Raw genomic sequence first — 114,261 nt, 5'->3', positions numbered from 1 at the left:
TTCACGCAAGAAGTCCCGCGACCGGCAGTCGGGGGACGCGGCGGCATGAAACGACCCGCCAAAAAAGCCGCCAAAAAGGGCGGTGTCCCTGTGATCGACCCCTACCTGCCCGACAACGGCAACTTCGGCTACCGGGTGTCGCGCTACGAACTCGACCTGGAGTACAAGGTCGCGATCAACCGGCTGACCGGAACCGCGACCGTCACCGCCGTCACGCTGGCATCGCTGAAGACGTTCACCCTCGACCTGGCCGACGCGCTGTCGGTCACCAAGGTCGCGGTCAACGGGCGCAGGCCGGCGAACTTCCGGACCTCCGACGGAAAGCTGCACATCGCGTTGAGCACCGCGTTGCCCGCCGGGGCCGCGATGTCCATCGAGGTGCGCTACGGCGGATCACCGCGTCCCATCCGAACCTATTGGGGCGAAGTCGGTTTCGAAGAGTTGTCCAACGGCGTGCTGGTGGCCGGCCAACCAAACGGCGCCGCATCGTGGTTCCCGTGCGACGACCACCCCAGCGCCAAGGCCAGCTACCGCATCCAGATCAGCACCGACACCCCGTACCGGGCGCTGGCCAACGGTGAGTTGGTGTCCCGGCGGGTCCGGGCGGCACAGACGGTGTGGACCTACGAGCAGCCCGAACCGACGTCGACCTACCTGGTGACCCTGCAGATCGGCATGTACGGGGTACAGAAGTTCCCCAAGGCGCCAGTACAGATGCAGGCGTTGCTGCCGGATCGGTTGCGGTCCAACTTCGATCACGACTTCGGCCGCCAGCCGCAGATGATGAAGCTGTTCGGCAAACTGTTCGGCCCGTATCCGCTGGCCAACGGCTACACCGTCGTCGTCACCGATGATGATCTCGAGATTCCCCTTGAAGCTCAAGGTATTTCGATCTTCGGAGCCAACCACTGCGACGGGTCACGCAGCTCGGAACGGTTGATCGCGCACGAGCTGGCACACCAGTGGTTCGGCAACAGCGTGACCGCGCGACGCTGGCGCGACATCTGGTTGCACGAGGGGTTCGCCTGCTACGCCGAATGGTTGTGGTCAGAACACTCCGGCGGCCAGACTGCCGACCAGTGGGCGCGGCATTACCACCAGAAACTGGCCTCCTCGCCGCAGAACCTGCTGCTGGCCGACCCCGGCCCGCAGGACATGTTCGACGACCGCGTCTACAAGCGCGGGGCACTGACGCTGCACGTGCTGCGCACCACCATCGGCGACGAGAAGTTCTTTGCGCTGCTGCGGGATTGGACCACCCGGCACCGGCACGGGACCGTCGTCACCGACGACTTCACCGGGCTGGCCGCCAACTACACCGACGTCTCGCTGCGCCCACTGTGGAACGCGTGGCTGTTCTCGACTGAAGTACCGCGGCTGTGACCGACGCCGGCGCCTCGTTCGACGCGCTGAGCGCGGCAGGACCCGACCAGGTGCGTGCCGCGGCGATCAGCCGGGGCAGCGTCGCCCGCGTCGGGGTGGCCACGGCGATCTCCGCGCTGTGCGGCTACGCCGTGCTGTATCTGGCCGCCCGCGACCTGGACCCGGCCGGCTTCTCGGTGTTCGGCGTGTTCTGGGGTGCCTTCGGCCTGGTGGGCGGCGCGGCCTACGGGTTGCTCCAGGAGGCGACCCGGGAAGTCCGGACCGCCGGGTACGTCGACGTCGCGCAGGGCCCGCGCACCCATCCGATGCGGGTCAGCGCCGGGCTCGGGGTGGCCGGGGCGCTGTTGATGGCGGCGACGTCGCCGCTGTGGGCCCCACATGTGTTCAGCGAGGCCGGCACGCTGTCGGTTGCGCTGCTGAGCGCCGGGCTGGCCGGGTTCTGCCTGCACGCCACGTTGCTCGGACTGCTCGCCGGGATCGGGCAGTGGGGCCAGTACGGCGCGCTGATGGTCGCCGACGCCGTCATCCGGGTGGCCGTGGCCGGTGCGACGTTCCTGCTCGGCTGGGGTCTGGTCGGATTCCTGTGGGCGACCGTCGGCGGCGCGGTGGGCTGGCTGCTGCTGTTGGCAGTGTCACCGACCGCACGCGAGGCAGCCAAACTGCGCACCCCCGGCGGAACGTCGACGTTCCTGCGCGGAGCAGCGCATTCGATTGCCGCCGCGGGCGCCAGCGCGATCCTGGTGATGGGCTTCCCGGTCCTGCTGAAGGCGACCTCCGGTGAGTTGGGTGCCGCAGGCGGGGTGGTGATCCTGGCAGTGACGCTGACCCGCGCACCGCTGCTGGTGCCGCTGACCGCCATGCAGGGCAATCTGATCGCCCACTTCGTCGACCACCGCGGCCACCGTTTGAAGTCGCTGATCGCCCCGGCCGCGGCGGTGCTGGCGCTCGGCACGGTCGGCGTCCTGGGGGCCTGGCTGGCCGGGCCATGGCTGATCCGGGTCGCCTTCGGCGACGAGTACACCCCGGGCGGGGCACTGCTCGGCTGGCTGACGGCGGGCGCGGTGGCGATCGCGCTGCTGACGCTGACCGGTGCCGCGACGGTGGCCGCAGCCCTGCATCGGGCCTACTCGATCGGCTGGGTGGGGGCCACGGTGGCCTCGGGTCTGCTGCTGACGCTGCCGCTGGGTTTGGCGGATCGCACCGTGGTCGCGCTGCTGTGCGGCCCGCTGGTCGGCATCGCCGTCCACCTGGCGGCGCTGGCCCGCGCCGGACACTGAACCGATAGGGATCAGCGTGTACGTTGTGGGCATCGAAACGCCCTACCCCGACGCCTGGATCATCGTGCCGGCGTTCAACGAAGCGAAGGTCATCGGCGACGTCATCACCGATCTGCGCCAGACCTTCGCTCATGTCGTGTGCGTCGACGACGGCAGCCGCGACGACACCGCCGAGATCGCGCTGCGCGCCGGCGCCCACGTGGTGCGCCACCCGGTCAACCTCGGCCAGGGCGCGGCCATCCAGACCGGCGTGGAATACGCCCGCCGCCAGCCCGGGGCGGCGGTATTCGTCACGTTCGACGCCGACGGCCAGCACCGGGTCAAAGACGTCCTGGCGATGATCGAGCGGCTGTCCCGCGGAGACGTCGACGTCGTGGTCGGCACCCGGTTCTCCGGGTCCACGGTCAGCCACACCCCGCCGCTGAAGAAACTGATCCTGCGGACCGCGGCCTGGCTCAGTCCCAGCAGTCACCGGCTCGGACTCACCGACGCGCACAATGGGCTGCGGGTGTTCAACAAGACGGTGGCCGACAACCTCAACCTGACGATGAGCGGGATGAGCCACGCCAGCGAGTTCGTCCAGCTCATCGTCGAGAACAACTGGCGGGTGGCCGAAGAACCGGTCGAGATCCTCTACACCGAGTACTCGATGTCCAAGGGCCAGCCGCTGCTCAACGGGGTGAACATCGTCTTCGACGGGTTCCTGCGCGGAAGGATGCACCGATGAACTGGATTCAGGTGCTGCTGATCGCGGCCGTCATGGTGCTGCTGGTGTACCTGCTGCGCTCCCGCACCAACGCCAAGGCGAAGGCCTGGGTGAAGGTCGGCTACGTGGTGTTCGTGATCGCCGCGATCTACGCCATCCTGCGGCCCGACGACACCACCGTGCTGGCCAACTGGCTCGGGGTGCGGCGCGGGGCCGACCTGATCACCTATGCCCTGATCATCGCGTTCGTGTTCACGACGTTGAGTACCTACCTGCGGTTCAAGGAACTCGAGCTGCGGTATGCCCGGCTGGCCCGGGCGGTGGCCCTCGATGGCGCCCGCGTCCCGGACGCCTAACCCAGCTCGCGGAAGTACTCGACGGTGCGGCTGATGCCCTCCTCGAGGTGTACCTGGGGATGCCAGCCCAGCACCATCTGGGCCTTGCGGACATCCAGGCACGACCGGGTCAGATCACCCAGCCGCGCGGGTGCCGTCTCGGGCGCATCAGGGGCGCCGACGGCCTTGGCGACCGCGGTGTGCAGTGCGCGGTCGGAGGTCTCCACGCCGGTGCCGATGTTGAACCGCTGCCCGCCGCCAGCCGCCCCGGAGGCGCGGACGAACGCGTCGACCACGTCGTCGACGAAGACGTAGTCGCGGGTGTTGGAGCCGTCGCCGTAGACCTTGGTGGGCCGGCCCGTCAGCAACGCGGTGGCGAAGATCGCCACCACCCCGGCCTCGCCGTGCGGATTCTGCCGGGGGCCGTAGACGTTGGCCGGTGCGATGTGCGAGCACTCCAGGCCGTAGAGATGGCGGAAGGTGTTCAAGTAGGTTTCGCCAGCGATTTTGCTTGCCGCATAGGGTGATTCGGGGTTTGCGGGCGCGGTCTCATTGGTCGGGTAGTTCTTCGGCACACCATAGATTGAGCCGCCCGAGGAGGTGAAGACCACCTTGCGCACCCCGGCGCGGCGGGCCGCCTCCGCCAGACGCACGGTGCCAATGACGTTGACTTGTGCGTCGAACTCGGGGTCGGTGACCGAGCGCCGGACGTCGATCTGGGCAGCCAGGTGGTAAACCACCTCGGGCTGGTGCTCAGCGAGCAGGGCAGTGAGATCGGCGGTGACGATGTCGGCCTGGACGAAGGTCAGACCGCCGTGGGCGTGGGCGTCGTCGAGGTTGGCGGCGCGGCCCGAACTCAGATCGTCGATGCCGACGACGGTGTGGCCGTCGGCGAGCAGCCGATCCACCAGCGCCGATCCGATGAACCCGGCAGCTCCGGTGACCAGTACCTGCATTCCTGCCACCCTACCGAGAGGACGTACAGTCGAGGCGATGGCAGTTCCGGCTCAGGTGGCGCGCGTGTCACCGGTCGCGGTGGCGGCCGTCGTCCTGATCGCGCTGCAGCTGGTCGTGCGCGCGGTGCTGGCGTTCGGGGGCTACTTCTACTGGGACGACCTGATCCTGGTCGGACGGGCCGGGACGCAGGGACTGCTGTCGCCGTCGTACCTGTTCGACGACCACGACGGTCACGTGATGCCCGGCGCGTTTCTGGTGGCAGGGGTCATCACCCGGCTGGCTCCGCTGGTGTGGGCGTGGCCCGCGGTGAGCCTGATCGTGCTGCAGCTGCTGGTATCGCTGTCGCTGTTGCGGGCGCTGCACGTGATCTTGGGCTGGCGGCCGGTGCTGTTGGTGCCGCTGACGTTCGCACTGTTCACCCCGCTGGGCGTACCGGGCTTCGCCTGGTGGGCGGCCGCGCTGAACTCGCTGCCGATGCTGGCCGCGCTGGCCTGGGTGTGTGCTGACGCAATCCTGTTGGTGCGCACCGGTAATCTGCGGTACGCGATCAGCGGCGTGCTGGTGTTCTTCGGCGGTCTGCTGTTCTTCGAGAAGGCCGCGGTGATCCCCTTCGTGGCGTTCACCATGGTCGCGTTGCTGCTGTACGTGCAGGGTGATCCGGCCGCCGTGCGCTCGGCGTGGCGCGCTGGTGTGCGGTTGTGGACCGCCGCGCTGGCGCTGACGGCGGCGTGGGTCGGTGTCTACCTGGTCGTGGTGGATCAGCAGCGCTGGAGTTCGGACCTGGCGATGACGTGGGATCTGTTGCGCCGCTCCTTCACTCACGGGATCGTGCCCGGCCTGGCCGGCGGTCCGTGGCAGTGGCAGCGGTGGGCGCCCGCCTCGCCGTGGGGGGTGCCGCCGGTGTCGGTGATGGTCCTGGGCTGGCTGGCGCTGGCCGTGGTGATCGCGGTGACGCTGGCCCGCAAACAGCGCCTCGGCCCGGTGTGGCTGGTGGCGCTGGCCTATGCGGTGGCCTGCCAGATTCCGATCTATCTGATGCGATCCTCGCGGTTCACCGCCCTGGAGCTGGCCCAAACCCTGCGCTATTTCCCCGATCTCGTCGTCGTGCTGGCGCTGCTGACCGCCGTCGGGCTGTGCGCACCGAACCGGCCGTCGTCGGCCTGGCTGGATGCCTCGCGGGCGCGCACCGCGGTGGTGGCCGGTGTCACCGTGGCGTTCCTGGCCAGCAGCCTGTATTCGACATCGACGTTTCTGACCAGCTGGAAGGACAACCCGGCGCAGCCCTACCTGCAGAACGCGATCCGGGGGCTGGCCGAGGCCCGGGCGTCCTCGCCAGCACCGCTGCTGGATCAGGAGGTCGACCCGCTGGTGTTGCAGCGCGTCGCCTATCCCGAGAACCTGGCCAGTCACATGTTCGCGCTCATTCGGGATCGGCCCGACTTCGCCTCGTCCACAACACAATTGCGGATGCTGGACAGCAGCGGGCGGGTGGTCGACGCGAACGTGACGTGGGTGCGCACGATCGCGCCCGGGCCCACGCCGGGCTGCGGCTATCTCGTCCAGCCGGAGGCGTCGGTGCGGATGCCGATGGACGGGCCGATGCTGCCCGCGGACTGGACGGCCGAGATCAACTATCTGGCCAACAGCGACGGTTCGATGACGATGGCGCTCTCGGAGGGGCCGGAGACCAAGGTGACCGTGCATCCGGGCCTCAACCGCGTGTTCGTGCGGTTGCCCGGTGCGGGTGACGCGATCACGGTGCGGGCGACGACGGCCGCGCTGTCGCTGTGCCTGGCCTCAGGCCCGGTGGGCTACCTCGCACCCAGCCGGTGAGCCCCTCGGAGTGTGGGAAAGTAGTTCGTATGTCTAAGTTGCGTGAGGATGGCCTGCGGGTGATGCGGGAGATGCTGCCGGGCGTGATACCCGACGGTGACGTCGACTTCAGCGGCGGGTTCGCCGGTGAGTTCATGGATATCGGCCTGGAGAACGTGTTCGGCCAGCTGTGGACCCGCGAGGGGCTCAGCCGCCGGGACCGAAGCCTGGTCACCCTGGGCATCCTGATCGCGCTGCGGGCGAGCGACGAGCTCAAGGCGCACTTCAAGATCGCCCGGCAGAACGGCTTGTCCGACGACGAACTGGCCGAGGTGATCTACCACGCCAGCGGCTACGCCGGCTTCCCCGCGGCCGCCACCGCCAAGAACATCGCGACCGAGGCGCTGTTCCCGTAGGCCCCGCTCCCCTTCTCGCCGAGTGGCCACTTATGACCCTCGCGGGAGGAAAATGGAGCCGCCTGGGGGAATCGAACCCCCGACCTATTCATTACGAGTGAATCGCTCTACCGACTGAGCTAAGGCGGCGTGGCCGTGGCGATGAGCGCTTGCGCGAAGAGCATCCCGCCTTGGACCGAGCAGTGAGTCTACAGGTCGGAGCGCAATGCCTGACCCACGGTGGCGACCAGGGCATCGACGGCGAACTTGGGCTTGACGTTCATCGCCAGCGCCTCCCGGCATTCGAGCACCGCCTCGATGCAGCGCAGTAGCCGTTCCGGGGAGGCGTGCGCGGCCATGGCCGCGACCTTCTCGGCCATATCGGGGTGGTTAGGCGCGACCGCGGCACCCTCTGCCACCAGTAATGCATCGCGGAAGTAGGTCGCGAGGTCGATCAGGGCGCGGTCCAGGGCGTCCCGCGACGCCCGGGTGTGCCGGGACTTCTGCCGGCGCTCGAGGTCCTTGATCGCCCCTGCGGACCCCCGCAATGCGCCTGCGGTGCCCTTGCCGGTACCGCCGGCCCCCAGGGCCGTCCGCAACTCCTCGGACTCCGCTTCGTCGCGTCCACCGGTGAGGGCACGGGCCTCAGCCTCGGCGGTGGCCACCAACTCCTCGGCGGCCGCATACGCCCGCGACGGTGTGGCCGCGTCTCGCGCCAGGCTCAGCGCACGCGCCCGGCGCTCACGGGCGTCCGGATCGGTCGCCAATCGCCGGGCCCGCCCGACATGCCCGCCGCTGACCGAGGCCGCCCACTGCGCCTCGTCGGGGTCCAGGCCGTCACTGTCGATGAGCACCTGCGCGATCGCCGCCGTCGGAGGCGTCACCAACGGCAAGTGCCGGCACCGCGACCGCAGGGTGATCGCGATGTCCTCGGGGTCCACCGACGGCGCGCACAGCAGGAAGACCGTCGACGGCGGCGGCTCCTCGACCACTTTCAGCAGCGCGTTGGCCGCGCCTTCGGTCAGCCGGTCGGCGTCTTCGACCACGACGATCTGCCAACGGCCGGTACTGGGCCGCCGCGAGGCGATCTGAACGATGGCGCGCATCTCATCGACACCGATCGACAGACCCTCGGGGATGATGCGCCGCACGTCACCGTGTGTTCCGGCCATCGTCGTCGTGCACGCCCGGCATTCGCCGCAGCCCGGGGCGCCCTCCGAGGTGCACTGCAGCGCAGCGGCGAAGCACAGCGCCGCCACCGACCGGCCCGAGCCGGGCGGTCCGGTGATCAGCCAGGCGTGTGTCATGGTGCCGGTCGCGGCGATATCGTGAGCGGAATCACCCCGGGCAGCACGAGCCGCGGCGACCAGCTCGGCTTCCACCGCAGATTGGCCCACCAGCCGCGTAAATACCCCGGACATCACCTCCAGACCCTAGTGCGCAGCGACGACACTTCGGCTCCGCGGTGGCTCGTTAAGGTGCAGATCCGTCGCTCTGGACCGATACGGTGGGTGCGTGAGCACTGCGCCGACCAGCAGCGGACGAATCAGCGGATTCATCCGCTGGGTCGCCCGCACGCCCTGGCCGGTGTTCTCGCTGGGCATGCTGCAGGCCGACATCATCGGCGCGCTGCTCGTGCTGGGGTTCCTGCGGTTCGGGCTGCCGCCCGCGGACCGCATCATGCTCCAGGACCTCCCGACGGTGAACCTGGCGATCTTCCTGAGCTATCTGTTCATCTCGTTCGGGGTTGGCGCCTTCGTCAGTCTCAAGCTGCTGGTGCCGGTGTTCCGTTGGCAACGACGTGACGCCCTGCTGGCCGACGACGACCCGGAGACCACCGAGGCGGCCCGGCTGCGGGCGCTGCGGATGCCGGTGTACCGATCGATGATCAGCATGACGAACTGGGTGCTGGGCGCGATCGTGTTCATCGCGGCCAGTTGGCCGGTGGCCAGCCACGCGGCCCCCGTGATGGCGGTCGCCACCCTGCTCGGCGCAGCCGCCACCTCGATCATCGGCTACCTGCAGGCCGAGCGGGTGCTGCGCCCGGTCGCGGTGGCCGCCCTGCGCGGCGGACCGCCGGAGAAATTCCGCAGGCCCGGGGTGGTGCTGCGCCTGCTGCTGACCTGGCTGCTGTCCACCGGTGTGCCCCTGCTGGCCATCGTGCTGTCGGTGGTGGCCGCCAAGTTCTCGCTGCTGCAGGCATCCGCCGACCAGCTGTTCACCCCGATCCTGCTGATGGCGATCGCCGCGCTGGTGATCGGGCTGGCCGGCAACCTGCTGGCCGCGATGTCGATCGCCGACCCGCTGCGCCAGCTGCGCTGGGCGCTCGGCGAGGTGCAGCGCGGTAACTACAACGCCCACATGCAGATCTACGACGCCAGCGAGCTCGGCCTGCTGCAGGCCGGCTTCAACGACATGGTCCGCGACCTCTCCGAGCGGCAGCGGCTGCGTGACCTGTTCGGCCGCTACGTCGGCGAGGACGTCGCCCGCCGGGCCCTCGAGCGGGGCACCGAGCTCGGCGGCCAGGAACGCGATGTTGCGGTGCTGTTCGTCGACCTGGTCGGATCGACCCAGCTGGCGTCCACCCGGCCGCCCAGCGAGGTCGTCGGCCTGCTCAACGAGTTCTTCCGCGTTGTCGTCGACACCGTCAAGAAGCACGGCGGGTTCGTCAACAAGTTCCAGGGTGACGCGGCACTGTGCATCTTCGGCGCCCCCATCGAGCACCCGGACGCCTCCGGAGCGGCGCTGGCCGCGTCCCGCGAGCTACACGACGAACTCGTCGAGGTACTGGGCCAGACCGAATTCGGCATCGGAGTGTCGGCCGGGCGGGCGATCGCCGGGCACATCGGTGCGCAGGCCCGCTTCGAATACACCGTGATCGGCGATCCGGTCAACGAGGCCGCGCGGCTCACCGAGCTGGCCAAGCTGGAGAACGGCCACGTGCTCGCCTCGGCGATCGCGGTCAGCGGTGCACTCGACGCCGAGGCGCTGTGCTGGAACGTCGGCGAGATCGTCGAATTGCGTGGCCGCACGGCACCGACCCAGCTGGCCCGCCCGGCCAAGCTGGCCGTGCCGACTCCGCGGCCCGAACTCACCAGCGACGTCGCAGGGTAGGTCCTTCGCCGAGATCGACGAAATGTCGCTCTGCACTTGACTTTCCGCGCCCGTTAGTAGGTGTGGGCGCGACGAGATCAGGCCTTCTTGGCGGCTTTCTTGGCGGGCGTTTTCTTGGCGGGTGCCTTCTTCGCCGGTGCCTTACGCGACACCTTCTTCACCGGCCCGCGGGCACGGCGGTCGGCAAGCAGTTCGGAGGCGCGCTCGTCGGTGATGCTCAGAACGTCATCGCCCTTGCGCAGGCTGGCGTTGGTCTCACCGTCGGTGACGTAGGGGCCGAACCGGCCGTCCTTGATAACCATCGGCTTGCCCGACGCGGTGTCGGTGCCCAGCTCGCGCAGCGGCGGGGCCGCCGCACCCTGACCGCCGCGACGTTTGGGCTCGGCGTAGATCTTCAACGCCTCGTCCAACGTGATGTCGAAGATCTGATCCTCAGTGGCTAACGAACGAGAGTCGGTGCCCCGCTTCAGATATGGGCCGTAGCGGCCATTCTGTGAGGTGATCTCCTCGCCCGACTGGGGGTCGACGCCGACCAGTCGCGGCAGCGACAGCAGCTTCAGCGCGTCCTCGAGGGTAACGGTCTGCAGGTCCATCGACCGGAATAGCGAACCGGTGCGTGGTTTGGGGCCGGTCGGCTTCTTGCCCTTCTTGGCGGTGACCCCACCGTCCTCCTCGGGCGGCGGCGGCAACACCTCGGTGACATACGGGCCGTAACGGCCGTCGCGGGCGACGATCTCGTGCCCGCTCTCCGGGTCGACGCCGAGTACCCGGCCTTCCTGCGGTGTCGCAAAAAGGGTTTCGGCCAGCTCCAGAGTCAGCTCGTCCGGGGTGATCTCGTCACTGAGGTTGGCCCGCTGCGGGGTCGGCTCACCGTCGTCGCCGGTGATCATCCGCTCCAGGTACGGGCCGTTCTTACCGACGCGCACCACGATCGGGCGGCCGTGCTCGTCGTCAAAAAGCTTGATGGAGTTGACTTCTCGGGCGTCGATTCCCTCGAGGTTGACCCCGACCAGCTTCTTGAGGCCGCCGGCGCGGGCGATCGAGTCGGCCACGCCGTGCTCGCCGCCGAAATAGAAGTTGGACAGCCAGTTGGTGCGGCGTTCGTGGCCCGAGGCGATCTCGTCGAGTTCGTCTTCCATGGCCGCGGTGAAGTCGTAGTCCACCAGCCGCCCGAAATGCTGTTCGAGTAGGCCGGTCACCGCGAACGCCACCCAGGACGGCACCAGGGCGCTGCCCTTTTTGTGCACGTAACCGCGGTCCTGGATCGTCTTGATGATCGAGGAATACGTTGAGGGACGGCCGATTCCGAGCTCCTCGAGCGCCTTGATCAACGAGGCCTCGGTGTAGCGGGCCGGCGGGTTGGTGTTGTGCCCGTCGGGGGTGAGCTGGGTGGCGTCCACCCGCTGGCCCTGACGCAGCTGCGGCAGCCGGCTCTCGGCGTCGTCGGCCTCGCCGCCGGCGAGCTCGTCGACGGTCTCGACGTAGGCCTTCATGAAGCCCGGGAAGGTGATCGTGCGGCCGCTGGCGCTGAACACCACCTCACGCCCGTCGGGTTCGGTGCCGGCGATGCGCAGGCTCAGCGTGGTCCCCCGCGCATCGGCCATCTGCGAGGCCACCGTCCGCTGCCAGATCAGCTCATAGAGCCGGAACTCGTCACCGTCGAGCTCGCGGTGCAGGGCACCCGGGGTGGCGAAGGTGTCACCGGCGGGGCGGATGGCCTCGTGCGCCTCCTGGGCGTTCTTGACCTTGCGGGTGTACTGGCGCGGCGACGGATGCACGTACTCGTCGCCGTAGAGCTGGCGTGCCTGGTTACGGGCGGCGTTGATGGCGGACTCCGACAGTGTCGTCGAGTCGGTACGCATGTAGGTGATGTAGCCGTTTTCGTACAGCCGCTGGGCGACGCTCATGGTGCGCTCGGAGGTGAACCGCAGCTTGCGACCGGCCTCCTGCTGCAACGTGGAGGTCATGAACGGCGGATATGGCCGCCGGGTATAGGGCTTCTCTTCTACGGACGCCACCGACAGGCTGGCCCCCCGCAGGCCGGTAGCCAGCGAGCCGGCCGAGGCCTCGTCGAGCACGACAACCTCGTCGGACTTACGAACCACACCGAGGGAGTCGAAGTCGCGGCCGCTGGCCACCCGCTTGCCGTCCACGCTGACCAGCCGGGCGGTGAAGCGCGGCGGCGCGGCGTTCGGGTCGGACACGCTGGCGTCGAGCTCGGCCAGCACGTCCCAGTAGGACGCGCTGCGGAACGCCATGCGGTCGCGTTCCCGCTGCACGATGATCCGGGTGGCGACCGACTGGACGCGGCCCGCCGACAGTCGCGGGGCGACCTTCTTCCACAGCACCGGGCTGACTTCGTAGCCGTAGAGCCGGTCGAGGATGCGGCGGGTCTCCTGCGCGTCGACCAGGTCGTTGTCCAGGTCACGGGGATGTTCGGCGGCCGCACGGATAGCCGGCTCGGTGATCTCGTGGAAGACCATCCGCTTGACCGGCACGCGGGGTTTAAGGGTTTCCAGCAGATGCCAGGCGATGGCCTCGCCTTCGCGGTCACCGTCCGTGGCCAGGTAGAGCTCGTCGACGTTCTTCAACAGGTCTTTGAGCTCGCTGACGGTGCTCTTCTTCTCCGGGCTGATGATGTAGAGCGGCTCGAAGTTCTGCTCGACATTGACCCCGAGCCGGGCCCACGGTTCGGATTTGTACTTCGCGGGCACGTCAGCGGCGTTGCGCGGGAGGTCGCGGATGTGTCCGCGGGACGACTCGACGATGTAGTTGGAGCCCAGGTAACCGGCGATTTTGCGCGCCTTTGTCGGCGACTCGACGATGACGAGCCGTCGGACGCGACCATTGCCGCCGCCGCTGTCGCGGGTTTCGTCGTCAGCCAACTGCGCTTACGCTCCACTTCTGTCTTGCCCACAGGTACCCCCGGCCTCGCGGGCAACTGACAATTTCGCACCCCGGGCGAGCCGACGCAAACCGGCCCTCCACACGGAATGTGTCAGATCCTTGGCCACGCTGACAACGCTTCGGTGTCATCCGGCGGTTCCCCCACGTTCTCTACCAGGCGCGATAACCGCCTGCGACCACTGATTCGCAACGCCGGCCGGGACCCTCTGGTCCCGATCAATGTCGGTGCGATTCCCACCCGCATCAACGCCGATGCGAGCGGCGAATGGGTATCCGGTGCGTGCGGGTCCAGACCAAGAAGATAGCGGTCGGCCTCGGGTGTGCCCGCAGCGAGCGTCCAGGCCCGCAGCTCCCGCGGCCCGGGCAGCCACTGCGGCGGGACCGTCTTGACCGCCCCACGCGTCCAGTCGGCGGCGATGTTCACCAGCCGGACGTCGACCGCGGTCCGCACCAGAGGGGTGTCCTCCTCGGTGCGGGTGATCTCGGGCTCCAGCCTCGCCTCGGTCATCATCTCGGCGAGGGCCGTCGCCCGCCACAGGTCCTCGACCACCACCGAGAGCCGCGCGCCGCTGCCGACCACCACGACCTGACCGGCCGCTGCGAGCACCCCGGTGAGGTCGGCGACCGCAGGCGGCACCGACTCAGCCGAGAAGAACGACAGCTGGCTCACGACTCGACAGTAAGGCAGTTGGCGGCAAGCGCCGTGCAGCCGAGCCGAATGGGCTCAGAAAACGAAGCACCCCCGGCGGTGCCCGTTACCGGGACGCACGGGGGTGATTCCTGTATGTCGCTGTTGATCAGATAGAGCGCACGCCTGTGGCCTGCGGTCCCTTGGGGCTCTGACCGACCTCGAACTCGACCCTCTGGTTCTCCTCAAGGGTGCGGAAGCCCGACCCCTGAATTTCCGTGTAGTGGACGAACACATCTGCAGAACCGTCCTCGGGTGCAATGAACCCGAAGCCCTTCTCCGCGTTGAACCACTTCACAGTTCCCTGTGGCATCTTTCGTACTTTCCTTCTCTTGCTACCGGGTGCGGTCGACCGAGTTTTCGGCAAACCGGGCCCGTTCCGACCGCCATCCTTCGTGGAGTTGTCGGAACTCACCCGACCTACAGACCCTCGCAGGAACCGCGATCGCAACGTCGATCCTGCGATGTGAAGACACGAACACAGAAGCTGCGACCGCCTTTATCCAATCACGTTCAGCGCACTTGCGACAGTCTCGGTGCTACCAACTGATGAACAATTCGATACGGGCGTTACGTTGCGGAGTCGCGGAACGGAAAGGGGGTCGGCGATGGCGAGCTTCGGTAACGAGCTGCTGGCCGCGGCCGTCGCGGGCGCCGAGTCCTCTCCGGAGGCGTTGCGTCACGTCGCGGACATCGCCGCCCGCGGCGCCGTCACCGCCGCGTGGCCGGCCTGGGTCGAGCCAGATGTGCTCCGCGCGTTCCACGATCACGGCGTCACCGCCCCGTGGTCGCATCAGGTTCGCGCCGCTGACCTCGCCCATGCCGGCCGTCACGTGGTGGTCAGTACCGGCACGGCCTCCGGCAAGTCGATGGCGTTCCAGCTGCCGATCATGGATGCGCTGTCCCGCGACCCGCGGGCCCGGGCGCTGTATTTGTCGCCGACGAAAGCGCTTGGCCACGACCAGTTGCGGGCCGCTCACGCGCTGACCACCGCGGTACCCGCACTGGCCGACGTGGCACCCACCTCCTATGACGGCGACACCCCGACGGAGGTGCGCCGGTTCGCCCGCGAACGCTCGAGGTGGCTGTTCTCCAACCCGGACATGATTCATCTCTCGCTGCTGCGCAACCATGCCCGCTGGGCGGTGTTCCTGCGTGGTCTGCGCTACATCGTGGTTGACGAATGCCATTACTACCGCGGCATTTTCGGGTCCAACGTGGCGATGGTCCTGCGCCGGCTGCTTCGCTTGTGTGAACGGTACGCGCCCGAGTCGAGCCCTACGGTGATCTTCGCCAGTGCCACCACCGCGGCGCCGGGGCAGACGGCGTCGGAGTTGATCGGGCAGACGGTGGAGGCGGTCACCGAGGACGGCTCGCCGCATGGCGCGCGCACGGTGGCGCTGTGGGAGCCGGAGTTACGCACGGATCTGTTCGGTGAGAACGGTGCGCCGGTGCGGCGCTCGGCGGGAGCCGAGGCGGCGCGGATGATGGCCGACCTGGTCGCCGAGGGGGCCCGGACGCTGACGTTCGTGCGATCGCGGCGCGGCGCGGAGCTGACCGCGCTGGCGGCGCGGGCTCGCCTGGAGGACATCGCGCCGCAGTTGCTCGACACCGTGGCGTCCTACCGGGCGGGTTATCTGGCCGAGGACCGGCGGGCACTGGAGCGGGCACTGTACGACGGCGAGTTACGCGGTCTGGCAACGACCAACGCCCTCGAGTTGGGTATCGACATCGCCGGGCTGGACGCGGTATTGCTGGCCGGCTTCCCCGGCACGGTCGCGTCGTTCTGGCAGCAGGCCGGCCGATCGGGACGGCGCGGCCAGGGTGCGCTGGTGGTGCTGATCGCGCGCGACGACCCACTGGACACCTACCTGGTGCACCATCCCGCTGCGCTGCTGGACAAGCCCGTCGAACGGGTGGTCATCGACCCCGCCAACCCGTATGTCCTCGGCCCTCAGTTGCTCTGCGCAGCAACCGAAATGCCGCTGGATGACGCAGAGGTACGGCGGTGGGAGGCCGAGCCGGTGGCTGCCGCATTGGTCGACGACGGGCTGTTGCGCCGTCGCGGCAGCCGGTACTTCCCGGCAGCCGGGCTGGACCCGCATCCCGCCGTCGACATCCGCGGGTCGGCGGGCGGTCAGGTGGCCATCGTTGAAGAGGGCACCGGCCGCATGCTCGGCAACACCGCGGCCGGGCAGGCACCGGCCACCGTTCACCCCGGCGCGGTGTATTTGCATCAGGGTGAGAGTTATGTCGTGGACTCGTTGCGCCTCGAGGACGGCGTGGCTTTCGTCCATGCCGAGGACCCGGGCTATTCGACCTATGCCCGCGAGCTCACCGACATCACCGTGACCGGAGCCGGCGAGCGGGTGAGCTTCGACGCGGTGGAACTGGGACTGGTGCCAGTGTCGGTGACCCACCGGGTGATCGGTTACCTGCGTCGCCGCTTCTCCGGTGAGGTCATCGACTTCGTCGAACTCGATATGCCCGAGCAGTCGCTGCCCACCACCGCGGTGATGTACACGATCACGCCAGAAGCGTTGCTGGACAGTGGAATCGAGCTACCCCGGATACCGGGATCGCTGCACGCCGCCGAGCACGCTGCAATCGGGCTGCTACCGCTGGTGGCCAGCTGCGACCGCGGCGACATCGGCGGCCTGTCGACCGCAATCGGAGAGGGTGGCCTGCCCACGGTGTTCGTCTACGACGGTCACCCCGGCGGCGCGGGATTCGCCGAACAGGGCTACCGGATGGCGGCGACCTGGCTGGGCGCCACGGCAGACGCCATCGAATCGTGCGAGTGCCCGCAGGGGTGCCCGTCGTGCGTGCAGTCCCCGAAGTGTGGGAACGGCAATGAACCGCTGGACAAGGCGGGTGCGGTGAGGGTGCTCAGGCTCGTGTTGGCCGAGCTTGCCGGCGGCCAGATGTGATCGTCGGTCGCCGACCGACCCCTCAAACGGTCGACCACCGAGAATCGGCCACACCAATCCACAAGGGGGTTCGCGCCCCACTCTGCTGGAGGCCTTGGGCGATGCGAATCGCCTGCGAGGAACGGTCGGACAACTCGATCCGCTCTCAGGTCCGACGGATCGGACGTAGCCGAAAAGTACCCAAATCGCCCGGTCCGCGCAAGGAACTCCGCAGGTAGATGACGTCTAGCTGTACTGCCCTGTCCCGCTCACCTGCGAGTTTCCTGTGAGCCGCGTGGTGGCTGCACCGTTAAACTCCCAGCCATGAACCACGACTGGCTGCTGGTGGAGACACTGGGCTCCGAGCCTGTCGTCGTCGCACAGGGCCGCCAGATGAAGAACCTCGTGCCGATCACCGCGTTTCTGCGACGGAATCCGCATCTGGCCGCGATTCAGACCGCCATCTCCGAGACCGTCTCCACGGGCACCAGCCTCGCCAGCATCACCCCGAAGAGCGACCGGGTCATCCGCACCGAAGCTGTCCAGATGACCGACGGCAAGGTGCACGGCGTGCACGTGTGGATCGGTCCGGCCGACGCTGAGCCACCGGAGCGGCCGATTCCCGGGCCGCTGAAGTGGGACATGACCACCGGGGAGGCCACCGACACCGTCGAGTCGCTGACCAACGCCGGGATGGACCCATCCGAGGAACGCACCCACGGGCGGGCGTTCGTCGAGGATCTGCCCAGCCGTGACCTCAACCGGGACGAAGCCCGCGTGCTGGCGCTGGCGGTCGATCCCGGCCCCGGCCGTACGTATTGCACCAGCTGGGATTTCACCGACAAACTGGGCGGGCGCCGACGGGTGGGTTTCGTCGCGCGCACGGCGATGGAACCTGCTGAGGACGGCACCGAGCATCTCATCGCCCGGGCCATGAACCTCGTCGGGGAACTCGACCCGTCGGATGCGCCGACCGATCTGCTGGCCCAGCGCATCCTCAAGGGTCTCTCGCAGCCGGGGGTGTACCGGGCGATCGTCGACCTGGGCAGCTGGAATCTGCTCAAGTGGCTCGACGACCCGTGCCCACACTACGACTGGCGCCAGGGTGTCCAGTTCCATCCAGCCGACAAAGGCCTTCTGGAGCCGATGGCCAAGGAATTCGAAAGCGGTTCGACCAGTAGGGTTTTGCGGCTCCCCGGAGTGGAAGAGGGGTGGGTGCCGATGCACGTCAGCGTCAACCGTGTCGAACTGGACAACGGAATCTTCGCCGGCCTCATCACGCTTCGGTTGCCCACCGACATCGAGCTGAGTGAGGCGAAGCTGCTGTCCGCCGACGACATCGCTAAATAGCCGGCCCGCCCCGCGCTACGGCGCGCGCCCGCCCGAAACTCACGGTGAGGACCACGTCGAGTCGGTCGACGTCACAGCCCTGCAACACCGCACCCATCGCGGCGGTCACGCCGAGCGCCTGCCTGCACGCGGCGGCGGTCCCGCCCGGGAGTGCGGCCGCCGCGGCGAGCGCGGCAAGGTCGGCCGCCGCCTGGGCTCGGTGCCTGGCCACTACGGCACCGCCGAGTTGCACACCCGCGAGCGTGATCGTCACGAGCACCACGATCAGCAACGCGCCCAAAACCGTTGCCGCCCCGGCATCGTCAGCGATCGGGTTCGGCCGCCGCCAACGCACCGGCCGAGATCGTGATGCCCGGCAGCAGCCGCGACCGGGTGCTGACCCGGGCCTCGACGAAGTCGCCGCGCCTGCGGAACTCCACCGCCGCACCCGGCGGTGCGACACCGCGGACCACCGCATCAGCGCCCGCCGTGTCGCCGCGGGCAGCCAGCCTGGCCGCTTCCCTGGCCGCGTCGACACAGCGGACTTGGGCGGTGACCGCCGTGAGGCCGCTGACGCAGACGACGAGCACCGCCACCAGTGCGGCAATGGCGAGTGCGGCTTCGACGGTGCTGAAACCGGCATCGGCTACACGTTGGTGTTCAGTGCCCGGTTGATGATGTTGGTCAGCGCACCGACGATCGAGTCGCCGGTGACCACGCTGTAGAGGATGGCGCCGAACGCCGCCGCGGCAATCGTCCCGATGGCGTACTCGGTAGTGAGAGATTACACCCTGGTTGCCAAAATTCGAGCCTGCTAAATTGTCGACACTTGCCTGTCGACGAGATGAGGGGCGAATGTCCAGCTTCGATGATGCTGTCCGAAAGCAGACGCACAAGCTGCAGCAGGAAACCCGAGAGGAAGAGAATCGTCGGACCGAACAGGAAAACGCCGCGCGACATCTTTCTGCTGAATTGCGGCAGGCGCTCGTCGACATGGCGCGGTATCTCAGTGAGCAGGGAGCGCCGATGCACAGCGAGGTCGTTAAACTCGGCAGGTTCAAGAACCTCACTTGTGCGCCTGGGTTCGTGCTCAGCGCTCGACGCGCAGGAGAAGCCGTCGGCATCAGGGGCAGGATCGTCCAAATGCAGGTGCTTACTCCAGATGGCCGCCTCTACTACTATCATTACCCCGAGACGGAGTGGCGCAATCGTAATCCTCGCGTCGACTTCGAGGACTTTAGTGTAAGTCGCTTAGTGTCAGGGCAAATTCGTTTCGCCGGCCAGACCGTCACCGTGCGAGACGGGAAACTGGCCCTTAAGGAGTGCGATGGATACACACCGCTCTTCTACGACTTCTTGGCGTCTCTGTCCAAGCGGGTAATCGCGAACCCTGTTTGAGGCGTTTGGCTTTACCGTCCCCGGACGTGCCGACTTTGGCTATCCGCGTCCGTGACTTCGAGTGGACGCACGACGATAAGAGCGCATGGCGGTGACATAAAGAAGTGCTACGCATGGGCCGCTTAGCCAAGCTCGACAACACGACGATTCATACTGGCCAGTTTCTGGGTCTTGTAGAACACGAAGAAGGTCAACGCCAAGGCGAGGGGAACAAGCGCAGCCCCGGACAAGCTGCACGCCAAGGCCCAGGTCGGACTGGCGACGATGTCATGAAAGATCCACCAACTTGTTTTTCGGGCCCGGCTATTATCTAAGAATAACTGGGGAATAATGCTGAGAAGTGCGATTACTAGACTTAGAGGAATCAGCGCCAGCATCATGCGCCGCACTGCTTTTTGCGCCTTTGCTCGCTCAGACTTCCCTCTAACTATATCGGTGTCAATCAAAGGGTTTTCGCCATACGTGACGTTCGGTCGTCCATCCAAGAGCACGCGTATCTTCAGCGTGCTCCCAACAGCGATCTTGCTCGGCTTCAAAACTATGGTCTGGTAATTTTCCTCGCTGATTTGAAATGCTGCGGCAGTGTTCTGTAAACCCGGGATTTGAAGGCGGGCGACAATTTTCGCCCCCAAGTCGACACTGTACGGCACACCTCCGTCAAAATCTTTGCTGGCGATATCTTTATGCCCAGTATTTGTGACCGAAAATTCGAATATGTGAGGATCGTCGATTGCATCTTCGTTGAAGGTGATCCTGAGGTCGCCGGCAGCTTTTTCTGCGGTAGGCAGCCTAAGACTGCCCGACCGTCCGTTGACTTCTAGCTTCTTCCGGCGTCGGTTGTACAGAAAGTAATACACGCCAGCCGCACCAAAGCCGATGGCGATAATCCAGCCGACGCCGTACTTGAGGAATTCCACGGTCGGATCGTAGAGTAATCGGCCATTGTGAGCTACAAAAGGCCGATCATGTCGACCACGACCTCTTCGAGCCGCTTCCGGGGGTCACCCTTCAACTCGCCGCAGAAGTCGCCCCCGAAGAGCACAGACTTATCGAGGGGTTGAATCGCTGGCACTCTGATCCAGCAGTCCTCGGGAAGATTGCCGCTACCGCGCGGCGCTTCAACGCAATACTCCGTAACGTGGTTCGGGTCCGTAGACGTAGGACAGCCAACGACGTAATGCCACTCAGCACTCTGACAGACCTCGCGATTGCTCAACACCACGAAATAGCGCGCCTTGGTGCCGATAGGTCTGCCATCCGGATCGGGGTGCAGTCGCAGATCGCCATCACGAAGCTTGTACACACCTCGGTACTGGATCGAACTCAGCGGCACGGATCTGAATTATCCCAGGAGACCGGACGTTCCGGCTGCGCGCAGGTCGCTCCACGCCTCAATTTCGGACGACAATCCAGCGTCGCCGACAACCTCTCCGCGAGAATCACCGCGTTCATCGCGGCGCTTCCTCAAACGGTTCATCGACCGACGAAGCCTCGGCGTCTGGAGGTCCGAGAAGTACGCCTTGATCGCGTCGTCCGTGATCTCGGTGTGGTCCTCCCCAGGTACGTAAACGGCTTCCCAAGGGCTTTCTGGACGGTGTACGTCGTCCCACAATTCAGAGACAGACCAGTCGCCGTAGTCTGCCCACGCTTGTTCGAGAGCACAGAGGGCCGTCGGAGCGATGTTGCGAGCCAAGCGCACGCGATCTACCTGGATATTGGCAATCGGCTCAGAGCCGAAATCACTGAATGCGCGATAGACGGGCGGGCAAACTGGACCATGCTCCCAAGCTTCAAACCCCTCCCTGAACAAGGGTTTTCCGTGACGATCCAGGTAATCGCCGTGGGCGTAGTAGAGCAACTTGTTGATCTGGAAATTCGTCAGCGTCCGGCCTGCGTCGGCAGCGACGGCGATGAGCCATCTCGCGGCATCAACTGATCGGGGGCTCAACGGCGACTCACCCCCAGGTAGCCGAGGTCGTGCATGACATCAGTGTAACTCGTCGTCGCAGAAAACCCACCTTCGTGGCGGCAGATATCGCTTCGCCGTCCGCTCGCGCATCATGTTGGAGCCACGATCCCCTGCAGACCGCTTCCGTGCGCCCCACGAGGTAAGCCAGGTCGGCACCACCCTGGTAAGCGTCGTTACACACGCTCGGCCACTGCCCGGTCGGCTAGGAAGTCGATCCAGTGTCGTCGCCACTTGGCCACATTCACCTTCGGGTTGCATGGCACCAGATTGGCCACCACGTGGCCGGGGGTGTTCGGGTGGCTCAGCGGCACCGCATGATCGATGTGCCAGCCGTCCTGGAGTTGCTCCCCGGTGTAGACGCACCGAGTTGGATCGATGACGCGGCGTTCCCAGTCCGAAAGCAGTTCGGCCACGGTGATGTCGTCGGCAGGTATGCCGGCCTTGATGGCGCGGTTCTTCCCGCGCCGTAGCTTCTCCCGGATCACGTTGTTGCGGTAGTCGTCGGCCTTCCGCTGCCTCACCGCGTCGCTGTTCACCCGCCGATACTCACGGTTGTAGTCAGCTTCCTGTGCGGGATCGGCGTGGTAGACGCGGCGTCTCGCTGCGCGCATGCACTCTTTGCAGTGTGACTGTCGCCCGCTTCGGTTGCGACTGGACTTGTGGAAGTCGTCAGCCGACTTGTGTTGGCGGCACTTGCCGCACCAAATCGTTGTCAACGGTGATCTCCTTCGGTTGTAATGCGTTTGGACTTCAAAACCCGTACGTGATGGCTCGGCCGCATTAACGACCGGTCAGGAGGCGGGGGCGTAGGAGTACCCCCCTGGGTACCCGTGCCGAGCACGCGGCGGCAGGCCCGCCCACCCGGCAGGGCAGGGGGCAGCAGGGGGCGCAGCATAGGGCACGCCTGCCCCACAGGGGGCAGGCCACCCACCCACGCCCGCCCGGCAGAGCAGGGACACACCCGGCAGGGGCAGGGCAGCAAGCCAGGCCAGCGGGCAGGCACGCGCTACAGGCCGGGGCACGCCCCACCCGACGGGGACACCTCGCCGACTGGACCGCCCCTGCACCCAGTCATCTGCCGACGGAGATCTATCGCCACGAAGCAACCCGCTCTGTCGCACACGAGCGGTAGCGTCTCGCCGCGAGTGTGAGCTTTTAGATGGGAGACCAGGTGACGACACCTACCGAACTCGGCACCCAGGCGATAGGGGCAGCCGGTGAGCTGTTAGTTCAGTATCAATTGCTTAAGCGCGGGATCGACAGCGCCCGCCTGACTACTGACTCCGGTATCGACCTCGTGATGTACGTCCCCGGTAGCCAAGAAGCCGCAACCGTCCAAGTGAAAGCAAGGTTCGGGCCAGCGCCCGCAGGTGGAAAGGGCAAGCTCAGCGTCGCGTTTCCTTTCCCACACAAGTGCCCTGCTCAATGGCTGGCATGCGTTGACCTGTCTCGTGACCTGGTTTGGCTGCTACGTACCGATGAAGCGCGCCTCAAGGCGCAACAGCACCGAACCGATGGCAGCCGACTGCTGTACTGGTATGTCGATGAAACCGTGACCAGCGGCGCGTTGGTCGAGAGTCAGATGGCCGAGTACAGACTCGAATCGGTCGCCAACCAACTGCTCGCGAAGGGCGACGCAGAGTAGTCAGTTGACTGCCTCAACTGGCTATGCCCCAAGAACTGTCGGAACGGCCGCATATCGTGTCGAGTTCAAGTATCCGATAAACGGGGGTCCGATGAACGCCGACGTTGCCAACCACGAGCAGCTGCCCAAGCTTCCCCAAGCACCAACTGGCCGCTATCGCACAGTGCTATTGACGATCCTCGCTGTGGCAGCCGTCGCAGCCGTTGGATTGCTGGGCGTACTGACCTATTACACAGTGACTGATCACATCAAGGCCGATGAGGCGGCAGCCGAGGCGAAACGGACCGAGGTAGACAAGACTCAATTGGTCGCCCAAGTAACGAACGGCCTACAGGGCATCGTGGATAAGGGCGACGCAACCAAGGACTTCCACATCACAATTCAGGGTGACCTTGAGCTCTTCCAATTGGTCAAGGACGGTAGCGAGTACAAGGGTCTCGTTACAGCGAAGACGCAGAAGGGGACAGACGTACCCGTCGAGGTAACCGCCTACGCGGACGGCAGCGGAGCGATCTTCTACCAGATTGAACCGGGGTCACTCATTCGTCTGACTCAAACAGCAAGTGAAGAGAAGCGGGGTTGGAACTAAGGACTGGTCGTCCCTACTTTGGGCCGGGCGTATGAGTCCTGACTTCACCTGTCACAACATCGTTTGACTACTCCCGCGACACCCCACCGTCCCCGTTGATCGTTCCACTATCGCCGAGGCTGCTGAGTGCGGCGCGGAGCACTGCCGCACCGTTGAGCGGGATCGGGGTGCTGGGATCTCGTTGCCCTGCAATGGCGGCGCTTGCGACGCCGGCGGCGGTCTGCGGTGCGTTCCTGGCCTCTTCCTCCGCCTGGCGGTGAGCCTCACGCTCGGCCTCGATCGCTTGATTCCGACGGAGGTGCTCGATGGCTTGGTCGTACCACTGGGGTTGAGCTTCTGCGGGGAGTCCCGGAACTGGTGTGATGCGCCGGCTTTCGAGGCGGCGTCCCACGGCCTGGCCGAAGCTATCGGCGATTGCTTTGGGCTTCTCGCCCACCGTCGCTGCGAGTTGTCGGCTCAGCAGCTCGGCTGCGCTCGACTTGCGGTTGATGTTGTTCGTCATTCGTGTTCCTTAGGTAGTGCACGAGAACGGCCCCCAGCGCGATGCTGAGGGCCGCTCTAGGGGGTTGGTGGGTTAGCGGAAGACTGCGGAGTCCTGGCCCGCGAGTTGAAGCTCCAAGCGCGCCTTGATTTCGGCGCACTCGGCCAGGGTGTTGATGCCGAACTCGATACCGCGCCGGGCAGCGGTGAACGGGACGGGATCAATCGCTGCCAGCGTCGAGTTCGCCGGTTTCTGTTGGGCCTCTTCCAGTTTGATGAGATCCAGAAGAGTCTGGGGCCGAAGAATCCGGATCGCCGGATACCTCTCCCCGGCCAGGGAACCTGACAGCGATCCGGTGCCGGCAACCCATACGCTGATGCCATTGAGGTACTGAGCCTCGCGCTGGGCCACCTGGTAGCTGCTCACAGCCTCTGGGCCAGCCGACACTAGGGAGTCTGGACTGATGTCCTCAGGCAGCGCGGCGACGGCTTCGGCGTACGCCTCGGCGTGACAGACGAACTCGGGAGTCATCTGGTCGATGACATCGGGTACCGCTTGGCGACCCAGGCCGATAACGCTGCGGGCGGCGGTATCGACGGCGTAGGTCTTCGCTCTCTCGAGCACTGACAAGCCGCCGGCAGGAACCTCGGCGAGAGCCAGCTCCTCGGCGAGCTGGCGGATCTTGTCCTCGGCGTTGGCGGGTGTGATTGCGGTGATGTCGAACACGGGCTGGTAGCCAACCTCGGTGTAGCGCAACGCCTCGTACACCTCGATAGCCTTCGCCAGATCCTTGGGCAGCGTGACGCCCAAGCTGGTCCAGCGGGTTACGGTGTCGGCGATAGAACTCAGATCGAACATGGGGTGATGATTTCCTTCGTGGTTGATTGCGCCCTGCCGATCAGGGCGTGGTGACGCGGCCTGTGCGGGCCGCTGACGGGATTTCGTTGCACTCGTGGGTAGTTGGCTACCCCGGTGAGTAACTGCGGGCGAGATCGGTAGCGAGCTGCTCTAGATCCACAGGTGGTTCCGAGCGGGTCACGGCGACGCCGTGCGCTTCCAGCGCCAACGCCAGCTCCAGCGCGGCGCGCTGGCGACTGCGGTAACCAAGGTTCTTGGCCTTGCGGCATCGCTTGCACCAACCATCGGCGTCGCGATCATGCGCCGTGCGGATTTCGTGGCCGGCGGGGCATGTTGCGGGGTTCGTGGGTTCACCTCCTCTCAGGTGTCTGTTCGAACAGGGAACTGGGCAAAATGAAACCGCCCCAGCGCATGAGGCTGGGGCGGGCGGGGCAACTGGCCGACGTGCACAAGACAGACCCCGACCCTGCCCAGGGAAGAAGGCCGGGGTCTGACTCGGAGTGCAGCAATCAACCGGATGAAGGCGGTCGTGCGCCTACACCCCATCAGTAATATTTCGGAACAGAGGTCCTGATTGCGGTTGCGGGGGCACCGCTCGGCTGCGATTGGCGACGATGTTGGTTGGCTGGAGGCATCGCGCACAGACGATCGGTTGGATCAGGCGCAGTATCGATGGCTGGTACTTGCCCGCCACCTCTTCCGAGCGCACGTCCTTCGCCGCGACCCCTTGCCGTGGCGGCTCGTACCCGTCCGCCTGGTATTAGATATCGCGAGCTTCTCGCTTGTGCCTTCTCATCTCGGCCATCCGCTTGCGCGCACCGTCGTTGTGCTTCTCATTGCGGATGCCTCGGCAACCGTCGCAATACTTCGGCCAGCGACCCACTCTGGTCTGTCCGCTGCGGTGGTAGATGCCGCCGATGAATCGGCAAGCGGTCACGAGATCGCCGCAGTCGACGCACTCGCCTCGGTAGATCCTCGCGTTCCACATCTGCGTGACCCACCCATGCGTTGCAGCCGAAGGCCACCAGCTGACTACGCCAGGGTTCTCCATACGCCACCGATCGACCCTGTTAGGAACTGCGACGTGCTCAGCGGCCGCACCGCTGAGCGGGCGGACGAACTCAACGCCCGATGCGGTCGTCTCGACCTTGCCGATCTTGGCAGCATCGCGCTCACGCTGCAGCCGCTTGGCTGCCAGATAGCGCTGCCATTGGGAGGTCATTGATTGATTTTTCCTTCCCCTCGGATAATCATCGATGTGCGAGCACTTTTCGGCTCGCACATAATGGGTTGGCTAGGGAGCCTGCGAGAGTAAGGGAGCAGGCAACCTGTATCGCAGCCGGAATCGGCTGCTGATCGCCAGCCCTTCTCGGGGCCGGCTCTTTCTTCCGGCAATTGCACGCCGGCCCCGAAGGCCGGCGATAAGAAACTGGGACACGGGGGGTGATTAATGGAGGGGGGTCCCACTGTCCCAGGGACCTCGGCTCAGTCTTCGGGCCGCTGCCACCTACCCCCTGCGAAAATTCCTCCAGCGCTCCGCCTGGCACGGCTGAACGCTTTGTAGGCCGCTTCCCCGGTAGCCCATTCGCCGGGGTACCTGTCGACCAACGCGCGGCCAACACCGCGTGCTGATTCGATAGCGCGGAGGCCCGCATCGTCGGCAACCCTGTCGAACAATTCGTTCCGGCGTTGGTGGGCTTCCTCGCTGCGCTGGCGGGTGTCGTCCTTCTCGTTGAGCAGTGACCACTGCGCTGACGAGCGTCCCCAGTCTGCTTTCAAGAGCAGGTCTCTGTTGCCGTGATCGTTCGACCTGATCGCGACCGCACGAGTATTCGGTTCTGTCACATCATGGATGTGCAGGTTCAGCCGTTCCCACGCTTGGTACACCGTCGAGCCCATTGCTCCGGTCGGGGTGTACCGACCGGATTGCGCCTCGAAGTTCTTCGCCGAGTGAGCGATCATCAACACAGTCGTGCCGTTCTCCGCGATCTCGGCCAACGGGGTGCAGATCTCCCTGGCCGCGTCATCGTCGCCGATCTTTCGGCTGCCCAAACAACCCGTCAGGTTGTCGAGCACCAACAGCCGCGCCCCGCGTGCCTGACCCTCGTAGATACGCCAGTCGAGCGGATTGAACTTCGCGATCCCCACACGCCCATCGGGCACACCGTGTTCTCGCATCCGCAGCCCCCAGCGTCGCGTCTCCCCGGCATCGGTGGAGATGATCATCACCGGGCCGGCTCCCACGATTTCGGAGCCGCAGAACTCCTCCTCTTCCATCGCGATTGCCGCCGCCATCGCCGCGACCAGCCGTGTCTTGCCCACGGTCGGCTTACCTGAAACCGTGTTGGTAGCCGAGTGCAACATGCCGTCAATGAGAAAGTCTGGCTCGTTCTCCGCGAGGTCAGCCCAGTACTCAAAGGCCTTGAACGGCCCCGTCCAAACTGTCGTCATTCGGCAGCCGCCACCCCGGCACCCAGCCACGGCACCGACAACTCGGTGCCGGCCAGCACACCGTTTCGCACAGCCGGCGGGACGTACACCGACATCTCGACTCGTCCGAACATCCACCCGTCGTCTTCGAATGTCTCGCGTGCGGCCAGGACGAGGCCGTACTCCCTGATAAATCGGCGGACGGGCTCGAACATCGAGTCTGATTCCCTTGCAAGCGGACTCCGCAGCACTTCTACCCGTTCGCTGTCGCCGATGGCGATCAGAAAGCACGGATGGACAACACCAAGGCCGTATTTGCTCATTTTCTCTCCTAGTACTCATGGCAGCGTCTCCCGCCATAGTGGAATTAGGTTGTGGGGGTGCCTTCTGCCTCCCGGCGATGGCCCCCACCGTCCGAGCTGGCTAGTTGGTGAACTCACCTTCGGAGCCCCGATGCTCCGCACTCTTGATCGCAGTCCCGATGAACCAATCCAGAACCGTCTGAACCTGGTTCGTGGCGTCGGTCGCCGTGTCGTTGATTGATCTACGAGCAGCGAAGTCCTCGGTGTCCGGTCGGATGCTGACCACGTATCGCTCTCCGTCGTGGGTCGTAAGGGTGGCGAGTGCGGCGTTGTTAACGAGCGGGAGTACCTCCCAGCCGGCTGCTTTCGCGGCCGACACCAGAACATCGGCTACCGCGATGCCGTCGAATCCGGTCTGAATTGCAGTCATATTTCTCTCCTCTAATCGATGGGTCGTCATCTCTGACTGACGCCACCATGCCTGAATCAACATGTTCTGTCAATATTCAACATGTTTATTCAGGTAAGGTGATGTCCGTGGCTGAGAGATTCGTGTTCCAAGAGCTAGACGACGGGTGGACCGCCGAGCTGGCCTGGCGAGAAGGCCAGTACCAGGGTGGCCCCGCCTCGATATGGATCCGCCCGACCGACGATGACGCGCCGCCCCTGGCCGGACTGTCGAGCACTGTCCTTCGGAAACTGGACTTTCAGCAGGCAAAAGTTGACCTACTCGCTGGCGTTGCTGCCCGTCCGCACAGCTGGGCGAAGCGGAAGCCCGTTGACGAAGATGACCTCGATTTCCTGCGGCTGCTCCTCGCCAAGGGCGTCACAGAGGACTACCTGGCTCTGCTGTCAGAGCACTACGTGCGACGGGTACAGGACGGTAAGCCCAAGCCCGTCGAACGGCTGGCTAATGAACTCGGCCGTCCGCTGCAGACCGTCCGTGGTCACTTGTGGAAGGCGCGGAAAGCGGGCCTACTCGAAGGCTCCGCGGGTCGCAAAGGCGGGATCCTTACAGCCGATGCCATGTCGGTCCTACAGCGGTTGACGCGCGACAAACGGCTTCCACCGGAGACACGAGTGATGACTCGTGCCGACCCGCCGGCCGGAATGGAAGAAGGCGGCTCTAGCGACAGATGAAGAACTTGATACCTACCCGGTTCACACCGTCAAACGCAAGGGCGGGCACGAGGCGCATTAGCCCGTTCTCCTGGAGCGAAGCATGAGCGGCACACCCCGCAAGAAAGGCCATCGAGTCAGCTTGTCGCTCAGCGACATCGAAGACCTGAGGAAGAAAGGCTACAACCAAAGCGAGATCGCCGACATGAGCGGTGTGACGAAGCAAGCAGTTTCGTGGCACAAAGTTACTTACGGAGGATTTTTGACACCGCGTCAGGTCGTTAACAAGGCGTGGCCCTGGAAGACGACAGACCTCCACGGCAGATCGAAGCCGTACCAGTATCTGCGTAACCACGGTGAGTTCATGGCCACTGGGGGCAAGGGCATGAGCCAAGAAAAGTTGAAGCGTCTCGAGTCGTGGTGGAAGAAGCTCCGCGACGAGAACGTCGTACTCGAGTTCGATCCGAACATCCCGCCAGTGCCGGGGGTCGCGCCGTACGGAGGCTTCGCCTACCGAACGCGTCGGGCATCCGATGGCGATCTTCTGATCCGAGTCAACGAGCACACGAATCTGACGGACGAAGGTCGCCGGATGTGGCGGTTCCCGCACCATAACGAACGTTGGTGATAACGCTGTTCACTCCTCGGCCCTAACGGCTCACAATCCTCCGGCGTTCTGTCGGATTCTGTGGTTATGCTGACCGTCACCTGTGAGTGGCACAGGTCGTTCGAACGGGGGTCTCATGACGCAGCCGCCACCAGGCTGGTATCCAGATCCATCCGGCACGCCAGGGCAACGCTATTGGGACGGCAGGAATTGGGGAGCGGCCGCTCCCACCGCGCCTGTCGCCTCCCCTAGCAAGCGCAAGGTGTGGCCCTGGGTAGTTATCGGACTGGTCATCCTCTTATTCGGCGGATGCGTCTCGATGTGCGATTCGATCAGCAGCAGCGACAGAGCCTCATCCTCGTCATCTAAGAGTGCCAGCCCAACAAGGGCCGTAGGCACAGCCCCCACGACGCCAGAACCGCCTCCGCCTCCGGCGGATAACTTCACTCCCGGGCAGAGAAACGCTATCGCCAAGGCTAAGAGTTACCTGGATTACTCCGCGTTCTCCAAGAAGGGGCTTATCGAGCAGCTGGAGTACAGCCAATTCAGCACGGCGGATGCCACTTTCGCGGTCCAACATCTGGAGTCCACTGGCGCTGTGGACTGGAATGAGCAGGCAGTCAAGAAGGCGAAGAGCTACCTGGACTACTCGTCGTTCTCTCTTCAGGGCCTAGTCGAGCAACTGGAGTACAGCGGGTTCACCCCCAGCCAGGCTCAATACGGTGCGACTACGGCCTACGGGGGCTGAACCCATGCAAGTGCCACTCCTACGGGATTCACCAACGACAAAACCCCCGCGCTGGGCGGGGGCTTGCCGGAGAGGTGTTCAGGCTAGAACGTCCCAGTAGCGTCTGTCAGTTCACCCGGGTCTCGCCATCGGCAAGGTCGGCCATGCTGACCGCGACCCGTCGTCCATCGGTCGTGACGAAGACAGCTCCTCCGTTCCCCAGCTCCATGCCGACGACGCCGTTCTGCGCCATCGACTCGAAGGTCTTTTGCATCATGGCTGCAGCGCCTTGGGGTTTCATCTGACGGGTGAGTGCATCTAGATCCGCGAAGTCGACGTTGAGGTATGGGCCGTGCCCCTCAGGCGAGTAGGAGAATCCGAGTCTGAAGCCCATCGAGCGCAGCCAGATGTTCCTGGCGGTTACGTCCTGGCGCTCCCACCAATCGTCGAACTTCTCGCCGGTGGGCTGCCACGTCCAGCCCGACGGCTTTGCCTTCTCAGTTGAGAGTTCAGCCTGCCGGGCGGCGAGTGCGTCGATTCGCTCGTCCAGCTTGGCGCGTTGAGGCGTGCCGGCCTTATAGGGTCCAGCGCCGAGAAGGCCAGTCAGATCGGCCAACGTGACGTTGATCTCGCCAAGCTCTGCCGAGTGATCGGACCCTGAGTCCCAGACCCGCTCCAACCGTTCAGACTCGCTCAGGATCCCCAACAACAGGGTCTCCACCTGTTCGTCGGCGTATTCAAGGGGTATCGACTTGTTGCCGCACGGGTTCTTGTATTGGGCCGAGGCACAGCGATACCGAGGCTTGCGGCCAGGGCCTCCCTTGAGCTTGTAGGCCGCTCGGCCGCACACACCGCAGTAGATCACCTGAAGCAGGAGGCCACTGCTGCGTTTGGTCGGCTCCTTGCGGTTCTCCCTAGCCGCCAGCTCCACGCTGAGCCGTTCGAACACCTCACGGGTCAGGATCGGCTCAGCCCGCACGACGGCGGAGCCGTCTTCGTTACGGAGGATTGTCTCCGGTCCGAATATCTTGCGTCCCTTTGAATCCCGCTGGATGCGCCCCTGGGCGTCGGTCAGCGGTTCCCTTGCCACGACCTGCCCAAGAAGCGTCGGCGACGTGAGTGACCGTTTGAGACCAGCAGAATGCCACTCGTACCCCTTCACCGGCCGGCCCTGCGACTGTGCGAAGCGATCCTTCGGGGTCAGAATCTTCCGAGCCGTGAGGTCATGAGCGACGGATCGAAGCGGCTCATTGTCTAGGACACGTTCAACGACTTCTTGGATCACGTTGACCTGTTCGGAGTCTTGGACGTAGCGCCAGCCTTCATCCGTCTGTTCGGGAAGGTAGCCCCACGGCGGGATTCCGCCGCGATACCGCCCAGCCCTCATGTTGTAACGGGCAGCAGAAGCGTTCCGCTCGCTGATGGCGGCAAGCTCCATCTCAGCGACCTTCGCGACCAACAGTGCGACGATGTCGCCGAATGGCGCTGTGAGATCAAGAAACTGCTCAGTCGCGCTTACGACTGAGACGGAATGCTCTTGGCACCAACGGATTATGTCCGCCAGGTCCAACAGCCGGCGGACTATCCGGTCCATCCGATAGAACACCAGAACGTCGAACTCTCCAAGTCGATTGTTCAGCCAGTCGCCCAGTTGGGGACGGTCGAATGGGGCGGTAGCAGCCGTCACATCGAGGTCTTCGGCGATGCCGACTACCTCATAACCGCGCTGGTCACACAGCTCGCGGCAGGAGTGTAACTGCCGCTCAGGGGAGGTTGTAGCGTCGGTGACGCGCGACAAACGGACAACGATCAGGGCTCGCACTGCGGGATCCTCTCACACGGTGTAAACCGAGTCTATTGAGTATTCGACGGTCGACATTCCTGCCTCGTCGACCGCCATCTCCGTCAGCCGCAGCCGGATCTCCCGAAAAAGTCTGGTAGCCAATTGTTTTCCTTTCACTCATAGTATTCCCGTCGAGAACACGTCACCGGCCAAGCCGGCCACCACGGGCACGATGCCCAGGCAGATGAATGCCGGCAGGAAGCACAATCCCAGCGGGCCGGCGATCAGCACTGAGGCCCGTTCGGCAGTCGCAGCAGCGGCGTGGGTGGCGTCCTGCCGCGACTGTTCGGCCAGTTCCGCAACCCCTTGGGCCAGCGCACTTCCCGACGCCGCCGACCGGCGGGCGAGTCGGGCCAGCGAGTCACACACACCATCAGAGCTGCCCTGCGGCAGCGACCACGCCACATCGGCCCCTGCGCCGAGGGCGAGCAGGTCGGCGGCACGTCGCAGGACCGCGCCGAGTTCGGCAGGCGCCGACGGTGCGGTCGCCACGGCAGCGGCAGGGACCGACATACCCGCCGCGAGGCACACCGCCAGTACATCCAGCGCGGAGGCGGCCGCGAGCGGATCGCGGCCCCGATCGGCGGGCCGCACGCGTCGCCGGCGTTCGACGAGGATTCCGGACCGGTACCGGACCAGTGCCGGGCCTGCTCCGGTCAAGAGCGATGCCGCGAGAAGCAGTGCCGCGGTGATCATGTCAGCGTCCGTTCGGTGATGCGATCCGCCCACAACAGGCCGAGGCAGATCAACACGACACCGGCCACCAGGAGAAGGCCGCCGATCCCGCGACCGGCCAGGAAGGCGATGGGCTTCGCCCCGATCAGCTGACCCAGCAGCACACCGAGAACCGGTAGCCCGGCGAGGATGACGGCGGTGGCGCGGGCCCCGGCCAGTCCCGCCTCGACCCGTGCGGTGAACCGCTGCCGCTCGACGATGTCGCGTTGGGCCGCCCGCATCAGCGCTGACATCGCCAACCCGTGCTCAGCGGCGAGCTGCCAGCACACCGCGAGCCGACTCCACTGCTCGGCGACCGCAGACTTCGCCGCCACCGCACGCATCCCGCCCGCGACGTCAGCGCCGAGGCCGGCCCGGGCCGCGACGGCACGCAGCGAACCACCGACCGGACCGTCGCTCTCCGACGCTGCGACAGCGAAGGCCCGCACCGGATGTGCCCCGACCCGCAGTTCGCCGACGAGAATCTCCAGGGCTGCGGCCAGCGCCTGCCCGTCGGTGTTGCGTTGCCGTGCCCGAAGCGACCGCCGGCGACGTGCGATCACGGTTGCCGCCAGGATGGCGGTTGCGAGCACCACCGCAGGCGGCAGTAGCAGCACCGCAGCGCCGATGAGGACGGCCAACACCGGAAGCTTGACGGAGAGTCGCGTCTTCGGCAGACCGATCCGCCTGCGCGGAGGTGCGGGCGCCGCCACCAGGGCCGCCGCCAACAACATGGCCGCGGCGGCGCTCACCGCACCCCGCGATCAGCGATGACCTTGTTCAATTCGTCTGCACCACAACCGAATCCATGATCGATGTGCCACGCCGAGCATGCGCTGACCCGGCCGTCCTCGCCGCGCTGCAGTACCGCGATCTCGCTGAGCCGGCGGGTTCCGTCACGGCCACGGCTGACATGCATGACCACCTGAACCGCCGCGGCGAGCTGGCTGTGCAGCGCGGCACGGTCGAGGCCGCCGAGGGCAGCCAGCGCCTCGAGCCGGGCGGGCACCTCGGCGGGGCTGTTGGCATGGACTGTTCCCGCCCCGCCGTCATGGCCGGTGTTGAGGGCGGCGAGCAGGTCGACGACCTCGGCCCCGCGCACCTCGCCGACGACGATGCGGTCCGGCCGCATTCGCAGGGCCTGGCGTACGAGTTGGCGCAGGGTGATCTCACCGACTCCCTCGACGTTGGCGCCGCGGGCCACCAGTCGCACCAGGTGGGGGTGGCGTGGCGCAAGTTCGGGTGCGTCCTCCACACAGACGATCCGTTCGTCACCGCTGACCGCACCCAGCGCGGCCGCTAAGAGTGTTGTCTTTCCAGCGCCGGTACCGCCGGACACCAGGAATGCCAGCCGCGCGCTGATGATGCCGGCGAGCAGCCGGCCGGCGTGCTCGTCGATCGCGCCCGATGCCGCGAGCGCCGCAAGGTCCTGCGTGGCCGGGCGAAGCACGCGCAGCGACAGGCATGTGCCGGCCACCGCCACCGGCGGCAGGACGGCGTGCAGGCGCACCGTGTACTGGCCGGTGCCCAGCCCGGTCAGCTGACCGTCCACCCAGGGCTGGGCGTCGTCGAGACGACGGCCGGCGGCGACGGCGAGACGCTGAGCCAGCCGGCGGACAGCGGCTTCGTCGGCGAAATGCACTGCGCTGCGGCGTAATCCGGCTCCGTCGTCCACCCACACCGCATCAGGGGCGGTGACCAGGACGTCGGTGGTCCCAGGCGCCCGCAGCAACGGTTCCAGGACACCGGCACCGCTCAGTTCGGTCTGCAGCACCCGCAGATTGGTCAGGACCTCGGTGTCGCCGAGCACACCACCGGATTCGGCCCGGATCGCGGCAGCGACCGTCGCCGGACGCAAAGTGGCCGACTCGGCAGCCAGTCGCTCGCGAACCCGTTCGATCAGCGAGGCGCTCATGCCGCCTGCACCCCGGGGCCGCGGCGCAGCGCCTCGAGCACGTGCCGGGCGGCGGCGGCCAGCGGTGAACGCCGACCCAGGCGCAGGCCGCCGCTCTCGAGGCGCTCGGCCAGCATCGGCTCGGGACGCATCGCAGCCAGCAGCGGTAGCCGGGTGACCTCGGCGACCTCGGCGGCCCGCAAACCACCGGGGGACGGGCCCCGGACGACCAGGCCGACATTCGGATTTGCGGCGCGCAGTAACGCTGCCCGCGCCGACGTCGCGGCGACACCGCGCACATCGCAGGTGGTGACCGCGAGCACGAGGTCGGCGCACTCCAGAGCCGACGTGGCCGCCGGGGTCGTGCGGCGCGGAACGTCGCAGACCACCGTCACGCCGCCGCGCCGGCCGGCGTCGAGAACGGCGTCTACCGGTCCGGCGTCCATCTCATGGCCCGAGCGGGTCCCGGACAACACGGTGACGCCCCGCTGGGTAGGCAGTGCGTCACGCACCGCCGCCCAACTCAACCGGCCGCCCTGCAGGCTCAGATCGGGCCAGCGCAGCCCAGCCGCTGATTCAGCCCCCAGCAGGAGGTCTATACCGCCACTCCACGGATCGAGGTCGACGAGCAGCGCTTCGGCGGCGACGAGGGCGACGGTGGCGGCGAAGACTGAAGCACCAGCCCCGCCGCGACCGCCGGTCACCGCGATCAACCGGCCGCGTGCGGGGTTCTCCTGCTCGGCCTCGGCGGCTTCGGAGAGGTGGCGCACCAGCTGGTCCTCCTGCGCGGGCAGCGCACACAGGTGCTGAGCCCCCACACCCATCGCCGCCGTCCAGGTGGCGGGCAGCGGGTCGCCGGCGACAACCAGGATGATCGAGCGGCGCCGCGGCAGCCCGGCGCGCTCGCAGCGGCGCGCGGCGTCTTCGTCCAGAACAACGGCCGCGGGGGCCAGCCAGGTCTTACGAGTGACCGGCGCCGACAGGTGCACGGCCCGCAGGCCCGCCGCGGCTGCGGCCCTGGCGCAGAGCTCGCGCATCTCGATGTCGTCGAGCAGGGTCAGCACCACATCGGAGTTGGAGGTCACCGGACCACCATGTCGGCTCGGCGATCACCGCGACAGCCTCAGAAAGCCGATCTGTGGATCAATCCGGGAGTGGGGATGACGGGGCAGGGCCGTCCAAGGTGAAGCCGATCACTAGAGCGCCGGGGATGTACGGGTGGCGCCAGATCTGGATGTGGATGCGGCGCACCACGTCGTGGTCGAGATCCCGTACCACCCAGATGCGGGCCGACGGATCGAACGGAATGACTTGCTGCTCCCAGCGCCTGCGGAAGTCCGGATTCTCGAGATTGCGCCGCAGTGTGTAGGCCAGCATCGGATCGCGGCTGTCCTGCGCCATCCGCAGCCGGCCCGCCGAGACCCACCAGTCGGCGACTTCGTCCCAGTTGTCGATGATCTGCCGGGCCAGCGGGTTGTTGAAGTGCCAGTTCGCGATGTCCTGGTGGCGTTCGGACTCCTTGAAGATGCGGCGCCACTCCGCATTCCAGTAGCAGCTGCCTTCGGGCGAGATCCAGGCCGCGGGCTCTGCTAGCCGCTCGACGTACTCGCCCAACGGCTGGCTGCCGAAACCGGCCGGCGGTGGCGGCTGCAGCCCCGCGAGCAGGAACAGGTATCGAATCTCCCAGGGCGACAATGTGCACGCCGTCGAAATGGCTTCCAGCGCGGCGGCTGTCGGAGTGGCGCGCTGACCGTTCTCGAGCCGGTACAGCCACGTCAGGCTATGGCTGATCGCGTCGGCGAGCTCCGCGCCGGACAACCCTGCCCGCAGTCGCGCCGCTCTGACGAACTCCCCGAGAGTGTTTGCGTCCATCCCCAGTCCCCCAAAACATACGATTCGTCCAAATTGGATCGACGCCAACCCTAGACAGGGCCGCTGACACCCAGAAAGCTGGCAGCCCAGAGATCACCGAGCCTGGGAGTTCCGCCTAGAAGACGCGCACCTGAATGTGGTGGGAAGCGGCCGGCGCAATGCCGTGGCAACGTTTCGAGAGTTAGCCAGAACGCTTCGGAAACTACCCCCACAAAAGGGACGACCCCCGCCAGGGGGGGAGGAGGCGGAGGTCGTCGTGTATCAGCCCCGGGGGGTCGGGCTGATGCACACCCGGCATAAGCCGAGTAATGCTCACTATACACACGACGATGCGGAGTCGCGCAAGTAGTCAGGGCCCGAAAAAACCAATGTTTTTGCTGTGAAAATGCAGTTCGCGACACGTGTCCTGATCTGCCATTTTCCGGCCCCACTCCGATATCGCGATATCGGAGCACGGCGCACCTATCCTGGGTGTGTGACCTATGCTCCGGGGGCCGCGAACCAACTAACACCCGCGCAACGCGGCCCCGGCCCGGCCATCACACCACGCACCGCGGCTTTCTTCGATCTCGACAAGACCGTGATTGCCAAGTCAAGCACGCTCGCTTTCAGCAAACCCTTCTTCAACCAAGGACTGCTCAATCGCCGCGCCGTCCTCACGTCCAGCTACGCCCAGTTCCTGTTCCTGATGTCGGGCGCCGACCACGACCAGATGGACCGGATGCGCTCCTACGTGACCAGCATGTGTGCCGGCTGGGACGTCGAGCAGGTGACGGCGATAGTCAACGAGACGCTGCACGACATTGTCGACCCACTGGTATTCGCCGAGGCGGCCGAACTCATCGCCGACCACCGGCACTGCGGGCGCGACGTCGTGATCGTGTCGGCCTCAGGTGAGGAAATCGTCGCCCCGATCGCCCGCGCCCTCGGAGCCACCCACGCGATGGCCACCCGGATGGTGGTCGAGGACGGCAAGTACACCGGCGAGGTGGCGTTCTACTGCTACGGCGACGCCAAGGCCGCCGCGATCCGCGAGCTGGCCGCCCTGGAGGGCTATCCCCTGGAGCACTGCTACGCCTACTCCGACTCGTTCACCGACCTGCCCATGCTCGGCGCGGTGGGCCACCCGCATGTAGTCAACCCCGATCGTGCGTTACGCAAGGAGGCCGTGGCCCGGGACTGGCCGGTGCTGACGTTCTCGCGGCCGGTGCCGCTGCGGGACCGGATTTCGGCGCCGTCGGGTGCGGCCGTCGCCACGTCGGCGGCTCTGGGGATCAGCGCACTGGCCGCCGGCGCACTGACGTATTCGGTGTTACGGCGCTTGACGTTCTAGCGTCCAAACCGTTGCCGTCGAAGACCTTGATGTGACGGTCGTCACGGAGTACAAAGGAAGCACGGACGCATGGAGAGGCCAAGGTAGCGCCGGAAGAGAAGGCACTATCTCCCGAACCAAGCGGCCCAGCACGGTACCCGGCACCCACGCGGAGCATGCCGCGATATGGCAGAAGTGTTGCGGGCCTGCGCAATTGCGAAAAGCGGACGGACACGACGATCCTTTGGGTGGGATCGCTTCCCGTGACGCAGCGCAAAAGCGCCGAGGTCAACCCACGCAGCCGACACCGCACGCCTGGTAACCGGGTAACCGTGCTAGCGGGCGGCGAACCGAACTCTTCTCGGATCGTCGCCCGCTTTCGTGCGTCCGGGCCTACTTCGAGGCGGCCTCGGCGATCGACAACGCTTCTCGCGCACCGTCTTCCAGCGCTGCGCAGCTCATCAGCAGCCAACCGGCCACCCCCTCGTGGGTGCCGGAACTGAACGCGTCCGCGGCCGAACGGTATTCCTCGGCGCGGCGCATCCAGTACACCTCGGGCACCCCGAGACCGTGCGGGTCGAGCCCGGTGGCGATGGTGACCAGTCGCGACACCGCGCGGGCGATGACACCGTCGGCACTGCCGAACGGCGCCAGCGCCAACAGCTCACCGTGCACCACGGCTGCGAGCACCGGCGCCGGTGCGCCACTCGCCCCGGTGACCAGTCGCGTGACGAGGTCGAGGCGAGCGTTGACCTCGGGGTCCTGTCGCGGCCTGCCGAGGCTGTCGGGGTCGGTCAGGTCGGCCGCGGCCAGCGCATGCAGGCGGGCCAGCGCCTGCAACGGTGCGCGCTGCCAGACGCCGACCAGTGCAGTGGTGCCGCCCTCCAATGCCTGACCCACCCGCAACGCACCGGCCAGCACTGGGTCGTTGGGCTCGACACCCGAGGCGTCCAACTGCACTGCGCCACCGTCGAGGGCCGACGAGGAACGTGCGCCACGGATCGCCGACTCGGCTGCGGTTACCGGCCAGTTCCGCAGGTTCGTGCGATGCCGATGAGCCTTGGCCAGCGCCTCGCGGGCGGCCTCGGCGGCGTCGGCCACCCCTGGCAGGTCGAGCAGTGGGGCGAGCAGGTCGGTCACGTTTCGTCACGCTATCGGCGTCGCGGGCGGGGTCGTGCGCTGGGTCGTGGTTCGACCGTTCGCCGCGCGACACGGACCGCCCGCCGACGAATGTGACTCCCCAACGCCGATGCAACTGTGAGTGACTACGCTCACAACCATGACCGAGGCGCACACCGAAGTTCCGTCGTACTACCCGCCCGCTGAGGAGTTCTCCGACAAGGCCAATGCAACAGCCGATCTCTACGACGAGGCCGAAGCCGACCGGCTCGCGTTCTGGGCCAAGCAGGCCGACCGGTTGTCGTGGGATACGCCGTTCACTGAGGTACTCGACTGGTCCGACGCGCCCTTCGCGAAGTGGTTCGTCGGCGGCAAGCTCAACGTGGCCTACAACTGCGTCGACCGGCACGTCGAGGCGGGCAACGGCGACCGGGTCGCCATCCACTGGGAGGGCGAGCCGGTGGGTGACGCCCGGACCATCACCTACACCGAGCTCAAGGACGAGGTGTGCAGGGCGGCCAACACGCTGTCGGAGCTGGGCCTGGTGACCGGCGACCGGGTCGCCATCTACATGCCGATGGTGCCCGAGGCGATCGTGGCCATGCTGGCGTGTGCCCGCCTCGGCCTGATGCACAGCGTCGTCTTCGCCGGGTTCTCCGCGTCCGCGTTGCGGGCCAGGATCGAGGATGCCGAAGCCAAGCTGGTGATCACCACCGACGGCCAGTACCGCCGCGGCGCTGCGGTGTCGCTCAAGGACGCCGTCGACGAGGCGGTCAAGGACCAGCCCTCGGTCGAGCACGTTCTTGTGGTGCAGCGCACCGGAATTGACGTGAAGTGGACGCCAGGTCGCGATCTGTGGTGGCACGACACGGTGGCCAAGGCCTCCCCGGAGCACACCCCGGAGGCCTTCGACGCCGAACAGCCGCTGTTTCTGCTCTACACCTCCGGCACCACCGGCAAGCCCAAGGGCATCATGCACACCTCCGGCGGTTACCTGACACAGGCGTCCTACACCCACTACAACGTCTTCGACATCAAGCCGGACAGCGATGTCTATTGGTGCACAGCCGATATCGGCTGGGTCACCGGCCACACCTACATCGTGTACGGCCCGCTGTCCAACGGTGCCACCCAGGTGGTCTACGAGGGCACACCGGCCTCCCCCGACGAGCACCGGCATTTCCAGGTGATCGAAAAGTACGGTGTGACAATCTATTACACCGCCCCGACTCTGATCCGGACCTTCATGAAGTGGGGCCGCGAGCTGGCGTTCCAGCACGATCTGTCCAGCCTGCGTCTGCTCGGCTCGGTCGGTGAGCCCATCAACCCCGAAGCCTGGCGGTGGTACCGGCTGGTCTTCGGCGCCGACGCCACACCGATCGTCGACACCTGGTGGCAGACCGAGACCGGTGCGGCGATGATCTCGCCGCTGCCCGGCGTGACCAACTGCAAGCCCGGTTCGGCGATGCGTCCGCTGCCGGGCATCTCGGCCAAGATCGTCGACGATGACGGCAACGACCTGGCGCCGTCGGCCGATCACGGTGAGCACGTCACCGGATATCTGGTGCTGGACAAGCCGTGGCCGTCGATGCTGCGCGGCATCTGGAAGGACCCGGAGCGGTTCAAGGAGACGTATTGGTCGCGGTTCGCCGAGCGGGGCTGGTACTTCGCCGGTGACGGTGCGCGTTTCGGCAGCGACGGCGAGGTGTGGGTGCTGGGCCGCATCGACGACGTGATGAACGTGTCAGGACACCGTATTTCGACCGCCGAAGTCGAGTCGGCTCTGGTCGGTCACTCCGGTGTCGCGGAGGCCGCCGTCGTCGGCGCCAGCGACGACACCACCGGTCAGGCCATCTGCGCGTTCGTCATCCTCAAGGCGCACCACGCCGACACCCCGACCGAGCAGATGGTCGACGAGTTGCGTGCCGAGGTGGCCCGGGAGATCTCGCCGATCGCCAAGCCGCGCGAAATCCATGTCGTGCCAGAGCTTCCCAAGACCCGCAGCGGCAAGATCATGCGGCGGCTGCTGCGTGACGTCGCCGAGGGCCGCGAGCTCGGCGATACCTCGACGCTGGTCGACCCGACGGTGTTCGAGGCGATCCGGGCCAGCAAGGCCAACTAGTCAGGCGGCCGCTGCCGGTGCCACGTTCGGCGTGGGGACGAAGCCGGCACCGGGGCGGTCCTTGGCGGCGACGTCGCCGAGGATCGAATTGATCGACATGGTGACCGCGGGGGTGTGCAACGGGATGAACTTGATGACGCATGTCGGCAGCGCATCGCTGAACGCACCGTGGATCATGCCGACCAGCTTGTTGTTGACCGTCACCGGGGCGCCGGAGTCACCGGGCTGACCGCACACCTGGTTGAGAATGGTGCCGGGGTCCTGGCCCGGTCCCCAGGTGACGCCGCAGGAGTAGCCGGTGGTGCGGCCGAGCTTGCAGGCCACCTGCCCGAATTCGGGGTCGGGTCCGATGCCGTCGATCAGGAAGCCGTTGTAATTGGCCACCGGGGTGACCTTGGCGGGGTCGAACCGGATCACCGCGTAGTCGAGGCCGTCATTGCCGGCCACCATGGTGCCGATCACCCCGCTGCCCTGGTTGGCCTCGGAGGTCACTTGCGCGCCGGGTCCGCCGCAGTGCGCGGAGGTGAAGCCGATGAGCGCGCCGCTCTTGTCGTTTCCAATCGAGGTCAAGGTGCAGTACGTCTCGCCGTTGATGACGATGCCCGCGCCGCCACCCATCGGGACTTTGTCGTCGGCGCCGGCCGTGGACACGGGGCTGGCGAACAGTGCGCCGACGGCCAGGACCGCGGCCCCCGCCATCGCCCGCTTGCGTGCGGTCGTCACTGTAGGCAAACCTCCATCCACACCCACCCTGACTAGCGAGTCTACCTGCATCACTCCAGTAACTTGCGTAACAGCTCAGTGGGTACCCCGCGGCGGACCAGGCATGGCAACATGAACCGCGACGACAGCAACAGTTGGAGGACAACCGTGAGCAATGGCGATCGCAAGAACGGGGTTCCGGCCACCGTGACCTCGATCCCACTGGTGGACCCGAACGCGATACCGGCCAACCCCTCCATCGGCGACCTGGTCAAGGACGCCACCGCGCAGGTCTCCACCCTGGTGCGCGCCGAGGTCGAGCTCGCCAAATCGGAGATCACCCGCGACGTCAAGAAGGGCCTGACCGGCAGCGTCTTCTTCATCCTGGCGCTGGTCGTGCTGTTCTACTCGACCTTCTTTTTCTTCTTCTTCCTCGCCGAACTTCTCGACACCTGGCTGTGGCGGTGGGTGGCCTTCCTGATCGTGTTCCTCCTCATGGTGGTCACCACCGCGGTCTTCGCCCTGCTGGGTTACCTCAAGGTGCGTCGCATCCGCGGGCCGCAGCAGACCATCGAATCGGTCAAGGAGACCAGGGACGCGCTGACCCCCGGCGCCGATCGCACCGCCGCCAAGACGGTGGCCCAGACTAACGGCAACGCCGCCGCCCCGCCCACCGACCCCTCGGGCTGGTAATGGCACGGCCGGATCCGTCGGTCACCCGCATCGCGGGGCCGTGGCGTCATCTCGACGTGCACGCCAACGGAATCCGGTTCCACTGCGTCGAGGCGCTCTCCGACGACAGCACGCCCGCCACAGCTCGGCCGCTGGTGATCCTGCTGCACGGATTCGGGTCGTTCTGGTGGTCCTGGCGCCATCAGCTGCAGGGTCTGCCCGGGGTCCGGGTGGTCGCGGTCGACCTGCGCGGCTACGGCGGCAGCGACAAACCTCCGCGCGGCTACGACGGCTGGACGCTCGCCGGTGACACCGCGGGCCTGGTTAGGGCGTTGGGCCACAGCTCGGCCACGCTCGTCGGCCACGCCGACGGCGGGCTGGTGTGCTGGGCCACCTCGGTGCTGCACTCGCGGGTGGTGCGCGGTATCGCGCTGGTGAGCTCACCGCATCCGGTCGCGCTGCGGGCATCGGCGCTGACCCGCCGCGACCAGGGCCGCGCCCTGCTGCCCAACCTGCTGCGCTACCAGCTCCCGGTGCTGCCCGAGCGTGCCCTCACCGCTCACAACGCTGATCAACTCGAGCACCTGGTCCGCAGCCGATCGTGCGGCAAATGGCTTGCCTCCGAAGACTTTTCCGAAACCATCGCGCATATGCGCCGGGCCATCCAGATTCCGTCCGCGGCACACTGCGCCATGGAGTATCAACGGTGGGCGGTCCGCAGCCAGCTGCGCTCGGAAGGGTGGCGGTTCATGAAGTTGATGAATCGCCAGCTCGACGTGCCCGTGCTGCATCTGCGCGGCGAGGCCGACCCGTACGTGCTCGCCGACCCGGTGGACCGGACCCAGCGCTACGCCCCGCGCGGCCGGTTCGTGGCGCTGGCCGGCGTCGGCCACTACGCGCACGAGGAGGCACCTGCCGACGTGAACGACCACCTGCGCCGGTTCCTCGACCAGGTGTACGGCCCGGCTAGGTGACGCAGGCTCCGGTGGGCACCTTCTCGGTGTTGCCGATCTTGGCCAGCTGACGCGACACCTCGTTGGCGGTCAGGACGAATCCGGTGTCGTTGTCGTCGACGGCGGCACCGAACACCACACCGAGCACCTGGCCCGCCCGGTTGATCATCGGACCACCCGAATTACCTTGCCGCACAGTACCTCTGATGGTGTACACCTCGCGGTTGACCGTCGTGGTGCGGTAGATGTCCGGCCCGGAGAGCTCGATGGTTTCGCGGATCCGCGCCGGGGTGGCGGCGAACTCGCCACCGCCGGGGTAGCCGAGCACCACCGCGTCGGTACCTGATTTGGCAGGCTGTTCGGCGAACACCAGCGGCCGCTGCGGCAGGTTGGGCACGTCGAGAATCGAGATGTCGGCGTTGGGGTCGTAGGAGACGACGGTGGCGTCGTAGGTCTGTCCCTCGGCGTCCACCGTGACGCTGTCGGACCCGGCGACCACGTGGGCGTTGGACATCACCCGGTTGGGGGCGATCACGAAACCGGTTCCCTCGAGCACCTTCTGGCAGCCCGGCGCGACGCCGCGGATCTTGACCACGCTGGGCCGCGAGCTGGCGACCACCAGGCTGCCGGCCAGCGAGGCATCCGGGGCGTCGACCGCCTGGATCGGGGTACGGCCGAAGGGCTGCAGGACGTCGGGCAGCCCGGAAGTACTCAACAGGGTCGACATCCTCTTGGGCACCGACTTGAGCCACTCCGGTGCGTACTTGTCCACCTGGGCAAGGACTTTGGAACCGCGCACCGCGGCAGCAAGGTTGGGCTGATCCGACGAGGTGAGCGGGGTGGCCAGCAGCCAGGCGGCCACCATTACCACGACCAGCTGCAGCGCCACACCGATGATCGAGTCGATGGTGCGCACCCCGCGGTTGCGGATGGCACCGCGCACGGCGCGTCCGAGCACCACACCGGCGACCTCGCCGACGACGACGAGCGCCAGGATGAGGAACAGCGCGGCGAACAACTTGGCCCGCGGCGAGTGAATGTGACTGACGATGTGCGGAGCCAGCATCACTCCGGCGATGGCGCCTAGCACCACACCGACGAAGGACATCAACGAGCCCAACGCACCGGAGCGCCAGCCGGATATCGCGGCGACGAACGCCACCACCAGCACGGCGATGTCCAGCCATTGCGAACTCGTCACAGCGGCCCCTTACTGTTGTCGCCGACGAGCGCCATGGCCTCGTCCAAGTCCCGGATGTCTTCGGTCTTCCACGGTTGTGACCAACCGGCCACATCGAGCATCGCCGAGATTACGTGACCGGTGAACCCCCACACCAACATCTCGTTGAGCAGAAATGCCGGTCCGGCGAAACGCGGCCCCGCGTCGGTGCGGTAGACCATCAGCCGGTTCTCAGGATTGACGAAGGCGCGCAGCGGAACCCGTGCGACGACGGCCGTCTCCGCCGCGTTGACGACAGCCACCGGCCCGGGGTCGGGCGAATACGCCAGCACGGGCACGACGTGAAAGCCCGAGGGCGGGATGAACATTCGCTCCAGTGTGGCCAGGGGGTGCAGCCGATTCGGGTCGATCCCCGTCTCCTCCTGGGCTTCCCGCAGCGCGGTGGCCACCGGTCCGGCATCACCGGGGTCGGCGGCTCCGCCCGGGAAGGCGGCCTGGCCGGCGTGGTGGCGCAGCGTGCTGGCGCGCACGGTGAGTAGAAGATCGGCGTCGTCGGGGACCTGTCCGGGCGGGTGATCAGACGGCGGGCCGGAGAACAGCACCAGCACCGCGGCGTCGCGTCCCGCACGCCCGCCGCTGGTCACCGCGGCCAGCAGTTCAGCCGGAACCTTGCGGCGATAGGCGTGCGGCACGAGGTCGACGTTCTCCACCAATGGGGCCAGCCAGGGCGGCCTCACGTCGGGAGTGAGCGGTATCCCACCCGTCACCCGCGCCCCCTCGCTCGTCGTCATTGCAGAGCATTCTTCACCGCGTCGGCGATTTCATCGGCACTGGTGAACGCCCGCGGCAGGATCTGGGCAACGGTACCGTCCGCACGCAGCACGACCGTCGCGGGCATGACGTTGGGCACGCCCAGGGCGGCGGCGACGCGGCGCTGGCCGTCCTGCAGCGTAGGCAGCCGAACCTTCAGGTCGGCGAGGCGCAGCAGGGCGGCCGTCTCGTTCTCGTCCTGATGGACGGTGACCACACGTACGTCGTCGCCCACCCGGCGCTGATAGTCGGCCAGTGCGGGCAGCTCCTCGGCGCACGGCCCGCACCAGTAGGCCCACAGGTTCAGTACCGCTGGGCGGCCGGCGAGTGCGCGCGCCACATCGACCGGTGTTCCGTCGGCGGCGCACTCGAGGACGATGCCGCGCAGCCTTTCCGGGCCGGGGTCCTGGCCGCCGGCGGGACAGGACGGCAGGTCTGCCTGCTTGCGCGGGCCGGCCAGCGCCTCCGGTGTGTCGGCGTCGCGGTGGGCACGGGCCACCTGCGTGCCGGGGGCGCCGTCGCCCTTGCCGGGGTCATCACCGAGTTCGACGACGAGCGCGGCGATCAGCGCGGCGACCGCGGCCAGCACCACGACGGTCCAGCGAGCCGATCTGGTCATCAGCGGGCCGGGAGGCGGGCGCTCACAGCCCGGCCAGGGCGAGCAGATGCTCGGTTTCGGGGCCTTTCACGAGCGCCGCGGCCACCAGCGGCTCGGTCGGGCCGACCCCGAACGACGGGCAGTCCTTGGCCAGCACGCACACCCCGCAGGCGGGCTTGCGGGCGTGGCAGACCCGACGGCCGTGAAAGATGACGCGATGGCTCAGCAGCGTCCACTCGCTGCGCTCGATCAACTCGCCGACCGCGTGCTCGACCTTGACCGGGTCCTCCAGCGCCGTCCAGCGCCAGCGCCGCACGAGCCTGCCGAAGTGGGTGTCGACGGTGATGCCGGGGATGTCGAAGGCGTTTCCGAGGATCACGTTGGCGGTCTTGCGCCCGACACCGGGCAGGGTCACCAACTCGTCGAGGGTCTGCGGAACCTCCCCGTCGAAACGCTCCACGAGTTCCTGGCCCAGCCGGATCAGCGACGTGGTCTTGTTGCGGTAGAAACCGGTGGGCCTGATCAGTTCTTCGAGCTCGACGCGGTCGGCCTGGGCGTAGTCCAACGCGGTGCGGTACCTCTTGAACAGCGCCGGGGTGGTCAGGTTGACCCGTTTGTCGGTGGACTGAGCCGACAGGATCGTGGCGACCGCGAGTTCGAGCGGGTTGGTGAAGTCGAGCTCGCAGTACACGTGCGGGAACGCGACGGCCAGGGTGCGGTTCATTCGGCGGGCACGGCGCACCAGGCCCAGGTGGGTTTCGGCGTCCCACTTCTTGGAGTCCGGTTTCTTGGCGGCCGCAGGCACGCTGCCAAGGGTACTGACCACCCGCGACAAGCTGCGACGACCTGCGGACATACCGGTGACAATTCGTGATCTCGCCGAGACCTTGCCCGTGTTTACTTTGCCGGGTGACCTGGTTGCTCGCGGTGTGTGTCCCCGGGCTGATGATGCTCGCGACGTTCGGATTGCAGCGTCTGGAAAGCGGGCTGCACACCGAGCGGCCGGGCGCCGAAGAGGTCGAGGAATTGCTCAAGCAGGCCGAGGAAGCCCGTAAACAGGCGCCGCCGCGGCCGGCCCCCGAGGAGCCGCGCCCGGTCGACGTCCGGTACCTGCTGGATGCCGACGAGCCCGGGTTGCCGACCCGTTCCTATGCCCACGCACGGCCGAATCCGCAGTTTCACCGGACTCCGTACGCCAATCGTGTGTAGCGTTGGCACGTCGCAAGACCGGCTGGCACTAGACTGACCTTCGCGTAATGCTGGCCTGAGCGTGACAAATAATCGATGACCTAAGAGGGGCAACGTGGACGAGATCCTGGCGAGGGCCGGAATCTTCCAGGGGGTTGAACCCAGCGCCGTTTCCGCGCTGACCAAACAACTGCAGCCGGTTGATTTCCCGCGGGGGCACACCGTGTTCGCCGAAGGCGAGCCCGGTGACCGGCTCTACATCATCATTTCCGGCAAGGTGAAGATCGGCCGGCGGTCCCCGGATGGCCGGGAGAACCTGCTGACGATCATGGGCCCGTCGGACATGTTCGGCGAGCTGTCGATCTTCGACCCGGGTCCGCGGACCTCGAGCGCCACCACCATCACCGAAGTGCGTGCGGTCTCGATGGACCGTGACGCGCTGCGGGCCTGGATCGCCGACCGCCCCGAGATCGCCGAGCAACTGCTGCGCGTGCTGGCCCGCCGGCTGCGCCGCACCAACAACAACCTGGCCGATCTGATCTTCACGGACGTGCCGGGCCGGGTGGCCAAGCAGCTGCTGCAGCTGGCCCAGCGCTTCGGCACCCAGGAGGGCGGCGCGCTACGCGTCACCCACGACCTGACGCAGGAAGAGATCGCTCAGCTGGTGGGCGCCTCGCGCGAGACGGTGAACAAGGCGCTGGCCGACTTCGCCCACCGCGGGTGGATCCGCCTGGAAGGCAAGAGCGTGCTGATCAGCGACTCCGAGCGGCTGGCCCGCCGAGCGAGGTAAGCACGGGCGGAGCTTGCGGAGCCCGGGCGCACCGAGCGAGTATCGGCACCGAGCGAGGTAAGCACGGGCGGAGCTTGCGGAGCCCGGGCGCACCGAGCGAGTATCGGCACCGAGCGAGATAAGCGCCGGCTAGCGGGCCCGCAGGTAGTCGAGCTGGGCGCGCACGGACTTCTCCGCGGCATCCCATAACTTCTCGTCGACATCGGTGTAGACGTGCTCGACGACTTGGCGTGCCGTGGCGTCCTCACCGAGCGTGCGTAACGCCGCCCGGACCTGCTCGAGCCGCTCCTCGCGATGCGCCAGGTACATGGCGCTGACGGCGGCGAGGTCGTCGAGTTCGGGACCGTGGCCGGGCAGCACCCTCCGCCGTCCCAACCCCTGCAGCCGTCGCAGCGAGTCGAGGTACTGGCTCAGGCTGCCGTCCTCGTCGTCGATCACGGTGGTGCCGCGGCCGAGCACGGTGTCGGCGGTGAGCACCGCGTCGTCGACCAAGAAGGACAGTGAGTCGGCGGTGTGGCCGGGGGTGGCCATCACCGTGATGCGCAGCCCGGCGGCGTCGATGACCTCACCGTCGGTCAGCGGCCCGCCGAGACCGCGCAGGAAACCGCTGCCCACCGACCGCACCACCGCGCCGGTGAGGTCCACGATCTTGTCGATGCCGCCGGTGTGGTCCTCGTGCTTGTGGCTGATCAGCACCAGCGGAATCGTGCCGAGCTCGGCCAGGCGGGCGAGGTGCTCGTCATCGTCGGGCCCGGGGTCGACGACCACCATCTCGTCGCTGCCGGGGCCGCGTAGCACCCAGGTGTTGGTGCCCTCCAGCGTCATGACGTTGGGGTTGTTGCACAGCAGGACCGAAGCGGTACCGGTGACGGGCCGCAGGACGCCGTAGGCGGGGTGGGTCACCCCACCTCCACGATGAGCTCCACCTCGACCGGTGCGTCCAGCGGCAGTTCGGAGACGCCGACGGCGGAGCGGGCGTGCGCACCCGCCTCGCCGAACACCTCACCCAGGAGTTCGGAGGCCCCGTTGATGACACCGGGCTGTCCGTTGAACCCTGGTGCAGAGGCGACGAATCCGACGACCTTGACGACCTTGGTGATCGTGTCGACGCCGACGAGTGCGTCGATGGCGGCCAGGGCGTTCAGCGCGCACAGCCGTGCTGCGGCCTTGGCCCGTTCGGGGCTGACGTCTGCGCCGACCTTGCCGGTGTCGGTGAGCTCACCGGCCGACAGCGGGAGTTGGCCTGCGGTGTAGACGAGGTTTCCGGTGCGCACCGCGGGCACATAGGCCGCCAACGGCTTGACCACCGTTGGCAGCGTCAGGCCCAGTTCGGCGAGCCGCGCGGTGACATTCCCCGCGGCGCTGCGCTCTTGCCCGCCGGCGCTGCTCACTTCGGGCGCTTGAGGTAGGCGACGTGCTGCTCACCGGTCGGGCCCGGCAGAACGGCCACCAGTTCCCAGCCGTCGGCGCCCCACTGGTCGAGGATCTGTTTGGTCGCGTGGGTCAGCAACGGGATGGTGGCGTATTCCCATGTCGTCGGTTCGCTCATGGCCGAAGCCTATCGCTGAACACGGCAATCGCTGAGGGGCCCGGTCGAGGCTTGGCTAGCATGCACTGATGGCGACCACTTCAAGCGACGGCAGCGCCGTCGGCTGGCCTTCCCGCCTGACCAAAGCACGTCTGCACTTCGTGACGGGCAAAGGCGGTACCGGCAAGACCACCGTCGCCGCGGCGTTGGCGTTGACCCTGGCGGCCGGTGGGCGGCGGGTACTGCTCGTGGAAGTCGAAGGGCGCCAAGGCATTGCGCAGTTGTTCGATGTGCCGCCGCTGCCCTACGAGGAGTCCAAGATCGCCACCGCCGACGGTGGCGGGCATGTGAACGCCCTGGCCATCGACATCGAGGCCGCGTTCCTGGAGTACCTCGACATGTTCTACAACCTGGGCATCGCGGGTCGGGCGATGCGCCGGATCGGGGCCATCGAGTTCGCCACCACCATCGCGCCCGGGCTGCGTGACGTCCTGCTCACCGGCAAGATCAAGGAATCGGTGGTCCGAGTGGACCGCAACAAGAAGCCGGTGTACGACGCCATCGTCGTCGACTCTCCCCCGACGGGGCGTATCGCGCGGTTCCTGGACGTCACCAAGGCGGTGTCGGACCTGGCCAAGGGCGGTCCGGTGCACTCCCAGGCGGAGGGCGTGGTGCGGCTGCTGCATTCGGAGCAGACCGCCATCCACCTCGTCACCCTGCTGGAGGCACTGCCCATTCAGGAGACCATCGAGGCAATCGAGGAACTCGAAGAGCTCGACCTGCCCATCGGCAGCGTGATCGTCAACCGCAACATCCCGCCGTTCCTGGCCCCTGCCGACCTGGCGAAGGCCGCCGAGGGCGATATCGACGCCGACGCCGTGCGGGCCGGGCTCGGCAAGGCCGGCATCACGCTGGAGGACGCCGATTTCGCCGGGCTGCTGACCGAGACCATCGAGCATGCCACCCGGATCCGGGCCAGGTCGGAAAGCGCCGAACAGCTCGACCGGTTGAAGGTGCCGCGGCTGGAACTGCCCACCATCGCCGACGGTGTCGATCTCGGCAGCCTCTATGAACTCGCCGAAACGCTTGCGCAGCAAGGAGTCAGGTAACCATGAGTGGCGCACCTGCAACGCTCGACATGAAGTCGATCCTGACCGACCGGTCCAACCGGGTCGTGGTGTGCTGCGGCGCCGGCGGTGTCGGCAAGACCACCACCGCGGCGGCGATGGCGGTGCGCGCCGCCGAGTACGGCCGCACGGTGGTGGTGTTGACCATCGACCCGGCCAAGCGGCTGGCGCAGGCCCTGGGCATCAGGGAACTGGGCAACGAGCCGCAGCGGGTTCCGTTGGCCCCCGAGGTGACCGGCGAACTGCACGCGATGATGCTCGACATGCGTCGCACATTCGACGACATGGTGGTCGAACACTCGGGACCTGAACGCGCACAAGCGATTTTGGACAACCAGTTCTATCAGACCGTTGCGACGTCGTTGGCGGGCACGCAGGAGTACATGGCGATGGAGAAGCTCGGGCAGCTGCTCGGGCAGGACCGCTGGGACCTGGTCGTGGTGGACACCCCGCCGTCGCGTAACGCCTTGGACTTCCTGGACGCCCCCAAGCGGCTGGGCAGTTTCATGGACGGCCGGCTGTGGCGGCTGCTGCTGGCTCCCGGCAAGGGCATCGGGCGCCTGGTGACCGGCGTGGTGGGCCTGGCGATGAAGGCGATGTCGACGATCCTCGGCTCGCAGATGCTCTCGGACGCCTCGGCGTTCGTGCAGTCGCTGGACTCGACCTTCGGTGGCTTCCGGGAGAAGGCCGACCGCACCTACGAACTGCTCAAGCGGCGCGGCACCCAGTTCGTGGTGGTCTCGGCGGCCGAGCCGGACGCGCTGCGGGAGGCGTCGTTCTTCGTCGACCGGCTCTCCGATGAGGGGATGCCGCTGGCCGGGCTGATCCTCAACCGCACCCACCCGACGTTGTGCTCGCTGACCGTGGAACGCGCCGTCGACGGTGCCGAAGAGTTGCGCAGTCGCGGGGCCAAGAACGGCGACCTGCTGGCCGCGGCGGTGCTGGACATCCACGCCGACCGGGCGCAGACCGCCAAACGGGAGATCCGGCTGCTGTCACGTTTCACCGGAGCCAACCCGCACGTGCCGTGGATCGGGGTGCCGTCCCTGCCATTCGACGTCTCCGACCTCGACGCACTGCAGGCCATCGCCGATCAGATCGTCGGCGAGACGGCGTGACTGTTCGCGTTTGACGCGGACGAATATTTGCCTGGGGCGAGCGCCCCGGGAGAGCTGAGAATTAGCTGACGCTGCGGTGCTTGCGCTGCGAGGAAAAAAACTCCGACCAGGACACGACCTCGGGGTGCTGCTTGAGCAGAGCGCGGCGCTGACGTTCGGTCATGCCGCCCCACACACCGAATTCCACCCGGTTGTCCAGGGCGTCGGCGCCGCACTCGGCCATGACCGGGCAATGACGGCAGATGACGGCCGCTTTGCGCTGGGCCGCACCACGAACGAAGAGCTCATCAGGATCAGTGGATCGGCACAGAGCCTTGGATACCCAGGCGATGCGGGCTTCGCCGTCCGCGCCGTGGATGGAACCGTGTACCGAAACTGCGCTGGTCCTGCGGGCAGCGGGCCGAGTAGCTGACACCGGCGATCCCCTTCGTCCGGGCCGCCACTGGGCGGCTCACTCTTCAGCAGTAGAACGTGCATGCGATCTACGCCACATTGCGATCCTTAGTGTTACCTGAATCGCACTGTCTGTTTAAGTTAGGTGGTCAGGTATCGTTTGCGCAACAGTTAGATCACAGGTTTTTTGGGACGATCGTCCAGGCCCAGCCGAAATTTGGCGTGAGCTGCCATTTCTAACCCCCCCGTAAATTCCCCGCCGCCATCATTGCCCCAGCCGGGACGGCACGCAAGACCCAAAAGGTCGTCAGTACTCTGTACCCATGTCGGAACGCCCCCCGGCCGGCGCCACGATCATCAAGCTGGCCTGGTGCTGCCTATTGGCCAGCGTGATCATGGCGGCGCTCCTGTTCCCGGTGGTCGGCGGACTGGGCCTGGTATCCAACCGGGCCTCCGACGTCGTGGCCAACGGTTCGGCCCAATTGGTCGAGGGTGAGGTGCCCGCGGTGACGACGATGGTTGACGCCAAGGGCAACACGATCGCGTGGCTCTACTCGCAGCGCCGGTTCGAGATCCCCAGCGACAAAATCGCCGACACCATGAAACTGGCAATCGTGTCCATCGAGGACAAGAGGTTTGCCGAACACAATGGTGTCGACTGGAAGGGCACCCTGACAGGCCTGGCCGGATACGCGTCCGGGGATCTCGACACCCGCGGCGGGTCGACCATCGAGCAGCAGTACGTCAAGAACTACCAGCTGCTGGTGATCGCCCAGACCGACGCCGAGAAGCGTGCCGCCATCGAGACCACGCCGGCGCGCAAGCTGCGTGAGATCCGGATGGCGCTCACACTCGACAAGACGTTCACCAAGCCGGAGATCCTGACCCGCTACCTCAACCTCGTCTCGTTCGGCAACGGCGCCTTCGGAATTCAAGACGCCGCGCAGACCTACTTCGGCATCGACGCCTCCGCCCTGAACTGGCAGCAGGCGGCGCTGCTGGCGGGCCTGGTGCAGTCGACGAGTGCGCTGAACCCCTACACCAACCCCGACGGCGCGCTGGCCCGCCGAAACCTGGTGCTCGACACCATGATCGAGAACCTCCCGGACAAGGCCGACGAGCTGCGCGTCGCCAAGGAGCAGCCGCTGGGCGTCCTGCCTCAGCCCAACGAGCTGCCGCGCGGCTGCATCGCCGCAGGCGATCGCGCCTTCTTCTGCGACTACGTGCAGGAGTATCTGGCGCGCGCCGGCATCAGCAAGGAACAGCTGTCCAAGGGCGGCTACCTGATCAAGACCACCCTGGACCCGGATGTGCAGAACTCTGCCAAGCAGGCCGTCAACTCGCTGGCGCCCCCAGACATCCAGGGCATCGCGAGCGTGATGAGTGTGGTCCTGCCCGGCAAGACGGCGCACCCGGTGGTCGCCATGGTCAGCAACCGCACCTACGGGCTGAACACCGCGGCCGGCGAAACCATGCAGCCGCAGCCGTTCTCCCTCGTCGGCGACGGCGCCGGGTCGATTTTCAAGATCTTCACCACCGCCGCGGCTCTCGACATGGGGCTGGGTATCAACGCCAACCTCGATGCGCCGGTGCGCTTTGAGGCCAAGGGCCTGGGCAGCGGCGGCGCCAAAGGCTGCCCCCGCGACACCTGGTGTGTGCAGAACGCCGGCAACTACCGCGGCTCGATGAGCGTGACCGACGCGCTAGCAACATCGCCGAACACGGCGTTCGCCAAGCTCATCTCGCAGGTCGGTGTGCAACGCACCGTCGACATGGCCGTCAAGCTGGGCCTGCGGTCCTATGCGGAGCCGGGCACCGCCCGCCCGTATGACCCGGAGACCAACGAGAGCCTCGCCGACTTCGTCAAGCGGCAGAACCTGGGTTCGTTCACCCTGGGCCCGATCGAGGTCAACGCTCTCGAACTGTCCAACGTCGCGGCCACCCTGGCCTCCGGTGGTGTGTGGTGCCCGCCCAACCCGATCGACAAGCTCTACGACCGGCACGGCAACGAGGTCGCCGTCACCACCGAGACGTGCGACCAGGTGGTGCCCGAGGGGTTGGCCAACACCTTGTCGAACGCCCTGAGCAAGGACGACGTCAGCGGCACGGCGGCCAACTCGGCCGGTTCGGTCGGCTGGAACCTGCCGATGTCGGGCAAGACCGGCACCACCGAGGCGCACCGGTCCTCCGGTTTTCTGGGCTACACCAACCGCTACGCGGCGGCCAACTACATCTACGACGACTCCCCTAACCCGTCGGATCTGTGCTCGTGGCCGCTGCGGCAGTGCGGCGACGGCAACCTCTACGGCGGCAACGAGCCCGCCAAGACGTGGTTCACCGCGATGATGCCGATCGCGCAAAGCTTCGGCGACGTCACGATGCCGCCGACGGATCCGCGCTACGTCGACGGCGCTCCGGGGTCCAAGGTGCCCAGTGTGGCCGGTCTGACCGTGGACAGTGCCCGGCAACGGCTCAAGGACGCCGGTTTCCAGGTGGCCGACCAGGCCACGCCGGTCAACAGTGCGGCACCGGCAGGCAGCGTGGTGGGCACGTCGCCGGGCGGGCAGACGGTACCCGGCTCGATTGTGACGATCCAGACCAGCAACGGCATCCCGCCGGCTCCCCCGCCACCCCCGCCGGGTGCACCGCCGGGTGTCGACGGGCTGCCGCCGCCGGCGGTCACAGTGGTGGAGATTCCGGGCCTGCCGCCGATCACGATCCCGCTGCTGGCACCGCCCCCACCACCGTGACGTCTGTCTGACGTAGGGATGTTCACAGCGGCCTCGACCCGCTGACCATTGCCTGTTGGCAGTACGCTGGCACCTATGGCTGTGCCTTCAGCGGTGAAATCCTCCGCGCTTGTAGCCGCAGGATCGGCCGCGCTCGCGGTCGGCTACGCCACGGTGATCGAGCGCAATGCGTTCGTCGTGCGCGAGGTGACCATGCCGGTGCTGACACCCGGCTCCACGCCGCTGCGGGTGCTGCACCTCAGCGATATCCACATGCGTCCCAGCCAGCGTCACAAGCAGGCCTGGCTGCGCGAACTGGCCCGCTGGGAACCCGATCTGGTCGTCAACACCGGCGACAACCTGTCGCACCCCAAGGCCGTCCCCGCGGTGGTGCAGTCGATCGGTGATCTGTTGTCGTTCCCCGGTGTGTTCGTCTTCGGCAGCAACGACTATTTCGCACCGCGGCTGAAGAACCCGGCCAAGTACCTCACCGATCCCGACCATCGCGTGCTGGGAAAGCCGCTGCCCTGGCAGGATCTGCGGGCGGCGTTCACCGAGCGGGGCTGGCTCGACCTGACCCACAACCGCCGCGAGTTCGAGGTGGCGGGCCTGACGATCGCCGCGGCCGGAGTCGACGACGCCCATCTCGAGCGCGACCGCTACGACACCGTGGCCGGTGCACCCAACCCGATCGCCAATCTGAGCCTGGGCGTGACGCACGCCCCCTACACTCGCGTGCTGGACCGATTCGCCGCCGACGGCTATCAGCTGATCATGGCCGGGCACACTCACGGCGGTCAGCTGTGCCTGCCGTTCTACGGCGCGCTGGCCACCAACTGCGATATCGACCGGAAGAGGGCCAAGGGCGCGTCGCGCTGGGGTGTCGACACCGCCCTGCACGTGTCGGCCGGCATCGGCACCTCGCCGTACGCGCCGTTCCGGTTCTGCTGCCGGCCCGAGGCCACGCTGCTGACGCTGGTGGCCGCACCGACCGGTGGGCATGACCAGACACGCAACGTGGTGCGCTCCAGCCCGACCGCCTCCGTCCGCTGAAAGCTCACCGGCGATGAGTAGCGTCGCCGTCCACAGCAGGTCCCGAAACTGGGTCAACGATGCGATCCGGTTGATCGAGGCCGACGCGCGTCGTAGTGCCGACACGCATCTGCTGCGCTATCCGTTGCCGTCGTCGTGGTGCGATCGAGTCGACGTGCAGCTTTATCTCAAAGACGAGTCGACGCATATCACCGGCAGCCTCAAGCACCGGCTGGCTCGTTCCCTGTTTCTGTACAGCCTCTGCAACGGCTGGATCGGCGAACACACCACGGTGGTGGAGGCCTCCTCGGGATCCACCGCGGTGTCGGAAGCCTATTTCGCTGCGCTGCTCGGTCTGCCGTTCGTTGCGGTGATGCCTGCCTCGACGAGTCCGTCCAAGACCGCGCTCATCGAATCACAAGGTGGCCGTTGCCATTTCGTTGATCATCCCGGCGAGGTGTATGCCGAGGCTGCACGCATCGCCCATGAGACGGGCGGGCACTATCTGGACCAATTCACCAACGCCGAGCGGGCCACCGACTGGCGTGGCAACAACAACATCGCCGAGTCGATCTTCGAGCAGATGATCGAGGAGCCGCACCCGATCCCGTCGTGGATCGTGGTCGGCGCGGGCACCGGCGGCACCAGTGCCACGATCGGGCGCTACATCCGGTATCGGCGCTGCAGCACGCGACTGTGTGTCGTCGACCCGGAGAACTCGGCGTTCTTCCCCTCCTATGTCCGGGGGCGACGGGACGTGGTCATCGAGGCGTCCTCACGGATCGAGGGCATCGGCAGGCCGCGGGTGGAGCCGTCGTTCTTGCCTGATGTCGTCGACCGCATGGAGCAGATCCCGGACGTGGCCTCCATCGCGGCGGCACATCATGTCTCGAAGGTGCTCGGCCGCCGGGTGGGACCGTCGACGGGCACGAACGTGTGGGGCGCGTTCAGCCTGCTGAGCGAGATGGTCGCCAGGGGTGCCAGCGGATCGGTGGTCACGCTGATCGCCGACAGCGGCGACCGGTATGCCGATACGTATTACAACGCGCAGTGGCTAGCCGCTCACAACATGGATCCGAGCGAGCAGACCGGCCCGTTGGCCGAGTTCGAACGCTCCTGCGGCTGGTCACCAGCGGTGTCGTCAACCTCGTCGTAGTCGCCGGTCACCACCAGCCACAGCGCGGCAAGCAGAAAGAATCCCCCGTACACCACGGCCCCCAAAGCGGTCATCATCCGCCCCACCTTTCGCCTGCCGGCGTTGTCGTTACGCCGTTAGTGTGCTCAACACCACCGACAAGCCAGATGCTTCCCGCATCGGCTGATCAGTTGTGTCGGGCGCCTGACAAGCCGTTTGGCTTCCCGCGGGGCGGGTGCGATACGCTGTCGTGGCTTCACGCGGGGTGTGGCGCAGCTTGGTAGCGCGCTTCGTTCGGGACGAAGAGGTCGTGGGTTCGAATCCCGCCACCCCGACAGTGTGAACAAGGCCCTGATTCGTAGAGATGCGGTCGGGGCGTTGTCGTTTCGCGGCGTGGCCGTGACCCTGGCGCCTTCTCGTGGCTAACTTTTTTCGACGGCCGGCTCACCTCCTCTGGGGTAGCTCGACGCCCTCGGGATTCTGTGGCGTTCACTCATGTCAGGAGCCGGGAAGTCGCTCGGTAATGACGGCGCGCCATTGAGGTTGTGAACCAGCGGGGAACTTTCTCGCAAACAGACGATTAGTCGGGCGTGGTGTCGTGGGGTGTGTTTGCATTTTCACGAGTGCGTGGTGTCGGGGCCGCGCCGTGGGCAAATAGGGAGCGCGCCGTGAGCGCAGTCGCCGGGGTTGACGAGCAGCAGCGGGTCGGCGGTAAGGGCGGCACCGGCGGGACCGGCGGAACCGGGGCAACCGGCGCCGACGCCACCGACCCCACCCACACCGGCGGCACCGGCGGCACCGGCGGGGCCGGCGGCCAAGGCGGCAGCGGCGGGGCCGGCGGCCAAGCCGGACAAGGCCGAACCTTGTTACTGTTCGCCAACTCCGGAACCTCAGGCGACGGCGGGACCGGCGGCACGGGCGGCACCAGCGGCGCCGGCGGCATCGGCGGCCGCGGCGCTGAGGGCACCGCCACCCACCTCGACGGCTCGGCCGGCGGGGACGGCGGTAACCCCGGTGCGGTCGGGGCCGGCGGGACCGGCGGGGCCCCCGGACAGGGCAGCGGCGGCACCGGCGGCGCCACCGGCACCCCCGGCACCACGGCCACCACCGGCGGCAACGGCGGAAACGGCGGCGACGGCTACAACAGCGCCACCGACACCACCCTGCCCGCCGGCACCCGCGGCGGAAACGGCGGCGCCGGCGGCACCGGCGGCACCTACGGGTCAGGCGGAACCGGCGGGGCTGGCGGCCAAGGCGCCACCGGCGACGCCACCACCCCCGGCGGACAAGGCGGACAAGGCGGAGCAGGCGGCGACAGCGGCACCCACGCCGGCAACGGCGGCGTCGGCGGCCAGGGCGGCAAAGGCGGCACCGGAGGCACCGGCACCGCCGGTATCGACGGCGGATCGACAGCGCTGCCGCTCACCGTGGTCACCGATATCATTCCTGTCGGTAGCAATCCGCAAGGGGTGGCTGTCAGCGGCACCCACGCCTACATCACCAACTCCAACGACAACACCGTGTCGGTGATCGACACCACCACCAACACCGTCACCAACACCATCGACGTCGGAAAAGGACCGCGCGGGGTGGCCGTCAGCGGCACCCACGCCTACATCACCAACAGCGACTCCAACACGGTGACGGTGATCGACACCACCACCAACACCGTCACCAACACCATCGACGTCGGCGACACGCCGTACGGGGTGGCTGTCAGCGGCACCCACGCCTACATCACCAACGCGTTCGGCAACTCCGTGTCGGTGATCGACACCACCACCAACACCGTCACCGACACCATCGACGTCGGCAGCAGTCCGAGAGGGTTGGCCGTCAGCGGCACCCACGCCTACATCACCAACGCGTTCGGCAACTCCGTGTCGGTGATCGACACCACCACCAACACCGTCACCAACACCATCGACGTCGGCCACACGCCGTTCGGGGTGGCCGTCAGCGGCACCCACGCCTACATCACCAACATCGTCAGCAACACCGTGTCGGTGATCGACACCACCACCAACACCGTCACCAACACCATCGACATCGGCAACGGTCCGCGCGGGGTGGCCGTCAGCGGCACCTACGCCTACATCACCACCAGCGGCTCCAACACGGTGTCGGTGATCGACACCACCACCAACACCGTCATCGACACCATCGCCGCCGGCCACGCCCCAATCGGGGTGGCCGTCAGCGGCGCCGACGCATATATCACCAACAGCGGCAGCAACACCGTGTCGGTGCTCAGCGCGTCACGGGATGGCACCACGGGCAGTCCCGGCAGCGCAGGCGGGGCTGGCGGCGCCGGCGGCGCGGGCGGAAAGGCGTTGTCGTCCACCGGAACCGGCGGTCAGGGCGGCGCCGGCGGCAGCGGCGGCACCGGCGGGCACGGCGGCGACGGAGGCAACGGCGCGGACGCCACCACAGCACTGGCCGCCGGTACCGGCGGTACCGGTGGCACCGGTGGCGGCGGTGGGCGGGGCGGTGAAGGCGGTGCCGGCGGCGGCGCGAGCACAGCAGCCCTCGTCGGCGCCGCAGGGAAAGGTGGTACCGGCGGGAACGCGGGCCAGGGCGGCAAGGGCGGAAACGGCGGAATCGCCAGCGCCGCATTCACAACCGGCGGTGACGGCGGCCAGGGTGGTGACCCCGGATCGGTCGGCGCCGGAGGCGACAACGGCGACGGCACCCACACCGCGGCCGACGGCAAGATTCCCACCTCCGGAGGCGACGGCGGCACTGGCGGCGCCGGCTACGACGCCGCCAACGCCGCGCCCGGCACCAACGGCGGCAACGGGGGCAACGGGGGGGCCGCCGGCAGCTACGGCACGGGCGGTCAGGGCGGAGCCGGCGGCGACGGGGCCAAGGGCGATGCCACCCACGGCGGCGGCCAAGGCGGCCAGGGCGGTAAGGGTGGAAGCAGCGGCGCCCTGGGGGGCAATGGCGGCCAAGGCGGTGAAGGCGGAAAGGGCGGCGACGGCGGCGCCGGGACTGCCGGCGTCACCGGCGGGACTGCTGCGCTGCCGCTGAACGTCTTCAACCCCGACCTGCCCATCTCCGTCGGGCAAGCGCCGGGGGGGGTGGCGCTGACGCCGGACGGCACCCGCGCCTACGTCGCCAACAGCGGGAAGGTGTCGGTGTCCGTCATCGACACGGCCACCAACACCGTCATCGACACCGTCACCGGCCCGAGCGGCATCGCGCTGGCGATTACACCCGACGGCCGCTTCGCCTATGTCCCCAACGACGACAACGACGTCGGGGTCGGGACGGTGTCGGTGATCGGCACCGACCCAGCGGACGCCAGCACCTACAACAAGGTCGTGACCGTCCTGCAGGTTGGTCCAAATCCGATCGCGGTGGCGATCAGCGGCACCCACGCCTACATTGCCAATGCAAGCGGCAGCTCGGTGTCGGTGATCGACACCATGACAAACATGGTCGGCCCGACCATCGCGGTGAACGGCCCTCAACTCGGGGTGGCGGTCGCACCCGACGGCAACTACACCTACGTCACCAGCAACCTCAACGGCGCCGGGTTCGTATCGGTAATCGACACCAACCCGTCCCACGCCAGCACCGGCAAGTACAACACCGTGGTCGCCACGATCGCGGTCGGCAGTGCTGCGGACGCGGTGGCGGTCAGCCCCGACGGCAAATACGCATACGTCACCAACGTCAACAACGGCACCGTCGCCGTGATCGACACCGCCACAAACTCCGTGCTGCCCACTGCCATTGCGGTGGGTGCCAGCCCGGGCAGCGTGGCGTTCAGCCCGAACGGCAAGTACGCCTACGTCACCAATTTCAACTCGTCCTCGGTGTCGGTGATCGACACCGCCAGTAACACGGTGATCGACACGGTCAGGGTCGGGGGCACCGTGGACATAGGCGGCAGCCAGCCGGCTGGGGTGGCGATCAGCCCCGACGGCACCCGCGCCTATGTCACAACCGCCCATAACAACAAGGTGTGGCTGCTGTTCGCCTCGCAAAACGGTGCCGACGGTGGTACCGGGTCATCTGGTGGCGCTGGCGGTGCGGGCGGCGCGGGTGGAAAAGCATTGTCGCCCAACGGAACTGGTGGCCAGGGTGGCGTCGGCGGTGCCGGCGGCAATGGCGGTGCCGGCGGCAATGGCGGCTCGGGCGCGGGCGCGGACGCCTACTACGGGGCCGGAACGGGCGGCAACGGTGGCCAGGGCGGCAGCGGTGGGGCCGCAGGTCAAGGTGGTGTCGGCGGTACGGCGGCCGGCGGCGCCGCACTCTACGGCGGTGACGGCGTCAACGGCACCGGCGGCACAGGCGGGGCCGGCGGGCAGGGCGGCGAGGGCGGCACCGGTGCGGTCGGCGCCACACCCGGTGGAACCGGCGCGAGTGGCGCCACCGGTGGAGCCGGCGGTCAGGGCGGTGCCGGCGGTGCCGGAATCGGCGGTGTCGGGGGCGGGAAGGGTGGCACCGGCGGCACCGGCGGCACCGGTGGCACCGGCGGCACCGGCGGCGCCGGGGATGCCACCGCCCTCACGGGCGGCACCGGCGGTACGGGCGGAACCGGCGGCGCAGCCGGTGCGGCGGGCAGCGGCACCGATGGCGGCGCCGATGGAGCCGGCGGGACCGGCGGCACCGGCGGGACCGGCGGGACCGGCGGGACCGGAGCCGACAGCGCGAGTTGGGGCGTCGCCGGCGCCAGCGGCGGGCTCGGCGGCACAGGCGGCGCGGGCGGCGCCGCGACCGGACTCACCGGACAAGCGGGCACCGGCGGCACGGGCGGAAGCGGGGGCACCGGCGGGGTCGGGGGCGCGGTGTTCGCCGGACTCGCCGCCCCCGGTGGTGCCGGCGGCGCCGGCAGCGCCCCGTCGGGCAGCCAGGGCGGCAGCGGTGGGACGGCGGGGACCGGCGGTGCCGCGGGCACCATCACCACCATCAACGTCGGCAACCTTCCAGCCGTGGTGGCGGTCAATCCGGGCGGCAACATCTACGTCCTCAACAAGATGAGCCAAACGGTGTCGGTGATCAACCCCACCACCAATTCCGTGATCCACACCATCGGCCTCGGCAACCGTCCGGGTGGGCTGGCGATCAACCCGGGCGGCGACATCTACGTCACCAACGAAGATGACAACACGGTGTCGGTGATCAACCCCACCACCAACACCGTCACCGGCACCATCGCCGTCGGCAACGCTCCGACCCTTGTGGCGGTGAACCCCGGCGGCGACATCTACGTCACCAACCAAGGTGACAACACGGTGTCGGTGATCAACCCCACCACCAACACCGTCACCGCCACCGTGGCCGTCGGATACCTCCCGGGCGGGGTGGCGGTCAACCCCGGCGGCGACGTCTACGTCGCCAACTACGGTGACAACACGGTGTCGGTGATCAACCCCACCACCAACACGGTGATCGGGTCACCGATTCACGTCGGCCAATATCCGACCGTGGTGGCGGTGAACCCCGGCGGCGACGTCTACGTCGCCAACTACGGTGACAACACGGTGTCGGTGATCAACCCCACCACCAACACCGTCACCGGCACCATAGCCGTCGGAAACGTCCCGGTCTGGATGGCGGTCAGCCCCGGGCGCGGGGTCTACGTCACCCGCTCCGACGGCACGATGTTGGTGATCGACCCCAACACCAACACCACGATCGGCACCATCCCCGTCGGCAATTCTCCACTCGTGGTAGCGGCCGACCCCGACACTGGCGACATCTATGTCACCAACATCCCCAATAAATTTTCGGTTATCAGTGCCTAATCGTGCACACACCGACAGACCCAGGCTACGAACACGGTAGGCGAAGATCTCAACTTGACGAGTTAATTCGCGGTCGTCGCGGTGAAGTACTGCGCCCGAAGGACTTATACGGGCAGCGAGGGTGGCACTGCTTTGTCGCGCGCGGGGCTCAGTGCGGCTGTGCTGCGGTGCCCGCGGCCGGCAGGTATCCCTGGTCGATGATCGGCCGCAGTACACGGTCGATATCGTCGACCGTCGCCCGGGCAACTCCGATGCCACGCAGCGGGGTGGTCAACGGCAGGTTCTTGGTGGGGACCCCATACACGATGTTGATGCCGCCCAAGGTGTTTCGGGTGGCGACGATGTTCTGCGCCGGGACTGTCGACAGATCCGATTTCTGGGCCACGGTATGCACGGTGGCAATCGCGATCAGAGCATTCAGGACAGTCAGGTGGTTCGAGGTCTGAGCGATCGGAACGGCGAAGCCGTCGTATTGGTTGATCACCTCGATCTGCCGGAAGCGCGTTTCCGGGAGACGAATGGGCGTGTAGTCGAACACCGTCAGGTGCTGACCGACCTCGGTGGAGAGGGCGCCGAAGTTCGGGTCGGCGATCAGGATGAACGTGGTGTTCGACGGCACGCGGGGGTCGTTGTTCAAGTCGGCCGCGACCTGCTGCAGAACCATAGCGCCCTGCGATGTCCCGATGACCGACAACGGCTTTGGGCTTCTCGCAAGTGCGGCATGTACGGCGGCCTCGGTCTTCTCGACACCAGTTCGAATCGATGCGCCCAGACTCGGGTCGAGAATCCCCGTGATGGGCCAGAGCGATGCCGGGTAGTCGACGGTGGTGACGGTGTCTCCCCGGTAGACACCGCCCAGCAGGTCTTCCGCAACGTCGGTGGTGCCGCCGCCCAGCAATCTGCCCAGTGTGCCCGTGGTTCCGCCTACCCACACCACCTCGTCGGCCTGGGCCGGCGCCGCGGCAGCGATGCCGAAAATTAGCGCGACCAAGCAGAGGCGGTCGACGCAGAGGCGGGTCATGCCAGCAGATTATTTGAGCATTCAACCATCATGCGCAGCTGGCACGGCGACTCAAAGCTAACTCATGGCAAGTCACAGCTTCCCCATATACAACTTCAGTCACATGTTGTTGGAGCTGCAGCAGTGCCCTCGAATCAGAACAGCTTTGGCAGGCAGAAGATGATGCAGGGCAGCGACGGCGGCGGCGGAAGCTGCGGGAAACCGATGGGCGGGGGCGGCGGCAACTCCGGCAGCCCGATCGGGGGCAGCTGCGGCAGGCCGATCGGCGGGGGCGGCGGAAGCTGCGGCAGGCCGATGTTCGGGAATTGCGGCAGACCGATCGGCGGAGGCGGCGGAAGCTGAGGCAGGCTGAGCGACGGCATCTGTGGCAGCCCGACGGCGGGCATCTGCGGCAAGCTGAGAGCCGGCATCTGCGGCAGGCTCAGCGACGGCAGCGAAGCCGCACTGAAGGCCGGCATCGAGGCCACTGAGGCGGCGGGCAGCGCGAAGTTCGTTCCCGACGGCAACGAGATGTTCCCGATGTTCTGCGCCAGCAGGTAGAACAGGCCCGACGCCGCGCCTGACGCCGCCCCGGAGACGATGCCCGTGGCGCCGTTGGCGATCGGAGTGGCGATGCTGACCGCGAGGTTGGAGTTCGTCTGCTGGATCGCGGTTTCGCGTGCTGCGTCGAGTTGGCGTCCGATGCTGTCGTTGAACGACTGCGACAAGCTGTTGAGGAAACCCTGCAGATCAGACGGGTTGCCGGCGTTCTGGGCACGCGGCTGCGGCTGCCCTTCGGCGGGCAGGATCGTGTCGTCGTCGCCGGGAGCCGCGAGGGCCGGACCACTGAGGGTCAGCAACGCCCCGACGCACAGCGACGCTGCGGCCGCCATGCGGACTGAGGTATGCCGAAGGCCCATGATCACTCCTTTTTGCGGGACTTGAGCAATAGTATCCGCCATATCGCGCCCAAGACAGCAATCGTTATCAACGCTAGCGTCAATTCACGACGCTGACCTGGACCGACAGCCGAGCTAGGGTGCCGACTGCCGACGCTGCCGCAGCAGGAAAGCCTCGGCCCCCAGGAAGATCACCAGCGACGCGACCACCGCAGCGATGATCGCCGGATAGCGGCTATCCAGACCGTCGGCTGACACCTGGCGCAACAGGATGCCGCTGAACGCCCAGATCAGCACCAGCCCGTAGGCGATGTCACGGTTGCGCAGCATCGTTGCCGTGCCGATCAGCATGGCCACTAAGACGATGATCGTTGCCCACACCGAGGCGCTGATCCCGAAGCCATCCCATTTCAGACTGACCAGCAGCACGGTGACGTTCGCGACGGTGGCCACCGTGGTCCAGCCGAAGTAGACGCTGAACGGGGTTGCGACGAAGCACTTTTCGCGAGTGGTGAGGTGCGCTACCCGCAGGGTGTCGGCGATCAGGATGAGGCAGACCAGGATCACCAGGATCAGGAGAACCGAGAGCGGGATGACGTCGTAGTGCCAGGCGAACACCCACGCGGTGTTGGCGAGCGAGGAAATCGAGAACAGCACTCCGACGCGATTGAGCAGAGGGGTGCGACCCACGTCGGGAGCGTCTTCGCGGAACAGGCCGAGCTGGTAGAGCACGTGCAGCCCGAGCAGCAGGTAGATGACACTCCAGATCGAGAACGTGATCCCTGCCGGGGTGAACAGGCTCGGGTAGGCGTCAGACACCTGACCGGTGTTGCGGCCGTTGAGAGGTAGCGCATTGGCCAGGACGTTCATCGTGATCATCGCCAAATACGTGACGACGACGAGCGCCTTGATCGGGCCCCGCCGGGTGGTTGCGGTCATGTCGGTCACCTCCTGGTGTCAGCGTCTCATCACCGAACCTGTTGTCAGGCTATCGAATCGGCGTTGTCAGTAACTGGTAAGAGTCAGATCAAATGGTCGAGAGCATTCTGGCTCGTCCTGCCCCGGGCCCAACGGCTACACCGCATCGGCGGCGGCGCGGCCGGCCGCTCGGCCGGAGAACAGGCAGCCGCCGAGGAATGTACCTTCCAGCGCGTTGTACCCGTGCACACCGCCGCCGCCGAAACCGGCCACCTCGCCGGCGGCATACAGCCCGCCGATGGGATTGCCGTCCAGGCCGAGTGCCCGCGACGACAGGTCGGTCTGGATTCCGCCCAGTGTCTTTCGGGTCAGGATGTGCAGTTTGACGCCGATCAGTGGCCCGGCATCGGGGTCGAGGATCCGGTGGGGTGCGGCCGTCCGGCCGATGCGGTCACCGATGTAGCGGCGCGAGTTGCGAATCCCTTGCACCTGAGCATCTTTGGCATAGGGATTGGCCATCTGCAGGTCGCGCGCCTCGATCTGGGACCGGATGGTGGCCGGGTCGAGCAGCGGCTGCTCGGTCAGGGCGTTCATCTTGGCGACGAGTTCCTCGAGGGTGCGGGCGACCACGAAGTCGGCGCCGTGCTGTTTGAACGCCTCCACCGGGGCCGGTGCCCCTTTGGTCAGCAGTCGCTCCTTGAGGAATCCCTTGCGGTCCTTATTGGTGATGTCGGGGTTCTGCTCGGAGCCCGACAGTGCGAACTCCCGCTCGATGATCTTCTGGGTCAGGATGAACCAGCTGTGGTCGTAGCCGGCGATGTCGGGATTGGTTCGCAGGTAGCGCAGAGTGCCCAGGGTGTCGTAGCCGGGCAGATACGGCTGCGGTAGCCGCCTGCCGAGGGCGTCGAACCACATCGAGGAGGGCCCGGGCAGGATGCGGATGGCGTGTTTGGGCCAGATGGGGTCCCAGTTCTGGATGCCTTCGGTGTAGTGCCACATCCGGTCCCGGTTGACCAGCCGCACCCCGGAGCCCGCGGCGATGTCGAGCATCCTGCCGTCGACGTAGGCCGGCACTCCGGTGATCATCGACGCTGGGGCGGTGCCCATCCGCTGCGGCCAATACTTGCGCACGATGTCGTGGTTGGCACCGATACCGCCGGTGGTGACGATGACCGCCTGCGCGTTGATGTCGAAGTCGCCCAGCACTTCCCGGTTGCTCGGCGCACCGCGCGGCGCGTCGTCGGGCGCGAGCACTGTTCCGCGCACGCCGGTCGCGACGCCGTTGCTGAGCACGAGTTCGTCAACCCGGTGGCGGTAATGGAACGTGACCAGTCCGCGGTCGGCGGCAGCCAGCGCCGAGTTGACGAACGGCTCGACGACACCGGTGCCGGTGCCCCAGGCGACGTGGAAGCGGGGCACCGAGTTGCCGTGGCCGTCGGCGCGCAGGTCGCCCCGTTCGGCCCAGCCGACCGTCGGCAGGAAGCTGATCCCATGCCCGAGTAACCATGACCGCTTCTCGCCCGCCGCGAACTCGACGTAGGCGCAGGCCCACTTGAGCGCCCACGCGTCCTCGTCGTCGAGACGGTCGAATTGGGCACTGCCGCGCCAGTCGTTCCAGGCCAGTTCGAAGGAGTCCTTGACCCCCAGCCGGCGCTGTTCGGGGGTGTCGACCAGGAATAGGCCACCGAAGGACCAGAATGCCTGCCCGCCGAGGTTGGCGGCGTTCTCCTGGTCCAAAAGCGCGACCTTCTTGCCGCGGCTGGTCAGTTCGTGTGTGGCGACCAGGCCGGCCAGTCCGGCCCCGACGACGACGACGTCTGCATCCATGACAACCTCCCGACTCGGAGCAGCCCCCACCGTACCGCCGGCTGAGCGGTGCCGATGTGACGCACGGGGTTTAGCGATTTGCTGTGCCGGGAAGACCCCCAAGGTGACACTTGCTCCCCTGACCCTGCAGCCCTTCCTTCCGGCGCCGCGGGGTCCGTTGTCGATGGCCGTTCTCGATCTGCTCACCGAGCGCGCGCCGCGCACGCACCTGAACCGCGTCGAGGCCTCCGTCGGCGATTCAGATCCCTGCGGCATCGATGTGCAGCTGAGCCTCTACGTCTGCTACGAGCTGCACTACCGCGGCTTCACCGGTGTCGACAACGGTTGGGAGTGGAACCCCGGCTTGCTGCACCTGAGGGCGCGCCTCGAGGAGACCTTCCTGGACGCGGTCAGCCACGACGTCGGCGATATCGACTCGAGTGACACCGCGGCAGCAGAGATGGAGCGCCTGACGGTCGAGCCTGTCGACGGATTCGGCCCGTCGTATTTTCTACGCGACAAGGGCAGCTGGGAGCAGATGCAGGAGTACTTCGTGCACCGCTCGCTGTATCACCTCAAGGAGGGCGATCCGCACGCGTGGGCCATCCCCCGGCTCACCGGTCAGGCCAAGGCCGCCTTCGTGGCCGTCGAGTTCGACGAGTTCGGTGGCGGCCGTGGTGATCAGGTTCACCAGCAGTTGTTCGCCGACCTGATGGTCGCCGCCGGGCTGGACGCCAGTTACCTCGGCTACATCGACGCGGTTCCCGCCGAGTCGTTGGCGGTGGTCAACCTGATGTCGATGTTCGGCCTGCATCGCAAGCATCGCGGAAGTGCCGTCGGACATTTCGCGTCCACCGAGATCACGTCGTCGCCGGGTTCACGCCGACTTGTCGAAGCACTCGAACGGCTCGGTGCTCCCGACACGTGTGTGGCGTTCTACCGGGAGCATGTCGAGGCTGACGCTGTGCATGAACAGGTGGTGCGCACCGATGTCGTCGGCGACCTGGTGAGCCGTGAGCCCGAGTTGGACCGCGACGTCGTGTTCGGGATCCGGGCGCACGAAGTGGTCGAGCATCGCCTGGCCCGTCACCTCATGGGGAGCTGGACCGCCGGTGAAAGCTCGCTACGCAAGCCGATCGGCTGACGTGGCGTCGTCGCTGCGGCGGCGACGTCGATGACTGGTGTCGCACAACGGATATGTCTTGCTGCGCTTGCACGTACAGATGGCGACCATGAAGCGATCTGATTCGACGACCGTGCCGTCCGGCAGTTCGATCCGCACCGGGCCCTGAACCATCATGGGTCCCGATGACACGATGCGGACCACACGCGGCTGCGTCTCGCTCATGCTTTCACCGCTCTGATCACGACGAGTTCTTCCTCGCGTCTGCCGACCGGGATCATGCCGATCTGCTCCATCCAGTGCGCCCTAGCGCTGAGCACGGGGCCGAACGGAATGAGTTGCGTCATAACAATTTCAGCACGCAGACCGCCCCGCGCCAGGCGTCGCAGGGTGCGCCCGGAACCGGCGAGTTCGGACTGCACGATCAGCATCGTGCCACCGTCGGCCAGTAGCCCAGGCGCCGCATCGCACAGCGGGTCGAGCACCATCCGGCCGTCCGGGCCGGCGTCCCACGCGGTCGACGGCCCGGCGTCCTGCGGGATCTGCTCGAGGTGTGCGTCGGGACCCGTTGGTACATAAGGCGGGTTGGAGACGATGATGTCGTACGGGGCGGATCGGGCTGCGTCGATCACGTCGCCCAGCCGAGCGTCGACCGTCACACCGGCACGCTCGGCGTTGGCTTGGGCACACGCGACCGCGCGGGAGCTGATGTCCACTGCTGTGACACTGTGCGCGCCGAGTTGGGCGGCGGCGATCGCCACGACCCCGCTTCCGGTGCAGATATCGAGTACGCGGCATCCGGGCACCTCTGCGGCGACCGTCAGCGCCTCGATGAGCAGTCTCGAATCACGTTGGGGCGCATAGACACCCGTCGTCGCGGCAACCGAATCCTGGACGTCGGGAAAGAGGATGGTCAACATCGGCCTTTCGAGATAGAAACCGTTGTGGTGCCACGGCGCTGACCCAATACATGCCCGATTACCGATGTGTTAAACCACAGGGGTGTGCCGGGGCACCTGCTAGTCGGGCGTCTCCAACTCGGGAACGTCGGCAACGTCCGGTGTGCGGTCGCCGTGCTGCCGGTCAGGTAGGTCGGCCCTGCGATCCTGCTGGTGGTCGTCGGTGTAGTCGGCGTGGTCGTCCTCATCCGAAGTCCGGTCGGTCATGGCCGAGGAATATCCCCTGCGCCGCTGTTTCAACCGCGAGCGGCCGGGTATGTGCGCAATACCACCCGATGACGAGCATGCCCAGGGCGCCAAACACGCGTCCTGACAACAGATGTACGCGGGTCAGCCCGCGGCGTCGCGCAGGGCCGCCAGCAGTGGTTCGGCAGCCTTGGCGAGGAACTCCTCTTGCCCGTCGTCACCGATCTGGACCAGTGCGATGTCGGTGAATCCGGCCTTCCAGTAGGCGCTGACGGACTCGACGATGGCGTCCAGATCCGGTCCGCACGGAATGCTGTCGGCCACGTCGTTCGGGGTGATGAACTGGGTGGCACCGGCGAACCCGGCCGGCGTGGGCAGATCAGCGTTGACGGCCCAGCCAGCGCCGAACCAGCGGAACTGCTCGTGCGCCCGCTGGATCGCCGCATCTCGGTCGGGGTCCCAGCAGATCGGGATCTGCCCGATCACCCGTCCACCGCCGGGCAACCCGGTCGCCTGTCGAGCACTGCGCCAGCCGTCGACGAGCGTGCCGTCGGGTTCGACGGCGATCAAGTGATCGCCCGCAGTGGCGAAGGCGTCCAGCGAGCGCGCGCCGGATACCGCGACACCGATGGTCACCGGCACCTCCGGGACGTCCCAGATACGCGCGGAATCCACTTGGAAATACTCACCCTTGTAGTCGACGAGTTCGCCGGTGAGCAGCTGCCGGATGATGACGATGGCCTCGCGCAGCATGTCGTGGCGGCGCTGCACCGCCGGCCAGCCGCGGCCGACCACATGCTCGTTGAGGTTCTCCCCGGCACCGAGTCCCAGCGTGAAACGCCCGTCGGCGAGTATCTGCAGGGTCGCCGCCTGCTGTGCGACGACGGCAGGGTGATAGCGCATCGTCGGGCAGGTCACATAGGTGTAGAGGTCGACGTTCTCGGTGGCGTGGGCCACCGCGCCGAGCAGGGTCCAGGCGTTCGGGGCGTGGCCCTGGGAGACCAACCACGGCGAGAAGTGGTCACTGCAGACCTCGAAGTCGAACCCGGCCTGTTCAGCTGAAATCGCATAGCGGACAAGCTCTTTGGGGCCGCTCTGTTCGGTCATGAGGGTGTATCCGAAGCGCGTCATACGCCCCGGGTACCCCCGCGTCAGCGGGTGAAACGGGCTAGAGCCGGTCCTTGACCGCCGCCGAGAGCCTCGAGCCGTCCGCCTTGCCCGCCGCGATCGCGGTGGCCGCCTTCATCACCAGGCCCATCTGCTTGATCGAGGGGCGTTCGCCGATCTCCTCGGCGACCTGGGCGATCGCGGTGTCCACTACGTCGGCGACCTCGGCCTCGGTCAGCGGGGTGGGCAGGTACTCGTCGATGACGCGGGCTTCGGCGTGCTCCTCGGCAGCCAGCTCGCCGCGGCCGTTCTGGGTGTAGATCTCGGCGGCCTCGCTGCGCTTGCGCGACTCGCGCGCGAGCACCTTGAGGACGTCGTCGTCGGACAGCTCTCGGGCCGCTTTGCCGGACACCTCCTCGGTCTGAATCGCCGCAAGCAGCATCCGCAACGTCGCGGTCCGCAACTTGTCCTGGGCCTTCATCGCGTCAGTGAGGTCCGATCTCAGCTGGTCTTTGAGCTCCGCCATGGCGCAAACGCTACGCGCCCGGACTGGGCGGACGTTGAGAATTACCCCGCCTGTCGACAGGATGGGGTGATGAGCAACGACGTCGGGGGCGTTGTCCGGTGACCACACCACCCCACGGCCCTGGCGTTCCGCCGCAGGGCTGGCCAGGTCAACCGGTGTTCCCGGCGCCCGCCTACCCGCAGGCGGCACCTCCCGGCTACCCACCACCGGGCTATCCACCACCGGGCTACCCGCCACCGGGTTATCTGCCGCCGGGCTACGGTGCGCTACCCGCCATGGCACTCAAGCCGGGCGTCATCCCGCTGAGGCCGCTGTCGCTCAGCGACATCTTCAACGGCGCAGTCGGCTACATCCGCGCCAATCCCAAGGCGACCCTCGGCCTGACCACTGTCGTGGTCGTCATCACCCAGATCCTGGCGCTGCTGCTGCAGATGGGACCACTGGCCTACGCCGGGCAGCTCGGTACCGACGGCGGCGAGCTGTCCACCCCCATGCTGGTCGGCTCCTTCGCATCGACCATCGCCGGTGGTATCGCCACCGGTCTCTCGGCGATCCTGCTGTCCGGCATGCTCACGGTTGTGGTCGGCCGGGCGGTGTTCGGCTCGACCATCACCGTCGGTGAGGCCTGGCAACGAGTTCGCGGCCGACTGCTCGCGCTCATCGGTCTCAGTGCCCTGGAAGTCATTGCGGCAGTGGTGCTCATCGGTGCCGTCGCGCTTGCGATCCTGGGGGTGAGTGTCGCGGCCAACACCGGAGTCGCGGTGCTTCTTGGCATACCCCTGGTGCTGGCGCTCGTCGCGGCACTGCTCTACCTGTACACCTCGCTGGCCTTCGCGCCGGTGGCGATCGTGCTGGAGCGAAAGTCCGTCATGGAATCCATCAGCCGGTCATTCGCTCTGGTACGCAACCACTTCTGGCGCGTTCTGGGTATCCGCTTGCTGGCCTCGCTGGTGGCCGCGGTGGTCGCGGGAGCGGTTGCCGTCCCGTTCAGCATCGCCGGGCAGATCGTGGCCCTCAGCGCGGACAGTTCCGGGCCCTTCATCCTGGCCACCGCCATCGCCGCCGTCGGCGGCGCGATCGGGCAGATCGTCACCGCCCCGTTCACCGCCGGGGTGGTCGTGCTGCTCTACACCGACATCCGCATCCGCGTCGAGGCCTTCGACCTCGTCCTGCAGACCGGTGCCACCACGAGCACCGTCAACGTCGAAGCCGGCGACGCACTGTGGCTCACCCCGGCGCGCTGAGGGCCGAACAACCATGCCCACCATCGATATCGACCGCGAGACCGCCCACGAGGCAGCCCAGCGCGAGTTGGCCAAACCGATCTATCCCCGGCCGTCGTTGACCGACCGGATCGGCGAGTGGCTCGACGACCTCGTCAACCGTCTGATCCTCCAAGGCGGCTCGATCCCGGGTGGCTGGTTCACCATCGCCGTTCTGGCGATTCTCGTGGCGGTGGCCTTCGTTGTGGCCGTACGCATCGCGCGGCGGACCATGCGAACCAACCGGGGCGCCGGGGCGGGATTGTTCGGCGCCCACGAGCTTTCGGCGGCGGAGCACCGTGCGACGGCGGAAGGCTTTGCCGTCCAGGGCAATTGGGCTGCGGCCATCCGACATCGAGTTCGAGCTGTGGCACGCCAACTGGAGGAGTCGGGCACGCTGACCCCGGTTCCGGGACGCACCGCCAATGAGCTCGCCCACGACGCAGGCGATCTGCTGCCCGGCTTCGCCGCCGACCTGCTCTGCGCAGCAACGGCATTCAACGACGTCACCTATGGTGAGCAACCCGGCACCGAGCCGAACTACCGGATGATCGCCGACCTCGACGACGCCCTGCGCCGCCACGCCGCACCCACCGGCTCCGATCTCACGGCCGCTACGGTCGCCAACACCTGGACCCCGCTGCGGTGAGCACCCCTATCGGCCAACGCTGGCGCACCGGACGCTGGCTCGCCCTCGGCCTGATCGTCATAGCGGCGGTGGCCGCGGTCAGCGCTTATCTCACCGCTCCGCGCCCGGGCGGGCGGATGGATCCGCAGTCCACCTCGCCGGATGGGGCACACGCGCTGGTGACCCTGCTGCGGGAGCACGGTGTGGAGGTCATCGTGGCCGAGGATGTGGCCGGGGTGGAACGCGCTGCGGGCCCGGACACCCTGCTGCTGGCAGCGGAGACCTACCAGACCCGCGGTGCGGAACTGCTGAACCGGCTCGCCGCGGTCCCCGGTGACCGCCTGCTGCTCGAACCTACCGCCCGGGTGCGCGATGCCCTGGCGCCCGGTATCCGGACCGGCGGGGCGAGCGTCCTGGGCGACGAGCCGGATTGCGATCTACCCGAAGCCAATCGGGCCGGAGTCGTGCTGCTGGGCCCCACCGACACCTACGAGAAGGTTGGCGATGTCGACCTCACCCGTTGTTATGGTGGCGCCCTGGTGCGCTACCGCGCCGACGGGCGCACGATCACCGTCGCCGGAAGTTCGGAATTCATGACCAACGGCGCACTTCTGAAGGAAGGCAACGCCGCACTGGCGATGAACCTGGCCGGGCAGCGCGCCCGGTTGATCTGGTACGCCCCGCAGAAGCCCGAGGGTGAGGCCACCGGCGGCGCCGAGATTGGTGATCTCATCCCCGACGCGGTGAGCTGGATCGTCTGGCAGCTGTGCCTGGCGGTGGTGCTGCTGGCGCTGTGGCAGGGCCGCCGGCTCGGGCCTCTGGTGGCCGAGAAGCTGCCCGTGGTGGTCCGCGCGTCGGAGACCGTCGAGGGCCGGGCCCGGCTCTACCGGTCCAGGCGCGCCCGCGACCAGGCAGCCGAGGCACTGCGGACCGCCACCCTGCAGCGGCTGGCACCCCGGCTCGGTCTGGGCGCCAACCCTTCTCCGGCCGCCATCGCGTCGGCCGTCGCGCAACGCTACAGCGGCGACCCCAATACGGTGGCGCACATACTGTTCGGCCCGGTCCCGACCACTGACGCCGACCTCCTCCAGCTGGCCCACACTCTCGACGACATCGAAAGGCAGGTCACGAAGTCGTGACTCAATTCGCGCCAACCGCACAACAAGACGAGGCACGCAACGCGCTGCTCGCTCTTCGCGCCGAGATCGCCAAGGCCGTCGTCGGGCAGGACGCAGTCGTCAGCGGTCTGGTGATCGCACTGCTGTGTCGCGGACATGTCCTGCTCGAAGGTGTTCCCGGCGTTGCGAAGACGCTGTTGGTCCGCGCGATGGCGGCAGCGCTGCAACTGGAGTTCAAGCGGGTCCAGTTCACCCCGGACCTGATGCCCGGCGACATCACCGGCTCCCTGATCTACGACGCGCGCACCGCGGCCTTCGTGTTCCGCGAGGGTCCGGTGTTCACCAATTTGATGCTGGCCGACGAGATCAACCGGACCCCACCGAAGACTCAGGCCGCCCTGCTGGAGGCCATGGAGGAGCGCCAGGTCAGCGTCGACGGCGATCCGAAGCTGTTGCCGGATCCGTTCATCGTGGCCGCCACGCAGAACCCGATCGAGTACGAGGGCACCTACCAGCTACCCGAAGCGCAGCTCGATCGCTTCCTGCTGAAGCTCAATGTGCCTCTGCCACCGCGGGATCAGGAGATCGCGATCCTCGGACGGCACGCCCAGGGATTCGATCCGCGTGACCTGAGCGCCATCCGCCCGGTGGCCGGTCCGGCTGAGCTGGCCGAGGGTCGCGCCGCGGTGAAACAGGTGTTGATCGCCGACGAAGTGCTCGGCTACATCGTCGACATCGTCGGTGCCACAAGGAATTCTCCGTCACTGCAGCTGGGGGTGTCACCGCGCGGCGCCACCGCCCTGCTGGGCACAGCGCGGGCGTGGGCGTGGCTGTCGGGCCGCAATTACGTCACCCCTGATGACGTCAAGGCCATGGCGCGCCCGACATTGCGGCACCGGATCGGGCTGCGCCCGGAAGCCGAACTCGAGGGAGCCACCCCTGACGGGGTGCTCGACGGTATTCTGACCGCCGTGCCGGTGCCACGGTAGTGACACTCACCGGCCGCACCGGGCTGATCGCCCTGCTGTGTGTGCTGCCGATCGCGCTGGCCCCCTGGCCGGCAACGGCTTTCGCGGTAGCACTGCTGGCGTTGGCGATCGCGGTGGCTGTCGACGCCGCGCTGGCCGCAAGCCCGCGGGCGCTGCGTTTCGAACGCGACGGCGCCACCTCGGCCCGCCTCGGTCAACAGGTCGACGCGGTGCTGCGGATTCACAACGACGGTTCGCGCCGGTTCCGGGGAGTGCTGCGCGACGCCTGGCCGCCGAGTGCCTGCGCGCAGCCCCGCACGCACCCCCTGACGGTACGACCGGGCCACACCGAGACGGTGGCCACCAGGCTGCAGCCGCGCAGGCGGGGCGATCAGCGCTCGCAGGCGGTGACGGCCCGCTCCATCGGGCCGCTCGGGCTGGCCGGCCGGCAACGGTCCCATGACGTCGCGGGTCAGATCCGCATCCTGCCACCGTTCCTGTCCCGCAAGCATCTACCGTCACGACTGGCCAAGCTGCGCGAGATCGACGGACTGCTGCCGGTGCTGATCCGCGGCCACGGAACGGAATTCGATTCGTTGCGGGAGTACGTCGTCGGTGACGACGTCCGCTCCATCGACTGGCGGGCCACTGCCCGGCGTGCCGACGTGGTGGTGCGCACCTGGCGGCCGGAGCGCGACCGCCGGGTGGTGATCGTGCTCGACACCGGCCGGACCTCGGCGGGCCGGGTCGGGGTCGACCCGACAGCGCGCGATCCCGGCGGCTGGCCGCGGCTGGACTGGTCGATGGATGCCGCGCTGCTACTGGCCGCGCTAGCCTCGCGCGCCGGCGATCACGTCGACTTCCTGGCGCACGACCGGGTGACGCGGACGGCGGTCTTCGGTGCCGCCCGCACTGAGCTGCTGGCCCAACTGGTGGTCGCGATGGCGCCGCTCGAGCCGGCGCTGATCGAGTCCGACGCCGCCGCGATGGTGGCCTCGGTGCAGCGGCGGGTGCGCCGCCGCGCGCTGGTGGTGCTGCTCACCGACCTCAACGCCTCGGCCCTCGACGAGGGCCTGCTGCCGGTGCTGCCGCAGCTGTCGGCCAAACACCAGGTGATCGTGGCCGCGGTGGCCGACCCGCGCGTCGACCAGCTTGCGGCCGGGCGTGCCGATGCCGCTGCGGTCTACGACGCCGCCGCGGCGGAACGGGCCCGCAACGACCGGCGGCTCGTCGCTTCGCGGTTGCGGCACAAGGGAGTTGACGTGGTCGACGCCGCACCGGAGGATCTGGCGCCGGCGCTGGCCGACCGGTATTTGGCGATGAAGGCCACCGGCCGGTTGTAGCGTCAGCCTCGCTCACATTTACCGAGCGGGACTGTGCCGTTCATAGCTGGTTCGCCGAGAAATTTACCTCCTAGTCAGCGAAAATCTGGTTGCCGTTGCAAACTCTTCCTAAGCTGGGTTCCCTGCCAATATCACTCGTCAGCGAGGAGTCCTCCATGGCATCGGCAACTGTGTCGGCGCGTCTCACCTCTGCAGTGTTCGCCGCCGGACTCGGCCTCGCCGTTGCCAGCTGCCCGTGGACCGCATCGGCGGATACCGGTGGCAGCAGCTCCTCCACTTCGGCTGATTCACACTCCACCAGCACCGGCGGATCGGGACGCGCGGCCAAACAGAAATCCGACGGAGCCGGCGCCAGCACATCGGGAAGCCGAAAGCCGGCTACCGCTTCGGCCACCTCCACCCGCAGCACTCCCACCGCGGCGGCGGAAACCACCACCTCAGCGACGACACCCTCCGACAGCGCAGAAGCCGCTGCCGCAACTGCCACCGTGCCCGTTGCGGTGGCCCGCTCGGCGAGGCCGGTGGCGACCATCGTCACCACGCCTGTGGCGACCAGCGTCGCCACGGCACCGGCCAGCCAGTCCGTATCTTCATCGTCGATCAGCTCGACGGTGGCGTCGTGGCTCGGGTCGGTACAGTCCGCGCTTGACGACCCCGAGGACCCCGCCGGTTCCCCGATTCTGCTGGCACTCGTCGCGATCCGCCGCGAACTGGAGAAGACGTTCGCCTACGCGAATTCGACCGCAACACCGGTACAGATCACCCAGACGTTGACCGGCCAGGTAGTCGGCTCGGTCGGCTTGATCAATCGCTACGACGACCAGGTGGCCTACAAGGTCGTGACCCAGCCAACTCAGGGCACCGTGGTGGTCGACTCCAACGGGACATTCACCTACACGCCGAGCGCAACTTTGCAGGCCGCCGGTGGCTTCGACCAGTTCACGGTCACAGTGCGCGACACCTCATTCCACCTTTTCGGTGACTCGGGAACGATCACCGTGCCGATCTCGGTAGCCGTCGCTGGACCGTCGACCCAGATTGTCAATCCCGCCGGCACGGGCGCACATGCCATCGCCCTCAGCGGCGACGGTAAGCGGGCGTTCGTCCTCAACACCGACAACAGCATCTCGCTGATCGACACCGACGCGTCCAGCGCCACCTACAACCAGATCATCGGTGTCGTCCCGTTCACCACCACGATCACCGACTCGGGTAACGGTCAAACCGTGACCTACACACCCAACGTGACCGCGTTGGCGACCGACTCCACCGGCAGCAAGCTGTATGTCACCAGCAAGTCCACCTATCTCCCGAGCGCGGATAACGCCACCCCGGTCGAGCTCAACAAGTTGTCAGTACTGAGCATCTCAACTGCCACTTCAGGCGACGGATCAGTGATCCTGTCCAGCTCCGTTCTCGGAACCGCCGACACTGGTGACGTGGGCGCAGGGTTGGCCGTGTCGGCCGACGGATCCCGAGTTTATGTGCTGACCACCGATCCGTCCTCCGGCGCAGGAAAGATATCCACGATCGACCCGACGCTGATCGACCCGACCGGCGCCAGTGTCGGTGCGTTCCTCGGCTCGGTTGCGGTCGGCACTGGCGGCCAGGACATCGGCGTCGACTCCGCAGGGCGAGTCTGGGTAGCCAATTCGTCGGATAACACGGTGTCGGTGTTGAACCCAGCCAACAACGCCGTCACCACGATCGCGGTGGGCGGTCGTCCTGAGGCCATCGCGTTCGGCTCGGGTCCGTCCGGAACCGGCAGCTACGCCTACGTCGCGAACTTTCTGAGCAACAGCGTGTCGGTCATAGACACCGACCCGACGTCGGCGACCTATAACACGGTGCTGGCCAATGTCGTTGTCGGCGGCGAGCCGACCGACATCACGGTCAGCGCCGACGGCAAGCATCTCTATGTCGCCCAGTCCTACACGAATTCGGTGGCGATCATCGACACCGCCACCAACGCGTTGACGACCTCCATTGCGACGACCGCCAACGGCGGGCCGACGTCGATCGCCACCTCCGGCGACGGTGCACACGTCTACGTGACCAATCTTTACAGCAATACCATCGACCAGGTCTCGGTGACGCCCACGCTGAGCCCGACTCCGGACTCGACCCCAATCCTCGGCTCCACAAAGGGTTTCCAGGTCTACAACCTGAGCTCGCAGCCCGCCACCCTAACCGGATACATCGGCAACGGCACCCTGCAGAAGCCGGCGCCGGGTCCCGGTGTCGTGGTGGCCCCCGGCTCTTACATCGACTTCGAGGTCGTCGTCTACAGCGGCAAGAACAACACCGTCCAACCACTCTTCCAGCTGCCGAATGCTCAGAACCCCAACCTCAACGTCGTTTTGCGGGTTTTCCTGAAGAACGTCAACGTCACCCGACATATCGCACGCTGCGGCGCCGACGATGGGAATCAGTGCATAGCCATTCCCGGCTACAAAGTCGGGTTGTTGGATCCGTCCAACACCGTGGTGACCCTGGATGCGACGCAGAACAGCCAAGCCCAGCAGATCAGCCAAGCACTGAACGAACTGTGCTTCAACGGCTCGCCGGCCACCTGCAACTTCGACGCCACCAAGGAGTTGCTGACGCACGACAAGGCCAAGCAAGTCGGCAATGCCGTCCAAAATGACACCAACGAGATCGACGGGTTCAACACGACCGTGTCGCGGACTATCACCGAGCAAGTCCAAGACACGGTCCAGGTCTCGATTGGCAACAAATCTGGTCTCATCTTCGAGAAGGTCGAAGCCTCGGTCACGGTGACCTTCCAGCATCAGTGGAGTGAGGCGAAGACGTTCAGCCAATCCATCGACGCCAATATTCAGCCGCACTACCAGATCACCATCACTGCAGCCGACCCCATTTACCGCGACTACGGCAACTTCACGTTGACAATGGGCAACACCACCTGGCACCTCAACAACATCTACTTCGACAGCCCGCGCCCCAACGGCCATGGTGTTTACGTTATTTCCGAGCAGCCTCTGGTGGGGCCGCCGACGAATTGATCACCTAGCCGGTCGGCACGACGTCGGGCGCGTCCTGCAGATCGCCGGTCTCACCGGCCAGGCTTGCGCGGCGCCCGAAGTAGATGACGTAGGCCAGGAATGCCGCCTCGGCGGCCACCCCGATCCCGACACGAACGAACGTCGGCAGCGGCGACGGCGTCACCAGCGCTTCGATGAGACCCGACACCAGCAGCACCACGGCCAGGCCGACTGCGGCGGCGACCACCGCCCGGCCCTGCTCGGCCAGCGCCTGCCCGCGGGGCCGGTCGCCCGGTGAGATCACCGTCCAGCCCAGCCGCATGCCCACCGCAGCGGCCAGGAACACCGCCGTCAGCTCGAGCAGGCCGTGCGGAATGAGCAGACCGAACAGCACGTCACCCTTGCCGCCATCCACCATCAGGCCGCCGGTGACGCCGAGGTTCGCGGCGTTCTGGAACAGCACCCACGGGATCGGGATGCCCAGCACGATCGCGAATGCGATGCACTGCGCAGCCACCCACGAGTTGTTCAGCCACACCCGCAGCGCGAACGAGGCTGCGGGGTGCTCGCTGTAGTAGTTGGCGAAGTCGTGGTTGACCAGGTGGTCGATCTCCGCCGGCGTGCTCAGTGCCGACTGCACCTCGTGATTACCCGCCACCCACATGCCGATGACCACCACGACGACGAAGAATGCGACCGCGGTAGCCAGCCACCAGCGCCACGCCCGGTAGGCCACCACCGGGAACGACACGGTCCAGAACCGGGCGAACTCGCTCCACAGCGGGGCATGCGCGCCGGTGACCGCCGAGCGGGCGCGGGCGACGAGGGTGGACAGTCGGCCGACGAGCACAGTGTCCGAGGAAGCGGACCGCACCATCGACAGGTGGGTGGACACCCGCTGGTAGAGGTCGACGAGTTCGTCGACCTCCGAGCCCGTCAGCCGACGACGCCGCTTGACCAGTTGCTCGAGCCGGTTCCAGGTGTCCTGGTGAGCCAGCACGAAGGCGTCGACGTCCACCGGCCCGAGACTAGTACCGTTGGTCGGCATGATGCCGGTGCCCGAGACGGTGGTGACCGGGGACGCGGTCGTCCTCGACGTCCAGATCGCGCAACTGCCGGTCCGGGCCGTCGGCGCGCTGATCGACATCGGCGTGGTGATGATCGCCTATCTCGTCGGGATGATGCTGTGGGTGGCCACTGCGCTGCAATTCGACGAGGCCCTCAGCGCCGCGGTCATGATCATCTTCACGGTGCTGGCCCTGGTGGGCTATCCGATCATCATCGAGACCGCCACCCGCGGCCGTTCGATCGGCAAGATGGTGATGGGCCTGCGGGTGGTATCCGAAGACGGCGGCCCAGAACGCTTCCGGCAGGCGCTGTTTCGCGCGCTGGCCGGGTTCGTCGAGATCTGGACGCTCTTCGGCGGCCCCGCTGTGATCTGCAGCCTGGCATCCCCCAAGGGCAAGCGCATCGGGGACGTGTTCGCCGGCACGGTGGTGATCAGCGAGCGCGGTCCCAAACTCGCTCCCCCACCGGTGATGCCACCCGCGTTGGCCTGGTGGGCGGCCTCCCTGGAGCTGTCCGGGCTGGGGCCCGAGCAGGCCGAGCTGGCCCGCCAATTCCTCTCCCGTGCAACACAATTGGAGCCGCAGATCCGCGACCAGATGGCGTATCGGATCACCTCGGAGGTGGTTGCGCGGATCTCGCCGCCGCCACCGCCCGGCACGCCGCCGCAATACGTGCTGGCCGCCGTGCTCGCCGAACGGCATCGCCGCGAACTGGCGCGGCTGCGTCCGGCCGCTGCCGTCCCGACGTACGCGACGTACCCGCCGTCACCCCCGGGTCCACCGGTGTCGCCGCCGCCAGCGGCTCCGAGTGCGGGTCCCGGTGGGTTCATGCCACCGGCCTAACGCAGCCGCATCCAGGCAGCGCGCAGCCGGCTGAGCTACGACGAGAACGTCGCCACCAGCACCGCGACGTCGACGACGATCACCAGCCAGGCCAGCACGGGGACTCCGAAGCCACGCCGGTGCCCGGCGGTGAAGAACGACAACAGGATCGCCACCACCACCACGACGGCCGGGGTGTAGATGAGCAACCCGTATACGAACCCGGTGGGCTTGGGGCAGTCCGGCTCACCGCACGCCGCGGTGTTCATCACGGCACCCATGGCCAGCAGCGGCACGGCAGCGGCACCGAGAATGGTCGACAGCGCGAGCAGCCAGTTGACCCACAGCCGTCTCCGGTGTGCCGAGCCGGAATCTGTTTCGGTGGCATTCGATGCGGTCATGGCAACCGGCTACCCGTAGCAGCCGGCCCACACACCTGTGCTCAGGTCTGCGGCTGCGCGCGCTGGCGCCGGGCGGCCAGCACGCCGGCAACGGAGGTGACGGCGACCGTTAGCAGCGCACCGAGCATCAACGCCGACGGTTCGCCCGGGGAGAGCAGGTGGTTCTGGGTGCCCAGGGTGGCCGCGGCCACCGGCACTCCGAGTTGGGCGGCGGCCAGCGCCCCCAGCGCCAGCGGCTGCCCCGTCAGGCAGCCCGCCAGGTGGGCGACGACCGCGCCGACGCCCAGTGCGAGTCCCAGCAGGAGATAGGCGGGCCGGTCGCCCAGTTCACGTACCTGCAGCGAGGCACCGAGCCAGACGAAGAACAACGGGCTGAACAACCCTTCGGTGATGCCGAACAACTGCCGGGCCAATCGGCGCGGCTCGCCCGTTGCCTTGACGACCAGGCCGAGCGCGAAGCCGGCCAGCATGATCGACACATGGGTGCTGACGGCCAGCGTCGCGAGGGTGAACAGCACGATCAGGCTGACCCGTAGTTCGAGGGCGAACCGGTTCGCCTCGGAGAAATCGTGCAGACGCTTGCGCAGTCCGCGACGCTCCAAGGTCGACAGCGCCACGAACAGCACGACCGAGCACACGCCGATAACGGCCGCGCCGATAGCTGCCGACATCGCCCGGTCCGGGTCGATCACCAAGGGCAGCAAGACAATCGAGGCGGAGTCGGCGATGGCGATCTGGGCGGTCACACTCAGCACCTGCGGGCCCGCCAGACCCAGGGACTGAATGACCGGCAGTGCCAGGGCCGCCGACGACGAGGCCATCAGCACCGCGTACACCGCGGCGTGGCCGGTGTGGAACACATGCGCCAGGCCCACACCCAGACCGGTGGCGACCGCGCCGACGAGGACGGCGCGCGCGACAGCGATGCCGGCCGAGGAGCGCAGCGCCGTGTCCCGGATCGGGACGTGGGTGCCCACCACGAACATCACCAGCGCGAAGCCGATGTCAGCCAGCAGGCGGAAGGTCGGGTCACCCGCGTCGACGATGCCGAATCCCGTTCTCCCGATCACCAATCCGGCGGCGAGCTCCCCGATGACCACGGGGATCCGCAGGCCCGGCACCGACGCCAGCAGAGGGCCGGCCATGCCGACCACCGCGACCAGCGCCAGCGTGCTGAAGCCGAAACCACTCAATGCGTGGCCCATGACGCGAGCTGGCACGGGATCGCCGTGTTCTCGTCGGTCAGATAGCTGGCGCAGACCCGGTGGTAACCGTCGGCGATCTGCAGGGCGTCGGCTGCGCTGCCCCGCACCAGCAGAATCGGTGACAACTTCTTGCCGTGACCGATCTTGTCCAGGTCTGAGCGTACGTGGGGGTTGTCGGCCGACAGCAGGTTCAACCGCGCGGCACGCAGAATGTCCTTGGCCTTGCGGTACACCGGTTTCGCCGTGCGCAGGGCGGCCACTGTGGCCGTGACAGTGGCCGGCTCGGCCAGCAGACTCAGATAGTCCGCCGCCGCGTCGTAGTCGTGGTCTTCAGGGTCGTCAAGCCATTTCACCGCCATGGTGTGCTGAGGCTACTCGCCTGTGGCGGCGCCGGACCTCAACTCGCACCGTAACGTCTCCTGAGAACGTGCAGCGGATCGTCGGCGTCGCGGCGGCCGCGGGGGCCCGGCTTCTCCGGGGGAATGAACGTCTCACGCCGGGTCCATTCCCGCGCCGCCCAGCGCTCCGCGATCGCCCATCGGCCGTCGCGGCGTTCCATCAGGTCGACGTAGCGCACGCCGCTGGTGAAGTTCAACCGCTCGGGATCTTCGGGACGGCCCCAATGCGTTGCAGTGCAATATGTTTCGCTGATCGCATGGTCTTTGTCGATGAACTCGACATGATGGTTGCCCATCAGGTGCATCGACCCGGCGAGGTATTCGAGGCTCTTGCCGAGCCAGCGCACAAAGTCCTCCGCGCTGCCGTCGAACCCGGTGTGGTGGTCGACGGCGTCGTGGTGGTAGGCCTGCCGCACCAGGTCGAGGTCGAGCCGGTCGACGCCACGGCAGTACATCGCCACGACGTCGCGGATGGCCTGGAGGTCCGTCAGCCGCTCGAGTGCATCAGACACCGTAACCTCCGTCGACGTCGAGCTTCTGGCCCGTGATGAAGCCGGCGCGCGGCGAGGCCAGAAAGCACACGGCCTCGGCCACGTCTGCGGCGCAACCGAATCTACCCAGCGGGGTGTTGTCGCGGGCGGCCTGCAGCGCGCGGTTGTCGAGGTCTCCGTCGGCGATCAGCCGTTCGGCGTTGCCGTCGACGAGCATGCCGGGACCAACGCAGTTGGCGCGCACCCCGAATCGGCCCTCCTCCGCCGCGACACCACGGATCAGCGCCTCGACAGCGGCCTTGGGGGCGACCGACAGTCCGTCGCGCACCGCGAAGCGCCGCGTCGCCGCGGTGGTGACCGCGACCAGGCTGCCGTGTGCAGCCCGCAGGTGCGGCAGACAGGCCGACACCACCGTGAAGAAGCCGCCGGTGTCGGTGGCGAGCTGGTGGCCGAACTTGTCCGGTTCGATCCGGCTGAGGTGACGCATCGGCACATGCAGCCCGGCCGCGTAGACCACCGTGTGCAGCCCGCCGCCGTGCTCGGCCACCGACGCCACGACACCGCGCACGTCGGCGGCGTCACCCAGGTCCAGCCGTTGCGTGCGGACGCCGAGGTCGTTGGCGAGCTGGGCCGCCTTGTCCGCGTTGCCGTGGTAGGTCAGCGCCACCCGGGACCCGCGCGACACCAGCGTCCGGACGATCTCGGAGCCGATACCACCGGTGCCGCCGACGACCAGGGCGGTCCCGGGTAGCGCACTGAAGTCGTCCATGCCCCCGAAGGCTAGGCGCTGATCCAGTTGCCGTGGAATCCGTACGGGACTCGGCGCGGCAGCGCGATCCTGGCGACCGGGTCGCCACCGAAGTCCGAGGCGTCCAGGATCACCAGATCGCTGCCGTCGCGGGCCGGGTCGTAGACGTAACCCAGGTACCAGCCGTTGTCTTCGTCGGCCGGGCCGGACGGCGACGGCACGAACACGGCTTCACCGGGGCCGCCCGGCGAGGCGGCGGTACCGAAGTCGTGCTCGACGGCGTCGCCGGTGTTCAGGTCGTAGCGGACCAGTTTCGCGTCGCCGACCGACACCGAGTAGCGGGCGGGCAGCCCGGCCAGCCGGTCGTCGATGCGAGGGAACTCGACTGCCCGGTCGTCGAGCTGGCGTTCGCTGACCGTGCCGGTCTTGAGGTCGATGGTCCAGCTCCACAGCACCGCGCTGGCCTCGAACCCACCGTTGTCGCGCCACAGCTCGGGGTAGCGAACTGCTTGCAGCACAATCGAATCCCCGGATTCGTAGGCGTTGGCGACGTGGAAGACGTAGCAGGGGTCGATCTCGAACCAGCGGACCTCACCGAACGGGTCGTCGCGGCGAAGGACACCAAGGCGGGCGCCGTAGTTGTCGTCCCACCGGTAGGGCATGTCGCCTTTGCCTTCGATGGCGATGTCGAGGTTGAACACGATCGGCAGGTCCATGAAGATGACGTGCCCCGAGGTCATCGCGAAGTCGTGCATCATGGTCAGCGCCTTGACGTCGAGCGGGCGGTTGACGGTCAGCTCGCCGTTGGCGTCAGCACGGTGATAGGTGACGTGCGGCTCGAAGATGTTGCCGTAGCCGAAGAAATGCAGTTCCCCGGTGGTGGGGCAGATCTTCGGGTGCGCGGTCATCGCGTCGTTGAGCTTGCCGCCGAAGTCGTAGCAGCCGACGGTCTCGAGGTCGTTGGTGATCTCGTAGGGCAGTGAGGACTCAACGAGCGCGAGCGTCTTGCCGGCGTGATTGACGACGTGGGTGTTGGCCACCGAGGCGTTCAGGCTGCGGGTGCCGTCGGCGTTGTAGAGCGGGAACGGGTCGGTGAAGCTGTCGGTGCGGATCCAGCGGTTGCGGTACCACTTGGCCGCCCCGCCCTCGATCCGCACGCCGTGGATCATCCCGTCACCGGTGAACCAGTGCCCGGTGGGCTGGCGCGGGTTGGGGCCGTTGCGCAGGTACCAGCCGTCGAGTTCCGGCGGGATGGCGCCCTCTACGGGGAGGGCATAGTCGGTGAGTTCGTCGGGCACGGGCGCGTAGTTGCCGCGCTGGAAGAACTGGCCCTCGGTGGGCAGGTTGGCGGAGTCTGCTGTGACGTCGGTCATGGCCTCCACTCTGACAATCCATAGATGACATGTCAATAGTGAACGGTTATCCGTATTCGGTACATCCGGATCGCAAACCGACCGAATGCCGGATTCAATGGGTACATTTTTCCGACATGCCGACCGAAGAGGGCGGCGAGGTCATCGGCCCGTCCGACAGCGTGGGGTGGACACGTTTCTACTTCGCCGATGAGTCGTGGGAATGGTCGCCGGTAGTGGCACGCCTGCACGGTTACCAGCCGGAGGCCGTCCAGCCGACCACCGAGTTGGTGATGTCCCACAAGCACCCAGATGACCTACCGACGGTGCGCACCGTGCTGGCCGAGGTGCGCGACTCACACCAGCCCTGGAGCAGCCGCCACCGCATCGTCGACACCCACGGTCAGGTGCACGACGTCGTGGTGGTCGGGTCGCATCTACGCGATGACACCGGCCGGATCGTCGGCACCGAAGGCCATTACGTCGACGTCACGCCCCTCCGCCGGCAAGCCGATGAACACCTGGCTGCCGCGGTGGCCGAGGTGGCCTCCAACCGGGCCACCATCGAGCAGGCCAAGGGCATGCTGATGCTGGTGTACCGGATCGACGCCGACCGTGCTTTCGAGATCTTGCGGTGGCGGTCGGGCACCACCAACACCAAGCTGCGACTGCTGGCCGAACAGTTCGTGATCGATGTCTGTGCCCTGAGCTTCGACGAGCAGCTCCCGGCCCGGGCGGTCTACGACCAGGTGCTCCTGACCGCACACACTCGGATCGACCGCAATCAGTAGGCGTATCGGCCCGCGCGCCGCGCCACGGCCGTGACATTCCACTTCTGACATGTCGCGCTCTACGATGGTCGGGTGAGTCTTCGGTACGCGGCACTGGGCCTACTGGCCCAACAACCCGGCAGCGGGTACGACCTGCTCAAGCGGTTCGAGTATTCAATGGCCAACGTGTGGCCGGCCACCCAGAGCCAGCTCTACGGCGAGCTGAACAAGCTGGCCGACTCCGGGCTGATCGAGGTCAGCGACATCGGGCCGCGGGGGCGCAAGGAGTACCGGGTCACCGAAGCCGGGCGCGAGGACCTGCTGCGGTGGATGGCCAATGCCCAGGATGACCCGCCGTATCGCAGCGCCGAACTGTTGCGGGTCTTCCTGCTCGGCGAAATGCCGCCAGGGCAGGCCCGCGAGCACATCCAGGCCGTCGCCGACCAGGCCGATGCCGAGCACAAACGCTACGAACAGCTGCGCGATTCAGTCGACTGGGACGACAGCGACGGCGATTTCTACGGCCGGGCGGCACTGGAGTACGGCCTGCGGGCGCAGGCCATGGAAGCCGACTGGGCGCGCTGGCTCATCACGGAGATCGATCGCCGCGCCTCAAACTGAACGTTGCATCGCGATAGTTTCCGATATATCGTTGACGTATCGGAGACGCATTCGGCGTTTCCCGTCGAGAAAAGAGAGCTCCTATGAGCACCCCATTTCCCCAGTGCGACGGCCCCGGCTCGGGCCGCCCCGGTCCCGGTGGCTTCGGCCCCGGTGGCTTCGGTCCCGGTTTTCGGCCCGGCCCCGGCTTCAGCCCGGCCTTCGGGTTCGCCCCGCCAGGACCCGCACGCCGGCATGCCCGCCGGCACTTCCGTGAGCACCTCCGCGAGCAGATGACCGGCGGTGAAGGCCCGGGCGGTTTCGGCCCCCGCGGCGGCTTCGGCCCCGGCTTCGGATTCGGGCCGGGCTTCGGCCCTGGTTTCGGGTTCGGACCCGGCGGCGCCCGCGGCGGACGCCGCGGACACGGCCGCGGCCGGGGCAGGCGCGGTGACGTTCGCGTCGCCATCCTGGCCCTGCTGGCTGAACGGCCGATGCACGGCTACGAGATGATCCAGGAGATCGCCGAGCGCACCAACGGTGTGTGGAAGCCCAGCCCCGGCTCGGTTTACCCCACCCTGCAGTTGCTCGTCGACGAGGGCGTCATCGTCGGTACCGAAACCGAAGGCAGCAAGAAGCTTTTCGAGCTGACCGAAGACGGTCGGACCGCCGCGGAGAAGATCACCACCCCGCCGTGGGAGGAGATCGCCGAGGACGTCGACCCCGGACAGGTCAACCTGCGCGCCGCGATCGGCCAGCTCTTCGGAGCGGTCGCCCAGTCGGCCCACACCGCCAGCCCGGAGCAGCAGCAGCGCATCGTCGACATCGTCAACGCCGCGCGCCGCGAGGTCTACCAGATCCTCGGCGAGTCCGAGTAGTGATTTCGGCGCGGTTATCGTCGCCCAGCGGCGATAACCGCGCCCAAATCGATCGGCCCATGCTTGGACATGCTTGGATTCGTCTGTGGTACGGCCGATCTCGCTTGTCCTGACCGTTGTCGCGCTGCTGAGCGGGCTCACCCCGGTGGCCAGGGCCGAACCATGGCACGTCATCAGGGCAGTCGTGGTCATGCGCCACGGCGTCCGGCCGCCGAACTCTGATCCGCCCGTCGCGGTATCGATCGCCCCCGACCCGTGGCCCACGTGGGAAACGCGGCCGGGCTGGCTCACCGATCACGGCGCAGCCGCCATCCGTATGGTGGCCGCAGCCGATGCCCGGCGCTTCGCCGCCGACGGCCTGCTGCCCGCTGCGGGCTGTCCCGCCGCCGGTGCCGTACATCTCACCTCGGACTCGTTGCAGCGCACCATCAGAACGGGTGACGAGTACCTCTCAGGCCTGGCACCCGGGTGCGGAATCGAGAATCACCATCAGCCGCAGGGCGTGGCAGATCCGCTGTTCGAGGAATACCGGCACTCCGGCATCACCGCCGAGGTGGCGGCCTCGGCCGTCGAGTCAGCCATCGGACCAGAGGGAATCGCGGCTCTCGCCGCCCGCTACCAGCCGGCCCTGGACACCGTGACACGCATCCTATGTGGAGCGCGCACCGACGGCTGCGGTGTCACCGGCATGCCGAGCGGCGTCGACATCGACCCGTCCGGGACGCGCAGACCCAGGCTCACCGGCGCACTGGACCGCGGCGCCGTCGTCGCCGAGGTCCTCGAGCTGGAATACGCCGACGGCAAACCGATCTCGGACGTCGGCTGGGGCCGGGCAAGCGCCGAAGACATCCGCACCGTCGGCGCCCTGCACCCGCTGGAACTGTCGATCATCGCCCGGCCGCGGCCGCTGGCCCTTGCCAATGCCGGCAAGATCGCCGAGGCGATCCGCGAGGGCCTATCCGACGGGCCGCCACTGACCATCCTGGTCGGACACGACACCGAGATCGCCAACCTGGCCGGGCTGCTCGACGTGCACTGGTCGATCCCCGGCTTCGCCGACGACGAACCGGCACCTGGCGGCGCACTGATCTTCGAGCTCGTCGAGGACGGCGACGGGCACCGGTTCGTCCGCTCCACCTATCGCGCTCAGACTCTGGACCAGATCCGCGGCCTGAGCGACGCCGAACCGGTTGCGGTGCCGTTGAGCCCCGCCGGTTGCGACGGGCAGGCGTGTCCGTTCGAGTCGTTCGCCGCCGCGCTGACCGGCTGACCAGGAAACGCTAGGAGACGTCGACCCAGTCCAGCGTGCGCTGCACCGCCTTGTGCCAGCCCGCGTAGCCGGCGGCACGCTGCTCCTCACTCCAGGCCGGCGACCAGCGCCGGTCCTCCTGCCAATTCGCGCGCAGGTCATCGGGATCGGCCCAGAAGCCGGTCGCCAGTCCGGCCGCATACGCCGCACCGAGCGCCGTGGTCTCGGCCACCACCGGGCGCACCACATCCACGCCCAGCACGTCGGCCTGGATCTGCATGCACAACTCGTTGAGCGTCACTCCGCCGTCGACCTTGAGCACCTCGAGGTGCACACCGGAGTCGGCCTCCATGGCATCCACCACGTCGCGGCTCTGGTAACAGATCGCCTCCAGCGTCGCGCGCGCGACATGAGCGTTGGAGTTGAACCGGGACAGGCCCACGATCGCGCCGCGCGCATCGGAGCGCCAGTACGGAGCGAACAGCCCGGAGAACGCCGGCACGAAGTACACCCCGCCGTTGTCTGGGACCTGGGCGGCCAACGTCTCGCTGTCCGAGGCGCCGCTGATGATGCCGAGCTGGTCACGCAGCCACTGCACCGCCGAACCCGTCACCGCGATCGAACCCTCAAGGGCATAAACGGGTTTCGCGTCCCCGAACTGATAGCACACCGTGGTCAGCAAGCCATTGGAGCTGCGCACGATCTTCTCACCGGTGTTGAGCAACAGGAAATTGCCTGTGCCGTAAGTGTTCTTGGCCTCCCCCGGCGCCAGACACACCTGACCTACCATCGCCGCCTGCTGGTCACCCAGGCTCGCCGTCACCGGCACCTCGCCGCCGGTCGGCCCCCCGGGATGGGTCACGCCGTAGGGATCCGGCGAGGACGACGGACGGATCTCGGGCAACATCGGACGCGGAATCCCGAAGAACGACAACAGTTCCTCGTCCCAGTCCAGCGTCTCGAGATTCATCAGCATGGTCCGGCTGGCATTGGTGACGTCGGTGACGTGCACCCCGCCTGCCGCGCCACCGGTGAGGTTCCACAGCACCCACGTGTCGGGCGTGCCGAACAGCGCCTCGCCGCGTTCGGCGGCCGCTCGCACACCGTCGACGTTCTCCAGGATCCACTGCAGCTTGCCGCCGGAGAAGTAGGTCGCCGGCGGCAGGCCGGCCTTGTGCCGGATCACGTCACCGCGCCCGTCGCGGTCCAGCGCGGTGGCGATGCGGTCGGTGCGGGTGTCCTGCCACACGATCGCGTTGTAGTACGGCCGGCCGGTCTTGCGATTCCACACCAAGGTGGTCTCGCGCTGGTTGGTGATGCCCAGCGCGGCGAGGTCACCGGCCGACAGCTTGGTGGTGTTCAGCGCCGATTGGACGACGGTCTGGGTGCGCTCCCAGATCTCCACCGGGTTGTGTTCCACCCAGCCCGCCTTCGGCAGGATCTGTTCGTGCTCGAGCTGGTGGCGGCCTACCTCGATGCCGTTGTGGTCGAAGATCATGCAGCGGGTGCTGGTGGTGCCCTGGTCAATCGATGCGACGAAGTCGGCCAACAGTGCTCCTAGAAACGTGGCGGTGCATCGTCCATGATGGCCTACGTGGCAAAACCAGTGGCAGACATCGCCGACATGCCCCGCGGCGGGCCGGACGCGTCCTGGTTGGACCGCCTGCTCCAGACCGACCGCCCCGAGTACCTCGACCGCGACGACGTCGATGACGACGTCAAACGCGGCGTGATCCGTGCCCTCGACGTCATGGGCTCGCTGTTCAAAGAGCACGAACGCAATGCACAACTGGTGCTGCACGAGGTCGCCGACGTCGCCGACCCGAAGATTCTCGAACTCGGGGCCGGGCATGGCGCGCTGTCGCGCATCGTGCTCGAGCAACATCCCACCGCCGAGGTGACGGTCTCCGATATCAACCCCGAGTCGGTGGCGGCGATGGCGGCGTCCGATCTGGGCCAGGATCCGCGGGCCACCGTGCGCGTCGTCGACGCCACCGCCATCGACGCCCCCGACGACTCATTCGACCTGGCGGTGTTCGCCCTGTCGTTCCATCACCTGCCGCCGCAGCAGGCTGCACAGGTCTTCGCCGAGGGCACCCGGGTGGCCGGCAAGCTGCTCGTCATCGACCTCCCCCGGCTGCCGTCGCTGCTGCACATCGCCAAGCTGGTGACCTTCGCCCCATTCGCACTGTGGTGGCCGTTCGCCCACGACGGGTTCATCAGTTCGCTGCGCGCCTACAGTCCATCGGCACTGCGCGCGCTGGGTGACTACGCTGGCGTGGACATCGAGGTGAGCAGCTCAGGGTTCGACCGCCAATCGGTGCTGGTCCACCGCACTAAGGCGACATCGGCAAACTGACAGCTGCTGATCGTACGGTTGACCTTTCAAACACCCGGCGTCTGAATTATCCTTTTTGTCAATTCGCAAACTGGGGTACCGGGGTGGTTTCAGCCATGAAATCTCGCGACGTTTCACAACTCTCCGCCCAATCCGTCGACAGGCGTCGGCGACGCTCGGCGCTACCCGTGCTGGCGTGGCTGCGCGCCGGTGCGGTGGCAGCCGGGGTAGGTGCCGCGCTGTCCTTCGGGGCCGGCGTGGCCGCTGCGGAAACGCCCGGCGCAGACTCGGGCGCAACAGCCGGAGCAGCCAAACCTGATGCGGCACAGCATGCCTCGAGCAATCGAGCCACAGGGTCGCCCGGTCGCCGTGCTGTTGCGTCGAGCCGGACCGCAGCGGCGGCCGTCACCACCACGGCGGGCCCGGTGACCCTTGCGGGCGTACCTGTCGGCGTCCCCCAGGTCGCCCTGCCCGGTCTGCGGATCTACCAGACGACAACCGATTTCAGCAGCGATACCACCAAGGTGGCGGTCATCGACCCCCGGACCGGTGCAGTCGTCGGCACTCCGGTCACGGTCGTCGGGCGGGTCGGCCAGCCGGTCACCCTCGGGGTGGCGGGGCTCCGCGCATTTCAGGTGGCCAGCGGGCCGTCATACGATCCGAACGTCAGCAGCCAGGTGGTCGTGGTCAACTCGCTCACCGGCGGCGAAGTCGGCAGCCCGCTGACCATCAAAGGTGCTACGTCGAACCCGATTACGCTGGGCGCGCTGGGCCTCAACGGAATTGTGCAAACGACCTACACCAATGACTCGGGCACGCCCATCAACCGGTTCACCGTGGTCAGTGGGCTTAGCGGCGCGCAGGTCGGAACCCCACTCGACCTGGCCGGTGGTAACGGTCAGGTCAGCGTCGGGGCCTTGGGGCTGCTGGCCTACGTCAGCACTAGCGACGCGACAACCAAACAGACCCGCGTTGCGGTGATCAACACCCTCACCGGCCAGGAGGTCGGAAACCCGGTGGTGATCGACCAAGGGCCGAGTGTGTTCAACGGCAATACGGTCGGCGTGGGACCCCTGGGGCTGTCGGCGTATCAGCTCACCGCGGCCACCGACGCCAACGGGATGTGGACCACCACCATCACCAGGATCAGCGGCTTGACCGGACAAGCGATCGGCACACCGGTCACGGCGCAGGGCACAAACTTTGGGAATCCTGTCGTCTTCGGTGCGCTGGGCCTGCGCGCCTTAGTGCAGACCTATGACTATGACCCGGCCACATACACGATCTCCGGCACCCACATCACGGTCATCAGCACGCTGACCGGCACGTCATCGACGGTCGACATCCCCGGTGCCACCAACCTTTCGATACAGCTCGGGCAGTTCGGGCTGCGGGCCTACTCATCGACCTGGTTGACCGACGCCAACGGTGTTCGCCAAACACGAACCGACGTGATCGACACGCTGACCGGCAAGGTTGTCGGCACACCCATTGTGCAGCCGGGTCTGGGCACCGTCTACGTCGCGCCGGGCGGACTCGGGGTCTACGAGACCCTCCGAACGGGCAACACGGCCGATTCGTCGACGACCATCATCAGGATCAATCCCCTCACCGGCGCCCAGATGGGGCGGCCGATCACCGTGGCGGGTAGTCCACAAAACTCACAGATGGGATCTGCGCTGTTCGGCCTTCGCAGCTACCAGGTGACCAACGGCGGCACCGTCGTCATCGACACACTGACCGGCACTGTGGTCGGCTCGCCACTCTCGCTGGCCGGGGTCAACAATCTCTACGGCGTGCTCGCCGGGCCGCTGCAGTCCCGCATCATCCGGACCGTGGCCGAGCAGCCAAACACGGCCACCGTCACCGTGATCGACGCGCTCACCGGCAAGGTGGTGGGCACGCCTGTCACCGTGTCGGGCAACGGCTATCCGCTGGCGAACCCGAACGACCGGTATGCGTATCTGGCGGCCAACTTTGGAACCCAGATCACCCGCATCGACACCGTGACCGGGCAGGTGGCGGGCGACCCGATTGTCATCCCGAGCGATCGCTTCGGTGCACGTCTGACCCTCGACCCGACGGGAAGTTACCTCTACGCCACGAGTACCGACCCCAACAACGCTTACCAAACCCTGGTCACCGTCATCGACACCCACGCGTGGCAGGTCGTCTGACGCCGGTCGACGCTGATCTCGGCGATTTGCTTGCGCGCCCGGCATCGAACCGGTTGCATCGACCGCGTGGGCGAAGAGGTCAAGCACGCCAGCTACAACCGGGCGCACCGGCAGGAGTACCGGCGCAAGGTGCAGCTGTGCCTGGACGTGTTCGAAACCATGCTCGCCCAGTCCAGTTTCGACTTCGACCGGCCGCTGACCGGGATGGAGATCGAGTGCAACCTGGTTGACGGCGCTTATCAGCCTGCCATGCAGAATCAGGAGGTCCTCGCGGCGATCGCCGACCCGGCGTATCAGACCGAATTGGGCGCCTACAACATCGAATTCAACGTTCCGCCGCGTCGGCTGCCGGGCCGGACCGCGCTGGAGCTGGAAGACGAGATCCGCGCCAGTCTCAACGCCGCGGAGACCAAGGCCAACACCGACGGGGCGCACATCGTGATGATCGGCATCCTGCCGACGCTGATGCAGGAGCACCTGACCGGCCACTGGATGAGCCCGTCGATGCGCTATCAGGCGCTCAACGACTCGATCTTCACCGCCCGCGGCGAGGACATCCTGATCGACATCGCCGGCCCGGAGCGGCTCAGCCTGCACGCGGAGTCCATCGCACCCGAATCTGCTTGCACCAGTATGCAATTGCACCTTCAGGTGTCACCCGCCGACTTCGCGAACAACTGGAACGCCGCGCAGGTGCTGGCCGGACCGCAGCTGACACTGGGCGCGAACTCGCCGTACTTCTTCGGCCATCAGCTGTGGTCGGAGACACGCATCGAGCTGTTCGCCCAGGCCACCGACACCCGGCCCGACGAACTGAAGGCCCAGGGTGTGCGCCCGCGGGTGTGGTTCGGCGAACGGTGGATCACCTCCATCTTCGACCTGTTCGAGGAGAACGTCCGCTACTTCCCGTCGCTGTTGCCCGAACTGTCCGACGAAGACCCCGTCGCCGAACTGGCTGCCGGGCGCACCCCGCACCTGCCTGAGCTGCGTCTGCACAACGGCACGGTGTACCGCTGGAACCGGCCGGTCTACGACGTCGTCAACGACCGGCCGCATCTGCGGGTAGAGAACCGGGTGCTGCCTGCCGGGCCGACCGTCGTCGACATGATGGCCAATGCGGCGTTCTACTACGGTGCGCTGCGCTACCTGTCCGAAGAGGACCGTCCGCTGTGGACGAAGATGAGTTTCACTGCCGCACATGACAATTTCCTCGCCGCCGCACAGCACGGGCTGGATGCCCGGCTGTACTGGCCCGGCCTGGGCGAGGTGACCGCCGACGAGTTGGTCCTGCGGACACTGCTGCCGATGGCCGACGAGGGGCTGCGCCGCTGGCAGGTCGCCCCTGAGGTGCGTGACCGCTACCTCGGGGTGATCGAGGGCCGCGCCAAGACCGGCCGCAACGGGTCGGCCTGGCAGGTGGCGACAGTGCAGGCATTGCAGGAGCAGGGCATGGCACGGCCACAGGCCCTGGCCGAGATGCTGCGACGCTACTGCGAGCTGATGCACAGCAACTCCCCTGTCCACACCTGGGATCAGCCCGGCTGACGCGGAGTACGGTGGGCTACATGGCTTCTGAGGTAATGGATTGGGACAGTGCCTACAAGCAGGAGGGGGCCTTTCCGGGTCCGCCGCCGTGGAACATCGGTGAGCCGCAGCCGGAGCTGGCGGCCCTGATCCGCGACGGCAAGGTCACCGGCGAGGTGCTCGACGCCGGGTGCGGGCACGCCGAGTTGTCGCTGGCGCTGGCGGCGCAGGGCTACACCGTCGTCGGCATCGACGTCTCACCGACCGCGATCGCCGCTGCCACCAAAGCCGCTGGGGAACGTGGGCTGGACACGGCGACGTTCGTGTGCGATGACATCACCGCGTTCACCGGTTTCGACGGCCGGTTCGCGACGATCATCGACAGCACGCTGTTCCATTCGCTGCCGGTCGAGCTCCGCGACGGGTACCTGCAGTCGGTGCACCGGGCGGCCGCGCCGGGCGCGCGGTACTACATTCTGGTCTTCGCCAAGGGCGCGTTCCCACCTCACCTGGAGACCAAGCCGAACGAGGTCGACGAGGACGAGCTGCGCACAGCGGTCTCGAAATACTTCGTGATCGACGAGATCCGCCCCGCCAAGATCCATTCGCACAAGCCGGAGTTCCCGGACATGCCCGAGGGTCCGATGCCCGGCGAGACCGACGAGAAGGGCCGGATGATGATGCCGGCGTTCCTGCTCAGCGCGCACAAGGCCGACTGACCTCAGCCAGGAATGGCTCAACCACGTCGAGGAACCGTTGCGGCTGCGACGAGAACGGCAAGTGCCCCGTCTGGAGTACCTCCAGGTGTGAGCCGGTGATCGCACGCTGCGTGGCGGTGCCAAACCGCAGCGGGATCGCGGTGTCCTTGGCGCCCCAAACGATGAGCGTCGGCGCACTGATCTGATCCGCGCGTGGTCGCAGGTTGGCCTCCGGCGCCGCGAAGCTGCGCCACAGGGCGGCAGCCAGTGCGACACCGTCGGCGGTGCGTGCGCGTTCGGTGACGCGCTGCAGGACGGCGTCGTCATGTTCGCTTTGGGCCTGCAGGTAGCTGCGTACGAAACGCGGCAGCACCCGGCGCAGCACCGCGGGCATGCCCAGAACGCGGCAGTAGGCATTGGTAAGGGGGCTGCCGAGAAACCCGCCGGTGTCGACGAGGACCAGGCCCGCCACCCGATCCGGCGCGGTGATGGCCAGCCGCGCGGCGGCGAAGCCGCCCACGGAGTTCCCGATGAACACCGCCGGTGGCAGGTCGAGGGATCGAACGACGTCGTCGAGGATGTCGGCATACAACGCGGCACCGGGTGCGAAAGGTGCTCGGGGAAGCGGGGATTCACCGTGCCCCGGCCAGTCGATGCGGATCACCCGATGGGTGCGGGCGAGTGCGGGAGTGATGGCGTCGAAGTCGCGATGATCGTGCAGGGCGGCGTGCAACGCGACCACCACCGGCCCGTCGCCGTCCATCGAATACGACACCGGGCCGACTCGGGTTTCGACACTCTCCATGATCACTCCTTTCATTGACCGACCGGTCGGTCAACATCGATGGTATTCTTGTCGCTGTGCCGACACAACCTCTAGCCGGACGTCAGGCCGCCGCCGCCGAAACCCGTACAAAGCTGATCGACGCCGGACTGCGCTTGGCCGAGCGGACGGGCCTGACCGGTCTCAGCGTCAATCTGGTAGTCGACGAGGCAGGGGTGTCGAAGGGCAGCTTCTTCCACCACTTCGGCGACCGGGCGAGCTACCTGCTCGCACTTCACCGTGAGTTCCATGACCGCATCGCCGAGCAGGTTGCCGAGGTGTCCAGTGGCCTGCCACCGGGGCGGGAGCGCCTTCTCGCCGGCAGCCTGACCTACCTCGACTACTGCCTGAAGCAACGCGGTATCCGCGCCCTACTCCTGGAGGCACGCGCGGAACCTGCTGTGGCACAGGAGATCAGCCGTCGCAACGCGACATTCGCGACAGTCTGCGCGGAAGACTTCGAGACCGTCGGGCGTCGACAACCCCTGCAGTGCGCCAACTTGTGGGTGGCAATGACCGCCGAGGCCGCGCTCATTGAACTGCAGGACCACTCACAGTCCCCCGGGGTGCGGGCGGCTCTGGAGGAGTTCCTGGGCTGACGGAGTCAGGCCAGCGCGGCCAAAGCCGCGGTGGTGGATATTCCTGCTCACCGCGCACAAGATGGAGTGGCCTCAGCCAGGAAGGGCTCGACCGTCAGCGGCAGAGGCAGCACCTACTTCGGGAAAGACGAAGCGTCGCTGTCGAGCTCGCTGCCGGCCTGCCACCAGACCTTCGACACCCCTTTCATCTGAGAGAGTTGAGCGACCAGGTGCTCGAGTCGGGTCGGGGCGTCGCCGTCCACCAGAAGGTACGCGGTCAGGTTGACATCGGGTGGCGCGGGATCGGTGCGGATGCCCGTGAGGATGAGCTCGGACCCGCCGGTGTGTGCCACGATATGACCCCGCACCTGATATTCGATCTTGGAATCGCACATCAGATAGAGGTGGTGGGTCTGAAGGTCCTCATCAGGTTCGCTGTCGTGGTCGTGGTCGATGAGGCGGCCGAGTGGGCGGCCAACGATATGTGTTGCGATAACCGCCGCCGTGCCGATTACGGCAAATAGGGCAAGGCCCTGCGCGGCTAGTATTCCCACCGCCGCCGAGCACCACAGCGAAGCGGCTGTATTGAGCCCGCGGACATTCAGTCCGTCCCGCAGGATCACCCCGCCGCCGAGGAAACCCACCCCGGAGACGACATAGGAGGCGACTCGAGTGGGGCTGGTTGGGTCGCCGGTGGCGACGGCGTAGAGGACGAACAGGGTTGCGCCTGCGGCGACCAGAGCGTTGGTACGCAGTCCCGCACGTCGGGCCCGCCACTGACGTTCGAGTCCGATCAGCGCTCCGCAGCCAAGGCCTACTCCCAGGCGGATGGTGAATTCAGCTGTGGTTAAGAGGCTCACGAGCCCAGCTCCTTTCTGCACCGGCGCGCCCGGGTCGGTATTGGTCGATAGCCGTCAGGTCTGCCCTTCCTCATTGGGCGCCCTGACGAACGAAGATGTTCGCCGCCGGGTCGGCGGTGATGGTGTCTGTCGCCACGTCGTAGTCATAGAGCTCGGCGTAACGGCCCCAGTTAACTGCCACTTCGAGTTGTTGCTGGGCGCCTTCGCGGCTGTATCCCCTACCGAGTAGGTCGAGGAAGAAGCCTGCGCGTAGGTTGCCGTCGCTGCTGGTCCCGAGCGCCTGACAGATCGCGTGCACCAAGGGCGCCCGCGTTCGGACTTGCTGTGCGAACAGATGCTTGCTGGCTTGAATGTCGGCAGAGTTGAATTCCTGCCCCAGACTTGTCACCTGAAGGTCGCCATTCCTCACCTCGACCAGATCGAGGAGTTCGGCGGCGTCAACGAGCGGGAGTAGATCGTCGATGTCGAAGTTGAGCTCGGCGGCCAGATCCGGAAGGTCGGCGTGTCCACCTTGCGCACAGAGGATTTCGACAAGACCTGCCAGTCCCCCGACGGTGGCGTTGGGCAGTGGCCGACTGATCGGCGTCGGGTCGACATGTGCGGTGCCCCGCATCTGCGGGTCGGAGTCGGTCAATAGACCGTAGAGGTTGTCGACGGTCGCTTCGAAAGCGCGCGATCGGCGGTCGCGAGGTCGGGCAAGGTCGATCGCAACCTCGGCACGAATCCGGCCTGGGTTGGATCCCAGAACAAGGACCCGGTCGGCGAGCTGAACGGCTTCTTCGATGTTGTGGGTCACCAGGCAGATGGAGCGGGTCGGGAAGCTCTGGGCATCCCAGAGTTTCATCAACTCGGTGCGCAGGTTCTCCGCAGTAAGCACGTCCAACGCCGAGAATGGCTCATCCATAAGAAGCACGTCAGGCTCGAGTACCAAGGCTCGGGCGAATCCGACCCGCTGGCGCATGCCGCCGGACAGCTCCTTGGGGTAGGCCGATTCGAACCCATCTAGTCCGATCAGGTCGATCGCAGCCAGAGCCCGCGTGCGACGCTCGGGGGGTGCTACGCCACGGCCGGCCAGACCCAGTTCCACATTGTCCTGCACAGTAAGCCACGGCATCAGTGCGAAGGTCTGGAAAACCATTGCGGTTCCGGGGTTTGCACCGTTGAGTTCAGATCCTCGGTAGGTCACCGATCCGCGGCTCGGCGCGATCAATCCCGCGATGGTCCGAAGCACGGTGGACTTGCCGGATCCGGACCGGCCCAACAGGGCCACGATCTCGCGTTCGCGTAACTCTAAGCCGATGTCGTCCAACACGTTCAACTCTCCACCACCAGGCGCATTGAAACTCTTGCTGACATGGTCCAGGCGAACCAGGGGCTCGGTCTGAGTCATGGTTTACTCCTCGAAGTCGTTGTGGGGCTTGGTTGACGGCAGATCAGACAAGGCTGAAGCGGCGCTCGGACAGTGCGTAGAGGCGCCGCCAGAAGAATCGGTTGGTGGCCACGACGTAGAAACTCATCACGATGACGCCGACGAGAATCTTCGCCGAGTTGCCATCGCTGGTGGCGGCGCTGATGTAGGCACCCAGGCCGGTCGCGGTAAGCGTAGTGCCGTTGTAGCTGACAATCTCGGCGACGATAGACGCGTTCCACGCTCCACCGGCGGCAGTGATTCCGCCCGTGACATAGCTGGGGATGATCGCCGGGATGATGATCTTGGTCCACATCAGCGTCCGGGACAGCCTGAGGTTGACGCCAACTTCGCGAAAGTCGTTGGGGATGGCACTTGCCCCGGCGATGACGTTGAACAGGATGTACCACTGGGCTCCCAGCGCCATCAACACAATGCCGCCGATGTTGAGGCTGATGCCTGTCATCAGAAGCACCGCGGTGAACAACGGAAACAGGAAGTTGGCGGGGAACGACGCCAGCACTTGGACGATCGGCTGAGCCATCCGGGACACCCGAGGATTCATCCCGATCCACACTCCGATGGGCACCCAGATCAATGTCGAGACGACGACGAGGACGATGACACGGGCAAAGGTGGCCAGGCCCAACAGGAAGGCATGTCCGACCTCACCGAAGCCCACCGTCGAGGCGATGAAATGCACCGCGCGGTAGGCGCCGTAGAGCACTGCGGTCGCGACGACGACCGCGAACACCACGTCGCCCGCCCGCCGACGGGTGACCGAGCTGTGCAGCGGATACTCCGCGGTACCGAAGACGGCCATCGCCCGGTCCACAGGGTAGACGAGATGCCCGGGGATTTGGCCCAGGACCTTCGGGATGCGCGAACGGCGCAACACGTTGAGCGTCAAACTCTTTGGCGCCAAGGCGGCCTCAGAATCCTCGACCCGAAATCGCTCAGCCCACGCCGTCAGGGGCCGCCAGAACAGGACGTTGACCCCGATGATCATGATGATCATCACCACGATGGCCAGCAGGACCTTGTGCAGTTGCCCCTCGTCGCTCGCGGCCGCCACATAGGCGCCGATACCGGGAAGCGCGACCTGATGATTGTTGACGGTGAGGGCTTCGGAGGCGGTCAAGAAGAACCATCCGCCGCCGAAGCTCATCATGCCGTTCCAGACCAGCGGAATCATCCCGCCCGGGACATCGACTCTCCAGAATCGCTGCCACTTCGACAGCCGAAAGATTCGGGAGGCTTCGTCCAGGTCACGGGGTTGGGTTCGCAGCGCGTGATAGAACGCGAACGTCATGTTCCACGCCTGCGAGGTGAAGATCGCGAAGATCGAGGCGCACTCGAGGCCTAGCTGAGAGCCGGGAAACAGCGCGATGAAGCCGGTAACTGTGACTGACAAGAAGCCAAGGATCGGTACCGACTGCAGAATGTCGAGGAGCGGAATCAGAACCTTTTCCGCCCGTCGCGAGCGAGCGGCAGCGGTGGCATAAACGAAGGTGAACGCCAGCGACAGAGCCAAAGCTGCGAACATCCGCAGCAGTGACCGGCCTGCGTAGTAGGGCAATTCAGCGGGGTCGGTCGACACTGAGGAAGGTGCCGTATCGACGGTCCACGGCACCGTCGTACCCCGGCTCAGATGGACAACCAGCCACAGCAGAGCCGCTGCTCCGCCGAACACCGCCGCATCCGCGAGGGCGCTGCGGACTGGCCGGTCAAGCGCGCCCCGGCTCGGAAATGTTTCCAGAACAGCCATGCGATCTCTCCATGCGTCAAGGGAAGTTTCGGTAGTGATCTCACACCGACGACACAGTCGAGGTGAGTCGGGAAGTGCGTTGGGATAGAAGTGCTTTGGGATAAAAGTGGGCGCAGGCTACAGCCAGCGGCCCCGGCGCCGTATGTAGATCTGCTTGACGATGTGGGCGGCGAACGCGTATGCGAGCGTGACAGCCACGAGCCACCAGGCGTATCCGACAGGAGGGGCCTGCAAGTGCAATAGTGAGGCGGCCGGCGAGATCGACAGAGCTATCCCCCCAACCGCCGCCATTGCCGTCACCGCAACGACTACCGGCGCCACCCTCGACCCGCGCCAGGGCAGCTCTCGGCTACGTAGCACCAACACGACCACCAGTTGTGTCAGCAGACTCTCGAGGAACCAACAGCTTTGGAATGCAGCGACGTTGCTGCCAAGGTGATAAACCCACCACAGCATCGCGAAGGTGAGCATGTCGAACAGCGAACTCAGGGGTCCGAAGACAAGCATGAAAGAGATGAGGTGTGTGGCCTCCCAGCGGTGTGGCGTTCTGAGATAGTTTGCCTCGACCCGGTCCCACGGCAGGGCCAGTTGGGCGGTGTCGTAGATGAGGTTTTGCACCAGCAACTGAATCGGCAGGATCGGTAGGAACGGCAAGAAGGCACTGGCAGCCACTACCGAGAGAACATTGCCGAAATTGGAGCTGGCCGTGATCTTCACGTACTTCATGGTGTTGGCCAAGGTTTTGCGTCCCTCGACGACACCATTGGCCACCACGGCCAAATCCTCCTTGAGGAGGACGAGATCCGCGGCGTCGGACACTACGGGTGAAGCGCCACTGGCCGCGATGCCGGCATCGGCCAACCGCATTGCCGGGACGTCGTTGGCCCCGTCGCCCAGGAAGCCGACGACCCGCGAACTTTCGCGTAGTGCTGAGACGATCCGGGTCTTGTGGTTCGGGCTCAGTTCGGCAAATACCGCGGAATTCGACACGACCTTGCGCAGGCGGACATCACTCAACTTGTCGATGTCGCTGCCGATTGTGACTCGGCTGCAATCGATGCCGACTTGACCGGCCACCACTCGCGCCACAATCCGGCTGTCCCCGGTCAGCACTTTGACTTCGACGCCGTGCTCACGAAGCTGTGCGATGGTGTGGCCGGCGGTTTCGCGCAGCGGGTCGACAAATCCGATGAAACCGATCAGCACGAGATCTGACTCGTCGTGTTCGTCGTATCGGCCCAGCCGGGCAGGGACGTCCTTCATCGCCACAGCCAGCACACGCATGCCATGGCGGCGGAACGCATCTAGCGTGTCGGCGGCTTCCGCGTCGAATCCATCAGAAATCGCGTGGATCTCGTGGTCGACAAAAACCTTCGTGCATCGGCGAACCACCTCGTCGGGATCACCTTTGCAGATCACCATGTGGCGATCGGACTGGCGGGTCAGCACCGTGGTGGAGCGCCGACGCACCGAGTCGAAGGCGATCTCGTCCACCCGGCAGTACGCCGCTTCGGCGATGGTCCGCATCTGCTGGTCTCCGAGCAGGTTCGCGATCGCATCGTCAAGAACACTGGACTGGTCATCCTGAAAATGCACTGCCAGGTAGGCGAATTCGCCCGCAGCGTCTTCAATGCAGCCGCTGACATCGACACTGTGGGCAAAGATGACCCGATTCTCGGTGAGAGTTCCAGTCTTGTCGACGCACAGCACGTCGACCGCACCGAGATCTTGGATGGCGTTAAGCCGCTGCACCACAACGTGTTTACGTGCCAGCCTGGTGGCACCACGGGCCAGATTCGTCGTGACGATCACTGGCAGCAGTTCCGGTGTCAGGCCGACCGCCACGGCGACAGCGAACAGCGCTGCCTGTTCCCATGTCCCCCGGATCATGCCACTCACGGCGAACACAACGGGAACGAGAACAAGCATGAATCGAACTAGCGACCACCCCACGTACCGAACGCCTCGGTCGAAACTTGAATCACGCCGGCAGTCCGCAGCGGCCCGGCTGACCCGGTCGAAGTAAGTGTCCGCGCCGGTGGCGATCACCACCGCGACACCCGAACCAGCCACCACACCTGTGCCTTGGAAGCAGACATTAGGCACCATGGCAACGGATTGGTCGGCAACACCGTCAGCTGCGAACTTTCTGCTCGGGAGAGCCTCCCCGGTCAGCGCAGACTGATCCACCAGCAGGCCGGTAGCCGATACGATCCGGACATCCGCGGGCACTACGTTGCCGGCGTGCAACACGATCACATCGCCGAGCACCACATCGGGCAGCGGCACTTCACGATCGATTGGCTGTGCGTCGGCGCAAGCACGTCGGCGCACGGTCGCGGTCGCCGCGGCGTGATGTTGCAGGGATCTCAGGGCGCGTGCCGCGCGATTGTGCTGCCACCAGCGAACCACGATGGCCACTACCACCATCGTCGTCACGGTGCCCGCCCCGCGGACGTCACCCAGCACGCCAAGCACCACCCCGAGGCCCACCAACAACGCGACGAAAGGGCTGCGCAACGCCACTGACAGTCCGTTGAGCAATCGCATAGCGCCGACCAAGACGACGCGGTGTGCCGGCGGACGCGGGTTGCGCTCGGCGGCGGCCTGCTCGGTTAAACCTCGTAACGTCGCGTCAAGCCGCTGAAGCAGTGTGAACAGGGACTCATTCGCAACGTCATGCAGCCACGAATAGTCTGCGGCCAGCCGATCAAGGACTGTTCGGGTTCCCGGTGATGACACGCCAGGCATCGGACCTCCACTTGGGTTAGTTCATCGTCTTGGTAAGACAAACGATGCTGACCTCCATGCAGACCGGGACGGCTTCAGCCTTACGGCGAGTTAAGCCCGCATGCGCCCGGCTCACTGATTGCATGGAAGTCGTGACTACTTCCCTCGATCATGTGGCCACCTCCTTGGAATCCAGACTCCTCATCCGAGCCCGGGAGTATTAGATCGGCCATCAAGATGAAAGTCAAACGCTTGCACAACTGTCCATCGTGCGGGAGGCTCGAATCGCGTGGCCCGGCTACACTCAGCGACGTGTCAGGAGAGGTTCGTAGTGACTTTGCGCGGTGAACGGAACATTGACGGCCAGTTACCGCCAGAGGTACTCCAGCAGAGCGCGACCTTGATGGCTATGTTGGCTGCCACTGTGCGCCTGCACATCCTGTGGTTGCTCACGATCGAAGATCGCGACGTGACCACACTGGCCACACTCACCGACCAGAGCACGCCGACGGTGTCACACCACTTGAGCAAATTGAAGCTCAGTGGGATCGTCAACGATCGCCGTAGCGGACGGCAACGAATCTATTTCATCACCAACGAGCGAGTCAGCGACATCGTGCGTCTGGCTGTCGAATCAAGCGACATGTGGCCGCAAACCGCCAAACGCCGCACCAAATTCGCGTGACATAGCAGGTTTCGCCAGCCCAACAGCCAGCCATTACCGAACGGACGGCAGTCGGCACAGGTATCTTTCACTGCGCTACAGGTATCTTTCACTGCGCTACAGGCGATTACCAGGACCAGATCGCTGATAGATGGCAGCGAACGCGAGCACGCGTGCTGCGAACTGTTATCGCGTTCAACACTTACAGCTGTATAATTGCACATCTGAACAACTGTTTACTCGGCAGCGTTGGCGGGTTGTTGTTGCATCCGGCGCGAATCTCTCTCAGTGGTCGCGTGTGAACACTCCCGGAAGGAAGTCCCGTGTTACGGATCACGCTCGAGGCGCGGCGCACTTTACGCCGCGTTTCCGCGACGCCGACCGGAAATATCGACCACGCAAGACATCTCGAGGTGTGGCTGCCCCTCGGCATCGCAATTAGTGCCAGGGTCGCGCGCCGCTCTGGGCGGGGATCGTCGTCAGTCGTCACGCTCGGATGCGGTCGTTAGGCCAGCCATGCAGCCTCAAAAGGATTGCGGTGCCGACGACGCGATCCGAGACGCCTTCTACGAGAAGCCCACAGTGGTGTTCCAGCCGATCGTGTGCTTGCAGGACAGATCGCTATCAGGCTACGAGGCGTTGGTGCGCTGGCCTCAACTGGGCAATCCCAGTCCTGAGCAGGTGTTCGACGACGCGGCGTCGCAAGGCGAGGTCACGGGGCTCGACCAGCGCTGCCTGGAGACCATCGTCGGCTCTCCTCGACTCGAGGGCCTCGCCGATATCCTGCTATTCGTCAACACGGTACCTAGTTCGGACATCGTGTTCGATGTAATCGAGTCGTCGATCCGGGATCTAAGGCGGGCGAACATCGATGTGGTCTTCGAGATCACCGAACGCGGTCTGCCTGTCAGCCCGACCACCTTGATCAAGAAGGTCCAGAGGATCCGTGATATCGGCTGCAGAATTGCACTCGATGACCTCGGCGCCAATTCGCTGTCACTGCCCATGCTCGACCTTTTCACGCCCGATTTCGTGAAACTCGACGCGACCCTCGTCCGAGGCAGACTCACGGTGCAGCAGTCCGCTACTATTTCGGCTGTGGTTGCCTACCGGGAGCGAACGGGGGCGACTGTGATTGCTGAAGGGATCGAGACGGTCGCCGACCTCGGGCGCGCCCTCCGTTACGGTGCTGGATTAGGCCAAGGCTTCCTGTTCGGGCAGCCCACTGATACTCCCAGGCTCCAATATCCTTGACCCACAACGACAGCGGGCTCCCAAGGTAAGGACGGTCGACTCGCTGGGCTCGACCGTCCCTTGATCAGGCTCAAAGGCCAGCCCGGCGGAGTTCCATATCTGTTCTAGGCCGTGATAGCCATGGCACCCAAAGCGGCGGCCAGCACCTCGATGTCCTCGGCAGTGTTATCGACATGCGCTGACACCCGCAGCACCGGTGCTTGCATCTCCAGCGGGGCCCGTTCGATACCAGCGGCGGTGGTGACGATGTTGTGCTCGGCGATCAGGCGAGCCCGCACAGTCGCCGGATCCGCGCCGGCGGTGGGCGCCAGCGTGGTGATCGCGGTGGGCTCGTCGACGGGTTCCACGACGCGCCAGCCGGGGATGTCGGCGAGCACCTTGCGCGCGACCCGGGCGGTGGCGACGAGGGCCTCCCGCACCGCCTCGGGACCGGCTGCGAGGTACTCGCCCAACGCGACCGAAAAACCTACTCGCGCAGCAATATTGGCCTCGCCGAACTCCAGGCACTGCAATGCGGACAGCGGTCCCGCCCACTCCGGGCAGCGCAACAGGTCTGCCAGCGACGGGCGCACGGCCAGCACCCCGACACCGCGGGGTCCGGCTATCCACTTGCGCGACGACGAGTAGACGGCGTCGGCGTCACCCACGCAGTCGATCTGTCCGAGCGCTTGTGCAGCGTCCACGATCAGCGGCACTCCGAGGTCGCGGCACACCGCGGCCAGCGCCGGCACCGGCTGCACCACACCGCGGTGACTGCCGACCGCGGTCAGGTGCACCATCGCGGGCGGCTCATCCCGCAGTGCCGCCGCCGCGGCGTCCGGATCCACCCGGCCCAGGCCGTCCACCGGCAGGACCGAGCGGGTGAAACCGTGGGCAGCGAAGAGGGCGAGGTTGGGCCCGTACTCCCCTGGCAGGCAGGCGACCGTCTTGTCCAGCGGCCACACCCCGAGCAGCAGTTCCAGCGAGTTACCCGAGCCGGTGGTGAAAACGACGTCAGCAGGCGACATTCCGGTCAGCGCGGCCACCCCGGCGCGCCCGGCGTCGAGCACGGGGGCGGCCGCTTCGGCGGCGACGTATCCGCCGACCTCCGACTCGTGTCGCGCGTGCGCCGCGGCCGCCTCGATGGCGGCCAGTGACTGGCGCGAGCAGGCGGCGCTGTCGAGGTGCACACCGGCTGCCGGCAGGCGGGCCTGCCGCCAGCGGTCCCTCAGCGTGCTCACTTCACGGCCAGCGACAGGCCGAAATCACCCGCCGGGTCGGTCCACCAGTGGGTGCGCCGCAGGCCGGCCTCGGAGAGTTCCCGGCTGACGGCCTCCGGCCGGAACTTGCATGACACCTCGGTGAGCATCTCCTCACCCTTGCCGAAGTCGACGCGCAGGTCCAGCGCGGCGATGTGCACGTGTTGCGTGTCGTTGGCGCGCAGCCACATTTCGATGCGTTCCGCCTCGGTGTTCCAGCGGGCGACGTGGGTGAACGCCTCGATGTCGAAGTCTGCCTGGAGCTCCCGGTTCACCACGGCCAGCACGTTGCGGTTGAACCGCGCCGTGACGCCCGCGCTGTCGTCGTAGGCGCGGACCAGCCGGTCGGCGTCCTTGACCAGGTCGGTGCCGAGCAGCAACGAGTCGCCCGGTTCGAGGACATCGGCCAGCGAGGACAGGAACTCCGCGCGGGGGCCCGGGGTCAGGTTGCCGATGGTCGAGCCGAGGAAGACGAACAACCGCCGCCCGCCGCCGGGGATCTTGGCGAGGTGTTCCTCGAAATCCCCGCACACCGCGTCGATCTCCAGGTCCGGGAACTCGCTCTGTAATGCCTCGCCCGCGGACTCCAGCACGCCGGCGTCGACGTCGAACGGGATGAACCGGCGCAGCGATCCGGTCTCGTGCAGGGCGGCCAGCAGCATCCTGGTCTTCTCCGAGGTACCGCTGCCGAGTTCGACCAGAGTGTCGGCGCCGCTGGCCTCGGCGATGCCTGCTGACACGGTGCGCAGGATCGTCGCCTCCGCCCTGGTCGGGTAGTACTCAGGCAGCCGGGTGATCTGGTCGAACAGCTCGCTGCCGACGGCATCGTAGAACCACTTGGGCGGCAACGACTTCGGATTCTTCTGCAGCCCGTTGCGCACGTCGTCACGGAGCGCCTGCATCGCCGCGTCCGCGGCCAGAAAGTTCGACAGCGTGAATGTCACGACGATCCTTTCAGCGGAGTCCACGTCACCCGGCCGCCGGTGACCTCGACGAGATGGCGATCGGGCACGTCACGCCAATCGGGGTGGTCGTCGTAGGGCTCGCTGGCCAGCACCACCCCGTCGGCCCGCTCGAGCACCGACAACGTATCCCCCCAGGTCGTCGCCAGCAGTCGAGAACCGTTGGCCGCCAGGATGTTCAGCCGGGCGCCCGGATCAGCTGTCCCAACCTCCACCACGGTGTCACCGAGGTTGTCCAGTCCGCGTTCGAAGATCAGTGCGGCCAGGACTGCGCTGTCGACGGTCGACTCGGCCGCCGAGGTGGCCGGCAGTACCGCGCGGTCGACAATCCCGTTGTGCGACAACAACCATCGGCCGTCGGTGAAGGGGGCCGACGCGCTCGGCTCGATCGGCATCCCGATGCTGGCCGAGCGGACCGCGGCGACCACACATCCGCTGTGCAGGGCCGGTGACACCGAGGCGAACGACGTGTCACCCCATAGCGGTGACGCACTGCGCCACCTGCGGACCTGGCCACCGGAATCGAAGAACCCCACGCCCCAGCCGTCGGCGTTGAGCAGTCCGTGTTTCTGCCGGCGCGGGGCGTAGGACTGCACCCGCAGACCCGACGGCGGGTCCAGGACGAGGGAGGCCACCGACACCGGTTCGCCCAGCCACCCCAGATGACGGCACATCAGGCGTCCCAGGCCAGTCGGACACCGGAGAAGATCTGCCGCCGGATCGGATGGTCCCAGTTGCGGAAGCTCGGCCGCAGGATGTCTGGGGCCACCGCCCACGACCCGCCGCGCAGAACCTTGTAGTCGCCGCCGAAGAACGGCTCGGAGTAGCGCTGGTAGATCATCGGGGTGAAGCCCGGCCACGGCCGTAGCTCCGAGGTGGTCCACTCCCACACGTCACCGAGCATCTGCTCGGCGCCGTAGGCCGAGGCGCCCTGCGGATAAGCCCCGACCGGGGCGGGGCGCAGCGCGTCGCCGCCGAGGTTGGCCACGCTCGCGGTCGGCTCGCCCGCTCCCCACGGGTAGCGATGGCGCTTGCCGGACAACGGATCCCAGGCGCAGGCCTTTTCCCATTCGATCTCGGTGGGCAGCCGCGCGCCCGCCCACGCGGCGTACGCCTCGGCTTCGAAGTACGTCACATGCTGGACGGGTTCGTCGGCGGGAATCTCCTCGACATAGCCGAACCGGGTGCGGCTGCCGTCGGGGTTCCAGAACTGCGGTGCGCTCAGGCCGGCCTGCATCCGATGCTCCCAGCCGCGCGCCGACCACCACCGCCGTTCGGTGTAGCCGCCGTCGTCGACGAACTGCCGCCATTCACCGTTGGTGACCGGCACCCGCCCGATCCGGAACGACGGCACGTCGACGACGTGGCCAGGGCGTTCATTGTCCAGGGACAGCGGTTCGTCCGCGGCATCGACACCCAGGACGAATTCGCCGCCGGCGACCGGTACCGATGTTCCCGCCAGGCCGGGACGGCCGGGCGGCAGGACGGCGGGTGAGGTGAGGATCGGCGGCCCTGCCCGCAGATTGAGCGCCTGCAACATGGTTTCGTCGTGCTGGTTCTCGTGACTGATGACGAGACCGAAGCGGAACGGCAGGTCCTCGTCGTGCTCGGGGGCGGCGTCGAGAGCGTCGAGCACCGCGGAGCGCACGGTGCCGCAGTAGGCACGGGACTCGGCCGGCGAGAGCAGCGGCAACTCCACGCGGCTGGCCCGGGAGTGGACGAACGCGTCGTAGAGCCCTTCGATGTTGGCCGGCAGCATGCCCGGCCGGTCCGGGTTGCCGTCGCGCAGCAGCCAGAGCTCTTCCTGCTGTCCGATGTGGGCGAGGTCCCACACCAGGGGGCTCATCAACGGGTTGTACTGGCGGTGCAACTCGGCGTCGTCGAAGTCGGTCAGGGACAGCGTCCGCTGCCGGGCCCGCTCGAGGTTGCGGGCCAGTGCGTCGCGGGAGATCACTGCTGGCCCCGGGCGAGGCGGCGAACCGCGGGCACGATTCCGCCCGCGATCACCCGGTCGGCGACATCATCGGCGGGGCTGCGGCCGGCTTCCACGTTGTGCACCAACTGCCGCATGGACTCCGATAATTCCGCGGGCGCCCGATCAGCCACCGCCGCGACGCATTGGTTGGCTGCCAGGTAGAGCCGCTTGTCGGCCAGGCCGACGCGGGCAGCGAGGTCCCACGCCGTCGACACCGGCTCGACAGCGTCGGCGGCCACATCGGCCGCGAGGGGGTCGTCGAGCAGCGTCACCAGCAGGAACGCCAACGCTGGCCACAGCGCGTCGGGGACGCTGTCGAGGTAGCGGATTTCCAGCCAGCCCCGCGGGCGCACCGGGGGAAACAGGGTGGTCAGGTGGTAGTCGAGGTCGGCGAAGGTGGGCTGGCGGTCACCGAGCCGCACCCGGCCGTCGGCCCAGTCGGCGAAGGGCACCGGGCTGGTCGCCGGCACGGCCTCCGGGCTGTGCACCAGCATCACCGGGGCCTTCAGCGCGTACCGGGCCCAGTCGATGCCCGGATCGTCGGCACTGGCACCGAGGATCGGCCCGCAACGCGCGGAATCCAACTTGCCCCACACTTGCTGCCTGCTGGACTGCCAGCCGGTGAACTTTCCCGACATCAGCGGCGAGTTCGCGGCGATCGCGATCATCGTCGGGCCCAGCGCATGGGCCAGACGCACCCGCTGCGCCCAGCCGCTCTGCGGGCCGGCGTCGAGATTGATCTGCATCGAAGCGGTCGACGTCATCATCGCCGCGGCCGCCTGGGCGGCTCCGGTGGCGGCGAAGTACTGCTCCATCGCCTGGTATCGCTCGCCCGGGTTGATGCGCTGCGCCCGCCGCAGCGGGTCGGCGCCCAACAGCACCAGGCCCAGTCCGGCGTCCTCGAACGTCGACCGGATGACGTCGCGGTCGGTGGCCATCGCAGTGATGGCGGCAAGCGCGCCATCCAGCGGCGGCCCCGACAGTTCGACCGCCCCACCAGGCTCGATGGTGATCACGCTGCCGCCGGCGAGCTTGGGCACCGAGGCGATCACCTCATGCAGCTCGGCCCAGCCGGGGCGGCGGTGCGGGTCGTCGAGGTCGAAGCAGTGCGCCTCGAGTTCCAGGCCCACCCGGCCGATCGGGCCGTCCCGCAGGGAACCCTCGGCAATGTGTGCGGCGGCCTCGTTCGCGTCGGCCAGTACGCGCTCGTCACCCACCGGCCCGAACTGCGCTCGGCCTGGTTGGGACGTGACGGCGAACGTCATGAGAACCATCTTCCAGCCCGCACCGACAAAACTCCCCGCTGATCGAGCAACACGTCTGTGACGTGTACCCAAACCCCGGCGTCGTTACTGCTATTGACCCAGAGTGTTCTGCATCGCCCCGGCGAGCACATTGACCGCGGGTCCGCCGTTTCCGGACTGGCAGACCTTGGCCTGGAGCAGCACGTTCTCCCGCAGCCTGGTCTGGGTGAAACAGCGCCGATCAATACCCGCTTCCTGCTTCACCCAGACCGCGTCGGTGGCGCTCGGGGCCGCTCCGCTGAACGACCACACCTCGGTGGTGCCGTCCTCGAGGTGCATCGCAGTGGTCTGACCCGAACAGCCGACGGTGCGGTCGATCACGCGGTGGTAGGCCCGGCCGGCGGCATCGGCGGTGGCGAACACGCCGATCGCCTGCTTGACCAGATGGCTCTGGTCGGTCGCCGACGTCTGGGTCACCGCGCCGTTGAACGAGGCGAGGTCCGGGTCGTAGAAGATCTCGGGCAGGCCGATGTCAGCCCAGTTGTTGCACACCGGAAGGTCCACCCAGTACGCCTGGACAGGGTCGGTGAACACCGACTCCCACGTCATCGGCGCGCCGACGATATTGCCGACCGAGCCCTTGCCGAGCACCGCGTACGACACCACACCCGGATCTGAGGGGCGGGCCTGCGCCGGCGCTGCCAGGGTGAGAGCCACGCACATCGCCGCCACCGCGACGACGACCTCGCCGAGCTTCACACGCATGGCTTCGATCATGCCAGCAATCGACTGCGAAGCTCCTATTCGAGGGTCGCGCGCACACCTTCCTCGACCGCTTTGCCGAGATCGGGGTCGACGTTGCGCCAGTATTCGAACACCCGCGACAGTACTGGCTCCTTCACACCCTTCGAGACATGCCCGATGATGTTGTGCGCCAGCCGTTCCCGTCCGGCATCGTCGAGAACATCGCGAACCAGCGTGCCGGCCTGACCCCAGTCGTCGTCGGCTTCACGCAGCGCGTAGGCAGTTCGCACCATGTCGCCGTCGGACGCCCAGTGCACCTCGGCGGCGCGGGCCGGATCGGCGTGCGGCCCGCCCATCGAGTTGGGCGCATAGACGGGGTCGGTGACGTTGCTGATCCGCATCGCCCCGTCCTTGGAGTAGCTGTGCACCTCCACTTTTGGCGAGTTCACCGGAATCTGCTTGTAGTTCACACCGAGCCGGTGCCGGTGGGCATCACTGTAGGAGAACCCGCGGGCCAGCAGCATCTTGTCGGGGCTCAGACCGGTACCCGGCACCAGGTTGTTCGGCTCGAAGGCGGCCTGCTCGATCTGCGCGTGATAGTCGATGACGTTGCGGTTCAACGTCATCCGTCCGACCTCGTGCAACGGGTAGTCGCTGTGCGGCCACACCTTGGTGAGATCGAAGGGGTTGAACCGGTAGGTCTTGGCGTCCTCGAACGGCATGATCTGGACGTGCAGGGTCCAGCTGGGGAAGTCGCCATCTTCGATGGAGTCGAACAGGTCGCGCTGATGGGCGTCACCGTCGATGCCGGCCATCTGGTCGCCCTCCTCCTGGGTGAGGTAGTCGACGCCCTGGTCGCTCTTGAAGTGGTACTTCACCCAGAACAGCTCACCTGCGCTGTTGACCCAGCTGTAGGTGTGGCTGGAGTAGCCGTTCATGTGCCGCCAGGTCTTGGGGATTCCCCGGTCACCCATCAGCCAGGTGACCTGATGCGCGGATTCCGGTGACAGCGTCCAGAAGTCCCACTGCATGTGATGGTCGCGAAGATTGCTGGACTGCAACCGTTTCTGCGATCGGATGAAGTTCTGGAACTTCATCGGGTCGCGGATGAAGAACACCGGCGTGTTGTTGCCCACCATGTCGAAGTTGCCCTCGGAGGTGTAGAACTTCAGCGAGAAACCGCGCGGGTCACGCCAGGTGTCTGGGCTGCCGCGCTCGCCGGCGACCGTGGAGAACCGGGCCACCATCTCGGTCTTGGTGCCGGGCTGCAGGAACGCCGCCCGGGTGAACGCCGTGACGTCCTGGGTCACCTCGAACGTGCCGAAGGCGCCGCCACCTTTGGCATGCGGCTGACGCTCCGGGATGCGTTCCCGGTTGAAGTTGGCCATCTGCTCGATGAGGTAGTGGTCCTGCAGCAGGATGGGGCCGTCGGACCCGACGGTCAGGGAGTGTTCGAAGCTGGGCACCGGGGCGCCGGAGTCGGTGGTCGCGTACTTCTCTGTCATAGCCGGGGGTGTACCCATTGCCGCGGGGTTTGTCCCATAACGACAGGAGCCCAGCGCCCGGGGGTTGGGCGCTGGGCTCTCGTCGAGGTCGGATCAGGGGCGAGGTGCCTGGGTCGCGGTGGCTCCCGGGCCGCCGCTACCGGGCATCATCGGCCCGAAGCCGGGTCCGCCGGGGCCGGGTCCGGGACCCATCGGTCCGAAGCCGGGTCCGCCCGGGCCGCCGGGGCCCATCGGCATGGGGAACATCGGCGGGCCGCCGCGGTCGCGGAATTCGGAGTTGCCGCTGTGGTGGCGCCAGCCGCCGTCGTATCCGCTGTGCCGGCCGAGCGCGAAACCGGTGAAGAAGACCGAACCGACGATGAAGATGACGCCGGCGACGATCGCGACCCAGGCGGCCACCTGGTAGAGCCGGTTGGGC

111 protein-coding genes, 2 tRNA genes and 2 pseudogenes (1 of these 115 only partly in view) are annotated in these 114,261 nt (G+C 66.8%); 49 read left to right on the top strand and 66 right to left on the bottom strand.

Annotated elements, in window-relative coordinates:
• The 5 genes in view from HBE64_RS01650 to HBE64_RS01630 are tightly spaced (at most 26 nt apart) and all read left to right on the top strand, a layout consistent with a single transcriptional unit that may run on beyond the window.
• A protein-coding gene (locus HBE64_RS01650; protein WP_243841463.1) for a Pls/PosA family non-ribosomal peptide synthetase crosses the window boundary here: on the top strand, nt 1–49 show its final stretch. It extends 3,881 nt beyond the left edge of the window; 49 of the gene's 3,930 nt are visible here — the last part of the coding sequence; the start codon falls outside the window, past its left edge; the stop codon is at nt 47–49.
• Complete coding sequence (locus tag HBE64_RS01645; protein WP_167097163.1) at nt 46–1,383, top strand: M1 family metallopeptidase; 1,338 nt, start codon at nt 46–48, stop codon at nt 1,381–1,383. Before HBE64_RS01650 ends, HBE64_RS01645 begins: the two co-directional genes overlap by 4 nt.
• A gap of 26 nt (nt 1,384–1,409) precedes the next feature.
• Nucleotides 1,410–2,660 (top strand): lipopolysaccharide biosynthesis protein, encoded by a 1,251-nt coding sequence (locus HBE64_RS01640; protein ID WP_243841597.1) that lies wholly within the window; start codon nt 1,410–1,412, stop codon nt 2,658–2,660.
• A gap of 25 nt (nt 2,661–2,685) precedes the next feature.
• Nucleotides 2,686–3,387 carry a glycosyltransferase family 2 protein gene (locus HBE64_RS01635; RefSeq protein ID WP_167097161.1) on the top strand — a complete coding sequence of 234 codons (702 nt, stop codon included), beginning with the start codon at nt 2,686–2,688 and terminating at the stop codon, nt 3,385–3,387.
• Nucleotides 3,384–3,722 (top strand): DUF2304 domain-containing protein, encoded by a 339-nt coding sequence (locus HBE64_RS01630; protein WP_167097159.1) that lies wholly within the window; start codon nt 3,384–3,386, stop codon nt 3,720–3,722. Before HBE64_RS01635 ends, HBE64_RS01630 begins: the two co-directional genes overlap by 4 nt.
• On the opposite strand, the gene HBE64_RS01625 is transcribed toward HBE64_RS01630, so the two are convergent.
• Nucleotides 3,719–4,657, bottom strand: a complete 939-nt coding sequence (locus HBE64_RS01625) for an NAD-dependent epimerase/dehydratase family protein (protein ID WP_167097157.1) — start codon at nt 4,655–4,657, stop codon at nt 3,719–3,721. The two genes, HBE64_RS01630 and HBE64_RS01625, sit on opposite strands and share 4 nt — an antisense overlap.
• A gap of 37 nt (nt 4,658–4,694) precedes the next feature.
• Between HBE64_RS01625 and HBE64_RS01620 the strand changes: the two genes are divergently transcribed.
• Both HBE64_RS01620 and HBE64_RS01615 read left to right on the top strand, forming a co-directional pair.
• Nucleotides 4,695–6,491 (top strand): hypothetical protein, encoded by a 1,797-nt coding sequence (locus HBE64_RS01620; protein ID WP_167097155.1) that lies wholly within the window; start codon nt 4,695–4,697, stop codon nt 6,489–6,491.
• A 29-nt stretch (nt 6,492–6,520) separates the two neighbouring features.
• On the top strand, nt 6,521–6,886 hold the full coding sequence (locus HBE64_RS01615; RefSeq protein ID WP_167097153.1) for a carboxymuconolactone decarboxylase family protein: 366 nt from the start codon (nt 6,521–6,523) through the stop codon (nt 6,884–6,886).
• Nucleotides 6,887–6,939: 53 nt separating this feature from the next.
• Here the strand turns inward: HBE64_RS01615 and HBE64_RS01610 are convergent.
• Nucleotides 6,940–7,015: transfer RNA gene (locus tag HBE64_RS01610), tRNA-Thr, on the bottom strand.
• A 59-nt stretch (nt 7,016–7,074) separates the two neighbouring features.
• Nucleotides 7,075–8,286 (bottom strand): DNA polymerase III subunit delta', encoded by a 1,212-nt coding sequence (locus HBE64_RS01605; protein WP_167097151.1) that lies wholly within the window; start codon nt 8,284–8,286, stop codon nt 7,075–7,077.
• A 73-nt stretch (nt 8,287–8,359) separates the two neighbouring features.
• Here HBE64_RS01605 and HBE64_RS01600 point away from each other — a divergent pair, with 73 nt between their 5' ends.
• Nucleotides 8,360–9,979 carry an adenylate/guanylate cyclase domain-containing protein gene (locus tag HBE64_RS01600; protein WP_208300634.1) on the top strand — a complete coding sequence of 540 codons (1,620 nt, stop codon included), beginning with the start codon at nt 8,360–8,362 and terminating at the stop codon, nt 9,977–9,979.
• 77 nt (nt 9,980–10,056) lie between these two features.
• On the opposite strand, the gene topA is transcribed toward HBE64_RS01600, so the two are convergent.
• The 3 genes from topA to HBE64_RS01585 form a co-directional block, all read right to left on the bottom strand.
• Nucleotides 10,057–12,864, bottom strand: coding sequence for a type I DNA topoisomerase (gene topA / locus HBE64_RS01595; protein WP_167097147.1), 2,808 nt, complete (start codon nt 12,862–12,864; stop codon nt 10,057–10,059).
• A gap of 113 nt (nt 12,865–12,977) precedes the next feature.
• On the bottom strand, nt 12,978–13,556 hold the full coding sequence (locus tag HBE64_RS01590) for a hypothetical protein (RefSeq protein ID WP_167097145.1): 579 nt from the start codon (nt 13,554–13,556) through the stop codon (nt 12,978–12,980).
• Between the two features lie 127 nt (nt 13,557–13,683).
• Nucleotides 13,684–13,887, bottom strand: coding sequence for a cold-shock protein (locus tag HBE64_RS01585; protein WP_003925183.1), 204 nt, complete (start codon nt 13,885–13,887; stop codon nt 13,684–13,686).
• A 295-nt stretch (nt 13,888–14,182) separates the two neighbouring features.
• Here HBE64_RS01585 and HBE64_RS01580 point away from each other — a divergent pair, with 295 nt between their 5' ends.
• Both HBE64_RS01580 and HBE64_RS01575 read left to right on the top strand, forming a co-directional pair.
• Entirely contained in the window at nt 14,183–16,504 is a 2,322-nt protein-coding gene (locus HBE64_RS01580; protein ID WP_167097143.1) for a DEAD/DEAH box helicase, read from the top strand.
• Nucleotides 16,505–16,807: 303 nt separating this feature from the next.
• Nucleotides 16,808–17,833, top strand: coding sequence for a PAS domain-containing protein (locus HBE64_RS01575; protein ID WP_167097140.1), 1,026 nt, complete (start codon nt 16,808–16,810; stop codon nt 17,831–17,833).
• Here the strand turns inward: HBE64_RS01575 and HBE64_RS01570 are convergent.
• From HBE64_RS01570 to HBE64_RS01560, 3 genes and pseudogenes are all read right to left on the bottom strand, one after another.
• A complete protein-coding gene (locus HBE64_RS01570) occupies nt 17,826–18,167 on the bottom strand; it encodes an Rv3654c family TadE-like protein (protein ID WP_167097138.1) in 342 nt (113 codons plus the stop codon). The genes HBE64_RS01575 and HBE64_RS01570 overlap by 8 nt on opposite strands.
• The gene (locus HBE64_RS01565) at nt 18,136–18,408 is read right to left on the bottom strand and encodes a TadE family type IV pilus minor pilin (RefSeq protein ID WP_371744065.1); all 273 of its coding nucleotides are present in this window, start codon (nt 18,406–18,408) and stop codon (nt 18,136–18,138) included. The genes HBE64_RS01570 and HBE64_RS01565 overlap by 32 nt, the downstream gene beginning before the upstream one ends.
• 50 nt (nt 18,409–18,458) lie before the next feature.
• A pseudogene (locus HBE64_RS01560) lies at nt 18,459–18,590 on the bottom strand (DUF4244 domain-containing protein); the annotation flags it as partial.
• Between the two features lie 77 nt (nt 18,591–18,667).
• On the opposite strand from HBE64_RS01560, the gene HBE64_RS01555 reads away from it, so the two are divergent.
• Complete coding sequence (locus HBE64_RS01555; RefSeq protein ID WP_167096562.1) at nt 18,668–19,210, top strand: hypothetical protein; 543 nt, start codon at nt 18,668–18,670, stop codon at nt 19,208–19,210.
• A gap of 122 nt (nt 19,211–19,332) precedes the next feature.
• Here the strand turns inward: HBE64_RS01555 and HBE64_RS01550 are convergent, their stop codons facing one another.
• The 4 genes from HBE64_RS01550 to HBE64_RS01535 form a co-directional block, all read right to left on the bottom strand.
• On the bottom strand, nt 19,333–20,127 hold the full coding sequence (locus HBE64_RS01550) for a hypothetical protein (protein WP_167097136.1): 795 nt from the start codon (nt 20,125–20,127) through the stop codon (nt 19,333–19,335).
• A gap of 32 nt (nt 20,128–20,159) precedes the next feature.
• The gene (locus HBE64_RS01545; RefSeq protein ID WP_167097134.1) at nt 20,160–20,543 is read right to left on the bottom strand and encodes a type II toxin-antitoxin system PemK/MazF family toxin; all 384 of its coding nucleotides are present in this window, start codon (nt 20,541–20,543) and stop codon (nt 20,160–20,162) included.
• 9 nt (nt 20,544–20,552) lie between these two features.
• Entirely contained in the window at nt 20,553–21,158 is a 606-nt protein-coding gene (locus HBE64_RS01540; protein WP_167097132.1) for a Panacea domain-containing protein, read from the bottom strand.
• Between the two features lie 194 nt (nt 21,159–21,352).
• Nucleotides 21,353–21,790: an HNH endonuclease gene (locus tag HBE64_RS01535; protein ID WP_167097130.1), complete on the bottom strand. Its 438-nt coding sequence runs from the start codon at nt 21,788–21,790 to the stop codon at nt 21,353–21,355.
• A 560-nt stretch (nt 21,791–22,350) separates the two neighbouring features.
• Between HBE64_RS01535 and HBE64_RS01530 the strand changes: the two genes are divergently transcribed.
• Both HBE64_RS01530 and HBE64_RS01525 read left to right on the top strand, forming a co-directional pair.
• Nucleotides 22,351–22,824, top strand: a complete 474-nt coding sequence (locus HBE64_RS01530) for a hypothetical protein (protein WP_167097128.1) — start codon at nt 22,351–22,353, stop codon at nt 22,822–22,824.
• A 91-nt stretch (nt 22,825–22,915) separates the two neighbouring features.
• Nucleotides 22,916–23,413, top strand: coding sequence for a hypothetical protein (locus HBE64_RS01525; RefSeq protein ID WP_167097126.1), 498 nt, complete (start codon nt 22,916–22,918; stop codon nt 23,411–23,413).
• A gap of 67 nt (nt 23,414–23,480) precedes the next feature.
• Here the strand turns inward: HBE64_RS01525 and HBE64_RS01520 are convergent, their stop codons facing one another.
• The 6 genes from HBE64_RS01520 to HBE64_RS01495 all read right to left on the bottom strand — a co-directional run bounded on the left by HBE64_RS01520 (nt 23,481) and on the right by HBE64_RS01495 (nt 27,914).
• Complete coding sequence (locus HBE64_RS01520) at nt 23,481–23,915, bottom strand: hypothetical protein (protein WP_167097124.1); 435 nt, start codon at nt 23,913–23,915, stop codon at nt 23,481–23,483.
• Nucleotides 23,916–23,987: 72 nt separating this feature from the next.
• Nucleotides 23,988–24,752, bottom strand: coding sequence for a hypothetical protein (locus HBE64_RS01515; protein WP_167097122.1), 765 nt, complete (start codon nt 24,750–24,752; stop codon nt 23,988–23,990).
• Nucleotides 24,753–25,512: 760 nt separating this feature from the next.
• A complete protein-coding gene (locus HBE64_RS01510) occupies nt 25,513–25,974 on the bottom strand; it encodes a hypothetical protein (protein WP_167097121.1) in 462 nt (153 codons plus the stop codon).
• A 263-nt stretch (nt 25,975–26,237) separates the two neighbouring features.
• The gene (locus tag HBE64_RS01505) at nt 26,238–27,203 is read right to left on the bottom strand and encodes an AAA family ATPase (protein WP_167097118.1); all 966 of its coding nucleotides are present in this window, start codon (nt 27,201–27,203) and stop codon (nt 26,238–26,240) included.
• Nucleotides 27,200–27,397, bottom strand: a complete 198-nt coding sequence (locus HBE64_RS24565; protein ID WP_243841462.1) for a hypothetical protein — start codon at nt 27,395–27,397, stop codon at nt 27,200–27,202. The genes HBE64_RS01505 and HBE64_RS24565 overlap by 4 nt, the downstream gene beginning before the upstream one ends.
• Nucleotides 27,398–27,605: 208 nt before the next feature.
• Nucleotides 27,606–27,914, bottom strand: coding sequence for a hypothetical protein (locus tag HBE64_RS01495; protein ID WP_167097114.1), 309 nt, complete (start codon nt 27,912–27,914; stop codon nt 27,606–27,608).
• 107 nt (nt 27,915–28,021) lie between these two features.
• Here HBE64_RS01495 and HBE64_RS01490 point away from each other — a divergent pair, with 107 nt between their 5' ends.
• The 4 genes and pseudogenes from HBE64_RS01490 to HBE64_RS24555 all read left to right on the top strand — a co-directional run bounded on the left by HBE64_RS01490 (nt 28,022) and on the right by HBE64_RS24555 (nt 29,958).
• Complete coding sequence (locus HBE64_RS01490) at nt 28,022–28,624, top strand: hypothetical protein (protein ID WP_167097112.1); 603 nt, start codon at nt 28,022–28,024, stop codon at nt 28,622–28,624.
• 82 nt (nt 28,625–28,706) lie between these two features.
• Nucleotides 28,707–29,231, top strand: a complete 525-nt coding sequence (locus tag HBE64_RS01485; RefSeq protein ID WP_167097110.1) for a Repressor-like immunity protein — start codon at nt 28,707–28,709, stop codon at nt 29,229–29,231.
• 115 nt (nt 29,232–29,346) lie between these two features.
• Nucleotides 29,347–29,733, top strand: a pseudogene (locus HBE64_RS24940) (DUF2510 domain-containing protein); the annotation flags it as partial.
• 75 nt (nt 29,734–29,808) lie between these two features.
• Nucleotides 29,809–29,958: an Ltp family lipoprotein gene (locus HBE64_RS24555; protein ID WP_243841596.1), complete on the top strand. Its 150-nt coding sequence runs from the start codon at nt 29,809–29,811 to the stop codon at nt 29,956–29,958.
• 106 nt (nt 29,959–30,064) lie between these two features.
• On the opposite strand, the gene HBE64_RS01475 is transcribed toward HBE64_RS24555, so the two are convergent.
• From HBE64_RS01475 to HBE64_RS01450, 6 genes are all read right to left on the bottom strand, one after another.
• Entirely contained in the window at nt 30,065–31,759 is a 1,695-nt protein-coding gene (locus HBE64_RS01475) for a recombinase family protein (protein ID WP_167097106.1), read from the bottom strand.
• Nucleotides 31,760–31,897: 138 nt separating this feature from the next.
• Nucleotides 31,898–32,476, bottom strand: a complete 579-nt coding sequence (locus HBE64_RS01470) for a type II secretion system F family protein (RefSeq protein WP_208300545.1) — start codon at nt 32,474–32,476, stop codon at nt 31,898–31,900.
• Nucleotides 32,473–33,228 (bottom strand): type II secretion system F family protein, encoded by a 756-nt coding sequence (locus HBE64_RS01465; protein ID WP_167108479.1) that lies wholly within the window; start codon nt 33,226–33,228, stop codon nt 32,473–32,475. The genes HBE64_RS01470 and HBE64_RS01465 overlap by 4 nt, the downstream gene beginning before the upstream one ends.
• A 14-nt stretch (nt 33,229–33,242) precedes the next feature.
• Complete coding sequence (locus HBE64_RS01460; RefSeq protein WP_167097104.1) at nt 33,243–34,409, bottom strand: TadA family conjugal transfer-associated ATPase; 1,167 nt, start codon at nt 34,407–34,409, stop codon at nt 33,243–33,245.
• On the bottom strand, nt 34,406–35,425 hold the full coding sequence (ssd, locus tag HBE64_RS01455) for a septum site-determining protein Ssd (protein ID WP_208300633.1): 1,020 nt from the start codon (nt 35,423–35,425) through the stop codon (nt 34,406–34,408). Before ssd ends, HBE64_RS01460 begins: the two co-directional genes overlap by 4 nt.
• A 106-nt stretch (nt 35,426–35,531) precedes the next feature.
• Nucleotides 35,532–36,260: a helix-turn-helix domain-containing protein gene (locus HBE64_RS01450; RefSeq protein ID WP_167097102.1), complete on the bottom strand. Its 729-nt coding sequence runs from the start codon at nt 36,258–36,260 to the stop codon at nt 35,532–35,534.
• Nucleotides 36,261–36,735: 475 nt separating this feature from the next.
• On the opposite strand from HBE64_RS01450, the gene HBE64_RS01445 reads away from it, so the two are divergent.
• Nucleotides 36,736–37,593 carry an HAD-IB family hydrolase gene (locus tag HBE64_RS01445; protein WP_371744064.1) on the top strand — a complete coding sequence of 286 codons (858 nt, stop codon included), beginning with the start codon at nt 36,736–36,738 and terminating at the stop codon, nt 37,591–37,593.
• 372 nt (nt 37,594–37,965) lie between these two features.
• Here HBE64_RS01445 and HBE64_RS01440 read toward each other — a convergent pair whose 3' ends face one another.
• Nucleotides 37,966–38,712, bottom strand: a complete 747-nt coding sequence (locus tag HBE64_RS01440; RefSeq protein ID WP_167097100.1) for an oxidoreductase — start codon at nt 38,710–38,712, stop codon at nt 37,966–37,968.
• A gap of 139 nt (nt 38,713–38,851) precedes the next feature.
• Between HBE64_RS01440 and acs the strand changes: the two genes are divergently transcribed.
• Nucleotides 38,852–40,813 carry an acetate--CoA ligase gene (gene acs / locus HBE64_RS01435; RefSeq protein ID WP_167097097.1) on the top strand — a complete coding sequence of 654 codons (1,962 nt, stop codon included), beginning with the start codon at nt 38,852–38,854 and terminating at the stop codon, nt 40,811–40,813.
• On the opposite strand, the gene HBE64_RS01430 is transcribed toward acs, so the two are convergent.
• Nucleotides 40,814–41,512 carry a S1 family peptidase gene (locus tag HBE64_RS01430; RefSeq protein ID WP_371744157.1) on the bottom strand — a complete coding sequence of 233 codons (699 nt, stop codon included), beginning with the start codon at nt 41,510–41,512 and terminating at the stop codon, nt 40,814–40,816.
• A gap of 171 nt (nt 41,513–41,683) precedes the next feature.
• Between HBE64_RS01430 and HBE64_RS01425 the strand changes: the two genes are divergently transcribed.
• A complete protein-coding gene (locus HBE64_RS01425; RefSeq protein ID WP_167097093.1) occupies nt 41,684–42,208 on the top strand; it encodes a phage holin family protein in 525 nt (174 codons plus the stop codon).
• Nucleotides 42,208–43,161: an alpha/beta fold hydrolase gene (locus HBE64_RS01420; protein ID WP_167097091.1), complete on the top strand. Its 954-nt coding sequence runs from the start codon at nt 42,208–42,210 to the stop codon at nt 43,159–43,161. Before HBE64_RS01425 ends, HBE64_RS01420 begins: the two co-directional genes overlap by 1 nt.
• Here the strand turns inward: HBE64_RS01420 and marP are convergent.
• The 4 genes from marP to nth are packed head-to-tail and all read right to left on the bottom strand — an operon-like array spanning nt 43,154 to nt 46,452.
• Nucleotides 43,154–44,341, bottom strand: coding sequence for an acid resistance serine protease MarP (gene marP, locus HBE64_RS01415; protein ID WP_167097089.1), 1,188 nt, complete (start codon nt 44,339–44,341; stop codon nt 43,154–43,156). The two genes, HBE64_RS01420 and marP, sit on opposite strands and share 8 nt — an antisense overlap.
• Nucleotides 44,338–45,111, bottom strand: a complete 774-nt coding sequence (locus HBE64_RS01410; RefSeq protein WP_167097087.1) for a CoA pyrophosphatase — start codon at nt 45,109–45,111, stop codon at nt 44,338–44,340. Before HBE64_RS01410 ends, marP begins: the two co-directional genes overlap by 4 nt.
• Entirely contained in the window at nt 45,108–45,749 is a 642-nt protein-coding gene (locus HBE64_RS01405) for a TlpA disulfide reductase family protein (protein WP_167097085.1), read from the bottom strand. Before HBE64_RS01405 ends, HBE64_RS01410 begins: the two co-directional genes overlap by 4 nt.
• A gap of 22 nt (nt 45,750–45,771) precedes the next feature.
• Nucleotides 45,772–46,452 carry an endonuclease III gene (nth, locus tag HBE64_RS01400; RefSeq protein ID WP_167108466.1) on the bottom strand — a complete coding sequence of 227 codons (681 nt, stop codon included), beginning with the start codon at nt 46,450–46,452 and terminating at the stop codon, nt 45,772–45,774.
• Nucleotides 46,453–46,637: 185 nt separating this feature from the next.
• On the opposite strand from nth, the gene HBE64_RS01395 reads away from it, so the two are divergent.
• Nucleotides 46,638–46,937 carry a hypothetical protein gene (locus HBE64_RS01395; RefSeq protein ID WP_167097083.1) on the top strand — a complete coding sequence of 100 codons (300 nt, stop codon included), beginning with the start codon at nt 46,638–46,640 and terminating at the stop codon, nt 46,935–46,937.
• A gap of 94 nt (nt 46,938–47,031) precedes the next feature.
• On the top strand, nt 47,032–47,706 hold the full coding sequence (crp, locus tag HBE64_RS01390; protein ID WP_005138643.1) for a cAMP-activated global transcriptional regulator CRP: 675 nt from the start codon (nt 47,032–47,034) through the stop codon (nt 47,704–47,706).
• Between the two features lie 129 nt (nt 47,707–47,835).
• Here crp and HBE64_RS01385 read toward each other — a convergent pair whose 3' ends face one another.
• From HBE64_RS01385 to HBE64_RS01375, 3 genes are read right to left on the bottom strand one after another with little or no spacing between them, the layout of a single operon-like run.
• A complete protein-coding gene (locus HBE64_RS01385) occupies nt 47,836–48,609 on the bottom strand; it encodes an MBL fold metallo-hydrolase (protein ID WP_167097081.1) in 774 nt (257 codons plus the stop codon).
• Nucleotides 48,606–49,097 (bottom strand): RidA family protein, encoded by a 492-nt coding sequence (locus HBE64_RS01380; protein WP_167097079.1) that lies wholly within the window; start codon nt 49,095–49,097, stop codon nt 48,606–48,608. The genes HBE64_RS01385 and HBE64_RS01380 overlap by 4 nt, the downstream gene beginning before the upstream one ends.
• Entirely contained in the window at nt 49,094–49,255 is a 162-nt protein-coding gene (locus tag HBE64_RS01375; RefSeq protein ID WP_167097077.1) for a DUF4177 domain-containing protein, read from the bottom strand. The genes HBE64_RS01380 and HBE64_RS01375 overlap by 4 nt, the downstream gene beginning before the upstream one ends.
• Nucleotides 49,256–49,320: 65 nt before the next feature.
• Between HBE64_RS01375 and HBE64_RS01370 the strand changes: the two genes are divergently transcribed.
• Nucleotides 49,321–50,343 carry an ArsA-related P-loop ATPase gene (locus HBE64_RS01370; protein ID WP_208300632.1) on the top strand — a complete coding sequence of 341 codons (1,023 nt, stop codon included), beginning with the start codon at nt 49,321–49,323 and terminating at the stop codon, nt 50,341–50,343.
• Between the two features lie 2 nt (nt 50,344–50,345).
• Nucleotides 50,346–51,479, top strand: coding sequence for an ArsA family ATPase (locus HBE64_RS01365; protein WP_167097073.1), 1,134 nt, complete (start codon nt 50,346–50,348; stop codon nt 51,477–51,479).
• Nucleotides 51,480–51,540: 61 nt separating this feature from the next.
• On the opposite strand, the gene HBE64_RS01360 is transcribed toward HBE64_RS01365, so the two are convergent.
• Nucleotides 51,541–51,894 (bottom strand): WhiB family transcriptional regulator, encoded by a 354-nt coding sequence (locus HBE64_RS01360; protein WP_167097071.1) that lies wholly within the window; start codon nt 51,892–51,894, stop codon nt 51,541–51,543.
• A gap of 301 nt (nt 51,895–52,195) precedes the next feature.
• Here HBE64_RS01360 and ponA2 point away from each other — a divergent pair, with 301 nt between their 5' ends.
• The 5 genes from ponA2 to HBE64_RS24935 all read left to right on the top strand — a co-directional run bounded on the left by ponA2 (nt 52,196) and on the right by HBE64_RS24935 (nt 62,527).
• Nucleotides 52,196–54,622: a transglycosylase/D,D-transpeptidase PonA2 gene (gene ponA2 / locus HBE64_RS01355; protein WP_167097069.1), complete on the top strand. Its 2,427-nt coding sequence runs from the start codon at nt 52,196–52,198 to the stop codon at nt 54,620–54,622.
• Nucleotides 54,623–54,697: 75 nt separating this feature from the next.
• Nucleotides 54,698–55,654, top strand: a complete 957-nt coding sequence (locus tag HBE64_RS01350) for a metallophosphoesterase (RefSeq protein WP_167097067.1) — start codon at nt 54,698–54,700, stop codon at nt 55,652–55,654.
• A gap of 13 nt (nt 55,655–55,667) precedes the next feature.
• Complete coding sequence (locus tag HBE64_RS01345) at nt 55,668–56,789, top strand: PLP-dependent cysteine synthase family protein (RefSeq protein ID WP_208300544.1); 1,122 nt, start codon at nt 55,668–55,670, stop codon at nt 56,787–56,789.
• A 240-nt stretch (nt 56,790–57,029) separates the two neighbouring features.
• A tRNA-Pro gene (locus HBE64_RS01340) sits at nt 57,030–57,103 on the top strand.
• A 333-nt stretch (nt 57,104–57,436) separates the two neighbouring features.
• On the top strand, nt 57,437–62,527 hold the full coding sequence (locus HBE64_RS24935; RefSeq protein WP_167097065.1) for a beta-propeller fold lactonase family protein: 5,091 nt from the start codon (nt 57,437–57,439) through the stop codon (nt 62,525–62,527).
• A gap of 148 nt (nt 62,528–62,675) precedes the next feature.
• On the opposite strand, the gene HBE64_RS01330 is transcribed toward HBE64_RS24935, so the two are convergent.
• The 4 genes from HBE64_RS01330 to HBE64_RS01315 form a co-directional block, all read right to left on the bottom strand.
• Entirely contained in the window at nt 62,676–63,548 is an 873-nt protein-coding gene (locus HBE64_RS01330; RefSeq protein WP_167097063.1) for a PE-PPE domain-containing protein, read from the bottom strand.
• A 134-nt stretch (nt 63,549–63,682) separates the two neighbouring features.
• Complete coding sequence (locus tag HBE64_RS01325) at nt 63,683–64,447, bottom strand: hypothetical protein (RefSeq protein ID WP_167097061.1); 765 nt, start codon at nt 64,445–64,447, stop codon at nt 63,683–63,685.
• A gap of 114 nt (nt 64,448–64,561) precedes the next feature.
• Nucleotides 64,562–65,365, bottom strand: a complete 804-nt coding sequence (locus tag HBE64_RS01320) for a tryptophan-rich sensory protein (protein WP_167097059.1) — start codon at nt 65,363–65,365, stop codon at nt 64,562–64,564.
• Nucleotides 65,366–65,500: 135 nt separating this feature from the next.
• Nucleotides 65,501–67,171 carry an FAD-binding dehydrogenase gene (locus HBE64_RS01315; RefSeq protein ID WP_167097056.1) on the bottom strand — a complete coding sequence of 557 codons (1,671 nt, stop codon included), beginning with the start codon at nt 67,169–67,171 and terminating at the stop codon, nt 65,501–65,503.
• A 163-nt stretch (nt 67,172–67,334) separates the two neighbouring features.
• On the opposite strand from HBE64_RS01315, the gene HBE64_RS01310 reads away from it, so the two are divergent.
• Nucleotides 67,335–68,294: an iron-containing redox enzyme family protein gene (locus tag HBE64_RS01310; protein ID WP_371744156.1), complete on the top strand. Its 960-nt coding sequence runs from the start codon at nt 67,335–67,337 to the stop codon at nt 68,292–68,294.
• Here HBE64_RS01310 and HBE64_RS01305 read toward each other — a convergent pair.
• The 5 genes from HBE64_RS01305 to HBE64_RS01285 form a co-directional block, all read right to left on the bottom strand.
• The gene (locus tag HBE64_RS01305) at nt 68,274–68,498 is read right to left on the bottom strand and encodes a CDGSH iron-sulfur domain-containing protein (protein WP_167097052.1); all 225 of its coding nucleotides are present in this window, start codon (nt 68,496–68,498) and stop codon (nt 68,274–68,276) included. The genes HBE64_RS01310 and HBE64_RS01305 overlap by 21 nt on opposite strands.
• Nucleotides 68,495–69,190, bottom strand: a complete 696-nt coding sequence (locus HBE64_RS01300) for a HemK2/MTQ2 family protein methyltransferase (RefSeq protein WP_371744155.1) — start codon at nt 69,188–69,190, stop codon at nt 68,495–68,497. Before HBE64_RS01300 ends, HBE64_RS01305 begins: the two co-directional genes overlap by 4 nt.
• Nucleotides 69,191–69,292: 102 nt before the next feature.
• Nucleotides 69,293–69,439, bottom strand: a complete 147-nt coding sequence (locus tag HBE64_RS01295; RefSeq protein ID WP_167097048.1) for a hypothetical protein — start codon at nt 69,437–69,439, stop codon at nt 69,293–69,295.
• A 123-nt stretch (nt 69,440–69,562) separates the two neighbouring features.
• Nucleotides 69,563–70,549, bottom strand: a complete 987-nt coding sequence (locus HBE64_RS01290; RefSeq protein WP_167097046.1) for an LLM class F420-dependent oxidoreductase — start codon at nt 70,547–70,549, stop codon at nt 69,563–69,565.
• A 37-nt stretch (nt 70,550–70,586) separates the two neighbouring features.
• Nucleotides 70,587–71,051, bottom strand: a complete 465-nt coding sequence (locus HBE64_RS01285) for a GatB/YqeY domain-containing protein (protein ID WP_167097044.1) — start codon at nt 71,049–71,051, stop codon at nt 70,587–70,589.
• A 98-nt stretch (nt 71,052–71,149) separates the two neighbouring features.
• On the opposite strand from HBE64_RS01285, the gene HBE64_RS01280 reads away from it, so the two are divergent.
• The 5 genes from HBE64_RS01280 to HBE64_RS01260 are packed head-to-tail and all read left to right on the top strand — an operon-like array spanning nt 71,150 to nt 76,370.
• A complete protein-coding gene (locus HBE64_RS01280; RefSeq protein ID WP_243841461.1) occupies nt 71,150–72,295 on the top strand; it encodes a glycerophosphoryl diester phosphodiesterase membrane domain-containing protein in 1,146 nt (381 codons plus the stop codon).
• A gap of 13 nt (nt 72,296–72,308) precedes the next feature.
• Nucleotides 72,309–72,962, top strand: a complete 654-nt coding sequence (locus tag HBE64_RS01275) for a DUF4129 domain-containing protein (RefSeq protein WP_167097042.1) — start codon at nt 72,309–72,311, stop codon at nt 72,960–72,962.
• Nucleotides 72,959–74,080, top strand: a complete 1,122-nt coding sequence (locus HBE64_RS01270; protein ID WP_371744061.1) for a DUF4350 domain-containing protein — start codon at nt 72,959–72,961, stop codon at nt 74,078–74,080. Before HBE64_RS01275 ends, HBE64_RS01270 begins: the two co-directional genes overlap by 4 nt.
• A complete protein-coding gene (locus HBE64_RS01265; protein WP_167097040.1) occupies nt 74,077–75,048 on the top strand; it encodes a MoxR family ATPase in 972 nt (323 codons plus the stop codon). Before HBE64_RS01270 ends, HBE64_RS01265 begins: the two co-directional genes overlap by 4 nt.
• Nucleotides 75,048–76,370, top strand: a complete 1,323-nt coding sequence (locus HBE64_RS01260) for a DUF58 domain-containing protein (protein WP_167097038.1) — start codon at nt 75,048–75,050, stop codon at nt 76,368–76,370. The genes HBE64_RS01265 and HBE64_RS01260 overlap by 1 nt, the downstream gene beginning before the upstream one ends.
• 70 nt (nt 76,371–76,440) lie before the next feature.
• Here HBE64_RS01260 and HBE64_RS01255 read toward each other — a convergent pair whose 3' ends face one another.
• On the bottom strand, nt 76,441–76,935 hold the full coding sequence (locus HBE64_RS01255; RefSeq protein ID WP_167097036.1) for a hypothetical protein: 495 nt from the start codon (nt 76,933–76,935) through the stop codon (nt 76,441–76,443).
• On the opposite strand from HBE64_RS01255, the gene HBE64_RS01250 reads away from it, so the two are divergent.
• Nucleotides 76,916–79,396, top strand: coding sequence for a beta-propeller fold lactonase family protein (locus tag HBE64_RS01250; RefSeq protein WP_167097034.1), 2,481 nt, complete (start codon nt 76,916–76,918; stop codon nt 79,394–79,396). The genes HBE64_RS01255 and HBE64_RS01250 overlap by 20 nt on opposite strands.
• 4 nt (nt 79,397–79,400) lie before the next feature.
• Here HBE64_RS01250 and HBE64_RS01245 read toward each other — a convergent pair whose 3' ends face one another.
• Nucleotides 79,401–80,393 (bottom strand): stage II sporulation protein M, encoded by a 993-nt coding sequence (locus HBE64_RS01245; RefSeq protein WP_167097032.1) that lies wholly within the window; start codon nt 80,391–80,393, stop codon nt 79,401–79,403.
• 28 nt (nt 80,394–80,421) lie between these two features.
• Here HBE64_RS01245 and HBE64_RS01240 point away from each other — a divergent pair, with 28 nt between their 5' ends.
• Nucleotides 80,422–81,285, top strand: a complete 864-nt coding sequence (locus HBE64_RS01240) for an RDD family protein (RefSeq protein ID WP_167097030.1) — start codon at nt 80,422–80,424, stop codon at nt 81,283–81,285.
• Nucleotides 81,286–81,320: 35 nt separating this feature from the next.
• Here the strand turns inward: HBE64_RS01240 and HBE64_RS01235 are convergent, their stop codons facing one another.
• The 6 genes from HBE64_RS01235 to HBE64_RS01210 are packed head-to-tail and all read right to left on the bottom strand — an operon-like array spanning nt 81,321 to nt 85,880.
• On the bottom strand, nt 81,321–81,665 hold the full coding sequence (locus tag HBE64_RS01235) for a hypothetical protein (RefSeq protein ID WP_167097028.1): 345 nt from the start codon (nt 81,663–81,665) through the stop codon (nt 81,321–81,323).
• Between the two features lie 41 nt (nt 81,666–81,706).
• Nucleotides 81,707–82,870, bottom strand: a complete 1,164-nt coding sequence (locus tag HBE64_RS01230) for a cation:proton antiporter (protein WP_167108453.1) — start codon at nt 82,868–82,870, stop codon at nt 81,707–81,709.
• Nucleotides 82,855–83,229, bottom strand: a complete 375-nt coding sequence (locus HBE64_RS01225; protein WP_167097026.1) for a hypothetical protein — start codon at nt 83,227–83,229, stop codon at nt 82,855–82,857. The genes HBE64_RS01230 and HBE64_RS01225 overlap by 16 nt, the downstream gene beginning before the upstream one ends.
• A gap of 38 nt (nt 83,230–83,267) precedes the next feature.
• Nucleotides 83,268–83,780 carry a nuclear transport factor 2 family protein gene (locus HBE64_RS01220; RefSeq protein WP_167097024.1) on the bottom strand — a complete coding sequence of 171 codons (513 nt, stop codon included), beginning with the start codon at nt 83,778–83,780 and terminating at the stop codon, nt 83,268–83,270.
• On the bottom strand, nt 83,773–84,528 hold the full coding sequence (locus HBE64_RS01215) for an SDR family NAD(P)-dependent oxidoreductase (RefSeq protein ID WP_167097022.1): 756 nt from the start codon (nt 84,526–84,528) through the stop codon (nt 83,773–83,775). The genes HBE64_RS01220 and HBE64_RS01215 overlap by 8 nt, the downstream gene beginning before the upstream one ends.
• Before the next feature lie 11 nt (nt 84,529–84,539).
• Nucleotides 84,540–85,880, bottom strand: a complete 1,341-nt coding sequence (locus tag HBE64_RS01210) for a carotenoid oxygenase family protein (RefSeq protein WP_167097020.1) — start codon at nt 85,878–85,880, stop codon at nt 84,540–84,542.
• Nucleotides 85,881–85,996: 116 nt separating this feature from the next.
• On the opposite strand from HBE64_RS01210, the gene HBE64_RS01205 reads away from it, so the two are divergent.
• The 4 genes from HBE64_RS01205 (at nt 85,997) to HBE64_RS01190 (ending at nt 89,374) form a co-directional block, all read left to right on the top strand.
• A complete protein-coding gene (locus tag HBE64_RS01205; protein ID WP_167097018.1) occupies nt 85,997–86,650 on the top strand; it encodes a PAS and ANTAR domain-containing protein in 654 nt (217 codons plus the stop codon).
• A gap of 72 nt (nt 86,651–86,722) precedes the next feature.
• Nucleotides 86,723–87,250, top strand: coding sequence for a PadR family transcriptional regulator (locus HBE64_RS01200; RefSeq protein ID WP_167097016.1), 528 nt, complete (start codon nt 86,723–86,725; stop codon nt 87,248–87,250).
• An 83-nt stretch (nt 87,251–87,333) separates the two neighbouring features.
• Nucleotides 87,334–88,104, top strand: coding sequence for a PadR family transcriptional regulator (locus tag HBE64_RS01195; RefSeq protein ID WP_167097014.1), 771 nt, complete (start codon nt 87,334–87,336; stop codon nt 88,102–88,104).
• Between the two features lie 85 nt (nt 88,105–88,189).
• A complete protein-coding gene (locus tag HBE64_RS01190) occupies nt 88,190–89,374 on the top strand; it encodes a histidine-type phosphatase (RefSeq protein WP_167097012.1) in 1,185 nt (394 codons plus the stop codon).
• 10 nt (nt 89,375–89,384) lie between these two features.
• Here the strand turns inward: HBE64_RS01190 and glpK are convergent, their stop codons facing one another.
• Complete coding sequence (gene glpK, locus HBE64_RS01185; protein ID WP_243841593.1) at nt 89,385–90,851, bottom strand: glycerol kinase GlpK; 1,467 nt, start codon at nt 90,849–90,851, stop codon at nt 89,385–89,387.
• Nucleotides 90,852–90,938: 87 nt separating this feature from the next.
• On the opposite strand from glpK, the gene HBE64_RS01180 reads away from it, so the two are divergent.
• From HBE64_RS01180 to HBE64_RS01165, 4 genes are all read left to right on the top strand, one after another.
• Nucleotides 90,939–91,712 carry a class I SAM-dependent methyltransferase gene (locus HBE64_RS01180; RefSeq protein ID WP_167108450.1) on the top strand — a complete coding sequence of 258 codons (774 nt, stop codon included), beginning with the start codon at nt 90,939–90,941 and terminating at the stop codon, nt 91,710–91,712.
• A 95-nt stretch (nt 91,713–91,807) separates the two neighbouring features.
• Nucleotides 91,808–93,868: a hypothetical protein gene (locus tag HBE64_RS01175; RefSeq protein WP_167097008.1), complete on the top strand. Its 2,061-nt coding sequence runs from the start codon at nt 91,808–91,810 to the stop codon at nt 93,866–93,868.
• Nucleotides 93,869–93,934: 66 nt separating this feature from the next.
• Entirely contained in the window at nt 93,935–95,413 is a 1,479-nt protein-coding gene (locus HBE64_RS01170) for a glutamate--cysteine ligase (protein WP_167097006.1), read from the top strand.
• Nucleotides 95,414–95,433: 20 nt separating this feature from the next.
• Nucleotides 95,434–96,111 carry a class I SAM-dependent methyltransferase gene (locus HBE64_RS01165; protein WP_167097004.1) on the top strand — a complete coding sequence of 226 codons (678 nt, stop codon included), beginning with the start codon at nt 95,434–95,436 and terminating at the stop codon, nt 96,109–96,111.
• On the opposite strand, the gene HBE64_RS01160 is transcribed toward HBE64_RS01165, so the two are convergent.
• Nucleotides 96,089–96,895, bottom strand: coding sequence for an alpha/beta fold hydrolase (locus HBE64_RS01160; RefSeq protein WP_167097002.1), 807 nt, complete (start codon nt 96,893–96,895; stop codon nt 96,089–96,091). The two genes, HBE64_RS01165 and HBE64_RS01160, sit on opposite strands and share 23 nt — an antisense overlap.
• 56 nt (nt 96,896–96,951) lie before the next feature.
• Between HBE64_RS01160 and HBE64_RS01155 the strand changes: the two genes are divergently transcribed.
• Nucleotides 96,952–97,512 (top strand): TetR/AcrR family transcriptional regulator, encoded by a 561-nt coding sequence (locus tag HBE64_RS01155; protein WP_167097000.1) that lies wholly within the window; start codon nt 96,952–96,954, stop codon nt 97,510–97,512.
• A 113-nt stretch (nt 97,513–97,625) separates the two neighbouring features.
• Here the strand turns inward: HBE64_RS01155 and HBE64_RS01150 are convergent, their stop codons facing one another.
• The 4 genes from HBE64_RS01150 to mgtA form a co-directional block, all read right to left on the bottom strand.
• A complete protein-coding gene (locus HBE64_RS01150) occupies nt 97,626–98,351 on the bottom strand; it encodes an MgtC/SapB family protein (protein ID WP_167096999.1) in 726 nt (241 codons plus the stop codon).
• A gap of 70 nt (nt 98,352–98,421) precedes the next feature.
• Nucleotides 98,422–99,741: a nitrate/sulfonate/bicarbonate ABC transporter ATP-binding protein gene (locus HBE64_RS01145; RefSeq protein ID WP_167096996.1), complete on the bottom strand. Its 1,320-nt coding sequence runs from the start codon at nt 99,739–99,741 to the stop codon at nt 98,422–98,424.
• 43 nt (nt 99,742–99,784) lie between these two features.
• Nucleotides 99,785–101,527, bottom strand: a complete 1,743-nt coding sequence (locus tag HBE64_RS01140) for an ABC transporter permease subunit (RefSeq protein ID WP_167096994.1) — start codon at nt 101,525–101,527, stop codon at nt 99,785–99,787.
• Between the two features lie 117 nt (nt 101,528–101,644).
• Nucleotides 101,645–104,269 (bottom strand): magnesium-translocating P-type ATPase, encoded by a 2,625-nt coding sequence (gene mgtA / locus HBE64_RS01135; RefSeq protein WP_208300543.1) that lies wholly within the window; start codon nt 104,267–104,269, stop codon nt 101,645–101,647.
• 319 nt (nt 104,270–104,588) lie between these two features.
• On the opposite strand from mgtA, the gene HBE64_RS01130 reads away from it, so the two are divergent.
• Nucleotides 104,589–104,942: a metalloregulator ArsR/SmtB family transcription factor gene (locus tag HBE64_RS01130; RefSeq protein ID WP_243841460.1), complete on the top strand. Its 354-nt coding sequence runs from the start codon at nt 104,589–104,591 to the stop codon at nt 104,940–104,942.
• Nucleotides 104,943–105,437: 495 nt separating this feature from the next.
• Entirely contained in the window at nt 105,438–106,175 is a 738-nt protein-coding gene (locus HBE64_RS01125; protein ID WP_167096989.1) for an EAL domain-containing protein, read from the top strand.
• 104 nt (nt 106,176–106,279) lie between these two features.
• Here HBE64_RS01125 and egtE read toward each other — a convergent pair whose 3' ends face one another.
• From egtE to HBE64_RS01085, 8 genes are all read right to left on the bottom strand, one after another.
• Nucleotides 106,280–107,395: an ergothioneine biosynthesis PLP-dependent enzyme EgtE gene (gene egtE, locus HBE64_RS01120; protein ID WP_167096987.1), complete on the bottom strand. Its 1,116-nt coding sequence runs from the start codon at nt 107,393–107,395 to the stop codon at nt 106,280–106,282.
• Nucleotides 107,392–108,357: an L-histidine N(alpha)-methyltransferase gene (gene egtD / locus HBE64_RS01115; protein WP_167096985.1), complete on the bottom strand. Its 966-nt coding sequence runs from the start codon at nt 108,355–108,357 to the stop codon at nt 107,392–107,394. The genes egtE and egtD overlap by 4 nt, the downstream gene beginning before the upstream one ends.
• Nucleotides 108,354–109,049 (bottom strand): ergothioneine biosynthesis protein EgtC, encoded by a 696-nt coding sequence (egtC, locus tag HBE64_RS01110; RefSeq protein ID WP_167096983.1) that lies wholly within the window; start codon nt 109,047–109,049, stop codon nt 108,354–108,356. The genes egtD and egtC overlap by 4 nt, the downstream gene beginning before the upstream one ends.
• Nucleotides 109,049–110,329 (bottom strand): ergothioneine biosynthesis protein EgtB, encoded by a 1,281-nt coding sequence (egtB, locus tag HBE64_RS01105; RefSeq protein WP_167096981.1) that lies wholly within the window; start codon nt 110,327–110,329, stop codon nt 109,049–109,051. Before egtB ends, egtC begins: the two co-directional genes overlap by 1 nt.
• Nucleotides 110,326–111,615: an ergothioneine biosynthesis glutamate--cysteine ligase EgtA gene (gene egtA / locus HBE64_RS01100; RefSeq protein WP_167096979.1), complete on the bottom strand. Its 1,290-nt coding sequence runs from the start codon at nt 111,613–111,615 to the stop codon at nt 110,326–110,328. Before egtA ends, egtB begins: the two co-directional genes overlap by 4 nt.
• Nucleotides 111,616–111,705: 90 nt before the next feature.
• Entirely contained in the window at nt 111,706–112,317 is a 612-nt protein-coding gene (locus tag HBE64_RS01095) for a sensor domain-containing protein (protein WP_167108444.1), read from the bottom strand.
• A gap of 77 nt (nt 112,318–112,394) precedes the next feature.
• Entirely contained in the window at nt 112,395–113,843 is a 1,449-nt protein-coding gene (locus HBE64_RS01090) for a catalase (protein ID WP_167096977.1), read from the bottom strand.
• Nucleotides 113,844–113,936: 93 nt separating this feature from the next.
• Nucleotides 113,937–114,261, bottom strand: a 325-nt coding sequence (locus HBE64_RS01085) for a hypothetical protein (protein WP_167096975.1), incomplete at its 5' end; no start/stop codon positions are given.

The organism is Mycobacterium sp. DL592 (assembly GCF_011694515.1).
Lineage (GTDB): Bacteria > Actinomycetota > Actinomycetes > Mycobacteriales > Mycobacteriaceae > Mycobacterium.
This window is presented reverse-complemented; position numbering and strand designations above follow the sequence as displayed.

What these genes read in the sequence shown, in the direction of transcription:
- HBE64_RS01645 (WP_167097163.1), top strand. Translation starts at nt 46, where the DNA reads ATGAAACGACCCGCCAAAAAAGCCGCCAAAAAGGGCGGTGTCCCTGTG.
- HBE64_RS01630 (WP_167097159.1), top strand. Translation starts at nt 3,384, where the DNA reads ATGAACTGGATTCAGGTGCTGCTGATCGCGGCCGTCATGGTGCTGCTG.
- HBE64_RS01625 (WP_167097157.1), bottom strand. Translation starts at nt 4,657, where the DNA reads ATGCAGGTACTGGTCACCGGAGCTGCCGGGTTCATCGGATCGGCGCTG.
- HBE64_RS01620 (WP_167097155.1), top strand. Translation starts at nt 4,695, where the DNA reads ATGGCAGTTCCGGCTCAGGTGGCGCGCGTGTCACCGGTCGCGGTGGCG.
- HBE64_RS01615 (WP_167097153.1), top strand. Translation starts at nt 6,521, where the DNA reads ATGTCTAAGTTGCGTGAGGATGGCCTGCGGGTGATGCGGGAGATGCTG.
- HBE64_RS01605 (WP_167097151.1), bottom strand. Translation starts at nt 8,286, where the DNA reads ATGTCCGGGGTATTTACGCGGCTGGTGGGCCAATCTGCGGTGGAAGCC.
- HBE64_RS01585 (WP_003925183.1), bottom strand. Translation starts at nt 13,887, where the DNA reads ATGCCACAGGGAACTGTGAAGTGGTTCAACGCGGAGAAGGGCTTCGGG.
- HBE64_RS01580 (WP_167097143.1), top strand. Translation starts at nt 14,183, where the DNA reads ATGGCGAGCTTCGGTAACGAGCTGCTGGCCGCGGCCGTCGCGGGCGCC.
- HBE64_RS01575 (WP_167097140.1), top strand. Translation starts at nt 16,808, where the DNA reads ATGAACCACGACTGGCTGCTGGTGGAGACACTGGGCTCCGAGCCTGTC.
- HBE64_RS01555 (WP_167096562.1), top strand. Translation starts at nt 18,668, where the DNA reads ATGTCCAGCTTCGATGATGCTGTCCGAAAGCAGACGCACAAGCTGCAG.
- HBE64_RS01535 (WP_167097130.1), bottom strand. Translation starts at nt 21,790, where the DNA reads ATGCGCGCAGCGAGACGCCGCGTCTACCACGCCGATCCCGCACAGGAA.
- HBE64_RS01525 (WP_167097126.1), top strand. Translation starts at nt 22,916, where the DNA reads ATGAACGCCGACGTTGCCAACCACGAGCAGCTGCCCAAGCTTCCCCAA.
- HBE64_RS01520 (WP_167097124.1), bottom strand. Translation starts at nt 23,915, where the DNA reads ATGACGAACAACATCAACCGCAAGTCGAGCGCAGCCGAGCTGCTGAGC.
- HBE64_RS01515 (WP_167097122.1), bottom strand. Translation starts at nt 24,752, where the DNA reads ATGTTCGATCTGAGTTCTATCGCCGACACCGTAACCCGCTGGACCAGC.
- HBE64_RS01510 (WP_167097121.1), bottom strand. Translation starts at nt 25,974, where the DNA reads ATGACCTCCCAATGGCAGCGCTATCTGGCAGCCAAGCGGCTGCAGCGT.
- HBE64_RS01505 (WP_167097118.1), bottom strand. Translation starts at nt 27,203, where the DNA reads ATGACGACAGTTTGGACGGGGCCGTTCAAGGCCTTTGAGTACTGGGCT.
- HBE64_RS24565 (WP_243841462.1), bottom strand. Translation starts at nt 27,397, where the DNA reads ATGTTCGAGCCCGTCCGCCGATTTATCAGGGAGTACGGCCTCGTCCTG.
- HBE64_RS01495 (WP_167097114.1), bottom strand. Translation starts at nt 27,914, where the DNA reads ATGACTGCAATTCAGACCGGATTCGACGGCATCGCGGTAGCCGATGTT.
- HBE64_RS01485 (WP_167097110.1), top strand. Translation starts at nt 28,707, where the DNA reads ATGAGCGGCACACCCCGCAAGAAAGGCCATCGAGTCAGCTTGTCGCTC.
- HBE64_RS01470 (WP_208300545.1), bottom strand. Translation starts at nt 32,476, where the DNA reads ATGATCACCGCGGCACTGCTTCTCGCGGCATCGCTCTTGACCGGAGCA.
- HBE64_RS01465 (WP_167108479.1), bottom strand. Translation starts at nt 33,228, where the DNA reads ATGTTGTTGGCGGCGGCCCTGGTGGCGGCGCCCGCACCTCCGCGCAGG.
- HBE64_RS01460 (WP_167097104.1), bottom strand. Translation starts at nt 34,409, where the DNA reads ATGAGCGCCTCGCTGATCGAACGGGTTCGCGAGCGACTGGCTGCCGAG.
- ssd (WP_208300633.1), bottom strand. Translation starts at nt 35,425, where the DNA reads ATGCGCGAGCTCTGCGCCAGGGCCGCAGCCGCGGCGGGCCTGCGGGCC.
- HBE64_RS01450 (WP_167097102.1), bottom strand. Translation starts at nt 36,260, where the DNA reads ATGGACGCAAACACTCTCGGGGAGTTCGTCAGAGCGGCGCGACTGCGG.
- acs (WP_167097097.1), top strand. Translation starts at nt 38,852, where the DNA reads ATGACCGAGGCGCACACCGAAGTTCCGTCGTACTACCCGCCCGCTGAG.
- HBE64_RS01430 (WP_371744157.1), bottom strand. Translation starts at nt 41,512, where the DNA reads ATGGCGGGGGCCGCGGTCCTGGCCGTCGGCGCACTGTTCGCCAGCCCC.
- HBE64_RS01420 (WP_167097091.1), top strand. Translation starts at nt 42,208, where the DNA reads ATGGCACGGCCGGATCCGTCGGTCACCCGCATCGCGGGGCCGTGGCGT.
- HBE64_RS01410 (WP_167097087.1), bottom strand. Translation starts at nt 45,111, where the DNA reads ATGACGACGAGCGAGGGGGCGCGGGTGACGGGTGGGATACCGCTCACT.
- HBE64_RS01405 (WP_167097085.1), bottom strand. Translation starts at nt 45,749, where the DNA reads ATGACCAGATCGGCTCGCTGGACCGTCGTGGTGCTGGCCGCGGTCGCC.
- nth (WP_167108466.1), bottom strand. Translation starts at nt 46,452, where the DNA reads ATGAACCGCACCCTGGCCGTCGCGTTCCCGCACGTGTACTGCGAGCTC.
- HBE64_RS01375 (WP_167097077.1), bottom strand. Translation starts at nt 49,255, where the DNA reads ATGAGCGAACCGACGACATGGGAATACGCCACCATCCCGTTGCTGACC.
- HBE64_RS01365 (WP_167097073.1), top strand. Translation starts at nt 50,346, where the DNA reads ATGAGTGGCGCACCTGCAACGCTCGACATGAAGTCGATCCTGACCGAC.
- ponA2 (WP_167097069.1), top strand. Translation starts at nt 52,196, where the DNA reads ATGTCGGAACGCCCCCCGGCCGGCGCCACGATCATCAAGCTGGCCTGG.
- HBE64_RS01350 (WP_167097067.1), top strand. Translation starts at nt 54,698, where the DNA reads ATGGCTGTGCCTTCAGCGGTGAAATCCTCCGCGCTTGTAGCCGCAGGA.
- HBE64_RS01345 (WP_208300544.1), top strand. Translation starts at nt 55,668, where the DNA reads ATGAGTAGCGTCGCCGTCCACAGCAGGTCCCGAAACTGGGTCAACGAT.
- HBE64_RS01330 (WP_167097063.1), bottom strand. Translation starts at nt 63,548, where the DNA reads ATGACCCGCCTCTGCGTCGACCGCCTCTGCTTGGTCGCGCTAATTTTC.
- HBE64_RS01325 (WP_167097061.1), bottom strand. Translation starts at nt 64,447, where the DNA reads ATGGGCCTTCGGCATACCTCAGTCCGCATGGCGGCCGCAGCGTCGCTG.
- HBE64_RS01320 (WP_167097059.1), bottom strand. Translation starts at nt 65,365, where the DNA reads ATGACCGCAACCACCCGGCGGGGCCCGATCAAGGCGCTCGTCGTCGTC.
- HBE64_RS01315 (WP_167097056.1), bottom strand. Translation starts at nt 67,171, where the DNA reads ATGGATGCAGACGTCGTCGTCGTCGGGGCCGGACTGGCCGGCCTGGTC.
- HBE64_RS01310 (WP_371744156.1), top strand. Translation starts at nt 67,335, where the DNA reads ATGGCCGTTCTCGATCTGCTCACCGAGCGCGCGCCGCGCACGCACCTG.
- HBE64_RS01305 (WP_167097052.1), bottom strand. Translation starts at nt 68,498, where the DNA reads ATGAGCGAGACGCAGCCGCGTGTGGTCCGCATCGTGTCATCGGGACCC.
- HBE64_RS01295 (WP_167097048.1), bottom strand. Translation starts at nt 69,439, where the DNA reads ATGACCGACCGGACTTCGGATGAGGACGACCACGCCGACTACACCGAC.
- HBE64_RS01290 (WP_167097046.1), bottom strand. Translation starts at nt 70,549, where the DNA reads ATGACGCGCTTCGGATACACCCTCATGACCGAACAGAGCGGCCCCAAA.
- HBE64_RS01285 (WP_167097044.1), bottom strand. Translation starts at nt 71,051, where the DNA reads ATGGCGGAGCTCAAAGACCAGCTGAGATCGGACCTCACTGACGCGATG.
- HBE64_RS01275 (WP_167097042.1), top strand. Translation starts at nt 72,309, where the DNA reads ATGCCCACCATCGATATCGACCGCGAGACCGCCCACGAGGCAGCCCAG.
- HBE64_RS01240 (WP_167097030.1), top strand. Translation starts at nt 80,422, where the DNA reads ATGATGCCGGTGCCCGAGACGGTGGTGACCGGGGACGCGGTCGTCCTC.
- HBE64_RS01235 (WP_167097028.1), bottom strand. Translation starts at nt 81,665, where the DNA reads ATGACCGCATCGAATGCCACCGAAACAGATTCCGGCTCGGCACACCGG.
- HBE64_RS01230 (WP_167108453.1), bottom strand. Translation starts at nt 82,870, where the DNA reads ATGGGCCACGCATTGAGTGGTTTCGGCTTCAGCACGCTGGCGCTGGTC.
- HBE64_RS01225 (WP_167097026.1), bottom strand. Translation starts at nt 83,229, where the DNA reads ATGGCGGTGAAATGGCTTGACGACCCTGAAGACCACGACTACGACGCG.
- HBE64_RS01215 (WP_167097022.1), bottom strand. Translation starts at nt 84,528, where the DNA reads ATGGACGACTTCAGTGCGCTACCCGGGACCGCCCTGGTCGTCGGCGGC.
- HBE64_RS01210 (WP_167097020.1), bottom strand. Translation starts at nt 85,880, where the DNA reads ATGACCGACGTCACAGCAGACTCCGCCAACCTGCCCACCGAGGGCCAG.
- HBE64_RS01205 (WP_167097018.1), top strand. Translation starts at nt 85,997, where the DNA reads ATGCCGACCGAAGAGGGCGGCGAGGTCATCGGCCCGTCCGACAGCGTG.
- HBE64_RS01195 (WP_167097014.1), top strand. Translation starts at nt 87,334, where the DNA reads ATGAGCACCCCATTTCCCCAGTGCGACGGCCCCGGCTCGGGCCGCCCC.
- glpK (WP_243841593.1), bottom strand. Translation starts at nt 90,851, where the DNA reads ATGATCTTCGACCACAACGGCATCGAGGTAGGCCGCCACCAGCTCGAG.
- HBE64_RS01180 (WP_167108450.1), top strand. Translation starts at nt 90,939, where the DNA reads ATGGCCTACGTGGCAAAACCAGTGGCAGACATCGCCGACATGCCCCGC.
- HBE64_RS01175 (WP_167097008.1), top strand. Translation starts at nt 91,808, where the DNA reads ATGAAATCTCGCGACGTTTCACAACTCTCCGCCCAATCCGTCGACAGG.
- HBE64_RS01165 (WP_167097004.1), top strand. Translation starts at nt 95,434, where the DNA reads ATGGCTTCTGAGGTAATGGATTGGGACAGTGCCTACAAGCAGGAGGGG.
- HBE64_RS01160 (WP_167097002.1), bottom strand. Translation starts at nt 96,895, where the DNA reads ATGGAGAGTGTCGAAACCCGAGTCGGCCCGGTGTCGTATTCGATGGAC.
- HBE64_RS01145 (WP_167096996.1), bottom strand. Translation starts at nt 99,741, where the DNA reads ATGACTCAGACCGAGCCCCTGGTTCGCCTGGACCATGTCAGCAAGAGT.
- HBE64_RS01140 (WP_167096994.1), bottom strand. Translation starts at nt 101,527, where the DNA reads ATGGCTGTTCTGGAAACATTTCCGAGCCGGGGCGCGCTTGACCGGCCA.
- HBE64_RS01125 (WP_167096989.1), top strand. Translation starts at nt 105,438, where the DNA reads ATGCAGCCTCAAAAGGATTGCGGTGCCGACGACGCGATCCGAGACGCC.
- egtC (WP_167096983.1), bottom strand. Translation starts at nt 109,049, where the DNA reads ATGTGCCGTCATCTGGGGTGGCTGGGCGAACCGGTGTCGGTGGCCTCC.
- egtA (WP_167096979.1), bottom strand. Translation starts at nt 111,615, where the DNA reads ATGACGTTCGCCGTCACGTCCCAACCAGGCCGAGCGCAGTTCGGGCCG.
- HBE64_RS01095 (WP_167108444.1), bottom strand. Translation starts at nt 112,317, where the DNA reads ATGTGCGTGGCTCTCACCCTGGCAGCGCCGGCGCAGGCCCGCCCCTCA.
- HBE64_RS01090 (WP_167096977.1), bottom strand. Translation starts at nt 113,843, where the DNA reads ATGACAGAGAAGTACGCGACCACCGACTCCGGCGCCCCGGTGCCCAGC.